The organism is Herbaspirillum huttiense (assembly GCF_047300815.1).
Taxonomy (GTDB): Bacteria; Pseudomonadota; Gammaproteobacteria; order Burkholderiales; family Burkholderiaceae_D; genus Herbaspirillum; species Herbaspirillum huttiense_A.
In genome coordinates this window covers 5,061,938-5,172,895 of the sequence record NZ_CP178608.1, presented here as the reverse complement: position 1 = coordinate 5,172,895, position 110,958 = coordinate 5,061,938, and the positions used below count along the sequence as shown (strand labels likewise).

At 64.3% G+C, this 110,958-nt stretch carries 106 protein-coding genes and 1 pseudogene (2 of these 107 only partly in view); 56 read left to right on the top strand and 51 right to left on the bottom strand.

Annotation, left to right across the window (positions count from 1 at the left end):
* The 7 genes and pseudogenes from pncB to ACLRDN_RS23700 form a co-directional block, all read left to right on the top strand.
* Positions 1-267 (top strand): annotated as a pseudogene (gene pncB, locus ACLRDN_RS23730) (nicotinate phosphoribosyltransferase) (it extends 937 nt beyond the left edge of the window).
* Positions 268-295: 28 nt separating this feature from the next.
* Positions 296-1,993 (top strand): NAD+ synthase, encoded by a 1,698-nt coding sequence (locus ACLRDN_RS23725; RefSeq protein ID WP_413458273.1) that lies wholly within the window; start codon positions 296-298, stop codon positions 1,991-1,993.
* Between the two features lie 63 nt (positions 1,994-2,056).
* Positions 2,057-3,106 (top strand): bifunctional nicotinamide-nucleotide adenylyltransferase/Nudix hydroxylase, encoded by a 1,050-nt coding sequence (locus tag ACLRDN_RS23720; protein WP_413458272.1) that lies wholly within the window; start codon positions 2,057-2,059, stop codon positions 3,104-3,106.
* A 4-nt stretch (positions 3,107-3,110) separates the two neighbouring features.
* Positions 3,111-4,292 carry a hypothetical protein gene (locus tag ACLRDN_RS23715; RefSeq protein ID WP_413458271.1) on the top strand — a complete coding sequence of 394 codons (1,182 nt, stop codon included), beginning with the start codon at positions 3,111-3,113 and terminating at the stop codon, positions 4,290-4,292.
* Positions 4,292-5,446, top strand: coding sequence for a TRM11 family SAM-dependent methyltransferase (locus tag ACLRDN_RS23710; protein ID WP_413458270.1), 1,155 nt, complete (start codon positions 4,292-4,294; stop codon positions 5,444-5,446). The genes ACLRDN_RS23715 and ACLRDN_RS23710 overlap by 1 nt, the downstream gene beginning before the upstream one ends.
* Before the next feature lie 204 nt (positions 5,447-5,650).
* Positions 5,651-6,589 (top strand): LysR family transcriptional regulator, encoded by a 939-nt coding sequence (locus tag ACLRDN_RS23705; RefSeq protein ID WP_039784761.1) that lies wholly within the window; start codon positions 5,651-5,653, stop codon positions 6,587-6,589.
* A 33-nt stretch (positions 6,590-6,622) separates the two neighbouring features.
* Positions 6,623-7,543, top strand: a complete 921-nt coding sequence (locus ACLRDN_RS23700) for an ornithine cyclodeaminase family protein (protein WP_413458269.1) — start codon at positions 6,623-6,625, stop codon at positions 7,541-7,543.
* 73 nt (positions 7,544-7,616) lie between these two features.
* On the opposite strand, the gene ACLRDN_RS23695 is transcribed toward ACLRDN_RS23700, so the two are convergent.
* Positions 7,617-8,516 carry a DMT family transporter gene (locus ACLRDN_RS23695; RefSeq protein WP_413458268.1) on the bottom strand — a complete coding sequence of 300 codons (900 nt, stop codon included), beginning with the start codon at positions 8,514-8,516 and terminating at the stop codon, positions 7,617-7,619.
* A 220-nt stretch (positions 8,517-8,736) separates the two neighbouring features.
* On the opposite strand from ACLRDN_RS23695, the gene ACLRDN_RS23690 reads away from it, so the two are divergent.
* The 8 genes from ACLRDN_RS23690 (at position 8,737) to ACLRDN_RS23655 (ending at position 13,636) form a co-directional block, all read left to right on the top strand.
* Positions 8,737-9,360: a glutathione S-transferase family protein gene (locus ACLRDN_RS23690; protein WP_413458267.1), complete on the top strand. Its 624-nt coding sequence runs from the start codon at positions 8,737-8,739 to the stop codon at positions 9,358-9,360.
* A 367-nt stretch (positions 9,361-9,727) separates the two neighbouring features.
* The gene (locus tag ACLRDN_RS23685; RefSeq protein ID WP_413458266.1) at positions 9,728-10,141 is read left to right on the top strand and encodes a PAAR domain-containing protein; all 414 of its coding nucleotides are present in this window, start codon (positions 9,728-9,730) and stop codon (positions 10,139-10,141) included.
* On the top strand, positions 10,141-10,635 hold the full coding sequence (locus ACLRDN_RS23680) for a DUF4123 domain-containing protein (RefSeq protein ID WP_413458265.1): 495 nt from the start codon (positions 10,141-10,143) through the stop codon (positions 10,633-10,635). Before ACLRDN_RS23685 ends, ACLRDN_RS23680 begins: the two co-directional genes overlap by 1 nt.
* A complete protein-coding gene (locus ACLRDN_RS23675) occupies positions 10,632-10,994 on the top strand; it encodes a hypothetical protein (protein WP_413458264.1) in 363 nt (120 codons plus the stop codon). The genes ACLRDN_RS23680 and ACLRDN_RS23675 overlap by 4 nt, the downstream gene beginning before the upstream one ends.
* Positions 10,991-11,575, top strand: coding sequence for a restriction endonuclease fold toxin 5 domain-containing protein (locus tag ACLRDN_RS23670; RefSeq protein WP_413458263.1), 585 nt, complete (start codon positions 10,991-10,993; stop codon positions 11,573-11,575). Before ACLRDN_RS23675 ends, ACLRDN_RS23670 begins: the two co-directional genes overlap by 4 nt.
* 2 nt (positions 11,576-11,577) lie before the next feature.
* Positions 11,578-12,324: an Imm52 family immunity protein gene (locus ACLRDN_RS23665; RefSeq protein ID WP_413458262.1), complete on the top strand. Its 747-nt coding sequence runs from the start codon at positions 11,578-11,580 to the stop codon at positions 12,322-12,324.
* On the top strand, positions 12,321-12,905 hold the full coding sequence (locus ACLRDN_RS23660; RefSeq protein ID WP_413458261.1) for a restriction endonuclease fold toxin 5 domain-containing protein: 585 nt from the start codon (positions 12,321-12,323) through the stop codon (positions 12,903-12,905). The genes ACLRDN_RS23665 and ACLRDN_RS23660 overlap by 4 nt, the downstream gene beginning before the upstream one ends.
* A gap of 2 nt (positions 12,906-12,907) precedes the next feature.
* Positions 12,908-13,636 carry an Imm52 family immunity protein gene (locus ACLRDN_RS23655; RefSeq protein WP_413458260.1) on the top strand — a complete coding sequence of 243 codons (729 nt, stop codon included), beginning with the start codon at positions 12,908-12,910 and terminating at the stop codon, positions 13,634-13,636.
* Positions 13,637-13,748: 112 nt separating this feature from the next.
* Here the strand turns inward: ACLRDN_RS23655 and ACLRDN_RS23650 are convergent, their stop codons facing one another.
* Both ACLRDN_RS23650 and ACLRDN_RS23645 read right to left on the bottom strand, forming a co-directional pair.
* Positions 13,749-13,901, bottom strand: a complete 153-nt coding sequence (locus ACLRDN_RS23650) for a hypothetical protein (RefSeq protein WP_413458259.1) — start codon at positions 13,899-13,901, stop codon at positions 13,749-13,751.
* A 180-nt stretch (positions 13,902-14,081) separates the two neighbouring features.
* The gene (locus ACLRDN_RS23645; protein ID WP_413458258.1) at positions 14,082-15,170 is read right to left on the bottom strand and encodes an NADH:flavin oxidoreductase/NADH oxidase; all 1,089 of its coding nucleotides are present in this window, start codon (positions 15,168-15,170) and stop codon (positions 14,082-14,084) included.
* Positions 15,171-15,295: 125 nt separating this feature from the next.
* On the opposite strand from ACLRDN_RS23645, the gene ACLRDN_RS23640 reads away from it, so the two are divergent.
* The gene (locus ACLRDN_RS23640) at positions 15,296-15,628 is read left to right on the top strand and encodes an ArsR/SmtB family transcription factor (protein ID WP_413458257.1); all 333 of its coding nucleotides are present in this window, start codon (positions 15,296-15,298) and stop codon (positions 15,626-15,628) included.
* Positions 15,629-15,643: 15 nt separating this feature from the next.
* On the opposite strand, the gene ACLRDN_RS23635 is transcribed toward ACLRDN_RS23640, so the two are convergent.
* The 5 genes from ACLRDN_RS23635 to ACLRDN_RS23615 all read right to left on the bottom strand — a co-directional run bounded on the left by ACLRDN_RS23635 (position 15,644) and on the right by ACLRDN_RS23615 (position 20,233).
* Positions 15,644-16,075, bottom strand: coding sequence for a hypothetical protein (locus ACLRDN_RS23635; RefSeq protein WP_039784766.1), 432 nt, complete (start codon positions 16,073-16,075; stop codon positions 15,644-15,646).
* A gap of 156 nt (positions 16,076-16,231) precedes the next feature.
* Positions 16,232-17,506: a c-type cytochrome gene (locus tag ACLRDN_RS23630; protein WP_413458256.1), complete on the bottom strand. Its 1,275-nt coding sequence runs from the start codon at positions 17,504-17,506 to the stop codon at positions 16,232-16,234.
* Between the two features lie 14 nt (positions 17,507-17,520).
* Positions 17,521-19,293 carry a GMC family oxidoreductase gene (locus ACLRDN_RS23625; RefSeq protein ID WP_413458255.1) on the bottom strand — a complete coding sequence of 591 codons (1,773 nt, stop codon included), beginning with the start codon at positions 19,291-19,293 and terminating at the stop codon, positions 17,521-17,523.
* 53 nt (positions 19,294-19,346) lie between these two features.
* Positions 19,347-20,060, bottom strand: a complete 714-nt coding sequence (locus ACLRDN_RS23620) for a gluconate 2-dehydrogenase subunit 3 family protein (RefSeq protein ID WP_413458254.1) — start codon at positions 20,058-20,060, stop codon at positions 19,347-19,349.
* Complete coding sequence (locus ACLRDN_RS23615) at positions 20,057-20,233, bottom strand: hypothetical protein (RefSeq protein ID WP_413458253.1); 177 nt, start codon at positions 20,231-20,233, stop codon at positions 20,057-20,059. The genes ACLRDN_RS23620 and ACLRDN_RS23615 overlap by 4 nt, the downstream gene beginning before the upstream one ends.
* Before the next feature lie 265 nt (positions 20,234-20,498).
* On the opposite strand from ACLRDN_RS23615, the gene ACLRDN_RS23610 reads away from it, so the two are divergent.
* Positions 20,499-21,020: a GNAT family N-acetyltransferase gene (locus ACLRDN_RS23610; RefSeq protein WP_121041083.1), complete on the top strand. Its 522-nt coding sequence runs from the start codon at positions 20,499-20,501 to the stop codon at positions 21,018-21,020.
* 84 nt (positions 21,021-21,104) lie between these two features.
* Here ACLRDN_RS23610 and ACLRDN_RS23605 read toward each other — a convergent pair whose 3' ends face one another.
* Positions 21,105-22,742 (bottom strand): DUF3300 domain-containing protein, encoded by a 1,638-nt coding sequence (locus tag ACLRDN_RS23605; RefSeq protein ID WP_413458252.1) that lies wholly within the window; start codon positions 22,740-22,742, stop codon positions 21,105-21,107.
* 137 nt (positions 22,743-22,879) lie between these two features.
* Positions 22,880-23,212, bottom strand: a complete 333-nt coding sequence (locus ACLRDN_RS23600; protein WP_413458251.1) for a hypothetical protein — start codon at positions 23,210-23,212, stop codon at positions 22,880-22,882.
* A gap of 8 nt (positions 23,213-23,220) precedes the next feature.
* On the opposite strand from ACLRDN_RS23600, the gene ACLRDN_RS23595 reads away from it, so the two are divergent.
* A complete protein-coding gene (locus tag ACLRDN_RS23595; RefSeq protein ID WP_413458250.1) occupies positions 23,221-24,108 on the top strand; it encodes a LysR family transcriptional regulator in 888 nt (295 codons plus the stop codon).
* Between the two features lie 9 nt (positions 24,109-24,117).
* Here ACLRDN_RS23595 and ACLRDN_RS23590 read toward each other — a convergent pair whose 3' ends face one another.
* The 7 genes from ACLRDN_RS23590 to ACLRDN_RS23560 all read right to left on the bottom strand — a co-directional run bounded on the left by ACLRDN_RS23590 (position 24,118) and on the right by ACLRDN_RS23560 (position 31,553).
* Positions 24,118-25,128, bottom strand: coding sequence for an SIS domain-containing protein (locus ACLRDN_RS23590; RefSeq protein WP_413460441.1), 1,011 nt, complete (start codon positions 25,126-25,128; stop codon positions 24,118-24,120).
* On the bottom strand, positions 25,121-26,248 hold the full coding sequence (gene nagA / locus ACLRDN_RS23585; protein WP_413458249.1) for an N-acetylglucosamine-6-phosphate deacetylase: 1,128 nt from the start codon (positions 26,246-26,248) through the stop codon (positions 25,121-25,123). Before nagA ends, ACLRDN_RS23590 begins: the two co-directional genes overlap by 8 nt.
* Positions 26,245-27,162: a BadF/BadG/BcrA/BcrD ATPase family protein gene (locus ACLRDN_RS23580; protein WP_413458248.1), complete on the bottom strand. Its 918-nt coding sequence runs from the start codon at positions 27,160-27,162 to the stop codon at positions 26,245-26,247. The genes nagA and ACLRDN_RS23580 overlap by 4 nt, the downstream gene beginning before the upstream one ends.
* Positions 27,163-27,165: 3 nt before the next feature.
* The gene (locus tag ACLRDN_RS23575; RefSeq protein ID WP_121041073.1) at positions 27,166-28,299 is read right to left on the bottom strand and encodes an ABC transporter ATP-binding protein; all 1,134 of its coding nucleotides are present in this window, start codon (positions 28,297-28,299) and stop codon (positions 27,166-27,168) included.
* 15 nt (positions 28,300-28,314) lie between these two features.
* Entirely contained in the window at positions 28,315-29,169 is an 855-nt protein-coding gene (locus ACLRDN_RS23570) for a carbohydrate ABC transporter permease (RefSeq protein WP_121041374.1), read from the bottom strand.
* A 73-nt stretch (positions 29,170-29,242) separates the two neighbouring features.
* Positions 29,243-30,157, bottom strand: coding sequence for a carbohydrate ABC transporter permease (locus ACLRDN_RS23565; protein WP_134134117.1), 915 nt, complete (start codon positions 30,155-30,157; stop codon positions 29,243-29,245).
* 88 nt (positions 30,158-30,245) lie between these two features.
* Entirely contained in the window at positions 30,246-31,553 is a 1,308-nt protein-coding gene (locus ACLRDN_RS23560) for an ABC transporter substrate-binding protein (RefSeq protein WP_413458247.1), read from the bottom strand.
* Positions 31,554-31,966: 413 nt separating this feature from the next.
* Here ACLRDN_RS23560 and ACLRDN_RS23555 point away from each other — a divergent pair, with 413 nt between their 5' ends.
* From ACLRDN_RS23555 to mgrA, 4 genes are all read left to right on the top strand, one after another.
* Positions 31,967-33,286: an ABC transporter substrate-binding protein gene (locus tag ACLRDN_RS23555; protein ID WP_413458246.1), complete on the top strand. Its 1,320-nt coding sequence runs from the start codon at positions 31,967-31,969 to the stop codon at positions 33,284-33,286.
* A gap of 24 nt (positions 33,287-33,310) precedes the next feature.
* Complete coding sequence (locus tag ACLRDN_RS23550; protein ID WP_034331706.1) at positions 33,311-34,024, top strand: response regulator; 714 nt, start codon at positions 33,311-33,313, stop codon at positions 34,022-34,024.
* Positions 34,008-35,558, top strand: a complete 1,551-nt coding sequence (locus tag ACLRDN_RS23545; protein WP_259433618.1) for an ATP-binding protein — start codon at positions 34,008-34,010, stop codon at positions 35,556-35,558. Before ACLRDN_RS23550 ends, ACLRDN_RS23545 begins: the two co-directional genes overlap by 17 nt.
* 174 nt (positions 35,559-35,732) lie before the next feature.
* Entirely contained in the window at positions 35,733-36,767 is a 1,035-nt protein-coding gene (gene mgrA / locus ACLRDN_RS23540; protein WP_310840031.1) for an L-glyceraldehyde 3-phosphate reductase, read from the top strand.
* A 60-nt stretch (positions 36,768-36,827) separates the two neighbouring features.
* On the opposite strand, the gene ACLRDN_RS23535 is transcribed toward mgrA, so the two are convergent.
* The 5 genes from ACLRDN_RS23535 to ACLRDN_RS23515 form a co-directional block, all read right to left on the bottom strand.
* Positions 36,828-37,274, bottom strand: coding sequence for a YbaN family protein (locus tag ACLRDN_RS23535; protein WP_413458245.1), 447 nt, complete (start codon positions 37,272-37,274; stop codon positions 36,828-36,830).
* Positions 37,275-37,278: 4 nt separating this feature from the next.
* Positions 37,279-37,872: a biliverdin-producing heme oxygenase gene (locus ACLRDN_RS23530; RefSeq protein WP_413458244.1), complete on the bottom strand. Its 594-nt coding sequence runs from the start codon at positions 37,870-37,872 to the stop codon at positions 37,279-37,281.
* Positions 37,873-38,227: 355 nt separating this feature from the next.
* Positions 38,228-40,024 (bottom strand): methyl-accepting chemotaxis protein, encoded by a 1,797-nt coding sequence (locus ACLRDN_RS23525; protein WP_413458243.1) that lies wholly within the window; start codon positions 40,022-40,024, stop codon positions 38,228-38,230.
* Positions 40,025-40,326: 302 nt separating this feature from the next.
* Entirely contained in the window at positions 40,327-41,019 is a 693-nt protein-coding gene (locus ACLRDN_RS23520) for a GntR family transcriptional regulator (RefSeq protein ID WP_413458242.1), read from the bottom strand.
* Positions 41,020-41,108: 89 nt separating this feature from the next.
* Complete coding sequence (locus ACLRDN_RS23515; RefSeq protein WP_413458241.1) at positions 41,109-42,440, bottom strand: C4-dicarboxylate transporter DctA; 1,332 nt, start codon at positions 42,438-42,440, stop codon at positions 41,109-41,111.
* A gap of 167 nt (positions 42,441-42,607) precedes the next feature.
* Here ACLRDN_RS23515 and ACLRDN_RS23510 point away from each other — a divergent pair, with 167 nt between their 5' ends.
* The 4 genes from ACLRDN_RS23510 to ACLRDN_RS23495 all read left to right on the top strand — a co-directional run bounded on the left by ACLRDN_RS23510 (position 42,608) and on the right by ACLRDN_RS23495 (position 49,506).
* The gene (locus tag ACLRDN_RS23510) at positions 42,608-43,861 is read left to right on the top strand and encodes an allantoate amidohydrolase (RefSeq protein WP_413458240.1); all 1,254 of its coding nucleotides are present in this window, start codon (positions 42,608-42,610) and stop codon (positions 43,859-43,861) included.
* A 39-nt stretch (positions 43,862-43,900) separates the two neighbouring features.
* The gene (locus ACLRDN_RS23505) at positions 43,901-45,529 is read left to right on the top strand and encodes an HAL/PAL/TAL family ammonia-lyase (RefSeq protein WP_413458239.1); all 1,629 of its coding nucleotides are present in this window, start codon (positions 43,901-43,903) and stop codon (positions 45,527-45,529) included.
* A gap of 242 nt (positions 45,530-45,771) precedes the next feature.
* Positions 45,772-47,532, top strand: coding sequence for a methyl-accepting chemotaxis protein (locus tag ACLRDN_RS23500; protein ID WP_413458238.1), 1,761 nt, complete (start codon positions 45,772-45,774; stop codon positions 47,530-47,532).
* 201 nt (positions 47,533-47,733) lie between these two features.
* Entirely contained in the window at positions 47,734-49,506 is a 1,773-nt protein-coding gene (locus ACLRDN_RS23495) for a methyl-accepting chemotaxis protein (RefSeq protein WP_413458237.1), read from the top strand.
* A gap of 16 nt (positions 49,507-49,522) precedes the next feature.
* Here the strand turns inward: ACLRDN_RS23495 and ACLRDN_RS23490 are convergent, their stop codons facing one another.
* Both ACLRDN_RS23490 and ACLRDN_RS23485 read right to left on the bottom strand, forming a co-directional pair.
* The gene (locus tag ACLRDN_RS23490) at positions 49,523-50,980 is read right to left on the bottom strand and encodes a sensor histidine kinase (RefSeq protein WP_413458236.1); all 1,458 of its coding nucleotides are present in this window, start codon (positions 50,978-50,980) and stop codon (positions 49,523-49,525) included.
* Positions 50,980-51,654 carry a response regulator gene (locus ACLRDN_RS23485; RefSeq protein ID WP_145605455.1) on the bottom strand — a complete coding sequence of 225 codons (675 nt, stop codon included), beginning with the start codon at positions 51,652-51,654 and terminating at the stop codon, positions 50,980-50,982. The genes ACLRDN_RS23490 and ACLRDN_RS23485 overlap by 1 nt, the downstream gene beginning before the upstream one ends.
* A 285-nt stretch (positions 51,655-51,939) precedes the next feature.
* Here ACLRDN_RS23485 and ACLRDN_RS23480 point away from each other — a divergent pair, with 285 nt between their 5' ends.
* From ACLRDN_RS23480 to ACLRDN_RS23460, 5 genes are all read left to right on the top strand, one after another.
* Positions 51,940-52,920 (top strand): Bug family tripartite tricarboxylate transporter substrate binding protein, encoded by a 981-nt coding sequence (locus ACLRDN_RS23480; RefSeq protein WP_413458235.1) that lies wholly within the window; start codon positions 51,940-51,942, stop codon positions 52,918-52,920.
* Positions 52,921-52,999: 79 nt separating this feature from the next.
* Entirely contained in the window at positions 53,000-54,106 is a 1,107-nt protein-coding gene (locus ACLRDN_RS23475; protein WP_413458234.1) for an ABC transporter substrate-binding protein, read from the top strand.
* A gap of 176 nt (positions 54,107-54,282) precedes the next feature.
* Entirely contained in the window at positions 54,283-56,094 is a 1,812-nt protein-coding gene (locus ACLRDN_RS23470; protein ID WP_413458233.1) for an ABC transporter permease, read from the top strand.
* A gap of 73 nt (positions 56,095-56,167) precedes the next feature.
* Positions 56,168-57,256: an ABC transporter ATP-binding protein gene (locus tag ACLRDN_RS23465; RefSeq protein ID WP_413458232.1), complete on the top strand. Its 1,089-nt coding sequence runs from the start codon at positions 56,168-56,170 to the stop codon at positions 57,254-57,256.
* Between the two features lie 217 nt (positions 57,257-57,473).
* Positions 57,474-58,544, top strand: a complete 1,071-nt coding sequence (locus ACLRDN_RS23460; RefSeq protein WP_413458231.1) for a porin — start codon at positions 57,474-57,476, stop codon at positions 58,542-58,544.
* 111 nt (positions 58,545-58,655) lie between these two features.
* On the opposite strand, the gene ACLRDN_RS23455 is transcribed toward ACLRDN_RS23460, so the two are convergent.
* Positions 58,656-59,288: a hypothetical protein gene (locus ACLRDN_RS23455; protein WP_413458230.1), complete on the bottom strand. Its 633-nt coding sequence runs from the start codon at positions 59,286-59,288 to the stop codon at positions 58,656-58,658.
* Between the two features lie 12 nt (positions 59,289-59,300).
* Positions 59,301-59,459: a hypothetical protein gene (locus ACLRDN_RS23450; protein WP_413458229.1), complete on the bottom strand. Its 159-nt coding sequence runs from the start codon at positions 59,457-59,459 to the stop codon at positions 59,301-59,303.
* Positions 59,460-59,636: 177 nt separating this feature from the next.
* Here ACLRDN_RS23450 and ACLRDN_RS23445 point away from each other — a divergent pair, with 177 nt between their 5' ends.
* Positions 59,637-60,608, top strand: a complete 972-nt coding sequence (locus tag ACLRDN_RS23445; RefSeq protein ID WP_413458228.1) for a 3-hydroxyacyl-CoA dehydrogenase NAD-binding domain-containing protein — start codon at positions 59,637-59,639, stop codon at positions 60,606-60,608.
* Between the two features lie 47 nt (positions 60,609-60,655).
* Here the strand turns inward: ACLRDN_RS23445 and ACLRDN_RS23440 are convergent, their stop codons facing one another.
* From ACLRDN_RS23440 to ACLRDN_RS23430, 3 genes are all read right to left on the bottom strand, one after another.
* On the bottom strand, positions 60,656-61,612 hold the full coding sequence (locus ACLRDN_RS23440; protein ID WP_413458227.1) for a hypothetical protein: 957 nt from the start codon (positions 61,610-61,612) through the stop codon (positions 60,656-60,658).
* 106 nt (positions 61,613-61,718) lie between these two features.
* On the bottom strand, positions 61,719-62,507 hold the full coding sequence (locus tag ACLRDN_RS23435) for a hypothetical protein (RefSeq protein WP_413458226.1): 789 nt from the start codon (positions 62,505-62,507) through the stop codon (positions 61,719-61,721).
* Positions 62,508-62,829: 322 nt separating this feature from the next.
* The gene (locus ACLRDN_RS23430) at positions 62,830-63,735 is read right to left on the bottom strand and encodes a LysR family transcriptional regulator (RefSeq protein WP_088756613.1); all 906 of its coding nucleotides are present in this window, start codon (positions 63,733-63,735) and stop codon (positions 62,830-62,832) included.
* A gap of 139 nt (positions 63,736-63,874) precedes the next feature.
* Here ACLRDN_RS23430 and ACLRDN_RS23425 point away from each other — a divergent pair, with 139 nt between their 5' ends.
* From ACLRDN_RS23425 to ACLRDN_RS23415, 3 genes are all read left to right on the top strand, one after another.
* A complete protein-coding gene (locus tag ACLRDN_RS23425; protein ID WP_413458225.1) occupies positions 63,875-64,324 on the top strand; it encodes a PACE efflux transporter in 450 nt (149 codons plus the stop codon).
* 110 nt (positions 64,325-64,434) lie between these two features.
* On the top strand, positions 64,435-65,073 hold the full coding sequence (locus tag ACLRDN_RS23420) for an FMN-binding negative transcriptional regulator (RefSeq protein ID WP_413458224.1): 639 nt from the start codon (positions 64,435-64,437) through the stop codon (positions 65,071-65,073).
* 115 nt (positions 65,074-65,188) lie between these two features.
* Complete coding sequence (locus ACLRDN_RS23415) at positions 65,189-66,091, top strand: helix-turn-helix transcriptional regulator (protein ID WP_413458223.1); 903 nt, start codon at positions 65,189-65,191, stop codon at positions 66,089-66,091.
* 10 nt (positions 66,092-66,101) lie between these two features.
* Here the strand turns inward: ACLRDN_RS23415 and ACLRDN_RS23410 are convergent, their stop codons facing one another.
* From ACLRDN_RS23410 to ACLRDN_RS23390, 5 genes are all read right to left on the bottom strand, one after another.
* A complete protein-coding gene (locus ACLRDN_RS23410; RefSeq protein WP_413458222.1) occupies positions 66,102-67,661 on the bottom strand; it encodes a sensor histidine kinase in 1,560 nt (519 codons plus the stop codon).
* 67 nt (positions 67,662-67,728) lie between these two features.
* On the bottom strand, positions 67,729-68,124 hold the full coding sequence (locus ACLRDN_RS23405; RefSeq protein ID WP_413458221.1) for a response regulator transcription factor: 396 nt from the start codon (positions 68,122-68,124) through the stop codon (positions 67,729-67,731).
* A gap of 18 nt (positions 68,125-68,142) precedes the next feature.
* Entirely contained in the window at positions 68,143-68,385 is a 243-nt protein-coding gene (locus tag ACLRDN_RS23400) for a DUF1427 family protein (protein WP_413458220.1), read from the bottom strand.
* A gap of 13 nt (positions 68,386-68,398) precedes the next feature.
* Positions 68,399-68,566, bottom strand: coding sequence for a DUF1427 family protein (locus tag ACLRDN_RS23395; RefSeq protein ID WP_083859654.1), 168 nt, complete (start codon positions 68,564-68,566; stop codon positions 68,399-68,401).
* Between the two features lie 84 nt (positions 68,567-68,650).
* A complete protein-coding gene (locus tag ACLRDN_RS23390; protein ID WP_413458219.1) occupies positions 68,651-69,340 on the bottom strand; it encodes a hydrolase in 690 nt (229 codons plus the stop codon).
* Positions 69,341-69,626: 286 nt separating this feature from the next.
* Between ACLRDN_RS23390 and ACLRDN_RS23385 the strand changes: the two genes are divergently transcribed.
* The 5 genes from ACLRDN_RS23385 (at position 69,627) to ACLRDN_RS23365 (ending at position 74,448) form a co-directional block, all read left to right on the top strand.
* Positions 69,627-71,510, top strand: coding sequence for an amidohydrolase (locus tag ACLRDN_RS23385; protein WP_413458218.1), 1,884 nt, complete (start codon positions 69,627-69,629; stop codon positions 71,508-71,510).
* A gap of 12 nt (positions 71,511-71,522) precedes the next feature.
* Entirely contained in the window at positions 71,523-71,945 is a 423-nt protein-coding gene (locus ACLRDN_RS23380; protein WP_413458217.1) for a DoxX family protein, read from the top strand.
* Positions 71,946-72,082: 137 nt separating this feature from the next.
* Positions 72,083-72,910: an alpha/beta fold hydrolase gene (locus tag ACLRDN_RS23375; RefSeq protein WP_413458216.1), complete on the top strand. Its 828-nt coding sequence runs from the start codon at positions 72,083-72,085 to the stop codon at positions 72,908-72,910.
* 5 nt (positions 72,911-72,915) lie between these two features.
* The gene (locus tag ACLRDN_RS23370; RefSeq protein ID WP_413458215.1) at positions 72,916-73,449 is read left to right on the top strand and encodes a Dps family protein; all 534 of its coding nucleotides are present in this window, start codon (positions 72,916-72,918) and stop codon (positions 73,447-73,449) included.
* A gap of 168 nt (positions 73,450-73,617) precedes the next feature.
* Positions 73,618-74,448 (top strand): helix-turn-helix domain-containing protein, encoded by an 831-nt coding sequence (locus tag ACLRDN_RS23365; RefSeq protein WP_413458214.1) that lies wholly within the window; start codon positions 73,618-73,620, stop codon positions 74,446-74,448.
* 17 nt (positions 74,449-74,465) lie between these two features.
* Here ACLRDN_RS23365 and ACLRDN_RS23360 read toward each other — a convergent pair whose 3' ends face one another.
* The 3 genes from ACLRDN_RS23360 to ACLRDN_RS23350 form a co-directional block, all read right to left on the bottom strand.
* On the bottom strand, positions 74,466-74,894 hold the full coding sequence (locus tag ACLRDN_RS23360; protein WP_413458213.1) for a hypothetical protein: 429 nt from the start codon (positions 74,892-74,894) through the stop codon (positions 74,466-74,468).
* A gap of 9 nt (positions 74,895-74,903) precedes the next feature.
* On the bottom strand, positions 74,904-75,452 hold the full coding sequence (locus ACLRDN_RS23355; RefSeq protein WP_413458212.1) for a hypothetical protein: 549 nt from the start codon (positions 75,450-75,452) through the stop codon (positions 74,904-74,906).
* Positions 75,453-75,641: 189 nt separating this feature from the next.
* Complete coding sequence (locus ACLRDN_RS23350) at positions 75,642-76,262, bottom strand: response regulator transcription factor (protein ID WP_088756598.1); 621 nt, start codon at positions 76,260-76,262, stop codon at positions 75,642-75,644.
* 322 nt (positions 76,263-76,584) lie between these two features.
* On the opposite strand from ACLRDN_RS23350, the gene ACLRDN_RS23345 reads away from it, so the two are divergent.
* Positions 76,585-77,283 (top strand): YoaK family protein, encoded by a 699-nt coding sequence (locus ACLRDN_RS23345; RefSeq protein WP_413458211.1) that lies wholly within the window; start codon positions 76,585-76,587, stop codon positions 77,281-77,283.
* On the top strand, positions 77,280-77,855 hold the full coding sequence (locus tag ACLRDN_RS23340) for a TMEM175 family protein (RefSeq protein WP_413460440.1): 576 nt from the start codon (positions 77,280-77,282) through the stop codon (positions 77,853-77,855). The genes ACLRDN_RS23345 and ACLRDN_RS23340 overlap by 4 nt, the downstream gene beginning before the upstream one ends.
* Before the next feature lie 10 nt (positions 77,856-77,865).
* On the opposite strand, the gene ACLRDN_RS23335 is transcribed toward ACLRDN_RS23340, so the two are convergent.
* Entirely contained in the window at positions 77,866-78,528 is a 663-nt protein-coding gene (locus tag ACLRDN_RS23335; protein ID WP_413460439.1) for an HAD family hydrolase, read from the bottom strand.
* A gap of 300 nt (positions 78,529-78,828) precedes the next feature.
* On the opposite strand from ACLRDN_RS23335, the gene ACLRDN_RS23330 reads away from it, so the two are divergent.
* Entirely contained in the window at positions 78,829-79,926 is a 1,098-nt protein-coding gene (locus tag ACLRDN_RS23330; protein WP_413458210.1) for a hypothetical protein, read from the top strand.
* Positions 79,927-80,134: 208 nt separating this feature from the next.
* On the opposite strand, the gene ACLRDN_RS23325 is transcribed toward ACLRDN_RS23330, so the two are convergent.
* The gene (locus ACLRDN_RS23325) at positions 80,135-82,138 is read right to left on the bottom strand and encodes a hypothetical protein (RefSeq protein WP_413458209.1); all 2,004 of its coding nucleotides are present in this window, start codon (positions 82,136-82,138) and stop codon (positions 80,135-80,137) included.
* Between the two features lie 632 nt (positions 82,139-82,770).
* Positions 82,771-84,072 carry a UDP-N-acetylglucosamine 1-carboxyvinyltransferase gene (locus ACLRDN_RS23320; protein ID WP_413458208.1) on the bottom strand — a complete coding sequence of 434 codons (1,302 nt, stop codon included), beginning with the start codon at positions 84,070-84,072 and terminating at the stop codon, positions 82,771-82,773.
* Between the two features lie 334 nt (positions 84,073-84,406).
* Between ACLRDN_RS23320 and ACLRDN_RS23315 the strand changes: the two genes are divergently transcribed.
* Positions 84,407-85,507 carry a serine hydrolase gene (locus tag ACLRDN_RS23315; RefSeq protein WP_413458207.1) on the top strand — a complete coding sequence of 367 codons (1,101 nt, stop codon included), beginning with the start codon at positions 84,407-84,409 and terminating at the stop codon, positions 85,505-85,507.
* On the opposite strand, the gene ACLRDN_RS23310 is transcribed toward ACLRDN_RS23315, so the two are convergent.
* From ACLRDN_RS23310 to xylF, 7 genes are all read right to left on the bottom strand, one after another.
* Entirely contained in the window at positions 85,488-86,993 is a 1,506-nt protein-coding gene (locus ACLRDN_RS23310) for a diguanylate cyclase (protein ID WP_413458206.1), read from the bottom strand. The genes ACLRDN_RS23315 and ACLRDN_RS23310 overlap by 20 nt on opposite strands.
* Before the next feature lie 117 nt (positions 86,994-87,110).
* The gene (locus ACLRDN_RS23305; protein ID WP_413458205.1) at positions 87,111-88,037 is read right to left on the bottom strand and encodes an amidohydrolase family protein; all 927 of its coding nucleotides are present in this window, start codon (positions 88,035-88,037) and stop codon (positions 87,111-87,113) included.
* Between the two features lies 1 nt (position 88,038).
* Positions 88,039-89,823: an IlvD/Edd family dehydratase gene (locus tag ACLRDN_RS23300; RefSeq protein WP_209533947.1), complete on the bottom strand. Its 1,785-nt coding sequence runs from the start codon at positions 89,821-89,823 to the stop codon at positions 88,039-88,041.
* 34 nt (positions 89,824-89,857) lie between these two features.
* Positions 89,858-90,649, bottom strand: coding sequence for an SDR family NAD(P)-dependent oxidoreductase (locus tag ACLRDN_RS23295; RefSeq protein WP_413458204.1), 792 nt, complete (start codon positions 90,647-90,649; stop codon positions 89,858-89,860).
* Positions 90,650-90,725: 76 nt separating this feature from the next.
* Positions 90,726-91,916 (bottom strand): sugar ABC transporter permease, encoded by a 1,191-nt coding sequence (locus ACLRDN_RS23290; protein WP_413458203.1) that lies wholly within the window; start codon positions 91,914-91,916, stop codon positions 90,726-90,728.
* 25 nt (positions 91,917-91,941) lie between these two features.
* Positions 91,942-93,498 (bottom strand): D-xylose ABC transporter ATP-binding protein, encoded by a 1,557-nt coding sequence (gene xylG / locus ACLRDN_RS23285; protein WP_413458202.1) that lies wholly within the window; start codon positions 93,496-93,498, stop codon positions 91,942-91,944.
* Between the two features lie 108 nt (positions 93,499-93,606).
* Positions 93,607-94,623 (bottom strand): D-xylose ABC transporter substrate-binding protein, encoded by a 1,017-nt coding sequence (xylF, locus tag ACLRDN_RS23280; RefSeq protein WP_006464779.1) that lies wholly within the window; start codon positions 94,621-94,623, stop codon positions 93,607-93,609.
* A gap of 324 nt (positions 94,624-94,947) precedes the next feature.
* On the opposite strand from xylF, the gene ACLRDN_RS23275 reads away from it, so the two are divergent.
* The 6 genes from ACLRDN_RS23275 to ACLRDN_RS23250 all read left to right on the top strand — a co-directional run bounded on the left by ACLRDN_RS23275 (position 94,948) and on the right by ACLRDN_RS23250 (position 102,273).
* A complete protein-coding gene (locus ACLRDN_RS23275) occupies positions 94,948-96,213 on the top strand; it encodes a XylR family transcriptional regulator (RefSeq protein WP_034330280.1) in 1,266 nt (421 codons plus the stop codon).
* Complete coding sequence (locus ACLRDN_RS23270) at positions 96,210-97,274, top strand: aldose epimerase family protein (protein WP_413458201.1); 1,065 nt, start codon at positions 96,210-96,212, stop codon at positions 97,272-97,274. Before ACLRDN_RS23275 ends, ACLRDN_RS23270 begins: the two co-directional genes overlap by 4 nt.
* 142 nt (positions 97,275-97,416) lie before the next feature.
* Positions 97,417-97,797: a DUF2442 domain-containing protein gene (locus ACLRDN_RS23265; protein ID WP_413458200.1), complete on the top strand. Its 381-nt coding sequence runs from the start codon at positions 97,417-97,419 to the stop codon at positions 97,795-97,797.
* A 235-nt stretch (positions 97,798-98,032) separates the two neighbouring features.
* A complete protein-coding gene (locus ACLRDN_RS23260) occupies positions 98,033-98,647 on the top strand; it encodes a (2Fe-2S)-binding protein (protein WP_413458199.1) in 615 nt (204 codons plus the stop codon).
* Entirely contained in the window at positions 98,644-100,896 is a 2,253-nt protein-coding gene (locus ACLRDN_RS23255; RefSeq protein WP_413458198.1) for a molybdopterin cofactor-binding domain-containing protein, read from the top strand. Before ACLRDN_RS23260 ends, ACLRDN_RS23255 begins: the two co-directional genes overlap by 4 nt.
* A gap of 18 nt (positions 100,897-100,914) precedes the next feature.
* On the top strand, positions 100,915-102,273 hold the full coding sequence (locus tag ACLRDN_RS23250) for a c-type cytochrome (RefSeq protein WP_413458197.1): 1,359 nt from the start codon (positions 100,915-100,917) through the stop codon (positions 102,271-102,273).
* 105 nt (positions 102,274-102,378) lie between these two features.
* Here the strand turns inward: ACLRDN_RS23250 and ACLRDN_RS23245 are convergent, their stop codons facing one another.
* Positions 102,379-103,392, bottom strand: a complete 1,014-nt coding sequence (locus ACLRDN_RS23245) for an XdhC family protein (RefSeq protein ID WP_413458196.1) — start codon at positions 103,390-103,392, stop codon at positions 102,379-102,381.
* A gap of 370 nt (positions 103,393-103,762) precedes the next feature.
* Between ACLRDN_RS23245 and ACLRDN_RS23240 the strand changes: the two genes are divergently transcribed.
* Complete coding sequence (locus tag ACLRDN_RS23240; protein WP_413458195.1) at positions 103,763-104,812, top strand: NAD(P)-dependent alcohol dehydrogenase; 1,050 nt, start codon at positions 103,763-103,765, stop codon at positions 104,810-104,812.
* 98 nt (positions 104,813-104,910) lie between these two features.
* Here the strand turns inward: ACLRDN_RS23240 and ACLRDN_RS23235 are convergent, their stop codons facing one another.
* A complete protein-coding gene (locus tag ACLRDN_RS23235; RefSeq protein ID WP_413458194.1) occupies positions 104,911-105,324 on the bottom strand; it encodes a cupin domain-containing protein in 414 nt (137 codons plus the stop codon).
* Positions 105,321-106,550: an MFS transporter gene (locus ACLRDN_RS23230; RefSeq protein WP_413458193.1), complete on the bottom strand. Its 1,230-nt coding sequence runs from the start codon at positions 106,548-106,550 to the stop codon at positions 105,321-105,323. The genes ACLRDN_RS23235 and ACLRDN_RS23230 overlap by 4 nt, the downstream gene beginning before the upstream one ends.
* A 257-nt stretch (positions 106,551-106,807) precedes the next feature.
* On the opposite strand from ACLRDN_RS23230, the gene ACLRDN_RS23225 reads away from it, so the two are divergent.
* On the top strand, positions 106,808-107,719 hold the full coding sequence (locus ACLRDN_RS23225; protein WP_413458192.1) for a LysR family transcriptional regulator: 912 nt from the start codon (positions 106,808-106,810) through the stop codon (positions 107,717-107,719).
* Between the two features lie 115 nt (positions 107,720-107,834).
* Complete coding sequence (locus tag ACLRDN_RS23220) at positions 107,835-108,299, top strand: cyclophilin-like fold protein (RefSeq protein WP_413458191.1); 465 nt, start codon at positions 107,835-107,837, stop codon at positions 108,297-108,299.
* A 13-nt stretch (positions 108,300-108,312) separates the two neighbouring features.
* Here the strand turns inward: ACLRDN_RS23220 and ACLRDN_RS23215 are convergent, their stop codons facing one another.
* The gene (locus ACLRDN_RS23215; RefSeq protein ID WP_413458190.1) at positions 108,313-109,266 is read right to left on the bottom strand and encodes a LysR family transcriptional regulator; all 954 of its coding nucleotides are present in this window, start codon (positions 109,264-109,266) and stop codon (positions 108,313-108,315) included.
* Positions 109,267-109,417: 151 nt separating this feature from the next.
* On the opposite strand from ACLRDN_RS23215, the gene ACLRDN_RS23210 reads away from it, so the two are divergent.
* From ACLRDN_RS23210 to ACLRDN_RS23200, 3 genes are all read left to right on the top strand, one after another.
* Positions 109,418-109,975: a flavodoxin family protein gene (locus tag ACLRDN_RS23210; RefSeq protein ID WP_413458189.1), complete on the top strand. Its 558-nt coding sequence runs from the start codon at positions 109,418-109,420 to the stop codon at positions 109,973-109,975.
* A gap of 37 nt (positions 109,976-110,012) precedes the next feature.
* On the top strand, positions 110,013-110,717 hold the full coding sequence (locus ACLRDN_RS23205) for a carboxymuconolactone decarboxylase family protein (protein WP_413458188.1): 705 nt from the start codon (positions 110,013-110,015) through the stop codon (positions 110,715-110,717).
* A gap of 233 nt (positions 110,718-110,950) precedes the next feature.
* Positions 110,951-110,958, top strand: partial view of a TonB-dependent receptor gene (locus ACLRDN_RS23200; protein WP_413458187.1) — the 5' end (the start) only. Its footprint extends 2,068 nt past the window's final position; 8 of the gene's 2,076 nt are visible here — the first part of the coding sequence; it begins with the start codon at positions 110,951-110,953; the stop codon falls past the right edge of the window.

Genomic DNA, 110,958 nt, shown 5'->3' with positions numbered 1-110,958 from the left:
TTCTCCGACGGACTGGACCTGCCGCAGGCGCTGCGTCTGTATCGTCATTTTTCCGACCGGGCCATGACCGGTTTCGGCATCGGCACCAACCTCAGCAACGACACCGGCATCGCGCCGCTGAACATCGTCATGAAGCTCTCGTCCTGCAATGGCCAGGCCGTGGCCAAGCTGTCCGATTCGCCGGGCAAGACTTTGTGCAAGGACGAAACTTTCCTGGCCTACCTGCGCCAGCTGTTCGGCATCAGCGCGCCGGCCACCCCTGCCTGAGCCGCTGCGGCGGCAGAAAGGATGCATCATGCTTCGCATCGCCATCGCCCAATGCAATCCCACCCTCGGTGACTTCTCCGGCAACCTGGCGCTCCACCTCGATGGCCTGCAGCGCGCCGCCGGGGGCGGGGCCGACCTGGTGGTCTTTCCTGAACTGTCGGTCTGCGGCTACTACCCCGGCGATCTGCTGGAAGAAGCGCGCTTCCTGGCCCAGGCTGAACAGACCTTGCAATCGGTCATCGACGCCACCCGCAGCTTGCCCGGACTGACCGCCGTGATCGGCGCACCGCGCCGCAATCCCGGTCCCGGCAAGCCGCTCTTCAATGCCCTGCTGGCCGTGCGCGAGGGTGCCATCGTGGCCGAGTATCACAAGCAGTTGCTGCCGGTGTATGGCGTCTTCGATGATGGCCGCCATTTCGAGCCGGGTCCGGAGAGCGCCTGTGTGTTGCCGATCAAGGGAGTGCGGGTCGGCTTCCTGATCTGCGAGGATAGCTGGAACGACGACCTGCGCAGCTATCGCGTCAATCCCTTCGAGAAGCTGGCCCAGGCCGATGCGCAACTGGTGGTCTCCATCAATGCCAGTCCGTCGGATGTGGGCAAGCGCAGCCAGCGCCACGCCCTGTTCCAGGCCGCCTGCCTGCGCCGCCAGATGGCGCTGCTCTACGTCAACCAGGTGGGCGGGCAGGACCAGCTGGTCTATGACGGCGGCTCCTTCGCCATGTCGCCGCTGCAGGGTCTGGCCTTCGAGGCGGCGCGCCTGGCCGAGGATTTCCAGGTCATCGCCTTCGAGGGCGGACGCTTCCTGCGCAGCGACGGTGTGGGCGAACCTGCCCGCGAAGACCAGACCCTGGCCACGCCCGAATTCCAGCGCCGCCAGATCCTGCTGGGCCTGCGCGACTATGCGCGCCGTTGCGGCTTCGGCAAGGTGGTGGTCGGTTCTTCCGGTGGCATCGATTCGGCGCTCACCATCGCGCTGGCCGTGGAGGCGCTGGGGGCGCAGAACGTGGTAGCGGTGACCATGCCGTCGATGTTTTCCAGCACCGGTTCGGTCGATGATTCTGAAGCGCTGTGCCAGGCCCTGGGCGTGACGCTGTTCCGCCATCCCATTTCCGATCTGGTACGCGAGTTCGAGGACGGTTTTGCCAAGGCCTTCGGCGCACCCTTGCGCGGGCTGCCGCTGGAAAACCTGCAGGCCCGCGTACGCGGTGCCATCCTCATGGAATACTCCAACGGCTATGACGCGCTGCTGCTGACCACCGGCAACAAGAGCGAGATCTCGGTGGGCTACTGCACCCTGTATGGCGACACCAACGGCGGCCTGGGCCTGATCGGCGACCTCTACAAGACCGAGGTCTATGCGCTGGCGCGTCACCTCAATGCGCAGGCCGGCCGCGAGATCATCCCCGCGGCCATCATCGACAAGGCCCCCTCGGCCGAACTGGCCCCGGACCAGCGCGATACCGACAGCCTGCCACCTTACGAGGTGCTCGACGAGATCCTCAAGTGGCACATCGAAGGCAGCCGCCTCCCCGCCGATGAGGCCCGGGCGGCCAGCCGCGCAGTCGAGCAGCTCAGCGGAACCGAAACCGGGGCAGCACTGGTCGAACGCATCTGCCGCATGGTGGCGCGCAACGAATACAAGCGCCGCCAGTCGCCACCGGTGATCCGGGTGCGTGCCCGGGCCTTTGGCAGCGGACGGCAGATTCCGATCGCGGTGCGCTATTGAGGCGCTGGCCGTCACCAAGGTGAACGGCAGTTCGACCCTGTTGATAAAAATTAAGGAAAGCGCATGCCCGTCCTGACTCCGCAATACGATACCGCCGTGGTGATCGGCCGCTTCCAGCCCGTGCACAACGGCCACCTGCACCTGCTGCAGCACGCTCTGGAGCGCGCGGCCACGGTGATCGTGGTGCTGGGTTCGGCCTTCCACGCCCGCAACACCAAGAACCCCTTCACCTGGGAAGAGCGCGCGGCCATGATCGCCGGCGCCATGCCGCCGGGCCAGCGCGAGCGCCTGCGTTTTGTCGCCACCCGCGATTACTACGACGACCGCCGCTGGTCCGCCGAAGTGCGCCGCCTGGTCGCGGCCGAGACCGATCCGCAGGCGAAGGTGCTGCTGGTGGGGCACTTCAAGGATGCCTCCAGCTACTACCTGCGCCACTTCCCGCAATGGCAGCTGGAAACCCTGCCGCGCGCCGGCGACATCGATGCCACCGACATCCGCAACGTCTGGTTCGAGGCCGAGGACCTGGAAGTCAGCCTCGATGTGCTCGATGCTATGGTGCCGCCCAGCGTGCGCCACTACCTGCGCGCCTGGTCGCTGCTGCCGCATTACGCTGCGCTGGTGGAAGAACATCGCCAGTTACGCAAGTATCAAGCGGCCTGGGCTGCGGCGCCGTATCCGCCGGTCTTCACGACAGTCGATGCCGTCATCCGTGCTGCGGACCACGTGCTGCTGGTACAGCGCAAGGGCTTTCCGGGGCGCGGGCTGTGGGCCATCCCCGGAGGTTTCCTGGACCAGCGCGAGCGCCTGATGCAGGCCGCCCTGCGCGAACTGGCCGAGGAAACCAACCTGGCCGTGCTGGATGTGACGCTGGAAGAGGCGCTGGTGGACGTCAAGATTTTCGACCACCCCGACCGCAGTGCACGCGGCCGCACCATCACCCACGCCTACTACTTCGACCTGCGGCTGGAACACCTGCCCGAAGTCGAGGCCGCCGATGATGCGGCCCAGGCAGTGTGGACGCCCATCGCGCAACTGGCGGCGATGGAGGCGAGCTTTTTCGATGATCACTTCCATATCCTCGATACCTTCCTCAACCTCACCGGCAGCGAGTGAGACCATGGCCATCTCTGAAGCTGTCGACACCGCCGAGGCCATCGCACCGGATAGTCCGGCGCTGCCGGACCTGATGCCCGCCGCCCTGCAGCAGCTGCTGGAAAACCGCCTGCCACGCGTGATCCGGCGCGAGCCCGACCAGGACGAAGCAAGGCGCTGGCGGCGCTGGGAGATCGGCGGGCGTACCGTGCAGATCGCCCAGCCCGTGACCTTCACGCCCTATGCCTCGGCGCAGCCTTGCTCGGCGCGCTGCCGCTTCTGTTCGGAAACGCTGGACGATGGCGGCCCGCACGCGGCCGCGCTGCGACCCGGTCCGCAGTACGGCGCGCAGCTCCGGCAAGCGCTTGCCGCGCTGCGCGGGCTGCCGTTGTCGTGGTCGCTGTCGGGACTGGAGACCACCGATGACGCCGGCTGGATGCTGTCGATGCTCGACGCGCTGCAGGAGCACGCCCGGCAGTCACCCGTGCAGGGCAGCGTGCTCTACACCAATGGAGCCGGCCTGGCCACGCCGCGGGGCGCGGAGCTGGTCACGCGCCTGCTGGCTTTTGATCTGGGCTGGGTGGAACTGTCGCGCCATCATCATGAGGCCCACGCCAATCAGGCCATCATGCGTTTTCGCAGCGGACAGGCGGTTGCCACGCAGGCCGGCATCGACGCCACGCTCACGCAACTGGTGCCGCAGTTGCCGGTGAAGCTGGTGTGCATCGTGCAGCAGGGTGGCATCGATGGCGTGCCCGCGCTGAAAGCCTATCTGCGCTGGGCGCAACAGCGCGGCGTGACGGCGGTGATCCTGCGCGAGTTCTCGCAACTCGGACCGCAATACCGCAACAACGTGACGGCCCGCTACATCGGCGGCGCGCGCATCGACGTGGCGGCGTTGCTGGCAGCCTGCCTGGCCGATCCGGAACTGAGCGCCGAAGCGCAACCGGTGCATGCCACCTCCGGCTACTACTTCTGGAACGTGGTGCTGCACTGGCGCGGCATGCAGCTCACCTTCGAAGCCTCGGACTATGTGCGCATGCATGCGCGCCATGCCAGCGGACGCATCTACAAGCTGGTGTTCCATGCCAATGGCCGCCTGTGCGGCGGCTGGAATCCCGAACAACACGTGCTGCTGGAAACCACCGGTGCCGCGCCCATGCGCAGTCGCGCGGTGCAGCCGCTGCAGCTGCTGCGGAGCCCGTGATGAACGACAACAGCTGGCTGCACCTCAGCAGGCAGGACCCTGCCTGGACCCTGCCACAGGAGCTGGCCGAGACCGATCCCTTCGGCGCGCGCGATTGCGGCTGGGTGGAGCAGATGCAGCCGTTCATTGCGCACCTGTGCCCGCCTGACGGCAAGGTGCTCGATCCCTTCTGCGGATTTGGCAGCACGCTGGTCGCCGCGCACAGTGTGGGCCGCGCGGTCATCGGCATCGAGATAGATGGCCAGCGCGTGGCATTGACGCGCCAGCGGCTGCAGCGTCTCGGGGCCGATGGTCCGCCACAGCAAGTGTTGCAAGGCGATGCCACGGCGCTCGCGCATTCCCTGCCGCCGGTGGACCTGGTGTTGAGCAACGTGCCTTACTTCGGCTGCCAGTGGCCGGACGCCTCCGACGCCGCGCACGCTGGACAGCTTTACGCCAGCCAGACCTACGCCGCTTTCCTCGGCATGCTGGAGCGTCTGCTGCGCGCATTGCGCGACTGTTTGCGTCCCGGCGGCTGGCTGGTGCTGTGCGCTGATAACCTGCGGGTGGGCGAGCAGTTCGTGCCGCTGGCCTGGGATCTGGCGCGGCTGATGGCGGACCGCTTCCGTTTCGTCGAAGAACGCATCCTGGTTTATGACCGCGCCAGTACGTCCGAGACGCCCGGCCAGCTGCGCAGCAATCGTTCGCACGAATACGCGCTGATCGCGCGCCATCTGCCGCACGCCATCGATACGGAACAGACCCTTGCCGTACTGCAAGCGCTGCAGTTGGCGCATCCGGGGTTCGTCCTTTACGGCAGCTTTGCGCGCTGGCTGCAGGATTTGCCGTTGTCGCAGGCACCCGCCGATGCGGATCTGTTGCTGCCCGACGATCCGCGTCTGGTCGCTGCCGTGTGCCACTGGCTGGAACAGCAGGGCTTCGCGCTCACCTGCTGGGGCGCACCGTTCTCGGCCGCCATGGCCGGCTCCGCTGCGGCCGTGCTCCCGGAGCGCCACTACCTGCGCGCCGTGCGGCTCGACCGCGCGGGCCGGCAGGTGCGGCTGGACCTGTGCCTGCGCGATGCGCAGCACGATGTGGCAACTGTTCTTCCGCATGCGGTTTTCCATCACGGCTTGCCCCTGATGCCGCCAGCGCTGTTGCAGGGCCCCGGCTGAGCTGGTGTGATCACTGCGCCGCATAGTTTATTCATCGCCTGTCTACCCGCTTTTACTGCGCCTCATGCCAAAATGGCATGGGGCGCTGTCCATGCCATTTCGGTATAGTGGCTGGCGTTCCAAGGGAGGGTCGGCCAGGCACAACGTGGCCGGCGCCAAAGACAAGCCGCCGGACCAGCGCGGCAAGCCAACGGGGTAGGGAAGATGGAAATCAAATGGGTGGAGGACTTCCTCTCGGTCGTCGATACGCTGAACTTCAGCCGCTCGGCCAAACTGCGCAATGTGACGCAACCGGCCTTCGGCCGCCGCATCCGCTCGCTGGAAACCTGGCTGGGCGCCGAACTGTTCGATCGCTCATCCTATCCCTGCACGCTCACGCCGGCCGGAGAATCCTTCGTCCCCATCGCCAAGGAAATGCTCAACCAGTCCATGCAGGCGCGGCTGGTGCTGCGCGGCCAGCTGGCGGGCGCGCAATCCTCGGTCCGCTTTGCGATGCCGCACACGCTTTTGCTGACGGTGTTCCCCAAGCTGCTGTCGGAAATCGAAAAGACCATCGGCGCCATCGCCACCACCGTCATGGCCGGCAACGTGCACGATGCCGTCATGGCCCTGGTGGAGCGCAACTGCGACCTGCTGCTGTGCTATGACCATCGCCAGCAGGGCATCGCCCTCGATACGGAACGCTATGCCGTGCTCTCGCTGGGCAAGGAGCCGCTGCGCCCCTACGTCAAGACGCTGCCCAGCGGCCAGCCCAAGTACGTGTTGCCGGGTACGCCCAATGATCCGCAACCTTTCCTCAGTTATTCCCCCTATTCCTCGCTCTCGCGCATCGTCGAGAAGGCCCTGCATTCCAGCCCGCGCCGCGTGCACCTGTTCCGCCGCTTCGAGACCGACCTGGCCGAAGGCTTGAAGAGCATGGCCGTCGAAGGCCACGGCATTGCCTGGCTGCCGGCCAGCGCGGTGTCGCGCGAGATCGCCGAGGGCAAGCTGACCCTGGCCATCGCCCCGAACGACAGCGAAGCGCTGGAGCAGGGGCTGTGGTGCGACGAGATGGATATCCGCGTCTATCGCCGCCTCGATGGCGCCAATCCGGACATAGACCGGATCTGGAACTATCTCAAGGCCGAGCACGGCACGCCGTAATTTCTCCTGCATTTTTTGAAGCCAAGGTCCCGCATGAAATTTCTCACCAACCAGCAGGTCAGCGAACTGCTGACCACCGAAGACGCCATCGCCTCCATGCGCGAGGCCTTTGCCCACGCCGCCGAGGGCGCGCACCAGGGGCGCGTGCGCACCAGTGCTGCCAATGGCGTGATGCTGTCGATGATGGGGGCGGTCATTCCGTCGGCCGGTATCGCCGGCGCCAAGGTCTACACCACCATCAAGGGCCAGTTCAAGTTCGTCATCCAGCTGTTCTCCAGCGAGACCGGCGCACCGCTGTGCACGCTGGAAGGTGACGCCATGACCGGCCTGCGCACTGCGGCCGCAACCGCAGTGGCCTGCGATGCGCTGGCCCGCAAGGACGCCGCCACCCTGGCCGTGATCGGCACCGGCGTGCAGGCGCGTTCGCACATTCCGGCGCTGCTGCAGGTGCGGCCTTTCAAGGAAGTATTGATCGCCGGCTTGTCGGGCCGGGAAGCCCTGGCCGAGGAAGTCACGCGCAACCATGGAGTGCCGGCGCGCGTGGTGAGCATCGATGAAGCCGCTGCCGCAGCGGACGTGCTGGTCACCGTGACCCGTTCAGCCACGCCGCTCTTCGATGGCAAGCTGCTGCGTCCGGGAGCGTTCGTGGCCGCCGTCGGTGCCTCCAAGGCCAACGTGCGCGAGCTGGACGACACTGCCATCGCTCGTGCCGCCGCGCTGTTCGTGGAATGGAAGCCGCAGGCACAGCAGGAGGCCGGCGACCTGGTGCAGTGCGCACCGGGCGTGTTCGAGTGGGACAAGGTGATGGAACTGGCGCAGGCTGTCGATGGCAGCCTGCCCTATCAGCGCCAGGACGAGGACATCGTCATCTACAAGGCCATCGGCATCGGGCTGGAAGATGTGGCGCTGGCCGGGCTGGCATATCGCAAGGCGTGTGCGCGGTACGGCTGGTAAGCCGGACCTGGCGCGGTGAAAAAAGGCGCTGCGGATTTCCCCGCAGCGCCTTTTTGTTTGGGTCAGCCTCGAATCAGGCCGCCACTTTCTTGTCCTTGGCAGCGGCTGCCGGTTTGGCCCGCAAGGCGGTGGCGGTGGCGATGAGCACGATGGCGATGCCGGTCACGGTGCCTACGGTCACCGGTTCATCCAGCAGCAGCCAGGCCCACAGCGAAGCCGTCATCGGCACCAGGAAGGTCACGGTGATGGCCTTGGTCGCTCCTTCGGCGGCAATCAGTTGGAAGAACAGTGCATAAGCGATACCGGTACAGACCACGCCCAGCACCAGTACAGACAACAGCGCAGGGAGGGTGCCGGCCTGCAGCGCATGCGGCATCGACGGCGCTGCCAGCGGCAGCAGGCACAGGGCCGCGGCGAACTGGCTGCCGGTGGCCATGGCGATGGGCGGGATGCCGCCGGCGCGCATGCGCGTGAAGGTGGCCGCAAAACCATAGCTGACCGCCGCACCCATGGCCGCCAGCACCCCGGCGATCACCAGGGCATCGACCGGCGCCGGGCCGATGCCCACCAGCACCGCCACACCGACCAGGCCCAGCACGAAGGCACCGGTACGCACCAGGCTCAGCCGTTCACCCAGCAGCAGGAAACCGAACATGGCCGTGAAGATCGGTGCCAGCGAATTCATGGTGGCCATGTAAGCCGAGGGAATGTGCAGCGCCGACCAGGCAAAGAGCGCGAAGGGTAGCGCGGTATTGAAGATGCCGATCACCAGGTAGGGCAGCCAGTTGCGGCGCCACTGCAGCGGCACCCCGCGCATGCGGGCAAAGGCCAGCAGCGACAGCGTGGCCAGCGAGGCACGCCCGAAGGTGGTCAGCATGGGACCGAAGACCGGAGCGGCAATGCGCATGAGCATGAAGCTGGTGCCCCAGATGGCAGCCAGCAGCAACAGCTTGGCAATGTTGGAGGAAGACATGGGCGTGGGCGGTACCGCAGCGAGGGCGGCAGGAATGGCCAGTGGGAGGACGATTGTACGGCCACTTCCGAAAGCCGTCCCGGTACAGTTGGCGGCTTTGTACCGGGCCACTTGGCTGCAGCGCAACAGACACACGGGAGGATGACGGGGAACTGTGCATGTCACCGTACCGGCACACCTGCTAGGCTTGCATCTTTGATCCCCCTGTACAGGAGCCTGCATGCTGACGATCTACGGCCGTGACAATTCCATCAACGTACGCAAGGTCCTGTGGGCCTGCAGCGAGCTGGACATTGCCTTCGAGCGGCAGGACTGGGGTATTGGTTTCAAATCGACCAGCGAGCCTTCCTTCGTTGCCATGAATCCCAATGCGATGGTGCCGGTGATCGATGATGGCGGCTTCGTGCTGTGGGAGTCCAACAGCATCTTGCGCTATCTCGCCGGGCAATATGGCGGCGGTACGCTGTATCCACAGGAACCGCGTCTGCGCGCGCGCATCGACCAGTGGATCGACTGGCAGGCCAGCGACCTCAACCGCAGCTGGAGCTATGCCTTCATGGCGCTGGTGCGCAACTCGCCCGAGCATGGCGATGCGCTGCAACTGGCGGCTTCCATCGCCGGCTGGACACGCTTCATGCAGGTGCTGGAACATCAGTTGCAGCACAGTGGCGGTTTCGTGGCGGGGCCTGCATTCACGCTGGCCGATATTCCGGTCGGGCTGTCGGTCAATCGCTGGTTCGGCACGCCCTTGGTGCATGCGCCCTTGCCGGCCGTGGCAGCTTATTACGAGCGCCTCAGCGAGCGGCCCGGGTTCCGTGCCTACGGCCGCAACGGCATGGCCTGATGGCGGCGGGCGCGGTACACTGCGGCCTTGCGCATGCGCGCCCATTTCCGTCCTGCAGGTTCACCATGGCCACCCGAAAGAAAAAACTGCTCTTCCTTGCCGCCTTCCTTGGCTGTCTGCTGCTGGCCAGCGTTCCCTTGTGGACTTTGCTGTTTTACTGATTTGTTTTGATTGCTTGCGCCTGCCTCGAAAAGGTATCAGGCGTTACTAAAAATACTTCCATAATTCGCTCTTCTTTTCTGCCCCATGCGGGCCGATGCGTCTTGTCCCGGCATGATGTGCGGCCTTGCTGCGGCGCTGGCTGAAGGCCTTTCCGGATTCTTTGCTTCGCCCTGCGGCTGACGTCATTACTGCAGAGGAGGAGCGCATGCCAAAAGCCTTCATCACCATCGGGGACAGGACCAGCCACGGCGGCACGGTCATCTCCGGCGATCTCACTTTCATGGTCCACGGCAAGCCGGTGGCGCGCGTGGGCGACCAGACGGTCTGCCCCCGGTGCGAGGGGACCTTCGCCATCACTACCGGCGCAGGCGACATGTTCTCGCTCGGCGCGGCTGTGGCACGCCACGGTGACCGCACCGCCTGCGGCGCCACACTCATCGCCAGCCAGGCTACCAGCACGCATGCCGAGGGCCGGATCGCCAGTCCGGAATTCCTGGCCGCTGAGGCCGAGGTAGCCAAGGCCGGCGCCAGCAATGCTGCATCGGCCGATTCCGGCATCTGCCTGAGCTGCATGCGCGATGCTGCCGTCAGCGGCGCCACCCTGCTGGTGCGCAGCTGATGGCCGCCGACGTCATGAAACGACTGGCCGAGGCCAGGAAGACCATGCCGGCATTGCAGCTGTACGCCCTCGTGGACGGACTGCACTACGAGTCCTGCACGAATGCGGCGCTACGGGCGGCGCCGGGCGTCATTTCACTATTTGCCGACACTGTGGATGCGCATCTGGCGCCCGCCGGGCCCTGGCTGCTGGCGGCCGAGAAGCTGTCCCCCGCGTTGCTGGAGCAGATCAGCCGCCTGGAAGCCATGGCTCCTGCGGTTTCCTGGATCATCGGCCCGCAGGATCTGCAGGGCCTGGCGCAACTATTGCGCTTGTGCATGCAGATGAGCTTGCCCGACGGACGCACTGCACTGCTGCGTTTTTGGGATCCGCGTGTATTGGCCGCAGCAGCGCGTGACCTGAAGGCAGCGCAGCGCCATACGCTCTTCGGCCACCTGTTTGAATGGCACCTGCTGCTCGATGGCCGCCGGGTTCACATCGGGAGGCCGACATGATCCGCCTCGATGAAGACGACCTGGCGCGTTTGCGTGCACGTGATACCGAACATTTCATTGCCGCCGTGGCCGACCAGTTCCTGGCCGAGCGTGCCGACCTGCAGCGCGTACCTGGCCGCAGCGAGGTGATCCGGCGCATGCGCGAGGCCTATGCGCATGGTTTGTCGCTGGGCTTCGGTACGCTGTCCCACCTGATTTACATGATGTATCTGTCGGCCGATTGGCCGGGCCTGTTCCGTCGTCCGGGCACCGTGCGTTACCTTCGCCGCCCGGGTGCCACGCCCGAACAAAGGCTCGATGACATGATCGCCGTCCTGCACAAGCTGGCCGCGCCGCAAGATGGGGAGCGCAAAACATGATCGCTCCCGTCGTGGCGGTACCGCTGCTCAGCAGCGAGATTCTCGGATGGATAGGGCTGGGTGCGTCGGCGGCTGCAGCCGGTGCCGGGGCGGCCATTTACAGCAGTTCGCGCAGGGCTGAAGAGGCCAAGTCTTCCCCATTGAGTCAGGCCGATGTACTCAAGAAAGATCAGTCTTGCAAACGCTGTCCGCCCGCAGCGGGGAGCCTGGTGCCTCGCAACTGGCACATGTCTGAAGAGGCGCGGGCCTATCAGGCGCGCGTGACCGGGTTTGCACCCTATACCGAGTGGGCCTTCGATGACATTGATTTCGATGGATTCCAGCTCGGCCCGTGTCTGCTGCAAGAGGCCAAGGGACGCTACGCGCAGTTCTTTGACAAGAAAACGGAGAAGCCCAAGGTCTTTTATTCCTTCACGGGATACAAAAAATTACTGAAGCAAGCCGATACGCAAAGCAATGCGGTCACAAGAGCGTCTCCAGCCCGCTTGCAATGGTATTTGCAAGATAAGCCGGTATTTGATCATTTGACCAAGGTCTTCACCCAAGCAGGCTTTCTTATCCGCACCATTCACTTACCTTGATCATGAATCTTGATATCGACTTTGCATACTCTCCGGACCTCCACAACTTGCCAACCGCCTCCGAACACTTTGTCATTTTGTGGAAGATCGCACTTCTTCTCGACACCGTCGGCATGCCGCTGGAAGATTGGTGCCCGCCGGCTGATACGCCGGAAGATGCCCGCCGCAACCAGGCATTTGACAGGGACGGCCCGACACCCGCTGCACTGGCCATTGTGGAAGAGGAGGAGCGCAGTGATCCTGCCAACGGCTTTCGTTATCTTGGTATCTGGAACGGCTACGAAGAAGAAGGCGGCTCCTCCATCCTGCTGGGATTGAAGCAGACCAATGGTCCCGGCAATTGCACTTTCCGCCTGCAGGCGCAGGCGGTGCCTGCCCTGAGTCGGAAGGCCAATCTGGTCAAGGTTCTCACCGGGCTTTCGCTGCAGTGGCAACCTCCCTTCATCGTGGTCGATCCTGGCAACTATGGCACGCGTCAAAAGGTTTTCGCCGATCGCCCCGGCGCCGGATGGCTGCTGTATCTGCCAGGCAGGATCACGCGCGCCCAGGTCCCCGAGGCGGCCGAGCTGCTGCCGGTATTGAATGAGGATGGTCAGCAGCGCGGCACCATCATCGTCTCGGTGGGGGGCGATGCGTTTGACGAAGAAAATCCCGATCACATCCAGACCGCCAACGCCATCGAAATCCGCCTGGCCGATCAGGACCTGTTGCCGCGCTACCGAGCCTTGATCTCAGCGAGGACGCCATGATTGCCCCCGTCGTGGCGGTACCGCTGATCAGCAGCGAGATTCTTGGATGGATAGGGCTGGGTGCATCGGCCGCTGCAGCCGGTGCCGGGGCGGCCATTTACAGCAGTTCGCGCAGAGCCGAAGAGGCCAAGTCCTCCCCATTGAGTCAGGCCGATGTACTCAAGAAAGATCAGTCCTGCAAGCGCTGTCCCCCCGCAGCGGGGAGCCTGGTGCCACGCAACTGGCACATGTCTGACGAGGCGCGGGCCTATCAGGCGCGCGTGACCGGGTTTGCGCCCTATACCGAGTGGGCCTTCGATGACATTGATTTCGATGGATTCCAGCTCGGCCCGTGTCTGCTGCAAGAGGCCAAGGCACGGTATGCGCAGTTTTTTGACAGAAAGACGGGTGAGCCCAAATTCTTCTATGGATTGAAGGGATACCCGAATCTGTTGAAACAAGCCGCCGCGCAGAGTGCGACGGTATTGAAGTCCAGTCCTGCCCACTTGTGCTGGTACGTGCAGGATCATTTGGTCTTTCGTCATCTGAGCGAGGTCTTTCCTGCCAACAAGCTCGCCATCCAACTTTTCCATAAGCCATGATCATGTATCTTGTCATCAACTTTGCCTTTGCTTCAACGCTCGCCACCTTGCCCAGCGCATCCGAACATTTCTCCATACTGTGGAAAGTCGCGGTTCTTTTGGACGCTGTGGGCATGCCGCTGGACGACTGGTGTCCTCCAGCTGATACGCCGGAAGATGCCCGGCGCATCCAGGCATTTGAAAGAGACGGCCCTACACGCGCTGCACTGGCCATTGTGGAAGAGGATGAGCGCAATGATCCTGCCAACGGCTTTCGTTATCTTGGTATCTGGAACGGCTATGAAGAAGAGGCCGGTTCAGCCATCCTTCTTGGTTTGACTGTTGCAGATGATTCCGGCAATTCCACTTTCCGCCTGCAGGCACAAGCAGTTCCTGCGCTTTGTCAGAAGGCCAATCTGATCAAGGTGCTGACGGGGCTCTCGTTGCAATGGCATCCTCCCTTCATCGCTGTCGATCCTGACGGATATGGCATGCGCCACAAGGTCTTCGCCGATCGTCCCGGCGCCGGATGGCTGCTGTATCTGCCAGGCAGGATCACGCGCGCCCAAGTCCCCGAGGCCGCCGAGCTGCTGCCGGTATTGAATGAGGATGGAGAGCAACGCGGCACCATCATCGTCTCGGTGGCGGGCGATGCGTTTGACGATGAAAATCCCGATCACATCCAGGCCGCCAACGCCATCGAAATCCGCCTGGCCGACCAGGACCTGCTGCCACGCTACTCCGCCCTGTAAGGCTGGCGCAAAAAAAATCCCCGGGTCCGACGACCAGGGGGGCAACATCATTTCATCGCGATTCAGGCAGACACACACCAGGCGGCACCGGACATGGTGCCGTCCCGCTCGCTCAATACGGCAGCCGATGGGGCGGCAGGCTGGCACGGCTGGACAGCGGATGATGCCGCCAGCGCGCTTCGGCCAACAGATAGATGCCCGTTGCCGACAACGCAACGGTCACCAGCGTAGAGAGAACGGCAGTCAGCAGGAAGGTGGTGAACATGATGATCTCCTCAAGACGACTTCATCTTAGGAGAAAGCACCGCCCGTGGCTCTAGTGATTTTCCCTAGAAAACAAACAAGCCGCTCAGGCAATCCCTGAGCGGCTTGCAGGCCGGCAATGCTGTCATCCTTTCATGCTGCCAAGGCTGCAAGCCCCGCAGCACGATGCCGCATCAGTTCATCAATAACGTTCCAGCCAGTGCGCGTAAGGTGCCGGCAGCGTCCAGGAAGGGCGCTCCACGCCCAGTTCCTTGGCGGCCTGATAAGTCCAGTGCGGGTTGGCCAGGTGCGAACGGCCCACCATCACCAGGTCGAGCTGGCCCTCCTTGACGGCGCGCTCGGCCAGTTCCGGCGTGCCGAAACCCCAGGCGGAAGACACCGGCACGCCAGCTTCTTCGCGCACGCGCTTGGCGATCGGACCGAGGAAGGCCGGGCCCCAGGGGATCTGCACTTCCGCAATGGTGAAGCCGATGGTCACGCTGATCATGTCCATGCCAATCTCCTTGAACTGGCGCACCACGCCGATGGAGTCGACCAGCGTCTGCTCGTCGCGGCCATCGTATTCCAGCACGCCGAAGCGCACCGTCAGGGCCAGGTGTTCCGGCCACACCTCACGCACGGCGCGCAGGGTTTCCAGCAGGAAGCGGGCGCGGTTTTCGACGCTGCCGCCATAGATGTCATCACGCTGGTTGGAATGCGCCGAGAAGAAGCTCTGGCCCAGGTAGCCGTGGGCGAAGTGCAGCTCCAGCCATTCGAAGCCGGCATCACGGGCGCGGATGGCGGCATCGACGAAGTTCTGGCGCACGCGGGCGATGTCGTCCAGGCTCATGGCCTTGGGCACCTTGGGCAAGCCCTTGCCGAAAGCAATCGCGGACGGGGCGATGGTGTCCCAGCCGCGGGCATCGTCGGCCGCGATATGGTCGTCGCCTTCCCAAGGACGATTGGCGCTGGCCTTGCGGCCGGCGTGGCCGATCTGGATGCCGGGCACGGCACCGGCGGCCTTGATGGCTTGCACCACCGGCACGAAGGCTTGCGCCAGCTCGTCCGACCAGATGCCGGTGCAGCCCGGCGTGATGCGGCCTTCCGGGGCCACGGCGGTGGCCTCCACGATCACCAGGCCGGCACCGCCACGGGCGATGCTGGCGTAATGCGACAGGTGCCATTCGTTGGCCTTGCCGTCCACCGCCATGTACTGGCACATGGGCGGGACGGCGATGCGGTTGCGCAGGTTCAGGTCCTTGAGCTTGAAGGGAGTAAAGAGAGCAGACATGGGTGGCTTCTTGTCAATGATGAAGATGAAATCAACAAGCACTGCACTGGCACAGCACTCGCTTCGGTTGTTCGTAAATATTCGAACTATGGAAGGAGTATAACCCAGGGTGTATCATCCTGCAGATGCGTCCCTACAAACATCCCGAGATTGCCGAGTTCGTGCTGGAGCGCGTGCTCTACGCGCTGAGCGATTCGATCCGCCTGGAGATCGTGCGCCACCTGGCGCGCGTGGAATGTGCGACCTGCGGCGAACTCGATGGCGGTCGTCCCAAGTCCACCGTCTCGCACCACTTCAAGGTCTTGCGCGAAGCCGGCCTGGTGCGTACCGAGAGCAATGGCACCGCCCACATCAACACCTTGCGCAGCGCTGATATCGAGCAGCGTTTTCCGGGTTTGCTGTCGGCCATCCTGGCCCAGCACGACAAGTTGCCGGCCCGCCGCAAGAAAGCGGCCTGAAGCCTTACCGGCCGCTCAGAGCTTGCCGGCCTTGACGTCGGCGTCCACTGCCACGAAGGCGGTGGCCATCGCGTACTGTTCTGCCTCCACCGAGGTATTGCCGCGAAAGTCCTCGCACACCACGCGCCGGAAGGCGACCGGGTTGTCATTGCGATGCAGCTGGTAACTGCCGACCCAGGTGCCGTCGATCTGTTCCCTGCTGCTGACCCGGATGAAATAGCCGTGATGCTCGGCCACGTCATTGTCGAGCTGGGTATCGATCACCGCACGCGCGTAACCCACACCGGCCACCTGTGCCGAGGCCACCGAAGCGAAGGGATTGCCGTGCAGGCCGGGGGCCGGTTCGCCATCGATCTGCACGGTGCAAAGGACGTCGCCATCGCGTTGCTGCGTGCAGGAGACGCTGATGTGCTTGCCGCGATAAGTGGCACCGTAGGTGGGGAGCATGCGTGCTTTCAAGAAGAATTGCCTGGGCGCTATAGTGGCGCGATCGTTCATCGTGGTCAATCAACTTGCAGCCAGCATGGCGTGACAGCCGCGTAAAAAAGGCCCGCATGGTGCCATGCGAGCCTTTTTTTTCACAGCGACGATTTGCGCAGCAGGTCAGGACCCGTGCTTGGCCAGGCCCTCGCGCATGCGGCGCACTTCCTTCTCCGACACGGCCCCTGCCTGGTTGCTCCAGCCCTGGCGCACGAAGCTGGCCAGTTCCGCCGCTTCCTTGTCGGAGAGGCGATGGGCAAAGCCCGGCATGACCAGGATCGACGGCGCCTTCTCGGTGGAGGGCGTGCGCGCGCCAGCCAGGATCACGTGCAGCAATGCGCTGGGATTGTCTGCGTTGACCACGGTCGCGCCATCGAGTACCGGGAAGATGCCCGGCGCGCCCTTGCCATTGACGAAGTGGCAGGCCGCGCAGTTGTCCAGGTACAGGCGCTCGCCCAGGCTCAGGTCCTTGGCGGCCGTGAGTTTCTTCGCGGTTGCCTCGGCCCCTTGCGGCGTGACGCGGCCGCTGCTGGCGGAGGCCACCGGCGAGAGCGTCTTGAGGTAAGCCGCGATGGACTGCAGGTCCTCCGGCTTGAGGTGCGCGGTGCTGTGTTCCACCACCAGGCTCATCTCGCCGGCCACCGAGGCGGTCTTGTTGCGGCCGGTCTGCAGGTAGTCGACGATGTCCTGCGCGCTCCAGTGCGGCATGCCGCGCAGCGACGGCACGGCCCAGCCATTGAGGTCGCCGCCCGAGAGGAACTGCGCCTGGCTGCTGTCGCTGGCCTTCTCGTTCATGGCGAACCCGCGCGGGGTGTGGCAACTGCCGCAGTGGCCCAGGCCCTCCGCCAGATAGGCACCGCGCTTGATCTCGGCGCTCCAGCCGTCCTGTTCCTTGAACGGTTTGTCATTGGCGAAGAAGACATTCCACAGCTTCATCCCCCAGCGGATGTTGAACGGGAAACTCATGCTGCTGGCCGGCGGCGTGGCGGCCACCGGTTTCACCCCTTGCATGAAGTAGGTGTAGAGGGCGTGGATGTCCTCGTCACTCACCTTGGCATAGCTGGGGTAGGGCATGGCCGGATAGAGCTGCGTGCCATCAGCGCGCACGCCGTGGCGCACGGCAGCGGAGAACTGGGCTTCGCTGTAGTCGCCGATGCCGTGTTCCTTGTCCGGCGTGATGTTGGTGGAGTAGATGATGCCGTGGCCGCTGTCGATGGCCAGTCCGCCCGAATAGGCCGGCTTGCCGGCAGCGCTGTGGCAGGCCATGCAGTCGCCGGCACGCGCCAGGTATTGGCCGCGTGCCACCGTATCCTGATCGGCTGCCTGCGCCACATTGAACACACCCAGCACGCCCAGCGACAACGCCAGTCCGGCCAGCAATGAAGTCATTTTTTTCATGTTCTCTCCCCCCTTCATGCCTGGACCAGCGGGCCGGGATTCTTCAGGTACTGCGTCTTGATGGCGTGCGCGGCCATGAGCGTGATGGCGCCGATGGTGGCCGTCGGATTGGCCTGGAAGTTCTGCGGGAAGGCATTGCCGCCGGGGACGAAGACGTTGTGCACATCCCAGGATTGCAGGTACTTGTTCAAAGCCGAATCGCGCGGCGAATCGCCCATGATCGCGCCGCCCACGTTGTGGGTGGACACGTACTTGGTGATGTCCCAATGCGAATCCAGGGCCAGGAAACTTTCCGACATGTGGTCCGGATTGAGCTCCTTGGAAATCTTGAGCACGATGTCGCGCAGGTAGCGTTGCAGCTTCAGTTCGTTCTGGCGCCAGTCGAAGGTCATGCGCAACAGCGGCTGGCCCCACGGATCCTTGTAGTTCGGATCCAGGTCCAGGAAGTGGCCGCGATAGGACATGCAGGTGGTGGTGATGCTGATCTTCATGGAATGGTCGTACCAGTCGATCATGCCTTCCTTCCAGCCGCGTCCCCAGCTGGGCGTGCCCGGCGGCAGCGCCGTGCCGATCGGTGCGCCCGAGGCTTGCGAGCTGTGGATCTTGGCACCGCCGATGAAGCCCAGCTTGATGCCATCGTCGAAGTTGCCGGGCGAGATGTCGTTGAACATTTCGCCGGTGGCACCGGCCGTGGCAAAGGAATTGAAGTGCTTGTCCTTGAAGAACAGCGTCGCCCCGCCATTGGAGAGGAAGGCATAGTTGCGGCCGATGACACCGGTCTCGGTGATCGGGTCATAGGGCTTGCCGATGCCCGAGAGCAGCATCAGGCGCACGTTGGCGAACTGGAAGCTGGAGAGGATCACGATCTTGGCCGGCTGGAACACTTCCTTCATGTTCTCGTCGATGTAGGTCACGCCGCGTGCGGTCTTCTTGTCCGCGTGCAGGTCCACGCGGATGACGTTGGCGTTGACCTTGTAATCGAAGTTGGGCAGGCGCTTGACCACATCCAGGATGGTGGTCTGCGGCGAGGCCTTGGAATAGTTCAGGCAGGGATACTTGCTGCAGAAACCGCAATAGTTGCAAGGTGCAATTTGTGCACCATACGGATTGGTCCAGGCCTGCGAGACATTGGCCGAGGGATTGGGGAAGGGATGGTAGCCCAGCTTGCGCGCCACGTCGGCGAACAGGGTGTTGTTGTAGGTGTCGTGCAGCGCCGGCAGCGGATAGGGGTTCGAGCGCGGTCCTTCGAAGGGATCGCCGCCCGGCTGGATCTGGCCGCGCAGGTTGCCGGTACTGCCCGACAGGCCGCAGACCTTGTCGAAGAAATCGTAGTGCGGCTCGATCTCGTTCCAGGTGAAGGGGAAATCCTTGATGCGCATCTCTGGGTCGAGACTGCTGTGCTTGTAGGCCTGGTCGGCGTAGGTCTTGAGCTTGAGGTCAGTGGGCGTGGCGCGGATCAGCACCGCCGTCCAGTGCAGGCCCGAGCCGCCCACCCCGGTACCGGGCGCAAAGGCGCCCCACTTGCGGGTCGGCAGCGCCTGCTGCGCGGTGTTGTAGCGCACGGTCAGCGCAGCATCGCGCGGGGTGGCGAAGACCTTGTTGCGGGTGGCGTAGCCGTACTGGTCGGCCGGCTTGGGATAGGCGAAGTCTTCGGGCGGACGGTCCGGGCCGCGCTCCAGGGCGCGTACCTTCAGGCCGGCCTGGGCCAGTTCGATGGCCATCAGGGAGCCGGCCCAGCCGAGGCCGACGATGACGACATCGACGTCGTCGTTGGTAATGTTAGGCATTGAATTAAGTCAGTAAGAGGTTGCAGGCGTGAACGAGGAGACGGGGCCGTGCATCAGGCGCGCTTGCCCGACAGGCTCACCGGTCCCAGCGGATACTTCACGTTGTGCTGGTCCACCCATTCGGTATAGGCCGCACGCGCGCCGGGGAAGCCGATGGCGACCCAGGCCTTCATGTCCTTGTTGCCGCCGTACATGGGATCGGCCAGGTAGCCGTTCTTGGTATCGCCCAGCAATTGCCCGAAGAACTGCGACGGCTTCATCGCCTTCTCGCCCAGCGCGGCAAAGTCCGCACCGTTCTTCTGCAGCGAGGTCAGCAGGGCATCCTTGTCCTTGGCGTCGAGCTGCTCGAAGCGCTTGCCGTGCTGTTGCTGGCTGATCTGCTGGGTCAGCTCGATGCCGATGCGGTAGACGTCCTGCGGCGCATAGGGAATCTGGAAGCCCAGCGTGGCCGGTGCGTCCGTCTGGTGCGGTCCCTGCTGGTAGATGTCGCTGCCCAGGCCGGCATGCAATTGCTGGTCGATGAAGACCGGTACATTGGTTTCCAGCGCGCCGGGCCCGCGCCCTTCGGCGGGGATCAGGCGATCGCAGGCGGCCAGGATGAAGAGCCATTGGGCGGCATTGAAGAACACCGGCTTGTAGTGTTGCAGCTCGATGCCTTCCAGGCCATCGGCCCGGGCCTGCTTGAGCAGGGGCAGCGAGACTAGCGGCACGGCCGCTGCGGTGGCCGCGAGGACGGCACGCCGCGAGGGACTGAACTTGGTGGTCATGGTGGGAGCAAAGTGGAGTGGGTGGAAAACAAGCTGCGCGAGGCATCGGCACACGGACGCATCGGGCAGGACTGCGCCGGCCACGACCGCTGCACGGCACGCGCGCCGGCACCCGCACCGCCGCGTGGAGCGGCCTGCACAGGATGGGTCGTCGGGGCAATGGAAGCGGTCATGGGGCGCAATCTCAGAGTGGGTCAACGCGTCTCCGATCTTGCGTCCAGCCTGCGGGGCTGGCATTTCTTGTGGTTCCCGGTCCTGGCCACGGTCGATCAGGCCAGGCGGGTTGCTCTATGGATGAGCGCAGGCATTTTAACACCTCTAGTTGTCAGATGTCTTAAGACGCTGCCGCCCGGCAAGATCCTCCCGTGGCCGTCTTCGGCTACACTGCTCATCCGCAGCATTGTCGCTGCAGAACCCGAACTCCGAGACCGAGACACCATGCAGATCCGCGACGCTACTCCTGCCGACATTCCTGGCATCACCCTGATCTTCAACGACGCCGTGGTCAACACCACCGCCATCTGGAGCGACAAGCTGGTGGACGACCAGAACCGCCAGGACTGGCTGGCGGCCCGCCGCCAATTGGGCTATCCGGTCCTGGTGGCGGTGGAGGGCGACAAGGTGCTGGGCTATGCCAGCTTTGGTGACTGGCGTCCTTTCGATGGCTTCCGCCATTCGGTGGAACATTCGGTGTATGTCCACAAGGATCACCGTGGCGAAGGCCTGGGCGTGGCCCTGATGCAAGCCCTGATCCCGCGTGCCCGCGCCGTCGGCAAACACGTGATGGTGGCCGCCATCGATGCCAGCAACGTCGGCTCCATCGCCCTGCACAAGAAGCTGGGCTTCGAACAGGTCGGCCACATGCCGCAGGTCGGCACCAAGTTCGGCAAGTGGCTGGACCTGGCCTTCCTGCAACTGACGCTGGACCAGCGCACCGATCCGGACAACATCGGCAGCTGATTGCCGCAGCGTCAAACAAGAAGGGCCGCTTTCTAGCGGCCCTTCTTGTTTGTACACAGGGAGGAGAGGAGGGCGCTGGCGGCCTCAGCCGTTGTGCTTTTCTCCCTCGTGCTTCTCGCCTTCATGCTTGTCGTTGGCGTGTTTGTCTGCCTCGTGTTTGGCGGGTTCATGCCTGGGCTCGGCATGGGTCTCCTGCGCATGGGGCGCCCCTTTCTGCTCGTGCTGTGCGGGACGTTCTTCACGCGGTGGCTGGGCAGCGGCATGGGCCTGCATCGGGGGATGGGCATTTTCCTGCTTCATCGCCCCGATCTTTCTTTGTTCGGTCTGCTGGCGGGCTTGCTGTGCCTGCGCACGTTCATGCGCTGCCTGCTGCTCCTTCTGCGCGCGCTGCTCCTGTTGCTGCTGCAGTTGACGTTGCTCCTGTTGCTCACGCTGGGCCTGCATGGCCACTTGCTGGTGTTGCCGCGCCTCCTGTTGCTGCGCCACTTCCTTCTGCTGTACCTGCTGCGCGTGGGCAGTGGCCAGCTCAGGCTTCTGCTGTGGCACCTGGGCATGCTGCACCGGCATCGCCCCCGGGCGTGCATCGCTGGTGGTGAAGTGCGGCATGCTCATGGCGGCCGGTGCCACTGGTTCGCGGTGATTGTCGATGCGGGTCTGGCTGATGAGATTGCGCTGGTCGACGTTACGCACGTTGTTCACATTGCTGACGTTGTTCACGTTGTTGTTGACCACGCGCGTATTGTTGACCGTCACGTTGTTGTTGGTCACGCGGTTGATCACCGTCGTGGAGTGCGAGACATAGGTGGTGTTCTTGTACACCACGGCCGGGCGCTGCCAGTCGCCGGACGGACGATCGCCGCCGCCACCGCCCCAGTGCATGCCCCAGTCATGCCAGCCCCAGTCACCATGATGGCTGATGGCTTCGCCCACGAATACGCCCACGCCAAAGGACAGCGCACCCACCACCACTTCATTGGCCACCGGGCTGGGTGGGCGATACGCATAGCCCGGATAGACCGGCACCGGCGGACCGTAGACCACGGCCGGATTGTAGGCCGGCACATAGACCCGGTCGGGCTGGCTGGATTCGATCACGATGGTCTGCGGCGGCGGCGGGATCACCGGGGCACCGGCATAGACGGTGCGCGGCTCGGGCGCGTTCTCCACCCGCACGGTCTCGCTGCTGCGGGCCGTGCTGACCACCTTGAGCTGCGAGGAACTCTTGAGATTGCCCGCCTGCTGCGCGCGCAGGCGCAGGGCCTGGATGGCGTTCATCACGTCGTTGGGGTCATTGACGAAGGCGTCGCCCAGCGCGCGTGTCCAGTCCGGGTTGGCGGCCATCTGGGACAGCACCGCCGGGAACAGGGTGAGCGATTTCACGCTGACGTCCCAGGGTTCCTTGTCTTCGGCCGCCTGCAGGATATCGCCCTTGAGCGCGCCGTTCTGACCCAGCCACTGGTTGGCCGCGACGACCTGGTCAGGGTAGGTGGCCCCGGCCAGCACCTGTGCCACCAGCTTGTCCGGGAACAGGGCAATGGGTGCCACCATCTGCGACAGTTGATCTGCCGTGGGCGGGGTGTAGGGCGGCGTGACCGGTGCTGCCGGTGCTGCCGCTGCCGTGGGCGGCGTGGCGTCCTGCTTCTGGCAGGCCGAGAGGGCCAGCACTGCACCGAGCAGCGAAGCCGAGACGATGAGGGCGGAAGATCTGCTTCTTGTTGTCATGATGAAATCCTCGATCCGTGCCGAAGCAGGAAAATGACGTTGCGATAGCCAGGCTAACGGCAGGCGCGGCTACCCAGTTGACGACAAAATTGTGATGGGATGTAACCGTGCGAGGCCAGCCAGGGCCGCGCACATTGTTAGGATTCGAGCACGGTCCAGTTGAAAGGTTCGAGGCGAAGTGTTTCAGAATGCAGAGATCGCGTGATACGGGAAACTGACAAAGCACTGACTGAAAAGTCGCACCAGAAAAGAACATCCGGGCAATGACCTCTGTCAGCGTTTTGCAAGGAAGTGGCATTCTTCCAGCTAAATGCAACGATGCAACAAACGTCCAAGGAAATAAAAAAACTTAGTTTTTGGAGTCGCTGGAAAGAATGATCCGGCATCGGACTATCTCCCGCCCGCGATGATTTCATGCCGGAACGCACATGACTTAAAATGATGGAATCGTCATCAACCATGAGTTCCATTCAACATCATGCTGGACCGCATCCACCTCTCCATCGTGCAGGAAGTCGAACGCGAGGGCTCGCTCACGGCTGCGGCCGGTGTGCTGCACGTCACGCAATCCGCACTCAGCCACAGCATGAAGAAGCTGGAGCAGCAGCTGGGCACCGACATCTGGCTGCGTGAAGGCCGCCACCTGCGTCTGACGCAAGCCGGCCAATACCTGCTGGCCGTCGCCAACCGCGTGCTGCCGCAACTGAACCTGGCCGAAGAAAGATTGCGCCAGTTCGCCCAGGGCGAGCGCGGTGCGCTGCGCATCGGCATGGAATGTCACCCCTGTTACCAATGGCTGCTGAAAGTGGTGTCGCCTTATCTGGCCGCCTGGCCGGATGTGGATGTGGACGTAAAGCAGAAATTCCAGTTCGGCGGCATCGGCGCGCTCTTCGGTTACGAGATCGACCTGCTGGTTACGCCCGATCCGCTGGACAAGCCCGGCCTGGTGTTCGAGCCGGTGTTCGATTACGAACAGGTGCTGGTGGTGGCGGCCGACCATCCGCTGGCCGGCGCCGATTACATCAAGCCCAAACAATTGAACAACGAGGTGCTGGTGACCTATCCGGTGCCGGTGGACCGGCTCGACATCTACACCCAGTTCCTCGCGCCGGCCGGCATCGTGCCGCGCCGGCACAAGACCATCGAGACCACCGACATCATGCTGCAGATGGTAGCCAGCGGGCGCGGCGTGGCGGCGCTTCCGCGCTGGCTGGTGCTGGAATATGCCGAGCAGATGGAGATCGTGCCGGTGCGCCTGGGCAAGCAGGGCATCGCCAAGCACATCTACCTGGGCGCGCGTGAAAGCGATGTGGAGATCGATTACCTGCGCGCCTTCATCGAGCAGGCGCGGCAGGCACAGGGATGAACGGCGGACTTAGTTCGTCTTTGTGACTTTGTTGAGATGCCGCGGCCGGTCCGCATCCATCCCGCGCGCGGCGGACAATTGCGCCGCCATCACATAGAAAGCCTGGATCGCCACGATGGGATCGAGGTCCGGCGTGGCGGCCACCGGCAAGGTGAGATCGCGCTCGATCACCTCCTCGGGCGCCGCCAGCAAGACCCTGGCCCCGCGTGCGCGCATCTCGGCGGCCAGCGCCAGCATGCCCGCCTGCGAGGGCCCGCGCGTGGCAAACATCAGCAGCGGGTAACCATCTTCGATCAGGGCCATCGGCCCGTGCTTGATCTCCGCGCCGCTGAAGGCCTCGGCCTGGATGGCGCAGGTCTCCTTGCATTTGAGCGCAGCCTCCAGCGCCAGCGGGAAGCCGATGCCACGCCCCACGATCATGAGCCGATTGGCCGGGACCAAGGCCTCCACCGCTGCCGACCAGTCGCATTCACACGCCGCCCGCAGCGCCTCCGGCAGCTGCGCCAGTGCATCCAGAAACGCGGCATCATCCTGCCAATGCGCCGTCAGCAGGGCCCCCGCCACCAGGCTGGCGATGAAGCTCTTGGTCGCCGCCACGCTGGCTTCCACGCCCGCATGCAGCGGCAGGCTCCACTGCGCAGCCGCCGCCAGTGGCGAATCGGCCTGGTTGACCAGCGCCACCGTGCTGGCTCCCTGCGCGTGGAAATAGCGGATCGGTTCCACCACATCCGGACTCTGCCCGGATTGCGAGATGGCGATGGCCAGCGCATCGCGCACATGCAGCGGGGCCCGGTTCAGCGTCACCAGCGACATCGGCAGCGACGCCACGATACGGCCCAGGCGCGCCATGATGAGATAGGCGCAATAGGCGGCCGCATGGTCCGAACTGCCGCGCGCCACGGTAACGATGGACGCCGGTGGCGCAGCGCGCAGTTGCGCGCCCAGTGCGGCATAGCGGTCCTGGTCGCGGGTCAGCTGCACGGCCACGTAATCGGCCGCAGAGCGGGCTTCCTTAAGCATCAGCGAGGTCAATCTCTTCTCCTTCCACATAGACAGCCTTGAGGGCAAATTGCCGGTCCAGCACCACCACGTCGGCGTAGTGGCCGGTGGCCAGGCGGCCACGGTCGGCCAGGCCCAGGTAATCGGCGGCATAGGTCGAGGTCCGCAGCGAGGCTTCGGCCACGTCCATGCCCAGCGCAATGAGGTTGCGCAGCGCCTGGTCCATGGTCAGCACGCTGCCGGCCAACGTACCGTCGTCCAGCCGCACGCCGCCCGCACACTTGTGCACCACCTGCCGGCCCAGCGCATAGTCGCCATCGGGCATGCCGGCCGCCGCCGTGGAATCGGTCACGCAGAACAGGCGCGGGATGGAACGCAGTGCCGCGCGGATGGCGCCGGGGTGTACGTGCAGCAGGTCCGGAATCAGTTCGGCATACTGCGCATGGGCCAGCGCCGCACCGACCATGCCGGGCGCGCGATGATGAAAGCCGCTCATGGCATTGAACAGGTGCGTGAAGCCCGAGGCCCCATGCGCCAGCGCGGCCACCCCATCGTCATAGCTGCCGGCGGTGTGGCCGATCTGCACCTTCATGCCGCGATTGGCCAGCTTGCAGACCAGCTTCAGGTGGCCGTCCACTTCCGGGGCGATGGTGATGAGCTTGATCGGCGCCAGTCCGTCCAGATAATCCACCTGCTCAAGCGACGCCGCGATGGCGAAGTCGGGCTGCGCGCCCAGCTTGCCGGGGTTGATGTAAGGCCCTTCCAGGTGCACACCCAGCACGCGCGCATGGCCGGGCAGGCGGTTGTCGGTGGAGCTGCGGATGGCCTTCAACGCCACTTCCAGTTCCTCCAGTGGCGCGGTCATGGTGGTGGCCAGCAGACTCGTGGTGCCATGCCGTGCATGCAGGCGCGAGAGCACCTGCACCGCGTCGCCGCCTTCCATCACGTCACGTCCGCCGCCGCCATGCACGTGCAGGTCGATGAAGCCGGGCAGGACGTAGTCGCCTTCATCGATGACGCGCGGTTGTTGCCGCAGCGGGCGGCCGTCGATGGAGCGGATGCGCTGGTCGAAGACCATGCTGCCATGGGTCCAGCCGTGGGGAGTGAGCACGTTGCCGTGCAATTGGGTCAGTGCGTTCATGCCGGGGTCTCCTTGGGTTGCAGGGCGCGCCGCACCAGCAGCAGGGCACCGTCCACCGCATCGGCTTGCGGCGGCACGATGCGGGCCTGCTGGCGGCGTTCCAGGTAGGGCTGCAAGGCAGCGGCCAGTCCGCCGCACAGCGCCAGCGGCAGGCACTGTGCGGGGTCGAGGGTATCGATCATGCGGCTGATCTCGGCGGCCGCCGCCTGCAGGATGCTGCGGGCGGCCACATCGTCATGGGCATGCGCCACCACCGGCCGCGCTGCCCGGGCGAAGGCGGCCTGGTCGGCTTGCGCCAGCCAGTCCAGCAAGGTGGCGCGTTCATCGCGTGCCGGTTCGGCGGGCAGTTCCTTGCGGCACAGGTCCAGCACGGCGTCAGCCAGCGGCCCGCGATGGCTGCGGCCATCCAGTGCCAGCTGGGCATGGTGCAGGGCGCGCAGGCCCATCCAGCCGCCACTGCCATCGTCGCCGCTGGGAAAGCCCCAGCCATCGACCACGCGGCGGCTGCCATCCAGGTCCAGCGACAGGCCGATGGTGCCGGTACCGACCGCGATGATGGCACCGGGCGCGCCGCCATGCGCACCCAGCAAGGTGGCCACGCCATCGTTGACGATCTCCAGCACCCCGAAGGACGGCGCCTGTGCCCGAAAGTCGGCCGCCCACTGCGCCACGTTCTCGCCTGCGATGCCGATGCCGACGGCCAGCGCTTGATCGGCGGGACGCTGCAGTCCGGCGCTGGCAAAGGCATCCTCGATGGCCTGGCCGATGACGCGCCACGCCTGCGCTGCGCCGATGCGCAAGGCCGAACCCGGGCCGCTGGCCTGCGCCAGCACCTGCCCTTGCGGCGAGGCCAGCCGCACCAGGGTCTTGGTGCCGCCGCCATCGATGCCCACCAGATAGGCGATCGCGTCCATGGCTCAGTCCTCGGCGAGGCGACGCGCCGCCTGCAGGTTGCCGGGATTGCGCCGGCGCAGCGCCTGCCCCTGCGCATCGAAGAGATGGAAGGCGTGGCTTTGTACCGACAGCGCGATCAGCTCGCCGATGTGCACGCTGCGATTGCCGTCACCGCGCACCACGATGTCGTGGCCGCCTTCCAGCGTCACGTAGAGGAAGTTGGCTTCGCCCAGGTGTTCCACCAGGTTGACCACGCCGCGCAGCGGCTGGCCATCGCCCAGCCCTTCGCGGATCTGTTCGGCGCGCAGCCCCAGCGTGACGGCTGCACCCGGCGCGACACCCTGCGGATCGACATCAGCCAGCAGCCGCAGTCCGCCGGCGATTTCGACCTGTACGCCGCTGTCATCGCAGCGCGTGACCACGCCGGGGAAGAAATTCATCTTGGGGGAACCGATGAAACCGGCCACGAACAGGTTCTGCGGCTGCTGGTACAGCTCCAGGGGTGTGCCGGCCTGCTGGATGCGGCCCTCGTGCATGACCACGATCTTGTCGCCCAGGGTCATGGCCTCGACCTGGTCGTGCGTCACGTAGACGATGGTGGCCGCCAGTTGCCGGTGCAGCTTGGCGATCTCCAGCCGGGTCTGCACGCGCAGCGCGGCATCGAGATTGGACAGCGGTTCGTCGAACAGGAACAGGCGCGGCTGGCGCACGATGGCGCGGCCGATGGCCACGCGCTGGCGCTGGCCGCCCGAGAGTTCGCGCGGCAGGCGCTGCAGCAGGTGATCGATCTTGAGGATGGAGGCCGCATGGCGGATGCGCGCATCGATGTCGCTCTTGCTGCTGCCGGCCACCTTCAGCCCGAAGGCCATGTTCTTGTACACGTTCATGTGCGGATACAGTGCATAGCTCTGGAACACCATGGCGATACCGCGCTCGGCCGGCGGCAGGTGATTGACCACCTCGCCGCCGATGGCCAGTTCACCGCCGCTGATCTCTTCCAGCCCGCACAGCATGCGCAGCAGGGTCGACTTGCCGCAGCCGGAAGGCCCGACCAGCACGCAGAATTCGCCATCGCGGATATCGAGATTGAGCCCGGCCAGCACATCGGCGCGGCCATCGTAAGTCTTGCGCAATTGCTTGATGTTGACGTGTGCCATGAAGTCTCCTTTGAATTATTTGACGGCGCCTGATGTGAGGCCACGGATGAGCTGGCGCGAGAAGGCCATGTACAGGATCAGCACCGGGATGACCGCCATCGACAGCGCCGCTAGCACCGAATTCCAGTCGGTGGCGTATTGCCCGATGAACTGCTGCACCCCCAGCGTGACGGTACGGGTGTCTTCGCCGGGCGCGAGGATGAGCGGGAACCACAGGTCATTCCAGGCCGGGATCATGGTGAACACGGCCACGGTGGCGATGGCCGGACGCAGCAGCGGCAGGATCACGCGGAAGAAAATGCTCAGTTCACCCACGCCATCGCAGCGCGCCGCGTCCTTCAACTCGCCCGGGATCTGGCGCATGAATTCGGACAGGATCATCACCGCCAGCGGCAGCCCTTGCGCCGTGTAGACCAGCACCAGTGCAGTGCGCGTATTGATGAGGTCCAGCGCCACCACCAGTTGCAGGATCGAGACCGTGCCCAGCCGGATCGGGATCATGATGCCGATGGCGATGAAGAAGTTCAGTGCACGGTTGCCGAAGAAGCGGTACTCGGTGAGCGCCCAGGCCGCCATCGCGCCGAACAGTACGATCAGCAGCAGGGCGGCCAGTGTCACGGCCAGGCTGTTGCCGAAGTAGAGCAGGAAGTGGGTGCCTGCCAGTACCTTCTGGAAGCCGGCGAAGGTCAGCGTCTCGGCCGTGGGCAGGGCCATCGGGCCTTCGAAGATGGCATTGCGGGTCTTGACCGAATTGATGAGGATGAGCGCAATCGGGAACAGCGCGATCACCGCATACAGGCACAGCACCGCATGCACCCAGAGATGGCCGGCGGGGCCGAAGCTGCGTTGGATCAGCGAGGGTTTGCGCATGGTGGTCGGGATAGTTGCAGAAGTGGAAGAAGTGCCGACGGAAGAGGAAAGCTGCATGCCGTTCTCCCGGCCGTCACAGGGCATAGCGCGTCAGTCGACGCTGCACCATCACGAAATAGGCCCCCACGCCTGCCAGGATCACCAGGAACATCAGCGTCGCCACCGCCGCGCCCATGGTCGGGCTGCCGATCTGCGCCTGGTAGCCGAAGAAGGTGCGATAGAAGTAGGTGCCCAGCAGGTCGGAGGCGTAGTTGGGACCAGCCAGCGCGCCCTTGACCGAATAGATCAGGTCGAAGGCATTGAAGTTGGCCACGAAGGTGAGGATGGTCACCAGCCCCAGGGTCGGGTAGATCAGCGGCAGCTTGATCTGCCAGAAGATGCGCAGCCCGCTGGCGCCCTCGGCATGTGCCGCTTCCAGCACTTCTTCGGGTACCGCCAGCAGGGCGGCGTAGATCAGCATCATGGGAATGCCCACGTATTGCCACACCGAGATCAGCGACAGCGTCAGCAGTGCCGTCGATTCCTGCCCCAGCCAGGGCGCGAACCAGTCGGCCAGCCCGACCAGGCCCAGCAGTTTCTCGCCCACGCCCCACAGCGGCGAGAGGATCAGTTGCCAGATGAAACCGATGATCACCACCGACAGCAGCGTGGGCAGGAAGATCAGCGTGCGGTAGGTGCGCGCACCGCGCAATCCTTTGAGGCTGAAGAGCGAAGCCAGCAACAGGCCGATGGGATTTTGCAGGGCCATGTGGATGCAGAAGAACTTGACGTTGTTCCACATCGCATTCCAGAAGGCGGCCGACCAGTCGGGATCGAACAGGATGGTGCGGTAGTTGTCCAGGCCCACGAAGCTGCGCACGCCTGCATCATTGGCAGTGTAGAAGCCGAGGCGCAGGGTGTCGAGCAGGGGCAGGGCGCTGAAGAGCGCGTAGATCAGCACGGCGGGTGCAAGCAGCACCGCCAGTTGCCAGGCGCGGATGGTTTTCACGGATGTCTCTCTTCCTGAAGGGGAGGGAGCGGACCTCTTGGCGGGTCCTTCGCTCCGGGGTAATGCCTTGCTTGGCCGGACCGTCAGGTCATTGTTGCGGCTTGTACCATTTGGCAAAGCCGGCCTGGATCTTGGCCGCTGCATCCTGCGGAGTCATCTTGCCGTTGAGCACCTGGGCATTGACGTTCCACATCTCGTTTTCCATGCTGGGCGTGCCACGGTTGAGGATCTGCGAATTGACGCGGATGGTGGAGGCGCAGTTCTTGCGCCAGCCCATCATCTGCTTGGCAATCGGATCCTTCACCGAGATCAGGTGGTTCGACAGCGAGAAGAAACCGGTGACCTTGTTGGTGTAGAGATCGGCAAACTCCTGCGATCCCAGCCAGGCCAGGAATTTGTAGGCATCATCCTTGTTCTTGGACTTCTTGTTGACGCCCATGCCGATGTCGTTGTGGTCCGAGATATAGCAGGCGTCGCCATTCTTGGGGACCGGCGGCGGGAAGGCGGCGAAGTCCATCTTGCCGTTGAAGTAGGCGATGTCCCAGGAACCGGCCGGATAGACCGCGCCCTTGCCGAGGGCGAACATGTTCTGGCTGTCGCTGTAGGTCTGGGCCGACGCGCCCTTGGGCAGGTACTTGCCGAGCTTGGCTTCGTATTCCCAGGCGGCCACGAATTGCGGATCGGTGAACTTGGCCTTGCCGGCGATGAGCGCCTTGCGCCCTTCTTCACCCTTCCAGTAATTGGGACCGATGCCGGTGAAGAGCACCTGGTGCGATTCCCACTGTTCGGAGGTGCCCATCACCAGGGGTGCGTACTTGCCATTGGCCTTGACGGTATCGAGCAGCTTGAAGAATTCTGCCTCCGTCTTGGGCGGCTCCAGGTTCAGTTCCTTGAAGATCTTGGTGTTGTAGAAGAAGCCGTGGATCACCGAAGCCATCGGCATGCAGAAGGTATCGCGGCCGTCATCGGTCTGCCAGGCGGCCTTGGCCGCAGGCGCGAAGAATTCCATGCCGGGCTTGCCATCCAGCTTTTCCAGGTGGCCCTTGTTGTAGAGCGAGAGCGAGACATCGAAGGGGCGGCAGGCCACCAGGTCACCGGCGGTGCCACCGGCCATGCGGGCGGCCAGGCTGGAATCGTATTCGGTCGGGGCGGTCGGCGAGAACTTGACGGTAATGCCCGGATTGCTGCGCTGGAAGGCCGGGATCAGCACCTCCTGCCACAGCGGCAGGTCATCCACGCGCCAGCTTTCGATGGTCAGCGTACCTGCCTGGCTGGGCGCGGCGGCCAGCCCTGTCAGGCCGAAGGCCAGGGCACAGGCGGCCAGCAGGCGACGGCGCGGGAAGGACGGCAACGAGGGGATGAGGGAAAAACGACCAGCCTTTTGTTCGGTCTGCATCTTGGGTCTCCTTGGTTTTTGTGGGGATCGCAGCGGCCCTGCGCCACGAAACGCCGTGACAGTAGCAGCGGCCAGCATGTGATGCGAGCCTGGGCAGCGGCGGCCGGGAGAGTGCCGCAAGTGTTTGATTCAAAACGAAATTAAGTCGATTCGCCGCACCTTGCGCATTACATATCCTTACAGGCCCTGCAGCATGGGGCGGCCGGATTTTCCGAGGCGGCGAGAGGGGAATGGGGTGCAGCATCGGGCTGCGCCTGTGGATAAGATAAGCAGAAGCAGACTTACATTTATTAACAAGAGCTAAACCGAATTCATCGTTTTCAAAAGGGCGGCGGCAGCGGCGCGCACCCGCGCAAATTGCACAATGGCAGTCACCCGGCTATAGTCTCTTCCGGTTTGGAGACAGCACCCCCATGATAAAAACGAAACGGCCCGCGAATGCACGCGTCGGCCCGGCCCGCTTCGGGCTGGCCGTGCTGTGCCTGCTCGCGCTGGCGCTGGGGGTGGCGCGTGCCCAGTCGCCGGTGCCGCCGGCCGGTGGCGGGGGGTCCCTGCAGGTGCTGCACTGGTGGACCTCGGCCAGCGAGCGCCAGGCCATCAACGTGGTGGTCAATCAGCTGGCCAAGCAAGATATCCAGTGGCGCGACGTCGCCATCCCCGGCGGGGCCGGCATGGGCGCGGCCAAGGTATTGAAGAGCATGGTGCTGGCCAACCGCGCCCCGGAAGTGACGCAGTTGAATGGCGTGGTCTTCGGCGAATGGGCCGACCTGGGCCTCTTGCTGGAGCTGGACAATGTGGCCGTGCAGGGCAACTGGGAAAAGCAGATGTTCCCCACCGTCTGGTCCCTGCTCAACAATCACGGCCACGTGGTGGCTGCGCCCCTGGGCATCCACCGCATCAACTCGCTGTTCTACAACACGGCCATCTTCAAGCGCTACAACCTGACGCCCCCCAAGACCTGGGACGAGTTCGACCAGATCGCCAAGAAGCTGCAGGGCACCGGCATCGTGCCCCTGGCGCAGAGTGCCGAGGCCTGGCAATTGGCGACGCTCTTCGAAAACATCGCCCTGGCCGAGAGCGGCCCGGCCTATTACCGCCGCCTGTTCGTGGAGATGAGTCCGGCCGCTTTTCTCGATGCGCGCATGCTGCATATCTTGAAGCGCCTGCGCAGCCTGGCCCCGGCCATGCCGCAGCCGGTGCGCGAACGGCCCTGGACGGAAGTGGCGCGCAGCATGGTCAGCGGCGAGGCCGCCATGCTCATCATGGGCGACTGGGCCAAGGGCGAGCTCAATGCCTGGGGCATGGAAGTGGACCAGCAGTTCGGCTGTGCACCGGCGCCGGGTACGGGCGACTTCCACCTCTACAGTACCGACACCCTGGCCATGTTCGCCGGCAACTATGCCCACCAGCCCATGCAGGAAACGCTGGCGCGGCTGACCATGTCGCCGGCCGTGCAGTCCGAATACAATAGGATCAAGGGTTCGATTCCCGTGCTGCGCGCGGCCGATCCGCACATGGACCGCTGTGCGCGCGACTCCTGGCGCGCCTTCAGCAAGGGGCCGGCCTGGCAGGCGCCCAGCCTGGTGCACCGCATGGCCACCGACGATACGACCAAGGATGCCATCGTGGCCGAGGTGCAGCGCTTCTTCCTCGACCGCAACCTGAGCGAAGAACAGACCCAGAAACGGCTTGCAGCGATTGCGCGTACACTCGCCCGCAATCGTAACGATTAAGAATTTCGGAGATGGAGCAGCAACATGACGCGCAAGATATTGATCGTCGACGATGACCAGAAGACCCGCACCCTCTTGAAGGCCTATCTGGAAAAGAACCAGTACGAAGTACGCCTGGCCCATGATGGCGCGGCCTTCCTGACCGAGTTCCAGCGCTTTGCCGATGAGCTCTCGCTGGTGATCCTGGACGTGATGCTGCCGGATACCGACGGCTTTGCCCTGTGCAAGGCAGTGCGCCGCAAATCCAACGTGCCGGTCATCATGCTTACCGCCAGCTCGGACGAGACCGACCGCGTGGTCGGGCTGGAGCTGGGCGCGGACGACTACATCGCCAAGCCCTACAGCCCGCGCGAACTGCTGGCGCGCATCAAGGCCATCCACCGCCGCATCGGCATCGACAACAGTGCGGCCCCGCGCTACTACCGCTTCGCCGGCTTCTCGCTCGACACGGTGGAACGCACGCTGACCGACAGCGCCGGCGAGGTCGTGCCCCTGACCGGCATGGATTATCAATTGCTGAAGTATTTCGTCGAACATCCGGGTGACGTGCTCGATCGCAACGTGCTCTGTGAAGAAACCCGCGGACGCGATGCCGGCCCGCTGGACCGCTCGCTGGATGTGCAGATCAGCAAGCTGCGCCTGCGCCTGAACGATGGCGGCCGCCAGCCGCACCTGATCAAGACCGTGCGCGGTGCCGGCTATGTCTTCTCGGCCGACGTCAGTGCCGCAGCCGCCTGAGAGCCTGGCGCCGGAGACGGCAGCGCTGGCTGTCCCCGCCGCCGCTGCGCGTCCTCCCAGCCTGCGCCGCCGCCTGGCTGCGCTGCTGGACTGGATGCTGCCGGATTCCCTGCTGGGCCGCCTGTCGGTGGTGATGATCTTCGGCGTGCTGGTCACGCAGGTGGCCGGTGGCCTGATCTGGGCCGTGCAGCTGCGCAGCAAGTCCGAGGCCGAGACCCGCACCGCCGCGCAGCACCTGGCCCATAGCGCGGCCTCGGCGATCCGCTATTTCATGACCCTGCCGCCCAACTATCGCCCGCTGATGATCCAGCAGCTGCGCGAGATGGGCGGCACGCGTTTCTTCATCAACGCCAACAGCAGCGCGGTGCCGGTCAAATCGATAGGCGACAGCCGCCTGGCCAACCTGGCCATCGATGTCGCCGCCCAGACCCTGCGCGAAGACCTGCCCTTCCTGCCGGAAGCGCGGCTGGCCTTCGCCTGGCCGGATGGCCTGCCGGTGGCCAGCGATGGCCTCACCGTCAACGACCTGCCCGACAATTGGGTGCAGCACATCCTGCTGACCAAGCCCAACTCGGCCCCGGTACTGGTGATCCAGATGCAGGTGGAAAGCGGCCGCTGGATCTACCTCGCCGCGCTCATGCCCAACCCGTATTTCCTCGACAGCGACAATCCGCTGTGGCTGGACCGCCTGGTGCTGCAGGGTTTGTCATTGGCGGCGATCCTGTTGCTGACCATCCTCGTGGTGCGCTGGACCACCCGTCCGCTGGCTGCGCTGGCCGATGCCGCCGAAGCCTTCGGCAAGGGCGAGACCGTGCCCAGCCTGCCCGAGACCGGCAGCCGCGAATACGTCAAAACGGCGCGCGCCTTCTCCGGCATGCGCGAGCGCATCAAGCGCTATCTGGAAGACCGCGAGCGCCTGTTCGTCTCCATCTCGCATGACCTGCGCACGCCCATCACGCGGTTGAAGCTGCGCACCGAACTGATGGATGACGACGCCATGCGCACCGATTTCCATGATGACCTCGATGAGCTGGACATGATGGTCAAGGGTGCGCTGCAATCGGTGAAGGACAGCGACATCCACGAGAACCGCACCGAGGTGCGCCTCGATGCGCTGGTGCTGCGCATGATCCGCGATGCCCGCCTGGCTGGCCACGAGATCGCCTTCACGCCCTCCGGCATCAACGTCATGGCCAAGCCGCTGGCCTTGAAGCGCGCCATCGGCAACCTGTTCGACAATGCCCTGTATTACGGCCAGAAGGTCGAGATCAGCATCCGGCCCTCGGCCGGCGTAGGTGGTGACCTGGTGGAAATCGAGATCCGCGACCACGGCCCCGGCGTGCCGGAAGACGCCATGGGCACGCTCTTCCAGCCCTACGTGCGGCTGGAACACGGACGCGCGCAGAACAGCGGCGGCATGGGCCTGGGCCTGGGCATCTCGCGCAACATCGTGCAGGCCCATGGCGGCGAACTGCTCTTGCGCAACCATCCGGAGGGCGGCCTGATCGCCACCATCATCCTGCCGGCGCGCTGACGATCCGTCGGGAACAGGCCGCGAGATTCATCTGTCAGACAGATCAATCGCATCAAAATTTTGCATTTAATGAATAAGTGAGAGAAGCGTAGAGTTCAGCACACCACCCAGGAAGTGGCAGTTCAGGCAGTTCCCCCTCGATTCTTCCCGCAGAACATTTCTCCAAGGAGACCCATGAGCTATATCGCCGAATCCTCTCGCTATGATGGCCGCATGCCCTACCGCCGCACCGGCCGCAGCGGCCTGCTGCTGCCCGCCGTCTCGCTGGGCCTGTGGCAGAACTTCGGTGGCGTCGACAACTTCGAAACCGGCCGCGCCGTGCTGCGCCGCGCCTTCGACCGTGGCGTCACCCATTTCGACCTGGCCAACAACTACGGTCCCCCGGCCGGTTCCGCCGAGGAAAACTTCGGCCGCTGGATGGCCAAGGATTTCCTGCCCTACCGTGATGAGCTGGTCATCTCCAGCAAGGCCGGCTGGCAGATGTGGCCCGGCCCTTACGGCGGCCCCAGCGGTGCGCGCAAGCACCTCATCGCCAGCTGTGAACAGAGCTTGAAGCGCATGGGCCTGGACTATGTCGACATCTTCTATTCGCACCGCGTCGATGCCGACACCCCGCTCGAAGAGACCATGGGCGCGCTGGCGCAGCTGCATCGCCAGGGCAAGGCGCTCTACGTGGGCATCTCGTCCTATTCGCCCGAGCTGACCCGCAAGGCAGCGGCCATCCTCAAGAGCGAAGGCGTGCCGCTCTTGATCCACCAGCCCAACTATTCCATGCTCAACCGCACGATTGAAAGCGGGCTGCTGCCGGCGCTGGAAGAACTGGGCGTGGGCTGCATCGGCTTCTCGCCGCTGGCGCAAGGCCTGCTGACCAACAAGTACCTGGGTGGCGTGCCGGAAGGGGCGCGCGTCACGCGTGCGCCATCGCTGCCGCAGCGCATGCTGTCGGAGGACAACCTGGCGCGCATCCGCGCCCTGAACGACATCGCCGCCAAGCGCGGCCAGACCCTGGCGCAGATGGCCATCGCCTGGGTGCTGCGCGATGCGCGCGTGACCTCGGCACTGATCGGTGCGCGCACCGTCGAGCAGCTCGACGATTCGCTGGATGCGGTCAAGAAGCTGGACTTCACGCAGGAGGAACTGGCCAGCATCGACAAGCACGCCACCGATGGCGATGTGGATCTGTGGAAGGTGTCGTCGTCGATCACCTGACGCCGATTGGCACGTGCATCAACGAAGAGCCTGTCCCGTTTGCGCGGGACAGGCTTTTTTTCATGAGCGTTCGCCGGGCTCGGCGTCTTCCACCCGCTCCGGGCGCGACCACATCCATGCTGCACCCAAGGCCATGCCCAGCGTGGCCAGCACGATCACCCAGTGGCGCTTGACGGTAAACAGCATGATGACCAGGCACAGGCTCATCATGAGGGAAGCGCTGATCTTGGCGCGCCGCGCCACCACGCGGCCGTGGCGCCAGTTGTGGATCATCGGGCCGAACAGGCGATGCTGTTCCAGCCAGCGCTGCAGGCGCGGTGAGCCCTTGCCGGCGGCCCAGGCGGAGAGCAGCACGAATTCGGTGGTGGGCAGGCCGGGAATGAAGATGGCCACGATGCCGATGCCCAGGCTGGCATAGGCCAGCAGCAGCCACAGCCAGCGCGTGCGGCGCGGGGCCAACTGGCCGGAGGGCAGCGGCAGGGGCGGCCGGGACGGACTGTCCGCCATTGCCTCAGTCCAGCGCGAAGTGCCGTTTCAACAGCACGCCGAAACGTTCGAAGGCCGCAGCGGCACCGGCCACCACCGCATCCTGTTCCTGCAGCGAGAGGCCGGGCGCATCGAGGAAGCTGACGAAGCGCCGCCAGACCACCGCGCGTCCTTCCGGGTAGGCCGCCAGGTTGCGCGCGCCAAAGCTTTCGCTCAGGCCCAGCTTGTCCTTGACCTCCTTGAGCAGGAAGGCCGCGCCCAGCGTCGAGCCTTCGGAGACGTAGAGCCAGCCCAGGGCTTCGGGCATGGCCACGTTGCCGGTGGCGATGACGGCCTCACCCGGCGCGGCCTGCAGGTCGGCCAGGTCGGCCAGCGCAGCGGCTTCGCGGCCGCGTACCTGCAGGTCAGGCACGGCGGCCTGGATGGCCGGGTCCTCGAAGAGATGTTCGACATCGCGCTGGAAGTGATACTGCGCCGCCACGAAGCGCACGTACTGGGCGCGGCTGGCGAAGGGTTGCGCCTGTTCCATCAGGGCATGCATCTGCTCGTGCAGCGTGGCCGTTTCATTCTTGAGACGGGCCGACAGCAGGGCGGGAGCGGTAGAGAGAGGATTCATCATGGTCGGGACGGGTCATCATGTTGCCGCCCGGGAGATCCGGCGGGCCCATCATGTTGCATGTCGATGGCCCAGGGGCGGCGCGGCTGGCAGACCCGGCCTGCGGGAGGACGGAAGAGGCTGACTGCGTCGGCCATTTTAACGCAAACGGCCGGACCCGCTTGCGCGCGGGGCAACCCTCCGGGAGAGGCCGCCAAGCGTCGCCTGCCGTTGTTGCAGCTCCTTGCCGTGGCACCACCACGGCGCGTCGCCGCGCCTAGGCAGACAACGCTTGGCGACCTCTCGCACTCACAGATTGAATGTGAACAGGCCCTGGTCATTCTGACGAGGCCGGCACGTCATATTGACGAAGCTGGCGCTACATCTTGAAGCCGCCGACCAGCACCGACAGCCGGTGCGCCTCATCCTGCAAGGACTTGGCCGCGGCTGCTGCCTGTTCGACCAGCGCGGCATTCTGTTGCGTGCCTTCGTCGATATGCGTGATGGCCAGGTTCACTTCCTGGATGCCGCCATTCTGTTCGCTGCTGGCATGGGCGATTTCGCTGACGATCACGCTGACGTCACGGATGCTGGCCACGATCTGTTCCATGGTCTGCCCGGCCTGGGCCACCAGCAGGCCGCCATCGGCCACCTTGGCCACCGAGTTGTCGATGAGCTGCTTGATCTCCTTGGCGGCCTGGGCGCTGCGCTGGGCCAGCGAACGCACTTCCGAAGCCACCACCGCGAAGCCGCGTCCCTGCTCGCCCGCACGCGCCGCTTCCACGGCGGCATTCAAGGCCAGGATGTTGGTCTGGAAGGCGATGCCGTCGATGACCGTGATGATGTCGGCGATCTGGCGCGAGGAGGCATTGATGGCCTCCATGGTGGAGACCACGTTGCCGACCACTTCACCGCCTTGCGCGGCGATCTTGGACGCATTGCCGGCCAGCTCATTGGCGCGGCGCGCATTCTCCGAGTTCTGCTGTACGGTCGAGGTCAGCTGTTCCATGGCCGAGGCGGTTTCTTCCAGCGCACCGGCCTGCTGTTCGGTACGCGCCGACAGGTCCTGGTTGCCGCTGGCGATCTCGGTGGAAGAAATCTTGACGGTATCGCTGCTGCGGCGCACGTCCTGCAGGATGCCGGTGATCTGGTTGACGAACTGGTTGAAGGAACGCGAAATCTGGGTCAGTTCATCCTTGCCATCTTCGGCCAGGCGCAGGGTCAGGTCGCCATTGCCGGAGGACAGGCTGTCCATGGCGCGGCGCACGCGCGACAGGCGCAGGAACACGGCCGTGGTGATCAGGCTCATGATGCCGGCCGCCACCAGTGCCACCAGCACCAGGGCGATGAGCGCCGAGCGCGTGGCATTGCGCATGCCGGCGGTGACGTCGGCCTTGTCCATGGCCAGCATCAGGGTCCACTCGGTGCCCTTGATGGGGATGCCCTTGATGAGCTTGACCGCGCCTTCCAGTGCCAGCGCGCTGACCTTGTCGTCGCTGCCCAGGCTCTGCAGGCGTTCCGGGGTGAGTTCAGCATTCCACTCCTTGGCCGGCTTGTTGACCCACTGGCCGTCGGGGTGGGCCAGCATGAGGCCGTCACGGTCCACCAGGAAGGCATAGCTGGCCGGGGTCGGGTGAATCGAGCGCACCACTTCCGAGACCCCGTCCAGGAACATGGCCGCCGCCACCACGCCCACGCGCTGGCCGTTCTGCATCACCGGCGCGGTGAAGGAGACCATCGGTTTCTTGGTGGCCACGTCGGTGTAGGGCTTGGTCAGCACGGGCTTGCCGGCCGCCACCGCCTGCTTGTACCAGGGGCGGGCGGTCGGGTCATAGCCGGCCGGCAGGCCTTCGGCGGCGGAGGTGAAGGCGGTCTTGTCCTCGCGGCCCAGGGTGGTGACGTAGAAGCCGCCGCTCTTTTGCAGCAGCTTGATGACGAACACCGGATCGGCCCCCTGCACGCCTTCGGCAGCCGCCACCGTCATGGCGGTGCGGGCCGCCACCCATTCATTGATGGTGGAGCCGAAGCCGGTGGCCACCGCTTGCGCGTTGCGCTCGATGGCGCGGTCGTTGTCGGTCTGGATGATGAAGAAGGACACCGTGCCGACCACTGCCAGGCTGGCTACCAGCAGGGTGATGGTATAGAAAAGGATGCGGGCTTTGATGGAGTTGAGCATGTGGAATCCCTGAAATCATTATTGTTTGGCGGTACCCATGCTCGTTCCATGGCAATGGACGGCATCCGGACCGGTGCATGAGTGTGGCCCTCGCCGCACTCGCTGCAACCGGGGAATACAGCGGGATTTCACCGTCTGATGCGGGCTTGGCCGCTGAGGCGGTGGTTGGGTGCGATATGACTAAAACTTAGTCCGTACGAATCTGGACCGGCCGCTATCCCTTGCGGGAGGCGGACACGGATGAATGAAAATGATTTTTTACTAAGTTTTTTACGGACCGGGTGTTGCGCTAGCTGACGAATTCATGACAACAGTTCACGCAACAGATCCTTGCGCGGGCCGGACTTGGGTTCAAAGGCCAGTGCCTGTTCCACATGCAGCAAGTGATGTTCCATCAGTTCGACGGCCTTCTCGACATCGCCTGCCCGGGCCGCCGCGATGAAGGCGCCGTGTTCCTCGCTGGAGCAGGCGGCATCGCGCGTGGACTGGTAGAGCATCGTGATGAGGGCGCTGCGCCCGGCCAGCTTTTCCAGGATGTCGGTGAGCACGTCGTTGCCGACGATGCGTGCCAGCAGGATGTGGAAGTCGCTCAGGAGCGAAGAGCGCACCTGCATGTTGTCATCCTTGACGGCCTGGCGTTCCTGTTCCAGGTGCTCTTCCAGCCGGGCGTAATCGGCTTCGGTGGCGCAGGCCACGAACTGGCGCACCATGGCCGCTTCCAGTGCCCGGCGCACGAAGAACAGGTTGCGCGTCTCCTCCACCGTGGGTTTGCTGACGAAGGCGCCCTTGTCGGGGATCAGGTCCACCAGCTTGTCTTTGGCCAGCATCACCAGCGCCGCGCGGATCTTGGTGCGGCTGACCTGGTAGACCCGCGCCAGCGCTTCCTCGGGTAGCTTGGCACCGGGCGGCAGGCGCTGCGCGGCGATATTGGCCGCGATGTCGCTGGCGATGGCGTCGGAACTGTCGGGCGCGGGGGCAGGGGCGGAAGCGGTCATGGCTGGCGTGGACGGGTGGCTGTGAGGGCCGCCAGGTGGCGGCGCTCCATTGTAACCAGTGCAAGCAGGTGCAGCCATGTCTGCCGTTCTCAGACCTGGGCCGGCTTGGCGATCACGCCCGGCAGGTCGAGGACCGGCAGTTCCTCGGCCAGCGGCGTCACGTGCTCGCCATTGAGCACGGCGCGGGCGCGCTGCTTGTCGATATCCTTTTCCCAGCTGGCAATGACGACGGTAGCCACGCAGTTGCCCAGCAGGTTGCCCAGCGCGCGGGCGATGCCGATGAACCAGTCGATGGACAGCACCAGCACCAGGCCCACGACCGGGATGGCCGGGATGGTGGTCAGCGTGGCCGCCAGGATCACGATGGCCGAGCCCGGCACTCCGTGCGCGCCCTTGGAGGTCACCAGGGCAATGGCCAGGATCGCCGCCAGGTCACCCCAGGACAGGTGCGTGTTGGTGGCCTGGGCGATGAAGAGCGCGGCCATGGTCAGGTAGATCGAGAAGGCATCCAGGTTGAAGGAATAGCCGGTCGGGATCACCAGGCCGACGGTGGATTTCTTGATGCCCATGTGTTCCAGCTTCCTCATGATCTGCGGCAGCACGCTGTCCGAGGAGGTGGTGGCCAGCACCACCACCAGCTCTTCGCGCAGGTAGCGGATCAGCTTGAAGATGGACAGCCCGCTGGCGCGCAGGATGCCGCCCAGCACCACCAGCACGAAGAAGATCACCGCGCCGTAGAACAGCAGCACCAGCAGCGCCAGTTGCTTCAACGAGCCGATGCCGTACTTGCCGACCGTGAAGGCAATCGCCCCCAGCACCCCCAGCGGTGCCAGGCGGATGAAGAAGGACATGCACTTGAAGAAGGCGTCCGACAGCGACGACACCAGCGCCACGACCGGTGCTCCTTTCTCGCCGATGAGCAGCAGCGCACAGCCGAAGGTCACCGAGATCAGCAGCACCTGCAGCACGTCGCCGGAGGTGAAGGCACTGACGGCGGTGGCGGGGATCAGCTTCATGATGAATTCGGCAAAGCCGGTTTCCTTGACCTTGCCGGCATTGGCCATGTAGCCCGACAGGCTGCTGGCGTCCAGGTTGCTGGGGTCGATGTTCATGCCCGCGCCCGGTTGCACCACCAGCGCCAGGACCAGGCCCAGCAGCAGGGCAATGGTGGTCACCACCTCGAAGTAGATGATGGCCTTCACGCCTACGCTGCCGACCTTCTTCAGGTCGCTGGCGCCGCAGATGCCCTGCACGACCACGCAGAAGACGATCACCGGAATGATCATCTTGATCAACTTGATGAAGCCGTCGCCCAGCGGTTTGAGGCTCTGGCCGAAGTCGGGCCAGAACAGCCCGATGACGATGCCGGCCACCAAGGCCAGCACCACCTGCCCGAACAGGGACTTGAATACTTTGCTCACCGTTGTCTCCTCGTCTTGTTTTATTGAAATGTTGCCAACGCTGGTGATCTTTTTTGTCGCGGTGGCGCCAGATCACTATATTGCATACAATTTTTGAATACAATAAAAAAGACGAAAATTTTCGAGTCCCGCTCCATCCCGGAGCCGGTCGATCACGAGGAGACGCGATGAAAGCCATGGACCCGTCCAGCCAGCAGGCCGGCCAGCAAGCGATGCAATGGGCCGAGCTGTTGGCGCAGCACAGCGAAGCCGCCGGCATGCTGACCCGGACCTATCTCACGCCCACGCACCAGGCGGCGGCCGCCGAACTGACGCAATGGATGGAGCAATCCGGCCTGCGCGTGCGGCGTGACAACGCCGGCAACGTGATCGGACGCTACGAGGCCGCGCCGGGCTACGAGCATCGTGCGGCGCTGGTGACCGGTTCGCACTTCGATACGGTGCGCAACGCCGGCAAGTACGACGGCAACCTCGGCATCGTGCTGCCGCTGGCCTGCATTGCCCAATGGCATCGTGCGGGCCAGCGCTTTGCTTTTCCCATCGAGGTGATCGGCTTTGCCGAGGAAGAGGGCGTGCGCTTCAAGGCCACCCTGCTGGGCAGCCGCACCGTGGCCGGGACCTTCGACCAGGCCGTACTGGAGAACCTGGATGCCGATGGCATCAGCATGCGCCAGGCGATCCGGGCCGCCGGACTGGATCCGGCCGGCATCGCAGGGGATGCGTGGGCGCCCGCATCCGTGGCGGCGTTCGTCGAAGTCCATATCGAACAGGGCCCGCTGTTGCTCAATGAGGACTTGCCGGTGGGCGTGGTCACCGCCATTTCCGGTGCCAGCCGCTTCATGGCCGAGGTGCGCGGCCTGGCCGCGCATGCCGGGACGGTACCGATGCACCTGCGCCGCGATGCAGCGATGGCGGCGGCCGAGATCGGGCTTTACATCGAACGCCGCTGCGGCATCAAGCCGGGGCTGGTGGGCACCATGGGCATCCTGGAAGTGGTGCAGGGCGCGGCCAACGTGGTACCGGGGCTGGCCAGTTTTTCCATCGACATTCGCGCCGAGGAGGATGCGGACCGTCTGGCGGCGGTGGCCGACGTGCGCGCCGAGATCGAGCGCATTGCCGCGCGGCGGCAGGTGGAGGTCGTGCTGCGCCAGACCCATGAGGCGGCCAGCGTGCCCTGCGCGCCGCGCCTGCAGGCGGCCTTGGCACGGGCCATCGAGACGGCCGGCTGGCCGGTGCGCCACCTGCCATCCGGGGCCGGCCACGACGCCATGGCCATGGCACCGCTGGGCGAGGTGGCCATGCTGTTCGTGCGCTGTGGCAACGGCGGCATCAGCCATCACCCCGACGAGACCATGAGCACCGACGACGCTTGCATCGCTGCGCAGGTCTTCCGCCATCTGGTCGAACAATTCCAGCCCTGAGTGCGCTCAGGCTTTTTACTGAAAGAATACGGAGTCCCCATGTCCACCATCACCATCGACGGATTCAACCTCACCGCTGCGCAAGTCGTCAGCGTGGCCCGTGCGCCTCACCTGAAAGTCGCGCTGGCCGAGTCTTCGCGAACGGCCCTCAAGCAAAGCCGCGACTACATCGAATCGACCTGGATGCACGATGAAGCGCCCATGATGTACAGCTTCAATACCGGCGTGGGCCTGCTCAAGGACACGCGCATCAAGGTCGAGCATATCGAGCTGTTCCAGACCCAGTTGATCCGCGCCCACAGTGCGGGCATCGGCGAGCCCTTCTCGGAAGAAGTCAGCCGCGCCACCATGCTGCTGCGGGCCAATGCGTTCGCATCGAATTATTCCGCACCGCGCGTGGAAGTGGTGGACCGCCTGCTGGCCTTCATCAATGCGGGCATCCATCCCATCATGCCGCAGAAGGGATCGGTCGGTGCCTCCGGTGATCTGGCGCCGCTGGCCTATCTGGCGGCGGCCATTGCCGGGTTTGATGAAGCCGAAGTGATGTATCAAGGCCAGCGCATGCGCGCCACGCAAGCCATCGAGCAGGCCGGGATAGGTTCGGTCAAATTTGATCTTAAGGCCAAGGATGCCTCGGCCCTCATCAATGGCTGCACCGCCTCGCTGGCTGTCGCCATCCTCGCCGCACACGATGCGCGCCATCTGCTGACTGATGCCTGCCTGTCCCTGGGGCTGACGCTGGAAGCGATGCGGGCCGAAATGGCGGCCTTCGATCCGCGTATCCAGATGGCCCGTCCCCATGCGGGCCAGATCAAGACGGCCGAAGTGATCCGTACCTTGTTGAAGGGGTCCACGCGTACTACGCATGAAGCGCGCGCCGTGCAATTGCCTGATGAACTGCGCCGTACCGACATCCCTTATACCGCGCGTATTCAGGATGTCTATTCGCTGCGCTGCGCACCGCAGGTGTATGGCCCGGTCTTCGATGCGCTCGACTACATCGACACCATCATCGAGAAAGAGACCAACTCCGCCACCGACAATCCGCTGATCTTCAACAAGGAAGACGGCGAAGGTTTCGAGATCATTTCCGGCGGCAATTTCCACGGCCAGTATCTGGCGCAGGCGATGGACTTGCTGGCCATGGCCATCACCGACCTGGGCAGCATCTGCGAACGCCGCATCGCGCGCCTGATCGATCCGACCTTGTCGTGGGGATTGCCGCGCAACCTGATGAGCGGCATGCGCGGGGTCAACACCGGCTATCCGGTGGTGCAGTGTTCCATGAGTTCGCTGGTGATGGAAAACCGTACCCTCTGCATGCCGGGCAGCGTGGACAGCATCCCGTCCAAGGGCAACAGCGAGGACCACATTTCCAACTCGACCTGGTGCGCCCGCAAGGCCATGACGGTGGTGCAGAACACGCAATACATCGTCGGCGTGGAAATGCTGCTGGCGGCGCAGGCGCTGACCATGACCGAGGAGTTGCTCAAGGACTTCAAACTGGGGCAGGGGACGCAGGCGGCCTATGAGGAAATCCGTCGGCAGATCCCGGCTTGCCTGGAGGGCGATCGCTGGTTCCACGACGACGTGCAGGCCGCGCATGGCTTCGTGGTCAGCGGATCGGTACGGGAGGCGGTCGTCGCGGCGATCGGGGCATTCGTGTGACGGGACTGCGAGCCGAGCCCTGAGAATTTGACCTCGCAGGCTCAAGTCTGACAAAAAGCTGACGTTCAAGAAGACTGAACGGCAGCTTTTTCATTTTTGGGGCGCAGCGAACCGGATTGCTGTGCGGCAACGCCGGCGCATGTGTTTCCCACACGTATCAGGATCTCCCTGATGGCCTGGCCCGGCGTCCTCAGCCACACTGCGCTGTCGCGCATACTCACAGTCCATCGGGGGAGATTGGAATGAACATCAAGAACATCAGGATCAGCGTACGCCTGGCGGCTTGCTTCGCCGTCCTGGTTGCGGTCATGTGCCTGATCACAGGGGTGGGCATGCAAAGCCTGCACAGCATCAGCAACGCTTCGCGCGTGGTGGTCGAGGACCGCTACGTGAAGATCGCGCTGGTGATGGAGATCCGCGAGAACGTCAATTCGGCCGCGCGCAACCTGCGCAATGCCTTGCTGGGGCGCAATCTCGACGAGGCCAAGCGCTATCTCGACCGCGGTGCGGCCAACAGCGCCAAGACCAGCGAGGCCCTGAACCAGATCGAAAAAATGATCAGCTCGCCGCGCGGCAAGGAATTGCTCAAGGCCATTCAGGACGCGCGTGCCGCCTACAGCACGTCGCGCGACAAACTGCGTGAGCTGATCATGCAGCAAAAAAAGGAAGAGGCCGCCGAGGTACTCTTCAATGAAGTCATTCCCAAGCAGGATCGCTACTTCGAAGTCCTCAACGACTTTGTTGCCTTCCAGAAGACGCTGATGGACGAGAGCGTGGCCGAAGGCCAGCAGACCAGCGACTCGGCCATCGCCCTGATGCTGGAACTGTCGGCCGTGGCCATTCTGCTGTGCGTGCTGGCGGCCTGGTGGGTCACGCGTTCCATCACCCGGCCGCTCAATGAAGCCGTGGACGTGGCCAGCGCCGTGGCGCAAGGCGACCTGACGATACAGATCGGCGAGACCACCCGGGATGAAACCGGCAAGCTGCTGGCTTCGCTCAAGGCCATGAACCAGAACCTGCACCGCATCGTCAGCGAGGTACGGACCGGCAGCGACACCATCAATACGGCCTCCTCCGAAATCGCCAGCGGCAACCTGGACCTGTCTTCCCGCACTGAAGAACAGGCTGGCGCGCTGGAAGAGACCGCCTCGGCGATGGAAGAACTGACCTCCACCGTCAAGCAGAATGCCGACAATGCCCGCCAGGCCAACAGCCTCGCCGCCACCGCCTCCGACGTGGCAGTGCAGGGCGGCAGCGTGGTGGGGCAGGTGGTACAGACCATGGGCGAGATCAACGACGCCTCCCGCAAGATCGTCGACATCATCAGCGTCATCGACGGCATCGCCTTCCAGACCAATATCCTGGCCCTGAACGCCGCCGTGGAAGCGGCACGCGCCGGCGAGCAGGGACGCGGCTTTGCGGTGGTGGCCTCCGAAGTCCGTACCCTGGCCCAGCGCAGCGCGTCCGCTGCCAAGGAGATCAAGGCCTTGATCGATGATTCGGTCAGTCGCGTGGACAACGGCAGCCGTCTGGTGGAACAGGCCGGTGCCACCATGAGCGAAGTGGTGGCCAGCGTGCGTCGCGTCACCGACGTGGTGGCCGAGATCTCGGCCGCCAGCCACGAACAGAGCGACGGCATCGAGCAGATCAATCACGCCATCGCGCAGATGGACGAAGTGACCCAGCAAAATGCCGCCCTGGTGGAACAGGCCGCCGCCGCCGCCCAGTCGTTGCAGGAACAGTCGGGCCGGTTGGTGGAAACCGTGAGCATCTTCAAGCTCAGCAGCCATGAAACACCGCGTGCCCAGCCCGCGCGCAAGCCGGCGCCGCCCAAGCCGGCCAGCAAGCCGACGGCCGCCGCCCCTGCTGCACCGGCCAAGGCAGCCGTTGCAGCGCCCGCGCCGGCCCCAAAGGCCCTGCCGGCAAAACCGGCCGCGTCAGCCAGCGCCAAGGCCGGCAGCAAGGCCATGGCAGCCGATGACGGGGATTGGGAACAATTCTGAACTAACTATCGCAGGCTCAGGGGCCAGGGTTCGGGTTCCGGACCTCACCCTGTCTTCTCAAGTATTGGCCGAAAGCGCCGTTCAGCATCTGCTGACCGGCGCTTTTTTCATGCGTCAGGCGATCCAGTGCGGCGTTGCATCCCGCAAACAATTTGCTGACAGAAAGACAGGCATGTCTTCACAGCCAACAAGGGGGTAAGGATGAACATCAAAGATATCAAGATCAGCGTCCGGCTGGCCGTTTGCTTCGCCGTGCTGATTGCGGTGATGTGCGTGATCACGGGGATCGCGCTCAGGAGCCTAGACCGGGTCGAGAAATCCACCGCCGAGATCGTCGACGACCGCTACCAGAAGATCGCCCTGGCCAGCGACATCAGCGACAACGTCAATGGCGCCGTGCGCAGCCTGCGCGATGCCCTGCTCGGCCGAACCCCCGAGGAGGCGGCGAAGTACCTGGAGCAGGGCCAGTCCTTCAGTGCCAAGACCGGCAAGGCGCTGGCGCAGATCGAGAAGCTGCTCACCAGCCCGCGCGACAAGGACATGTTGAAGATGGTCATGGAGGCCCGCAACGCCTACACCCCCTCGCGTGACAAGCTGCGGGAACTGATCAGGCAGAACAAGAAGGAAGAGGGGACCGACCTGCTCTTCAAGGAAGTCGTGCCCGTCCAGGACAAGTACCTCAAGGCGCTCGATGACTTCGTGGTCTACCAGAAGACCATGATGGACGAGAGCGTCGTGCAAGGCAAACAGACCGCCAGTTCCGCCGCCAGCCTGATGCTGCTGCTCTCGGGCGCGGCCATCCTGATCTGCATCGCCGCCGCCTGGCTGGTCACCCGTTCCATCACGCGTCCGCTCAACGAAGCCGTCTGCATCGCCGGTGCCGTGGCGCAGGGCGACCTCACGGTGCGCATCGAGGCCACCACCCGCGATGAGACCGGCACCCTGCTGGCTTCGCTCAAGTCCATGAACGAGAACCTGCACCGCATCGTCACCCAGGTGCGCCAGGGGACCGATGCCATCACCACCGCCTCGAAGGAAATCGCCAGCGGCAACCTGGACCTGTCCTCGCTCACCGAAGAGCAGGCCGGCTCACTGGAAGAAACCGCCTCGGCCATGGAAGAGCTGACCTCCACCGTCAAGCAGAATGCCGACAACGCACGCCAGGCCAACACCCTGGCCGCGACCGCCTCTGAGGTGGCGGTGCAGGGCGGCAGCGTGGTGGGGCAGGTAGTGCAGACCATGGGCGAGATCAATGACGCCTCCCGCAAGATCGTCGACATCATCAGCGTCATCGACGGCATCGCCTTCCAGACCAACATCCTGGCCCTGAATGCGGCGGTGGAAGCGGCCCGTGCCGGCGAGCAGGGACGCGGCTTTGCGGTGGTGGCCTCCGAAGTGCGTACCCTGGCCCAGCGCAGCGCCTCGGCGGCCAAGGAGATCAAGGCCTTGATCGATGATTCGGTCACCCGCGTGGATAACGGCAGCCGCCTGGTGGAGCAGGCCGGCAGCACCATGAGCGAGGTGGTGGCCAGCGTCAGGCGCGTCACCGACGTGGTCGGCGAAATCTCGGCGGCCAGCAACGAGCAGAGCGCCGGCATCGAGCAGATCAACCGCGCCATCACGCAGATGGACGAAGTCACGCAGCAGAACGCCGCCCTGGTGGAACAGGCAGCGGCCGCCGCGCAATCCCTGCAGGAGCAATCGCACCGGCTGTCGGAGACCGTCAGCATCTTCCGGCTCGACAGCCAGCATGCCCCGGTTGCGCCCGTGCGCAACCATGCCCAGCCCGTACGCCAGCCGGTGGCGCCCACGCCAGTGGCCCCCAGGCCGGCCGCACAAAAGCCCGTCGCCACGGCGGCTGCGCCTGTTGTTGCGGCGCCGGCCTTGCCCGCCAAACAGACCGCCAGCGCGGGCAGTGCCAAGGCCGGCAGCAAGGCGCCGCCGGCCGGTGACGGGGATTGGGAACAATTCTGAACTAACTATCGCTGGCTCAGGTGCGCAGTTCGACCACGCCCGGAAACGCGATGCGCACCACCAGCCCGCTGCCTTGCAGCGGCGCATCCAGCGTGACGGTGGCGCTGTGCATGGCGGCGATCTCGCGCACGATGGCCAGCCCCAGCCCGGTGCCGCCCGGATTGACGTGCTGGGTGGCACCGGCCCGATAGAAGGGTTCGAACACTTTTTCACGCTCGGCCTCGGCAATGCCGGGGCCGTTGTCTTCCACCTCCAGCAGGGCACCGGTCGGCTGGCCCGGACGGCTCACGGCGCGCACGCGCAAGGTGACCTGGCCGCCGATGGGCGTATAGCGAATCGCATTGTCCAGCAGGTTCACCATCAGTTCATGCAGCAGCAGGGCATTGGCTTCGATGCCGATATCGCCCTCTTCCTCGAAGGCCAGTCCGATACGGCGCGACACGGCCTGCTGCGACAACTCCAGGGCGACTTGCCGCGCTGCATCGGTCAGTGACAGACGCATGGTGCCGCCCTCGGCGGCGCCATGCTCGGCACGCGCCAGCGTCAGCAGTCGATTGGCCAGGTGCACCGCCGAATCGGTGGTGCGTGCCATGCCCTCCACCAGTTCGCGCAGCTCGGCCGGATCGAGCCGCGTGCGGCGCAGTTCGCGCAGGGTCAGTTCGGATTGCGTCTTCAAGACCGTCAGCGGCGTGCGCAACTGGTGCGAGGCATCGGCGATGAAGCGCCGCTGTGCACTGATGAGCGCTTGCAGCCGGCCCATGTAGCCATTCATGGCTTGTACCAGCGGGCGCATCTCCTTGTGCACCAGCGCCGGGTCGAAACCGGAAAGATCGGTCGGTGCACGCGACTCCACCTCTCCCTTCAACTGCATCACCGGACGCAGCACGAAGCGCACCGCAAACCACACCAGCAGCGCCGCCACGCTCACCAGCGTGCCCTGGCGCCAGAGCGTGTCGAACAGGATCTTGCGCGTCATGCCGTTGCGGCCTTCCATGGTCTCGCCGACCTGGATCAGGGCGATGCCGCGCATGCTGTCGTCATACACCGGCTGCAGCAGCGCGGCGATGCGGATGGGCTGGTTGTGATAGTCGGCCTGGTAGAAGCGCACCAGCGCCGGATAGACTTCCGAACGCTTGACGTTGGCCGGCACCGGCGGCAGGTCTTCATAACCCGAGACCAGCTCGCCCGTGAGACCGGTGACCTTGTAGTAGATGCGGCCCAGGGTATCGGTCTCGAAGCTGTCCAGCGCCACGTAGGGCACGTCGGCCGTGACATGGCCATTGACGATGGAGACCCGCTCGGCCAGCGCGCGGGTGGAGGCCAGCAGCGAGCGGTCGTAGGCCAGGTCGGCCACTTCGAGCGCGTTGTAGTAGACCGAGACGGCGTCCAGCGCCACCAGCAATGTCAGCGGGATGAGCAGCCAGCGCACCAGCTGGCTGCGCAGGTTGCCCAGTCGCCTGGCCGCCTGTGCCATCACGCCGCCTGCAGCAGGTAGCCCAGGCCGCGCAGGGTGGTGATGCCCACGCGGCCGGCGCCCTCGTGTTCGAGCTTCTTGCGCAGGCGATGGATGTAGATCTCGATGGCGTCCACGCTGGCATTGTCGTCCAGCGAAAAGACTTGCTGGAACAATTTGTCCTTGGGGACCGTATGGCCCTGGCGCATGATGAGCGCTTCCAGGACCGCGTGTTCGCGCGGGGTCAGCGCCAGCAGTTCGCCGTGATAGGTGAAGGTGCGCGAGACCGTATCGAAGCACAGCGCACCGCAGGCCACGGTGACGGCTTCCTGGCTCTGCGAGCGGCGCAGCAGGGCTTTGACGCGGGCTTCCAGTTCTTCCAGTTCGAAGGGTTTGGCCAAGTAGTCGTCGGCCCCCATGTTGAGGCCGCTGACGCGATCGGCCAGGCCGCCGCGTGCGGTCAGGATCAGCACCGGCGTGCGGCTGCCGCGTGCGCGCATGCGTTTCAAGACTTCCAGTCCATCCATGCGCGGCAGGGTCAGGTCCAGGATCACCAGGGCATAGTCTTGCGTCAGCAGCAGGCTGTCGGCGTCGGCGCCGTTGTGCGCACACTCCACCGTCAGGTGGGCGTCGCGCAGGGCCTTGGCCAGCCAGCGGGAAAGTTCGATATGGTCTTCGACCAGCAGGATGCGCATGATGCGGCCCTTTTACTTGTACTTGTACGTTGCGGTACGGCTTGTCTCCAGCGCGGATGCTAACAGATGCGCTGGCGCCTTTGAAACGTCCCCCTCCGGCCATTGTGGAAACTGCGTAGCATCGATCCCACACTGACAGCTTCGCTGAAAGCCGGCTGAAAGGCTTTTCTTGTACGATGCGCCCATATCAAAAAATCCAAGCAGGAGACACATCATGATCGCCCCCTGGTCCGGCCGCCCCGGATCCGCTCTTCCCGCATTCGTTTCCCGCTGCTGCTGACCGCCATGAAGGCGGGCCGCTCGCATCACTGGCAGCGCTGGTATCGCTTCCTGGCCGCTTGTGTGCTGGCCTGTGCGATGCCGTGCGCGCTGGCGACCGAGTGCATCGTCCCGGCCAAGCCGGGCGGCGGCATGGATGCCTCGTGCAAGCTGTTGCGCCGGGCCATGCAGGAAGAGGGCAGCAAGGAGGCCTTCAAGCTGGCCTACCTGCCCGGTGGCATCGGTGCCGTGGCCTGGAGTTCGGTGGTCTCGCAGCGGCGCGGCGGACCGGACACGCTGGTGGCGTTTTCGGGCGGCTCGCTGTTGAGCCTGGCGCAAGGCAAGTATGGCCCCGCCGATGTGGGCGACGTGCGCTGGGTGGCCGGCATCGGCATCGATCACGGCATGATTGCCGTACGCAGCGATGCGCCCTGGCGCAACCTGAAGCAGTTGCTGGAAGCCATCCGCAAGGATCCGTCGGCGGTCACCGTAGGCTTGTCCGGGACCGTGGGCAGCCAGGACTGGCTGAAGATGGCGCTGCTGGCGCAGCAAGCCGGTTTTACGCCGAAGCAGTTCCGCTTCGTGGCGCTGGAAGGCGGCGGTGATTCGTTTGCCGCCCTGCAGGCCGGGCACGTGCAGGTGATCTCGGGCGATACCTCGGAGGCCGCCTACTTCATCGCCGAGGGCAAGGTGAGGATCCTGGCGGTGCTGTCCGAGCAACGCCTGCCGGGGCCGCTGCAGGCCATACCGACCGCACGCGAGCAGGGTTATGAGGTGGTGTGGCCGATCATTCGTGGTTTCTACATGAGCCCGCATGCGCCGGAGGCCGATTACCGGCGCTGGGTCCGCTATTTCGACCGGGCATTGGCCGATCCCGAATTCGATCGCCAGCGCAGTATCGGTGGCTTGCAACCCTTTGCCATGACCGGCAAGCCGCTTTCGGATTACATCGCGCAGACCGTTGCGCGCTATCGCAGGCAGTCCCAGGAGTTGGGCCTGGTGCGCTGACCAGCCAGGTTGCACACGCCGTCAGGCGTGCTCTGCAGCCGGGCCGGCGCAAGGTCCGTTTCATCATCAAGGAGAATCCATGTTGCACAAACGTCGCCTGAGCATTGCGCTCGGCCTGGCCCTCGCTTTGCCCGTCACTTTCAGCGGTGTGGCCCATGCCGACACCCCGGCCGGCTATCCCGCCGATTACGCCAAGGTCATCGAAGGGGCCAAGAAGGAAGGCAAGGTCGTGATCTACAGCACCACCGATTCCAAGGCGGCCGAAGCGCTGATCAAGGATTTCGGCGCGCTCTATCCGGGCGTGAAGGTCGAGTACAACGACATGAACTCCACCGAAGCCTACAACCGCTTCATCTCCGAAGCCGCCGCCGGTGGCGCCACGGCTGACGTGATGTGGTCCTCCTCCATGGACCTGCAGGTCAAGCTGGCCTCCGAAGGCTATGCCGTGGCCTACAAGTCGCCGGAAGCTGCGGCCGTACCGGCCTGGGCCAACTGGAAGGACACCGCCTACGGCACCACCTTCGAGCCGGCCGCCATCGTCTACAACAAGCGCCTGGTGACCGAAGCCGAAGTGCCGACCACCCACGACGAGTTCACCAAACTCCTGGTCAGCAAGCAGGACAAGTTCAAGAACAAGGTCACCACCTACGACATCGAAAAGTCCGGCGTCGGTTTCAGCCTGATGACCTATGACCTCAAGCACAACCCGCATTTCTGGGACTTCGCCAAAGCCATGGGCGGCGTGGCCGCGCGCGTGCAATCGTCCACCGGCACCATGCTGGAGCGCATCTCCTCGGGTGAAAACCTGATCGGCTACAACATCCTCGGCCCCTACGCATTGGTGCGCGCCAAGAAGGACCCGTCCATCGGCGTGGCCTTCACCAAGGATTACAACCTGGTGCTCTCGCGCGTGATCTTCATCAACAAGGCCGGCAAGAACCTCAATGCCGCCAAGCTGTGGGTGGACTACATCCTCTCCAAGCGCGGCCAGACCATCATCGCCAATGATGCGCAGCTCTTCGCCATTCGCGGCGACGTCACCGGCGCCACCACCTCGGCCGAACTGACCAAGCAGCTGGGCGCGTCCCTCAAGCCCATGCCGGTCTCCACCGAACTGCTGGACTACCTGGACCAGAAGAAGCGCCTGGACTTCCTGAAGCAGTGGAAGGAAGCCACCAAGAAGTAAATCATTTCCGTGGCGGACCGGGGCCTGCCGTGCCCGGTCCGATCCGGATGAGCGGTTCACCCTGATCCATCGCTGTTGCGCAGTGCAGCCCAGGCTGCCTGCGCAGGCGGCGCGTTGCAGTCATGCTGCGGCCGTCCTGACTGTCCTGATCCATCTGCCCACTCATGAGGCGCACCATGCAAACCACCACAACGCTACCGCGCAGCGATCAAGCCCTGCCGGCCCGCCGTTTCCGGCTGAACTGGCCGCGCGGCCTGGTCGTGCTGCTGGCAGCCCTGGCCATCTTCGTGCCGCTGCTGCTGATCTTCTATCAAAGCTTCCTGTCGGCGCCGTTCTTTGCCCCCGTCAAGACGCTGACCTTCGATTCCTATCGCTTCATCTTCGATGATCCGGACTTCCGCCAGGCCTTCGTCAATGGCTTGACGCTGGCCACCGGCCTGGCCTTGATCGCCGTGCCGCTGGGCGGCATGCTGGCCTTCCTGATGGTGCGTACCGACCTGCCGGGCCGCAGCTTCATCGCTCCGGCACTGATGGTGCCCATCTTCGTCTCGCCCATGGTGATCGGCTTCGGCTACGTGGTCTCGATGGGGCCGGTCGGCTTCTACACGGTGTGGGTCAAGAACCTGCTGTCGGTGTTCGGCTTCGAGGGCGACCCGTGGAACATCTATTCCTTCACCAGCATCGTCATCATCGCCGGCCTGACCCATGTGCCGCACGTCTACCTGTATGCCTCGGCCGCCCTGCGTAGCCTCGGTTCGGATGTGGAAGAAGCGGCCCGCGTGGCCGGCGCCTCGCCGCTGCAGGTCGCGCTCAACGTCTCGCTGCCGATGATCACCCCGGCGCTGGCGTATTCCGGCGTGCTGGTGTTCTTCCTCGGCTTTGAAGTGTTCGGCCTGGTGCTGGTGCTGGGCGATCCGGAAGGCCACCTGGTCCTGCCGACCTATCTCTACAAGCTCACCAACAAGCTGGGCACGCCGTCGTATCACCTGATGGCGGCGGTGGCCGTGTGCCTGGTGGCGGTGACCATGCCGCTGGTGATGCTGCAGCGCTGGCTGCTGCGCTCGGCCAACAAGTTCGTCGCCATCAAGGGCAAGGGCGCGCGCCAGAAGGCGCTGCCGCTGGGCAAGTGGCGCTGGGTGGCCTTCACCCTCATCGCCGGCTGGCTGCTCTTCACGGTCATCATCCCGCTCTCGGGCATCGGCCTGCGCACCTTCGTCTCGCACTGGGGCGATGGCGTCAACCTGCTGGACGTGCTGACCTTCGAGAACCTGCTGAACGTCTGGGATCAACCCTCGTTGGTGCGCGGCATCATCAACACCGTGCTGATCGGCGTGATCGGCGGCGCCCTCGCCGTGGCCTGCTATACCGCCATCGCCCTGGCCATGCACCGCAAGCAGGATGGCGTGACCCGCTTCCTCGACTACAGCGTGCTGGTGCCGCGTGCGGTGCCGGGCCTGCTGGCCGGTCTGTCCTTCCTGTGGGTGTTCCTGTTCGTGCCCTCGCTGCTGGACTCGGCCTTGAAGGGCATCGACAACCCCATCGCCCTGTGGCTGGTGGACAGCTTCATCCCCGCCCTGCGCGGCCTGCGCTCGACCATCTTCTCGGTCTGGCTGGCTTACTCGGTGGTGTGGATGGCCTACGGCCTGCGCCTGATCAACACCGCCCTGCTGCAGGTCGGCCCGGAACTGGAAGAAGCCGCCCGCGCGGTGGGTGCCTCGCGCTCCCGCGTTACCCGCGACGTCACCATTCCGCTGGTGCGCTACGGCCTGGTGGGCGCCTGGCTGATGGTGTTCCTGATCTTCGAGCGCGAGTACTCCACCGGCGTCTACCTGCTCTCGCCCGGTACCGAGGTGATCGGCTCGATGATCGTCTCCATGTGGGCCGCCGGCGCAGTGGAACTGGTGGCGGCGCTGTCCTTCATCAACATCACGCTGGTGGCCGTGGGCCTGGGCATTGCGCTGCGCTTCGGCGTCAAGCTGCACGACTGACCTGCACCGATAGCATGGCCGGTACCAAGGGTGCCGGCCTCCCGATACAGCAAGAGCATCCTGAGGAATCATCATGACTGAACTTTCCGTCAACGACCTGCACCTGGACTATGGTACCGGCGCCTCCGCCAACCCCATCCTGAAGGGTGTTTCCATGCAACTGCAGCGCGGCGAAGTGGTGGCGCTGCTGGGCCCTTCCGGCAGCGGCAAGACCACGCTGCTGCGCGCGGTGGCCGGGCTGGAGTCGCCCAAGGCCGGCACCATCGACATCGGCACCCGCCGCGTGTTTGATGGCGCACGCAACTTCGAGATGCCGGCCGAAGAGCGCAACCTGGGCCTGGTGTTCCAGTCCTATGCGCTGTGGCCGCACAAGACCGTGGCCGACAACGTCGCCTATGGCCTCAAGCTGCGCAAGACGCCCTCGGCCGAGATCGCCAAGCGCGTCAAGGAGGTGCTGTCGCAGCTGGGCCTGGGCCACCTGGGCGAACGCTATCCGCACCAGCTCTCCGGCGGCCAGCAGCAGCGCGTGGCCATCGCCCGTGCGCTGGTCTACAACCCGCAGGTGATCCTGCTGGACGAACCGCTCTCCAACCTCGACGCCAAGCTGCGCGAGGAAGCGCGCGCCTTCCTGCGCGAACTGATCGTGCGCCTGGGCCTGTCGGCACTGATGGTGACCCACGACCAGGGCGAGGCCATGGCCATCTCGGATCGCATCCTGCTGCTCAACAATGGCCGCATCGAACAGCAGGGCACGCCGCAGAGCATGTACCAGACCCCCAATACCCTGTTTACCGCCGAATTCATGGGCAGCAACAACAAGCTGGCCGCCGAGGTGGTCAGCCGCGAGGGCGAGCGCGTGACCGTCAAGCTCGATGGCGGCACGGCGGTGGCGACCCTGCGCGGACGCGAGGACGCCAAGCCCGGCGAGCAGCTCACCGGCATCATCCGGGTCGAGCAGGTGCGCATCTCGGGTGAGCAGACCGGCAATGCGATTCGCCTGCCGCTGTCGACCTGCATGTACCTGGGCGACCGCTGGGAATGCCTGTTCAAGGTCGAGGGCGGACCGGCCGGTTCGGTGGGCCTGCGCGCCTATGCACCGCAGCGCCTGGACCAGGGCGAATACTGGCTGTCGCTGCCGGAACAGGCTCTGTGGGCATTCTGAAAAACTAAGGCGGCCGAACGGGAGTTCTAAGTTTCCCGTTCAGGAAAACTTAGTTTTTTGACGATTCATCGCATCGATGAAAACCAGCGGGGAGGGCCATCCGCTCTCATCTCGCACACCCGGGAAAAGATCATCATGACGCCGGGTGGATGACCAGAAGACGTCGCACAGAACGCCGTGCCGACGCTATCCAACGCTTTCCATCAAGGAGACCTCAGTGCAAAGAAATCACCTCGCTGCCAGCATGCTGGCAGCATTCGCCGCGTGCGCCACGACTTCGGTCCAGGCGCAGACTTCCGTCACCATCTATGGCCTGATCGATTCGGGCGTGGAATATGTCACCAATGCCAACGCCGCCGGCAACAGCCTGGTGCGCCTGAGCTCGGGCACGATGAACACCTCGCGCATCGGTTTTCGTGGCACGGAAGACCTGGGCGGTGGCCTCAAAGCCGTATTCCAGCTGGAGAACGGCTTCAAGCTGGACAACGGCGGCCTCGACGGCGATGCCAACCAGCTCTTCAACCGCCAGTCCAACGTCGGCCTGGAAGGCGGCTTCGGCCGCGTGGTCGTGGGCCGTTCCTTCTCCACCACCTATGACCTGATCCTGCCGTTTGACCCGATGGGCTACTCGGCCAACTATTCCTGGGTGACCTCGGCCGGTGCCACCGGTGGCCGCAAGGATGGCATGCCCACCGGCGTGTCCAACCTGGTCAAGTACCAGGGCGAATTCGCGGGCGTGAAGGTCGGTGCCATGTACGGCTTCGGCGAAGTGGCCGGCGAGACCCGCAACGGCGCCAAGTACGGCGTCGGCCTGGGTTGGGGTTCGGGCCCGTTCAGCGTGGCGGCCACCTATGACCGCAACAACAGCGCCACCGCCACCAACACTCCCTATGACCGCGCCACCAGCGCCCACCTGGCTGCCGGCTACCAGCTCTCGGATGCCTGGAAGTTCAACCTCGGCTACCGCTACTACAAGAAGACCCTGGCTACCGGCGCGGCTGACCAGCGCAGCGATTTCTTCTGGGGCGGCGTGACCTGGAAGTTCACCCCGGCCATGAGCGTCATCGGTGCGATCTACTACCAGAACATCAAGAACGTGGCCAACGATGCCGATCCCATCATGTACTCGCTGCGCCTGAAGTACGCGATGTCCAAGCGCACCGACCTGTACCTGAGCACGGCCTATGCCAAGGCCAAGAACAACCAGCTGGTGGGTCTCTCGCGTGATGATGTGGGCTTCGGCAACAGCCAGTTCGGCATGACCCTGGGCATGCAGCACCGCTTCTGATGCCCCTGTAGCACCCTGGCCCGGCACGCGCGGTGGGCGTGCGGGCCACGATAGTCTTGAGCCGTCATTGACCGGCGCACCCTTGCCTGCGGCAGGGTGCGCCGTTTTTTTTCATCGGGCAGCGGGTTGCTGTAGCGATGGCAGCATCAGTTGATCCAGCAGGCCCCCGGCGCAGCGCGCCCGGTTGCAGTCGTCGAGGCTGGCCAGCAGGTGCGCGCCCACCAGCAGCAGGAAGATGGCACTGACGCCTATCCTGCCCCAGGGGATGCGGCGCAGTTCATCTTCTTTTTCTGCGGTCTGCAGCAACAGCAGGGTCGCCGGATATTCGGCGCTCTTGACGCCGAGCAGGGCCGCAATGGTGACCATGGCCGCCAGTGAGAACAGGGCTGCCCAGGTATGCAGGTGCATGCCCTGCAACAGCGGCCCCGTAGGCGTCTGGCCGGCCAGGGCTTCCAGCGAGATCTGGCGCAAGGCCAGCAGCCCGGTCAGCAGCGCGCCCACCAGGGCTACGCCATAGTGCGCGCTCTTGATCCCGAAGCGCAGGTTGCGCAGGAAGCCGATGCCGGTCAGGATGACGCCGGTGCACTGCAGCTGGCGCAGCGGGGCGGGCGGCAGCTGCAGCCCCTCCTGCAGGTACAGCAGCAGGCCCAGGCAGCCACTGATGGCCAGCAGGCACAGGCAATTGAGGAAGACCCCGCCCGGCAGGACAGGGTCGCGCGGTGTGAAGACGACGGAACGGTCCATGAGACGGCGCCATCACAGGAGGAAGCCCAGGGGACCCTGGGCGGTTTGGCTGAACCACCACAGCGTGGCGAGGGTGCTTGCCAACCATAGCTTGTTGCTTATTGATTTCCAGCCGAGCGCAATCCCGAAAACGGTCAGGAAGGCCAGCAGGAAAGGAAGATAGAGAAACATGGGGTGACCCGGAGTTGATCCCGATTCATATCCGGGAGTTTGTTTATGTGCTTTGATGCCAATCGTAGCCGAATGCCTGCGCAAATCTCGCGCTAAAACCTCGAATAAAATCGAGATTTACCAAGAATATTGAAAATGGACCCGGCTTCACTGAAGCCAACGAACGAGGAGACACAGATGCAAGCATCAGCAAGCGGCAGCCAGTCCGGTCAACAGGAAGTGCGCCGGGTGGCGGTGGTGGGTACCGGCGTGATCGGTGCCAGTTGGGCCGCCTATTTCCTGGCGCGGGGGCTGGAAGTGACGGCCACCGACCCGATGCCGGAGGCAGAAGCCAAGCTGCGTGCCGCCGTGGCGCGCCACTGGCCCAGCCTGGAGCTGCTGGGGCTGGCGCCGGGCGCTTCCCCGGAGCGGCTGCGCTTCTGCGCCTCGCTGGAAGAGGCTATTGACGGTGCGGACTTCGTGCAGGAGAACGGCCCCGAGCGCGAAGACCTCAAGATCGAACTCTTCCGGCGCATGGACGCTGCCCTGCCGGCCCGCGTGGTACTGGCATCGAGTTCATCGGGCCTGCTGATGAGCAAGGTGCAGGCCGCCTGCCGCCATCCCGGCCGGGTGGTGCTGGGCCATCCCTTCAATCCGCCGCACCTGATCCCGCTGGTGGAAGTGATCGGCGGCGCGCAGAGTTCGCCCGAGGCGGTGCAGGCTGCGCTGGACTTCTATACCGCCATCGGCAAGAAGGCCATTCATGTCCGCAAGGAGGTCAAGGGGCATATCGCCAATCGCCTGCAGGCGGCCCTGTGGCGCGAGGCCTTCCACCTGGTCGAACAGGGCGTGGCCAGCACCGAAGACATCGATACGGCCATCGCCTACGGCCCCGGCCTGCGCTGGGCCTTGATGGGGCCTTATCTCAATTTGCACATGTCAGGCGGGGAGGGTGGCATCGGCCACATGCTCGATCACCTGGGGCCGCCCATCGAAAGCTGGTGGGCCGACCTGGGGACGCCTTCCATCACCGACGCGCTCAAGGCACAGATTCGCGCAGGGGTAGAAGAGCAGATGAGCGGGAAGACTTCTGGCGACATCGCCGCCGAGCGTGATCAGTTGCTGGTGCAGTTGCTGGCAGCCAAAGGGTTGGCCAAGACGATACCCTGAAATGATGAGTTGCCATCCAGGCCGCCAGAAGTTCCTAAGGGAGGATGTCAGAAACTGGGATCAATTTCTTGTTTGATGCAGGCATAGATTTTTTCTGCTCCACCAAACTGCTGGAGGAGTTTGGTGCCGTTTTCGGCAACACGGCTGGCTGTGATGGGGCGCGCCAGGATGGCTTGCTGTTCAGGGAAAATCAGGATGGCGGTCTTGGCTGTCTGGAATCGGGTGTTGGCGTCGGCTCTGTGCTTGGGTAGCTCGCCCTGCGGCAATCCATTGAGTGCGCGGTTCATGGCGACGCTGGCTTCGCCGAGTTCATCAACAGGGCCGAGATCACCAACGATACCTGGCACGATATGGCCTGTTTGCGAGGGAGAGATTGCAATGACTGTGCTGCGCTTGCTCACGCCGAATGTGAAGAAGCGGCTTTTCTTCGGTAGTACCAAGGCAGGAATGGTTAGCGCGTCGATCCATTTCGCCTGATTGCAATCGCCTTGCTGCGCGAAGCCTCCCGGGATGGCTACGTCGCTTGTCATGGAGACCAGATAGCCGTCAGGCGAAATGCATGGCTTTCCTGTAGCCTTATTTTTCTCAATGATGTCAGCGCTCAATACCTTCCATGTTTTTGGTAAAGGATAGCCGGCATCTCTGAGCGCCTCAAAATCGGCCAAAGGACGTTTGGGATCGATGAATGCGTTACGAATGTCGTTGATGGCGCAAGGGACCGCGGCGGGATCGGTTTCGCAGCGCCGCCCCGTCACGTCATCTTGGTGATATGAAATCCTGGTTCCATCGGTATTGACCTTCAGCGAAGTGATGAACAGAAGTGGGCGACTATTGTTGAGGGCAGCCACGGGATTGCCCCGAAATACTTCGACCGTGCGGGTGCCTTGTTCGTCCTTCTGTTGAAATACGGCAGAAAAGCCGCACTGCCCAGCGTAGGCGCTCCACGTCATCGTAGCCGAGATGCACAAAGCAATACCGCGTTGAAAGCGAGGTAAAAAATTCATGGCGAGCTACTCCTAGAGTTTGTGTAACGATATAAATCGAATGCGCTCGGTCTGTAGAGGCCAGTGGGATACTGAAATGCCACTCCCGACTATTGATGAATGAGTTCTACTTGCTGCAAGTCTTGGGAACGAAAAGCTTGTCGGCCCGGAATCCGATCACAGCATTGGTAGGCAGCCTGACTTTGACGATTTCCGTTCTGCTCCTGTCATTCTCCAAACCGAGGGAGAACATTCGCAGGAATTGTGCGGCGAAGCTCATATTTTTCTCGTCGATGCTGGAGATGTCAGCTTCAAACTTCTGAATGATCAATTGAGCGTAAGGAATGAGGATGCCGATTTCTCCTTCCGGAAGGTCGGCGGCCTTAGAGACTCCTTGCTTTTGCAGGGCCGCCTTTGCCTCCCGGGTTGTATTCAGTCTCTGGAATTCCCGGTAGGCAAACATCATCTGTGCGCGACTGGCCTTGAAGGTGTGCAGCGCAGCTGACACGTCTGCGCGGGTCCCTTGGTATCTGGCGGCGATGGCCGCTTCTGCCTGCGTTCCCAAGAAATTGCTAACAAGGATTTGCTTCCATTGCAGGGTGGTCGATTTTGCTGAGTAGTCGGAAAATTCGTAGTAGCGGCTGATTTGCACCGGTCTTCCCTGCCTGGTCGCGACATCGAGGTCGTCGAGGCAAGCAGCCTCTTGTTGGGAGACAAGATAAGTAGTACCAAGCTGCGCCGCGTTATCGCCTTTATTTTTCAGGACGATGAAGCCCTCATTTCTGGCCAGCTCAATAAAGAGCTGATCCAGAACCTCCTGGACCAACGCCTGCCGGAGCGTTTCGTCTGGAGCGCTGTGAGCGCCTGATGAGATGCCGAGCAGAACTGCGCAAGAAAGACCTATCAGGCGTTTCATGTCTGTTCCCCCTATGCGTTCATTCATTCGGACAAGCCATGCAGTCGCGTGACTATGGCGGTCAACGGCTGACAGAAATTTCAAACTGAAGTGGAGTGCCCAATGCTTGCGAATCAACTTGGTGGGAAGAGGTTCTTGCATTCAATTTCTCAGCGCCAACACCCCCGTGATGCGCTATGTGAACCTACTTCCTGTCGAGTATTTTAAGCGGGCGTTCTCGTTCAAGAAAAGATATTTTTCATTAGATGGAACAGTGATAGGAGGCAACGTGGGTGCGTTTAACAAGTAGAAGTGTATGAGGTCTATCCTTACTTTTTGACATTCATTTGCGCTTGCGCCGGCTCGGCGCCATATCGCGCATGAGCGCGATGAAACGCTGCGCCCCCAGCCCCAGCGGCCGGTCCTTGTTCCACACCACATCCACCCACATGCGCTGCTGATTGCTGATGTTGTCGAAATCGATGACCACCAGCGTGCCGGCTTCGATCTGCGCCTGCACCAGGCTGTGCGGCAGGTAAGCCCAGCCCAGTCCCTCCCGTACCAGTGACAGCGTGGCCAGGTGATTGTCGGTGCGCCAGAGGTGGCGCGCCAGGAAGAAGCGCGGGTCCGAGATGCTGGCATCGCGGCTGGCCACGGCAATCTGGCGGATGTCGTACAGGTCCTCATAGCGCAGCTTGCGCTTCTTGCGCAGCCGTGCCGGATGGTCCGGCGCGATCACCGCCACCATCATTTCGCTGCTGAATTCCTGGAAGGCCTCGCGGTCATTGCCGGCATGGCGCTCGAAGACCAGCGCCAGCTGCGCCGTATCGTCATAGAGCATGCGCATGGCGTCGGCCTGGGGCGAGGACAGCACTTCCACCTCCAGCGAGGGAAACTCCTGGGCCAGCACCGCCAGCGGCTTGGCCCAAGGCACCGACAGCAGCTCCGGTGCCACCGCCAGCGTGAGCTTGCGTTCCAGTCCCTGGTGCATGGCCAGGGCATGGGCGTCGAGCTGGCGCAGGGTACTGGCCAGCAGGCGCGCATCCGGCTCCAGCGCACGCGCCAGCTCGGTGGGGCGGGCGTCGCGCGCGGTGCGGTCGAACAGCACCAGGTCGAGTTCGGCCTCCAGCTGGCTGATGGTCATGCTGACCGAAGAGGGCACGCGGCCCAGCTGGCGCGCCGCTGCAGAAAATGAACCACTGTCGAGCACGGCCAGGAAGACCCGCACGTTGTCACTGGAGAATGCCATCGCTGTTCCTCATGCAAAGCGGCTCACTGAGCTGTCAGAAAAACTGAAAGAAGCCGACTTCATTCATCAAAAACTTCATCATAGAATGCTTTCCATCGCGCGGCCAGTACCGGCCCGCCGCAGTCTTCAGGAGCACATCATGCAAGGATTCAAACGCAAGCTGGTCTATGCCTGCCTCTTCGAGGGGCTGGCCATCATTTTCACCACGGTCGGGCTGAGCGTGTTCGCAGGCCATGACAGTGGCCATGCATCGGCCGCCGCAGTGGCCTCGTCGACCATTGCCTTCGTGTGGAATTTCGTCTTCAACGGTCTCTTCGAACGCTGGGAAGCACGCCAGCCGCGCCGCGGCCGCAACTTCGCGCGCCGGGCCGCCCACGCCCTGGGCTTCGAAGGCGGCCTGGTGGTGATGCTGGTGCCGCTGTTCGCCTGGTGGCTGGGCATCAGCCTGTGGGAGGCACTGGTACTGGACTTCGGGCTGATCGTCTTCTTCATGATCTACACCTACCTGTTCAACCTCGGCTTTGATCGCGTCTTCGGTCTGCCCAGCTCGGCCATGCCGGTCAGCGGCCAGGCGGCTCAGGCGCGTTGACGGCGATGACGCGAGATGTGGCTGGCTGCAACGCCGGCCACAACTTTTACGCCCGGATGCAGTGGATGCGATAGAATAGTTCGCTACCAAACTCAGCGGACGATCATGCCATGTACATTCCAGCGCATTTCGCCGATCAGGATATTGCCAGCCTGCATCAGTTGATCACCGATTATCCCTTCGGTGTGCTGGTCTCGCACACCGCCGGCGGGCTCGATGCCAACCACCTTCCCTGCCACCTCGATACCGCCCAGGGCGCGCTGGGCACGCTGCATCTGCACGTGGCGCGCGCCAATGCGCTGTGGCGCGAACTGGCCGATGGCGATGCGGTGCTGGTGGTGTTCTCGGCGGGCAACGCCTACATCTCGCCGAGCTGGTATCCCAGCAAGCACGAGGCCCATCGCCAGGTGCCGACCTGGAACTACAGCGTGGCGCATGCCCATGGCCGTGTCACCATCCGCGATGACGAGCGCTACCTGCGCGGCGTGGTGGCGCGTCTGACACGCACCCACGAGGCCGGCGAGGCCAAGCCCTGGAAGATGTCCGATGCCCCGGCTGATTACACCGACACGCTGCTCAAGGCCATCGTCGGTATCGAGATCGAGATCACCCGCCTGGAAGGCAAGCGCAAGTTGAGCCAGAACAAGGAAATACGTGACATCCAAGGCGCCGGCCAGACCTTGGTCGAGCGTGGCCATGAAGAGCTCGGCCAGGCCATGCTGGCTGAAGCTGCCCGCAAGCAATCATGAGCCCGGGCAACGAGGGCGCGCTGTTCTCGTCCACAAGGGCGCGCGGCTGTGTAGAATCCGGACAGAGGGCTGCCGCACACCCTTTCCGGACTTGTCGATCTGATCGAGGCCACCCATGAATGCCCTGTCCGCTCCCGCCATGCTCGCCGCCCGCAGTGATTCACTGGGCTGCTCGGCTACCAGCCTCAAACAGAGCCAGGAACTGCAGGGCAGCCAGTTCAGCTTCTATCGCAAGCGGGTCGAGAGCCGCGAAGTCTCGCAGGTCTACACACCGGCCTCCGACCGGGGCTTCCTGGTGGGCATCTCGATGGCGCAGCAGCATCGCCGCAGCATCTTCCGCGGGCGCCAGGGCGCGCAGTTCGATTTCGGACGCGGCGCCGTCTACACCCGCGATTTTTCCGAAGAATATCGGGCCGACTTGCAGGGCCCCTTCGATTTCCTGCTGGTGGAGTTGCCGCTGTCGTGGTTTGCCACGGTCAACGATGATCTGCGTGCACGCAAGGTCAGCGGGCTTGCCACCGTCACCGGCCAGGATGATGCGGTACTGGCGCATCTGGCGGCGGCGTTGGCCCCGGCCCTGGCGCTGGCCGATGCCGACAGTCAACTCTTCGTCGACCAGATCGGCCTGGCCATGGGCACCCATCTGCTGCGGCGCTATGGCGGTGCCGGCTTGCCGGCCCCGGGCAACGTGCGCCTGTCACGCGTGCATGAGGAGCGCGCCAAGCAGATGCTGTTGCAGAAGGGCCGGGACCAGGTGTCCCTCCCGGAGATCGCGCGCGAATGCAACATGTCGGCCAGTTATTTCCTGCGGGCATTCAAGGCCACGACCGGCCACACCCCCCATCAATGGCTCATGACCCAGCGCGTGGAGATGGCGCGCGAATACCTGCGCCATACCTCGCTCTCACTGGCGGAAATTGCAGTGGCCTGCGATTTCTACGACCAGAGTCACTTCAGCCGCGTGTTCTCCCAGATCGTCGGCAGTGCGCCCGGCGCCTGGCGCCGCCGGCTGGGCTGAACGGCGCCCTTCAGGGCACGCGCGGCAGGTCGAAGCTGAACACGCTGCCTTGCGGCACGGCGGCGGTCACACGCAATCTTCCGCGATGGGTCTCGATGATGGAACGGCAGATCGCCAGGCCCATGCCCATGCCGTTTTCCTTGGTGGTATAGAAGGCGTCGAAGATGCGCGGCATGGCCTCGGCCGAGATGCCCTCGCCGCTGTCCCGCACCTGCACTTCCACCCGCTCCTCATTGCAGCAGGTGGCACTGATGATGAGCGTGCGGGCATTTTCGGGGACCGCCGCCAAGGCATCGATGGCGTTGACCACCAGGTTCAGCAGCACCTGCTGCAATTGCACCGTATCACCCAGTACATGGACGGCGGACGGTCCCAGGGACAGCGTGAGCGTGACTTCGCGTTGCTCCAGCTCGCTGCGCGAGAGCATCAGGGTATGGCGGATCAGCGCGTGCAGGTTCAATCGCTCGAACTGGGCTGCGCGATTGCGGGTGAGATTCTGCAGGCTGCTGATGATGCCGCCGGCGCGCTGGCCCTCGCTGATGATGTCGCGCAGGCTGGCACGTGCGTGCTCCAGCTCGGGTTCGGGCCGGTTCAGCCAGCGCAGGCTGGCCCCGGCATTGGAGACGATGGACATCAGGGGCTGGTTGATCTCGTGGGCGATGGACGCCGTCAGCTGGCCTACCGTATTGGCGCGCGCCACCCTTTCCATATCCACCTGGGCCGCGCGGATTGCATACTCGGCCTGGCGGCGCACGGTGATGTCGGTGGCCGTGCCCATGTATTCGATGAAGGTGCCATCCATCCATACCGGCTTGCCGATCCCTGACAGGTAGCGCACCTCGCCCGTATCCTGGCGGCAGATGCGGTGTTCCACGCGAATGGTGCCTCCCATGGCGACGGCGGCATTGACGGTCTCGATCACTTCGACCCGGTCATCGGGATGCATGATGGCGGCGAATTCGTCATAGGTGATGCACTTGCGTCCCGGCGGCAGGCCATAGATGCGGCACAGTTCGTCGGAGCAGAACATCAGGTCTTCACGCACCAGGTAGCGCATGCTGCCGGTATGGTTGAAGCGCTCGCCTTGCTTGAGCAGTTCCTGGCTGGTGCGCAGTTCGCGTTCGGCCGCAAGTAGTTGTTCCTTTTCCAGCAGCGCCCGGGCATGCTCGGCGGCATTGGACAGCGCCACTGCGGCGTGGGCAGCCAGATGCTGTACGCGCCGCAGCATGGCCGCGCTGGGGGCATCGTGGTAATACAGCAGCAGCTCGCCGAGCGCCTGGCCACGGTGGCTCAGCGCCAGGGTGAGCCCGGCCGTCTGCAAATCCGCGTGCTGGGCGATGCAGTAGCGCTGGCTGTTGCTGACTTGCAAGCCATCATGCTGCGCCTCAGCCTGGATCAGTGCCAGGCCCGCCTCATGGCGCAGCAGCAGGCAGCGTCGCGCACCGCCGAGCTGGCACAGTGCACGGGTGATGGCGGGTTGCAGCAGGATGGGATCAAGCAGCGCCGACAAGTCGCACAAGGTGTGCAGCAGGGCGTCGTCGTCATCGGAAAGACGCGGGTCGGACGGCAAGGGAGTCTCCTGGCAAGGATGGTGAGTTCAAGGCCGCATTGTGCCGTATTGGCGAGCCGGGTGGGCGTTACGGTGGTCCGTAGAGCAGGGTAGCCGTCAGCAGCACCAAGAGGGTATCGGCATCGACCGGCTTGGCCAGCAGTGTGAAGCCCATGCTGGTGGCGCGCTGGCGCTCCAGCACTGCGGCTTGCGCCGAGATGAACAGGACCGGCAGCTCCGGGCGCAGCAGGCGCAATTGCTCGGCCAGTTCGAAGCCGCTCATCCCTGGCAGCTTCAGGTCCACGATGGCGCAAGCGGCCACCGGCAGGCAGGTGCTGGTGACAAAGTCCTCGCCGCAGTCGAAACTGCAATGGCGGTACCCCGCCGAATCCAGCAGGTTGCACAAGGCCGCGCGGACCCCGAGATCGTCATCGATCACCGCGATGGTGCGGTGGGATGGTGGCGTGTTCTCCCCTTCGCTCATCATCGTCTGCCAGGTGGCTTATTGGGCGTCCGGCGGTGGCGTGCCGGTGATCTTGGGCATGCACTCGCGGTGGAACCACGATGCGGTGAGCGGTTCACCGGCCAGCTTGCGGCGCACGACGGGCACCAGTTGCTCGCCGATCAACATGCCCAGCAAGCCGAGCAGGGCGATGATGGGCGGCGCCGGTGACTGCACGTGCAGGGCCGCGTAGATCAGGCCGGCCAGCAGGCCCATCAGGAGGGAAATCAGGTAGGGTTTCATGCATGCTCCAGCATCAGTGGCCCAGCAGGGGGCCGAGGCCATTGACCAGGCGCTCGGCCAGCACCATGCCCAACAGGCCGATCAGGGCAATGCCCGGTGGCGCCGGGGAGCGCACCTTGAAGAGCGCGTAGACGACACCGATCAGGATGCCTGCGCCCAGGGAAATCAGATAAGCGGACATGGCCCGGCTCCTCGTGAAGATGGGACAACGCCGCGCCCGGCCGATGCATGGCAGGAGCGCGGCGGCGTCGATGACCGGGGTGGCTTACTTGGCCGGCACCGGTGCCAGGGTCTTCTGGTTGCCGTGCGGGCGCTGCTCGGCCTTGTGCACCATGGTGTAGGCGTAGTCCACGCCCATGCCGTAGGCGCCCGAGTGTTCACGCACGATGTCCATGACGGCGTTGTAGGTTTCCTTGCGGGCCCAGTCACGCTGCCATTCCAGCATCACCTGCTGCCAGGTCACGGGGATGACGCCGGCCTGGATCATGCGCTGCATGGCGTAGTCGTGGGCTTCCTTGGAGGTGCCGCCGGAGGCGTCGGCCACCATGTAGATCTCGTAGTCGCCTTCGGCCATGGCGCACAGGGCGAAGCTGTTGTTGCAGACTTCGGTCCACAGGCCGGCCACGACCACCTTCTTCTTGCCGTTGGCCTTGAGGGCGTCGCGCACCTTCTGGTCATCCCAGGAGTTCATGGAGGTGCGTTCCAGGATGTCGTGATCGGGGAAGACCGACAGCAGTTCCGGATAGGTGTAGCCGGAGAAGCCCTGGGTTTCCACGGTGGTGATGATGGTCGGGATGTTGAACACCTTGGCCGACTTGGCCAGGGCGACGACGTTGTTCTTGAGAACCTGGCGGTCGATCGATTGCACGCCGAAGGCCATTTGCGGCTGTTGGTCGATGAGGATCAGCTGGGAGTTGGTGGGGGTCAGCACATCGAGTTTGCTATTGGTGGTCATGATGGTTCCGTAGGTGGAGTGTGTGTGGGAGACGTCAGCCGCTGCGGTGGCCGGGGAGAGGCGGCGCGCAGCGGCGCGGCAGGGGAGTGAGGCTGCCGGAAGCGATCATAGGCAAGCGGGCAGGGTGCTGCCATTATCTTTTCGTATAGCTAGACGCTGGCAGCGCGTTTTTGCACACTGCCATCACCAACAAAAGCGCATGAGATGGGTTTCGGTTCGCCCCTGGCGACGCCACTACTTGCGCAATCCGCCCTCTTCATCGTTCTAGCCCATGCCCGGAGCCTCCATGACCACCGCAGCCAGCGTGACCCCTGACCTGATTTTGTTGAACGGCAAGATCCATACCGTCGACAAGCAAAACCCCATCGCCGAGGCAGTCGCCATCGGCGGCGGCAAATTCATTGAAGTCGGCAGCGCCGCCGACGTGATGCGTCTGAAGCAAGCCACCACCCAGGTCATCGACCTGGGCGGACGCACCGTCATTCCTGGCCTCAATGACTCCCACCTGCACCTCATCCGTGGCGGCCTGAACTACAACCTGGAACTGCGCTGGGAAGGCGTGCCTTCGCTGGCCGATGCCCTGCGCATGTTGAAGGACCAGGCCGCGCGTACCCCGCATCCGCAATGGGTGCGCGTGGTGGGCGGCTGGACCGAATTCCAGTTCGCTGAAAAGCGCATGCCCACCCTGGAAGAATTGAACGCGGCCGCGCCCGATACCCCGGTCTTCGTGCTGCACCTGTATGACCGTGCGCTGCTCAATCGCGCCGCGCTGCAAGCAGTGGGCTACACCAAGGACACGCCCAACCCGCCGGGCGGCGAGATCGTGCGCGACGCCTCGGGCAATCCGACCGGGATGCTCATCGCCCGTCCCAACGCCATGATCCTGTATGCCACCCTGGCCAAGGGCCCGACCCTGCCGCAGGAGTACCAGGTCAATTCGACCCGCCAGTTCATGCGCGAGCTGAACCGCCTGGGCGTGACCAGCGCCATCGATGCCGGCGGCGGTTTCCAGAACTATCCGGACGACTACCAGATCATCAACAAGCTCGCCGCCGACGGCCAACTGACCATCCGCATTGCCTACAACCTGTTCACCCAGAGCAAGGGCGCCGAGCTGGCCGACTTCCAGAAGTGGACCGGCATGGTCAAGCCCGGTGACGGGGACGATTTCCTGCGCCATAACGGCGCCGGTGAAATGCTGGTGTTCTCGGCGGCCGACTTCGAAGATTTCCTGGAGCCGCGTCCCGATCTGGCCGCAGGCATGGAAGACGAACTCGAGCGCGTGGTGCGCCACCTGGTCTCGAACCGCTGGCCGTTCCGCCTGCACGCCACCTATGACGAGTCGATCTCGCGCATGCTGGACGTGTTCGAGAAGGTCAACCGCGACATCCCCTTCGACGGTCTGCACTGGATGTTCGACCACGCCGAGACCATCACCGTGCGCAACATCGAGCGCGTCAAGGCACTGGGCGGCGGCATTGCCATCCAGCATCGCATGGCCTTCCAGGGCGAATACTTCATCGACCGCTACGGCGCCGAGGCGGCCGAATATACGCCGCCGGTGGCCAAGATGCTGGAGATGGGCGTGCCCGTCGGCGCCGGCACCGACGCCACCCGCGTGGCCAGCTACAACCCCTGGACCGCACTGTACTGGCTGGTGTCGGGACGCACCGTGGGCGGCACCAAGCTCTATGGCACGGCAGGCCGTTTGCCGCGCGAGACTGCACTGGAACTGTGGACCGCAGGCAGTGCCTGGTTCTCCAGCGAACAGGCCAAGAAGGGCCGCATCCAGGCCGGCCAGCTGGCCGACCTGGCCGTGCTGTCGGCGGACTTCTTCAGCGTGCATGAAGACGACATCAAGGCCATCGAATCGGTCATGACCGTGGTCGATGGCAAGGTGGTCTATGGCGCCGGTCCGTTCTCCTCGCATGGCCCGGGCGAGATCCCGGTCTTGCCCGACTGGTCGCCGGTGGCCAAGGTGCCGGGACACTATCGCGCCGTTGCCAAGTCGGGAGCCGCACGCCAGAAGAAGACCGCGCTGCCGCACGCCTGCGTGGGTTCGTGCGGCGTGCATGGCCACTCCCATGACGTGGCGCGCAAGTCCAGCGTTCCGGTGTCCAACTTCGCCGGTTTCTGGGGCGCGTTGGGTTGCAGCTGCTTCGCGTTCTGAGCGGGAGCGACCATGCAAGCGCACCATCCCACCCGCCGCACCGGTTTTCCGGTCCCGCCCCTGGACCTGGGTTTGCTGTTCCTGCGGGTAGCGGGCAGCTTCATGCTGTTTTACGTGCATGGCTTGCCCAAGCTCATGCATTACGCGCATGAGCTGACCGTCATCGAGGATCCCTTTGGCCTGGGCCCGACGGTATCGCTCTGGTCCGCCATCCTGGCCGAAGCGCTGTGCCCGGTCCTGATTGCCCTGGGCGTATTCACCCGCCTGGCCTGCCTGCCCATCATCGGCGTGCTGCTGGTGGCCATGCTGGCGGTGCATCCGGGCTGGAGCATCGCCGAAGGCCAGTTCGGCTGGCTGCTGCTGGTGATCTTCACGGCCATCGCGCTGTGCGGGCCCGGCCAGTGGCGCCTGGGCAATGGCCCGGCTCAGCCGTAGGAATCCAGCCGATTAACGGCGGTCTTTCTTGCAGTCCCATCGTTGTCAGGCCGCCCTGCCATCCGCAGGGCGGTTGCTGTCCCTGCATGCAGCCTGGCTGCACTGCCTCTCCACACCATCTCACAAGGAGTCACACCATGAGCACCATCACTACCCGCGACGGCACTGAAATTTATTACAAGGACTGGGGCAGCGGCCAACCGGTCGTCTTCGGCCACGGCTGGCCGCTGGATGGCGACATGTGGGAATACCAGATGAACTTCCTGGCCGAGCGCGGCTATCGCGTCATCGCCTACGATCGCCGTGGCTTCGGCCGTTCCAGCCAGCCCTGGACCGGTTACAACTACGATACCTTCGCCGATGACCTGGCCGAGCTGATGGACAAGCTGGACCTGCAGGGCGCCACCCTGGTCGGCTTCTCCATGGGCGGCGGCGACGTGGCCCGCTACATCGGCCGCCACGGCAGCAAGCGCGTGGCCAAGGCCGCGCTGCTGGGCGCGGTGACCCCGATCTTCGGCCAGGCGCCGGACTTCCCGCAGGGTGTGCCGGCCGAGGTCTTTGCCGGCATCAATGAGGGCCTGCTCAAGGACCGCGCGCAATTCATCAGCGATTTCGCCGCCGTCTTCTTCGGCACCAATCGTCCGGGCAAGGCCGATGCGGTCAGCGCCGGCGTATTGGCCCAGACCTTCAACATCGCCATGCTGGCTTCGCTCAAGGGCACGCTGGATTGCGTGACGGCCTTCTCCGGTACCGATTTCCGTGAAGACATCAAGAAATTCAATTTCCCGACCCTGGTCATCCACGGTGACGACGACCAGATCGTCCCCTTCCAGACCACCGGCAAGCTGGTGGCCGAGATGGTGCCGGGCGCCCAACTGAAGATCTATGGCGGCGCCCCGCACGCCCTGTGCGCCACCCACAAGGACCAGATCAATGAAGACCTGCTGGCCTTCCTGAAGGGATAAGCACCATGAGCCTGGATGCAACCCAGCGCCAGCAGCTGGAAAAGCGGCGACTGGCGCCGCTGGCCACGCCTGGCGCACTCCCGGAGCTGGCCACGCAGGAAATCGGTGGCGCCCTGACCATGCTGCTGGCGGACATCTTCGCGCTGTACCTGAAGACGAAGAATTTCCACTGGCACATGTCGGGACCGCATTTCCGCGATTACCACCTGCTGCTGGACGACCAGTCCGGGCAGATCCTCGCCATCACCGATGCGGTGGCCGAGCGGGTACGCAAGATCGGCGCGACCACCTTGCGTTCCACCGGGCATATCGGCCGACTGCAACGGCTGGCCGACAACGATGCCGATTTCGTTACCCCCTCCGACATGCTGGCCGAACTGCGCGAGGACAACCTGCGCCTGGTCGGTTTCATGATGGCTACCCATGCGCTGTGCGATGAGCATGGCGACGTGGCCACCGCCAGCCTGCTGGAGAACTGGATCGACGAGGCCGAGCAGCGGGCCTGGTTCCTGTTCGAATCCGGGCGGACTTCGATGTAAGCGTTGACGTCCGTGGCAAAAGGCAGAGCTTGACGGCTCTGCCTTTTTTCGTTTTCCTTCACCCTGTTGCGGATGGGCCGGCCTGTTGCCGGCCGGCGGAGCGGGCCGCAATATTTCTGTTCATTTCCCGCCTTTTTTTACCGGATCCACCCCTTGCCGTCTCCTTTCATGAAACGACTCAGCCTGCAGGACGACATCATGCTGGCCCGCGCGGCCCAGCCGGTTGCGCCAGCGCAGCCGCCGGTGCTCGACATCCCGGGCGATGAGGCCTTTTCGGTCATCGTGCAGTTGCAGGATTTCCGCCATCACAAGCTCTGGCGCGGCCAGCAGCTGGTGCATGCCGGTGGCCACCGCGTGGGCGACATGGCCATCACCGACCTGCGCGAGCAGTGGCGCTGCCAGCATCTCTCGGCCTACGACAACGTGCGCCTGCAATTGCCGCGCGCCACCATCGAGCAATGGAGCGAGGAGGGCGGGCGCCGCATCAGCGCCTTGCAGCCACGGCAGGCGGTGCGCGATCCGGTGGTCTGGCACCTGGTGCAGGCGATGTTGCCCATGCTGGGGGAGGCCGCCAATGATGGCGACACGGTCTTCGTCGACACCGTCACCCTGGCCCTGCACACGCACCTGGCGCAGCACTACGGCGGCCAGCCGGCGCCCCGTAGCAGCGGCCGCCTGGCCGGATGGCAGCAGGTGCGGGTGCGCGACTACATGCTGGCGCACCTGGGGCAGCGCCTGACGCTGGCCGAGCTGGCGGCACAATGCGGCTTGTCGCGGGCGCATTTCTCGCGCGCCTTCAAGCTCAGCTTTGGCCTGCCGCCGCATGCTTGGCTGCAGCGTCAGCGCATTGCCCTGGCCTGCCGCCTGCTGCGCGAGGGCGGCAAGAGCATGTCAGTCGTCGCGCTGGAATGCGGCTTTTCGGACCAGAGTCACTTCAGCCGGGTGTTCAAACAGGTGATGGGGGTGGGGCCGATGGGGTGGGTGAGGGGGCAAGGGTAATGCAGTCCGTGCCGGGCTCATTCACCCAGTACGGAAATGTGGGTACGATCATCCGGCATCAATAACGGCGCGATGGTTCGCTCCGCATAGATCCGGTCTCCCGTGCCGGTGACCACGACCAGATGCACATCGGGATCTGATGGAGGGGTCTTCGTCTGCCGTCGTATCGCCTTCATCGTTCGTCCCAGCGCAGAGCTGTGCTTCATGCCGGATGCGCGGGCGACGTCTTTCCATTCGCTCCAGAGTTGCTCGACGCCCTCGGCGCGCTCTGCATACTGGACTTCGATGGCACACAGGCCGTCACCCTGGCTGACCAGAAGGTCGATGTGCCCCCCCGAGCGGGCAGGTGTTACGTGGAAAAATTCACTGCCGGAACGCTGCAGCATTTGCGCAACCAGGCCCTCGGCAAATTGGTGTGCGATTTCTTGACGACGGGAACGTGGCATGGTGGCTCCTCAGATGAGCTGTGTCAGGGGCGGATTGTTGCGCAGCGCCCAGACGCGGCAGACTTCGTTGTAGATGGCGATCTTGACTGCGTCTTCGGCCAGGTCGTGCAGTGGCGCAAGACTTGCGATCCCCTTTGATTGGCGCGCGTCTATTCCCTTCACATAGATCTTTTCCCGCCGCGCGGTACTGCGGTCAACGATGCCCACGAAGAAGGGTGTCTTCATGGCGTGTGCACGTGCCACTGCCGCCGCACTGAAACGCATGGCATAAGCGCCCGTGATGTCCGGGGTTTTCAGCGTGGTTTTGACTTGCAGGAAGAAGAACGGCCCGAGACGCCTTGCAGTCGCATCCAGCAGATACACCACATAGTCATAGGTCGGTTCCTTTCCGCCGAAATGAAGCGCCTCGAACAGGCAGCCGCCTTCGGCCGGCAGGAAGCCACGTGGCAGGAAAGCCGATGCAATGACCGGACGCATGAGTTCAATACCGCAGAGGTATTCACCGCCGGCGCCGATGATGTTCTTCAGATTGCCCATCGTGGTTGTGCGGGCAGTCATGGAGACCGCCCGGGCTGCTGTCAGAGCCGCACAGATTACTGATGGAAAGAAAGGAGGTGTTCATGAACGTGGCAAAATCCGGTCGGTTTCGAAGGCTTTCGAATCCGATCGCCGCTTGCTGTCGTTGCCGGTCATGGTCCGCAACGCAATGAAGCCCCCAGCTGGGTGACAATCATCCGTGACGCAGCCTCACCGCTGCCGCGCCGAATGAATCTGCAAGCGCTCCGCCGCCCGCACCAGGTCGGCCAGGGTCTTGGTCTGCATCTTGTCCATCACGCGGCGCTTGTGGACCTTGACGGTGATTTCACTGATGCCCAGTTCGGTGGCGATCTGCTTGTTGAGCAGGCCGCCGATGGCCAGTTCCAGCACTTCACGCTCACGCGGGGTCAGCGTTTCCAGGCGCGAGGCATTGGCGGCATGCTCCACCCGCAAGTGCAACTGGCGGCTGGCCAGGGCCAGGGCCTCCCTTACCGCGCCAAGCAGACGCTCCTCTTCGACCGGCTTGGTCAGGAACTCATGGGCGCCGGCCTTCATTGCCTGGACCGTCGCGGGAATGGTGCCGTAGCCGGAAATGAAGATGATCGGAATGGCATCGCCCCGATGCTCCAGCCGCCGTACTACCTCGAAGCCGTCCGAACCCGGCATCTTCATATCCAGCAGCAGGCAGCAGGGCTCGCCGGGCAGTGCTTCCTGCAGAAATTCTTCGGCCGAGGCAAAGCCCCGCGCCTTCATGCCGGCCGAGGCCAAGAGTCTCAACAGGGCGGTCCTGACCATCCCGTCGTCGTCGACGACGTATACGGTGCTTTCCATATTGAAATCCGTCTGCCAGTTGAGAAAATGCTTGCACCAGCAAGGCCGATCAGGGCGAACCCCGCACGCTCCGGAAAGCGCCGGCACCACTGGCCTTGCAGTGTTGCCATCATCTGCATTCAGACCGGCTTTGGATTGTACAAATGTGCTGTTTTTTGTAGAAAATGCCTTTGTTGCATCTATCAACGCCATATCGTTGCCGAATCGGCAAGGAGTTGACGCGTTCCGCAAGACTTGTCTTATCCACAGGGATAATGGGCGCGCGGCTGCGGCGGTGCTAAGGTGTGCGGCCTGCCCCCGCCCCTCAGAAGCGAGACACCTCATGAATACCGCACAACGCAACCGCCTCCAGTCCTCGGGACTGGCCTTTCTCGCCGCCTATGTCGACACGCTGGGCTTCATTGCGCTGTTCGGGCTGTTCACGGCCCACGTGACGGGCAACTTCATCCTCATCGGCGCGGCCCTGGCCGATACGGAGCAGATGTCCATCCTGTTGAAATTCCTGGCCTTCCCGGCCTTCATCCTCGGCGTGGCGGTGGCGCGCGTTTTCATCGCTGCCATCTTGCGCCGCAACGGCCGGGCGCTGGGCTGGTCGCTGCTGCTGCAGTTGGTCTTGCTGATCGGATTCATGCTCTGCGGCATCGCCGCCACCCCGGTGCAGTCGCCCACGGCGGGCTGGGTGATGGCCTCGGGCCTGCTGGGCACCGCTTCCATGGGCGTGCACAGCGCCATCAGCCGACTGCTGCTGGCGCACCTGGCACCGACCTCGCTGATGACGGGCAACGTCACGCAAGTGGTGATCGACGTGGTGGACATGCTGCGCGGCGCGGCTGATGCCGGTACCACCGAGCGCTGCATCAAGTTCGTGTGGCCGGTGCTCTCTTTCGGCATCGGCGCCATCGCCGCCGCCTTCGCCTATCACCTCGTGGGCTTCGCCGGGCTGATCGTGCCGGTATTGATCCTGGTGGCGATGGTGGTGTGGGAATGGCGCCAGCCGCTGCCGGCCAAGGCCGCGCCGTGAACAAGTCGCGCCTGGAAGCCTTCAGCGATGGCGTCATCGCCATTGCCATCACCATCATGGTGCTGGGCTTGCAGACACCGCAGGGCGCCAGCCTGGCCGATCTCGCCCCGCTCATGCCGCCGCTGCTGAGCTATGTCCTGAGCTTCGTCTACATCGGCATCTACTGGGTCAACCACCATCACCTGCTGCAGCTGGCCACGCAGGTCGACCGGCGCGTGCTGTGGGCCAACCTGCACCTGCTGTTCTGGCTGTCGCTGCTGCCCTTCGTCACCTCGTGGGTGGCCAACCATCATCGGCAGAGCGCACCCGTGGCCTGCTACGGCGTGGTGCTGCTGATGTGTTCGGTCTCTTTCCTGCTCTTGAAGCGCGCCCTGCGCCACAGCGAAGCGGCACATCCTTCGCTGGCCGCGCTCCTGGGCCATGGCCGCAAGAATGCGCTCTCCATCCTGCTCTATGCGCTGGCCATTCCGCTGTCACTGGCCACCCCGCTGGGGGCGACCGCCATCTACGTGTTGCTGGCCCTGCTGTGGTTCCTGCCGGACCATCACTTCGAGGCGGCCCGCCCGCACTGAGGGCGAGGGCTTATCCGCCGATCTTGTCCCACAGCGCCTGGCCGTTGAAGTCGCGGATCACCGCATGGGCACCGGCAGCGCGTAGGCGCGCCTCATCCAGTCCGCCCAGCATGCCGAAGGTCCAGACCTGCGCGCTGCTGGCGGCTTTCACGCCCGAGCTCGAATCCTCGAAGGCCACCGCCTGCTCCGGCGTGCCGCCCAGCAGTTGCAGGGCGGTCAGGTAGGGCAGGGGATCGGGTTTGGCACGTTCCAGTTCATCGCCGATGACCAGGGTGTCGAAGCGGCCGGCCAGGCCGGTGGCCTTCAACATCAGCTCGGCATTGGCGCGCGGGGCATTGGTGACGACCGCCGTACGGCCGCCGATGCGGGCGATGTGATCCAGCAGCCGTTCGATGCCGGGCGTGGGCGCGACCTGCTGGTCCAGCTGCGAGCGGAACAGCTGTTCCTTTTCTTCGGCCAGCGGCTGGTACTCCGAGGCCGGCATGCCGGGGAACAGGTGGTCGAAGATCATCGCGTTGGAGGCGCCCATGATGTGGGTCTTGTAGTACTCCACGTCGACCGAACGGTTCCAGCGCGACAGGATGGTATTGAAGGCCGCGTGATGCAGGGCATCGCTGTCCATGAGCGTGCCGTCGAGGTCGAACAGGAAATGGGTGATCGGGGTGTTGGCCATGGGAATCCGTAGCAGGGTGGAGTAGCGCGCTCGGGCGCCGTTGAGTGAGGCGCTCATTCTATAAGACTCGGCAGGCCGATGCTGTGCAGTTTCCGGTGCTTCTTTCTGCAACGTCTTCTGTACGCATTTCTGCCCGTTTTCCTGCACGCCGACGCGCGGTGCTCCTGCTCTCCTACGCCACCTGCCGAACTCCGCCGATGGCGCCGCCGTCGGCGCGCCCCTAGAGTCTCTAGCGTGGCAATGCCCCCCAGCCCTGCGCACGTCGCAGAGATCAATCCATCAAGAATCGCGAGGAGACTCATGACCACCTCAACCATCCACCCCCTTCCACCGGCCAGCGTCGAGGCCGTCAACAACAACGGCTCCGGCGTCTCGTGGGGCGCCATCCTGGCCGGCGCTTTCGCGGCGGCGGCCTTGTCCTTCATCCTGGTGATGCTGGGCTTTGGCCTGGGCTTCTCGTCGATCTCGCCGTGGTCCGGCGAAGGCGTCTCGGCCAAGGCCATCGGTTATTCCACGGCCGGCTGGCTGCTCTTCACCCAGATCGCCGCCTCGGCCATCGGTGGCTTCCTGGCCGGCCGCCTGCGCGTAAAATGGGCGGGCCTGCATACCCGTGAGGTCTACTTCCGCGATACCGCACATGGCCTGCTGGCCTGGGCCGTCGCTTCGCTGGCCACCGCCGCCCTGCTGGGCTCGGCCGTGGGCAGCGTCATCTCGGGCGGTGCCAAGACCCTGGGTGCCGCTGGCGGCGTCCTTGGTACCGGCGCGGCAGCCACCGCTGCGGCCATGGGGCCGGAGGGCGCGCAACAAGCCGGCAACCTGGCCGATCGCGCTTCGGGTTACTTCATCGATTCGATGTTCCGTACCGGTACCACTGGCGGCACTGGCAACACCAGCGCAGCGCCTGCCGCGCCGGTAACCCCGGCTGCCGGCAGCGATGCCGCTACCGCCGCACCGGCCGCCCCGCTGGCCGCGCCGACGCCCGCTGATGGCCGTGAGCTGACCTCGGCCCAGCGCATGGAAGTGGTCCGCGTCTTCGGTTATTCGCTGGCCAACCAGCAACTGGCCGACAACGACAAGCGCTACCTGGGCCAACTGGTGGCACGCCATACCGGCCTGTCGCAAGCCGATGCCGAGAAGCGTGTGGCCGACACCTTCGCCGCCTACCAGCGCAACCTGGACCAGGCCACCACCAAGGCCAAGGAAGCCGCTGACGCTGCCCGCAAGGCCGCGGCCTACGCCTCGCTGTGGATGTTCCTGGCGCTGCTGTGCGGTGCCTTCATCGCCAGCCTGCTGGCCACCTATGGCGGCCGCCTGCGGGACCGCAATGAACTCTACGGCGAACCGGTGCTGCGTCATGAACTTCACGCCCATCGCGTCGGGGAACCCGAGCTGCACTGAGCGGCGGCGTCCCTGGCCACGTTTTGCCGAACCTGAACACCAACCTTCATAGGAGACTGATATGGGCGCCATTCTGCTCTGGCTCTTGGGTATTCCGATTCCCATCATCCTGCTGCTGATCCTGCTGTTCTGAACCTCGCAGCCACGCAAGAAAGCACAAGGGCGGCCATCTGGCCGCCCTTGTGCTTTGGCTGGTGAGACCTGCCGCTTACACGCCGAAGATGCTACCGATCGTGGACGGGTTGTACTGCACGCCCTGCAGGGTCAGGTGGTAATACAGCTTGCCGGCACCCGCACCGTCCAGGTCGATCTGCAAGCGGGTGCTGCCGTTGAGGTCGGACGCCGTGACGTAGTTCTTCACGAAGTCCTGGTTCACGACCTGTCCAAAGACCTTCACCCGGTCCATGCCGACGGTAAAGTCGGTGACGGTCGCCTTCAGTGCACTTGCCTTGCCGAAGCTGCCCACGGTGAGCCTGTCGTCGCCTGCACCGGTTTGCACGAGGATGCCTGCGGGAGCTTCCGGTGTCTGCGCGGGCTGCGCAGACGGCGCCTCGCGATACCACTCGCCGCTGTTGCCCCGGCGCGAAATGATGTAGCCGCCGCCTTGGGCCGACCACACGTACCAGTCGCTGTCGGCAGGACCAGTGCGGTAGACGGGTTTGCTCATGTCGACCAGCGGCACGCCGTTCTCGGAGAATTCGGCACCGAAGTAGGCCGGTGACGTGTTGCGCAGCTTGAAGATGGTGTCGCCCGAATGGACCAGCTCGTAGAGGGTGCGCGCCTGCTGGCGCTCGGCGGCGGTGAGCGCCGGGTCATTGGCGCGGGCATTGAGGCGTTCGCCGAAGAGATCGGACTGGGTCGTGCTGTCGCTCCACTTGAGCCGGGTCAGCAAGGCATCGGTGAACTGCAGGCTGTCGGCCAATTTCTTGATGGCCGCGTCGAGCGTGCCGTAACGGGTCGGGTCGGTGGGCGTGAGGTTGGCGATGGACTTCAGGGCGATACCGTAATTGCGTGCCGTCACGCTGGCGGTGCGCGCGAATTCGGGATTGATGACCGCCGCGCCCTGGGCATTGGTGGTCGTGACCGGGGCCACGTCGCCGGAGAGGATGTCGACCTTGAACAGGCTGCTGACTGCAGCGTTGGCGCCGGTGACCATGGTCGCACCGACCTGGGCGGCGGCCAGGCTGGTCTGGCCGGTGGTCAGGCCGGCCTTCTGCGTGGCCAGCTCGGTCAGCGCCGTCACGTTGATGATCTGGTTGCTGCCATCGGCCAGGGCGACCGCGCGCAGCACGGTCGTGCCCAGGTCGTTCACCCGCAGGGTGGCTTCGTCGGCGTAGTTGTCGGCCACGCCGGGCGTGTTGTCGCGCACGGCCAGCAGGATCAGGCCCTTGTAGCCGGATTGTTCCAGCACCAGCGTGTAACGGCCATTGACCACCGGCACGGCCTTGCCGATCACGCGGCCTTCGGCATCATAGGCGGTGATGGTGGCGTTGTTCAGCGGGCCCAGTGCGGCCGCGCCGGAGAGCGTGGCGGGCGTGCCGCCGCCACCGCCGCTGCCTGCCGTAGCGGCAGCTCCGGCGTTGCTGCCGCCACCGCCGCCACCCCCACCGCCGCCGGCGGCAGCCAGCAAGCCCAGACCACCCGCAATCACCGGCCAGGACAGGCCGCTGCCCTTGCTGGCTGCGGACTCGGTTCCGGGGCTGCCCTGGGCCGTCAAGGTGGAGGAAGTGTTGGCTTCACCGATACCGCTGACATCGGCCTGGCGCACGCCGCTGCCGCCATCGGCGAGCTCGCTGGCGCGGCCATTGGCGGTGCCGCCATCACTGGCCAGGGCCTCCGTGGGCCGGGCCTCGTCGCTATCCGGCCGGGTGGCGTCTTCTTCGTCCCTGGCCGTCTTGGGCTTGACCACGCGCTTGATGCCGTAGCGCTTGATCTCCTTGGAGGTGACCGTCACGGCCGCCTCCGCCGGGACCTCGATATGGTTCAGCTTCTCGAACACATCGCCCAGGGCGATGTCGCCATCGGCGAATTCCAGCACCATCTGCGGTGAATTCACCGCTGCCACGGCGCCACGGCTGATGATGATCTTGTGGCCGTTTTCCAGCACCAGCGCCAGGTCGAGGTCGATGGCACGCACATCCTTGATGTCGCGCTTGTTGATGGAGCGCAGCAGGGCGCTGGCTTCGGTCAGGTTCAATACGGTAATGCTCATGGTGGCTGCTCTGTCGTTGAAGACATGCCCGATCGCGTCATCCGGCATGCATGTTGGTCACGACTACGCCGGCCGCGGGACGACAGAGGCCACGGCACCGCCCGGTGGGCAGGCATGGCGATCAGTGCGGCTGGGACAGGACTGTCCGGACCAAAAGGTCTGCTCTCGGATCAGTGGGGCGAAGCCTGTCCCGGTGGAGGGAGCTCAAGCGGGTGTGTGCAGCGGCCGGCCAGCCTTGTCTTGTGTTCTTGTGACGTGACCGCAACCGCCACGCATGACCAATACTTCCGCCACGGCGTAGATTAACGGCAGAAATTATCCTTGGCAGGTCGTCGCAGGGCTGTCGAAAAAATTCGATTTATTTGGTCAAGAAGCATATGTTTTGGACGCTTCCAAAAGTGCGCCGAACCGGGCCTGCAGCGCGGCAAAACAAAGTGGTGGCTTTCCAGAAATGCTGGCCTTCGGGACGATGCCGGACGCATCGGATGCCGGTGCGAAAACCGGACGGCGGGAGGGGGAAATCAGGTGCTGCGAAGTGAGCACCGCAGGATGGAAACGGTATCGGATCAAAGCGGAAAGAGCCCGACGGGGCTCCTTCCCTTGCGCCAGGAGACGGCCTGGCTACCGCAGGATCAGTCTTCCTCGACCCAATCCACCACAGCGCCCAGCGAGCGCAGGTTCTCCACGAACTTGGGGTGGGCGCGCCGGATCGGCAGCGCATTGCGGATCTCGGAACGCCCTTCGATGCTGGCGGCGACCATGAACAGCGCAATGGCCACACGGATGATGTAGGGACTTTCCACCGAAGCCGGCGACAGCGGCAGGCCGCCGAAGGTGATCAGGCGATGCGGATCGCCCAGGAAAACATGGGCACCGAATTTGGACAATTCGCTGCTCCAGCCCATGGCACCGTCGTAGATCTTGTTCCAGAACATGGTGTTGCCCTCGGCCTTGACGCCCAGGGCGATGAAGATGGGCAGCAGGTCCACCGGCAGATAGGGCCAGGGCGCGGCTTCCACCTTGGTGAGGATGTTGCTGGTGAAGGGTTTGACTACCTTCAGCGGCCCGTTCTGGCGCGTGTGCGACCAGCCGTTTTCATGCACCACGTCCACCCCGAACTTGGCGAAGGTGCGGTCGATCAGCGGGAATTGTTCCGGCGCGCTGTTGCGCACGCGCACCTGGCCGCCGGTGATGGCGCCCATGGCGAGGAAGGTGGCGATCTCGTGGAAATCCTCGTCGAAGCGGAATTCACCGCCGCCCAGCTGCTGGCCACCGCGCACGGTCACGCGCGAGGTGCCCAGGCCATCGATCTGCACGCCCATCATCACCATGAAGCGGCAGAATTCCTGCACGTGCGGCTCCGAGGCGGCATTGGTGAGCACCGATTCGCCCTCGGCGGCAGCCGCGCACAGCACGAAGTTTTCGGTCGTCGTGACCGAGGCATAGTCCAGCCAGTGATGATTGGCCTGCATGCGGCCGGTGGTGCGGATGATGAGCGAATCGGGGCTGCTTTCCACCCGGGCGCCGAAGCGCTGGAAGACTTCGACGTGGGGATCGATCTCGCGCACGCCCAGCGTGCAGCCCTTGACGTCGTTCTCCAGCCGCGCCACGCCGAAGCGCGCCAGCAGCGGTGGCACCAGCATGATGGAAGAACGCATTTCTTCCGGCAGGTGGTGCACTTTGGGATCAAAGTGCGTATCGCGGTGATGCAGTTCCAGCACCCCGCTGGCGTAGTCCACCTTCACCTCGCTGCCCAGCACGCGGAAGATCTCCAGGATCTTCTTGACGTCGGTGATCTCGGGGATGCCGATGAGCCGTAGCGGCTGGTCGGTCAGCAGGGTGGCGCAGAGGATGGGGAGGACGGCATTCTTGTTGGCAGAGGGGATGATGTCGCCGCGCAGCGGGCGGCCACCGTGTACGATGAGATTGGACATGAAGAAAATCGTTGATTCAGTCAGACGGAGTGCGCCGGAAGCAGTCTGCCCCCGGCCGGGAATGGACAGATTATGCGCCGCCCGGTTGCAGCCAGGGAAGCAAATTGTGTCCGCTGCGGCTGCCTCTTCGGGACTTGTCGTCTTGTCATCTTTTTCACTTATGGCCGTACGGAGGTGAAGGTTGCTGCAACGAAAGCCAAGTTTCCGTATCATGGCCGTTCCTGGATGATTGCACCGACTAAGGTTTTCGACGATGTTTCGCACGCAGCAGCCCCGTTCCGGCAATGATTTACGCTTTTCCCTGCTCATTGGGCCTGGCCTGCGCCGGGCCGGCATGGTGGTCCGTCTCCTGATGTGCAGCGTCTTGCTGCTGGCGCTCACGGCGCTCTCGGGCAAGGTCAGCGAGGCCCAGGCGGCCGGCTCCACGGCCGGCAAGCACCGGGCTGCCAGCAGCGGCGCCAAGGGCCGCAATCGCAGCGTGCGCAAGAAGGCCGCCGCGCCTGCGACGGCGCGCACTCCGGCGCGCGGCCGCCGCCGTGGCCGCGCAGCGGCGGCTGCCGTGGCTGCCACCGGCGCTACCGCTGCCACTGCCGCCGCCGCCACGACCACCGCAGCGAGCCCGGCCCCGGCCGTCAGCACCAACACCAAGCCCGAGCTGCTGCCGCGCTGCGGCTTCACCGAAGCCTCGCGCCGCCACATCTTCTCGCGCGGGGTGTACGTGCTCGATGAAGAAACCAATACGCCGCTCTTCGAGCGCAACGCCGATACGGTTGCCCCCATCGCCTCGGTGACCAAGCTGATGACGGCCATCGTCTGGCTGGACCAGAAGCCGCTGCCCATGGCCAATCGCCTGGAAGTGACCGAGGACGACCTGGACAGCCTGAAATTCACCCACTCGCGCCTGAACGTGGGGGCCAGCCTGTCGCGCGCCGACATGCTGCACATCGCCCTGATGTCTTCCGAGAACCGCGCTGCGGCCGCCATGAGCCGCGACTATCCGGGCGGCCGTCCGGCCTTCATCGCCGCCATGAATGCACGCGCCCAGGCGCTGGGCATGCCCCATACGCATTTCGAAAATGGCACCGGCCTCTCGCCCGAGAATGTCTCGACCCCGCGCGAACTGGCCGAACTGGTCAAGGCGGCCAACCGCTACCAGCTCATCCGCAATGATTCGCTGGACAAGCAGAAGATCATCAACATCGGGCGCGGCCAGCTGCAGTACATCAATTCCAACCGCCTGATCCGCTACGGCCAGGTCAATGCCACGGTACAGAAGACCGGCTTCATCAACGAGTCCGGCCACAACATGGTGCTGCGCCTGCTGGTGCATGACCGCCGCCCGGTGATCGTCACCATGCTGGGCAGCGGCACGGCCGATGGCTCGCGCCTGGATGGCGTGCGCATCGCCAAGTGGCTCAACTGTTCGCTGAACTGAACTGCCACCCGGCCGGCGTCATCTCGGCCGGCGCCTGGAACAGCCGCACCCGGTTGCGGCCTTCGCGCTTGGCCTGGTAGAGCGCCTGGTCGGCGGCCTTGACCACTTCCTCGATGCTGCGATGGATGCCGCGCTCCAGGCATGCCACGCCGATACTGATGGTGAGCCGGCCGAAGGGGCTGCGCTCATGCGGGATCTTCTGCCCCTGCAGCGCCGCGATGATCAGCTTGGCCACATGCACCGCACCCTCGGCATCGGCTTCATCGAGCAGCACCACGAACTCCTCCCCGCCATATCGTCCGGCCCGGTCGCAATGCCGGGACACCGCCGCCTTGATGCAGCGGGACACGGCCACCAGCGCATAGTCGCCCGCCTTGTGGCCGTAGGTATCGTTGTAGAGCTTGAAGAAGTCCACATCCGCAAACAGCACCGCAAAGCGCGCCGATTCATTGCGCTGGCACTTGTGCCAGGCTTCCTGCAAGGCGTCGTCGAGGGCGCGGCGATTGAGCAGGCTGGTCAGCTTGTCGGTGCGGGCCTGCTCTTCCAGCTGCTGGTCCAGTTTGCTGCGCCGGAAGAATTCTTCACGCACGCGGCTGATGAGGTAGGCGGCCGCCGTGCTGAAGACCGCCATCAGGAACACCACCGCATAGAACATGCGCATCCATTCACGGAACAGCGCCTCCTTGGTGTGGCCGATGAAGACCACCCAGCGCGTCTGCGGTACGCGCACGTAGGTGTAGAGACGCTGCACGCCATCCTGCCGGGAACGCGTGAAATAGCTGCCTTCGGCCGGTGTGCCTGCGGCCAGCAGGTGTTGCAGCTGCGGCGCGTTCTCCACCCGGGAGCCGATGAAGGCCTCGTCATAAGGCAGCCGCATGTAGGCCACGCCGTCCACCGAGTAGAGCGACATGACCGCATTTTTTTCCAGCGACATGGCCTCGAACAGCTGCCGGAAATAATCCAGGTAGAGCACCATGAAGACCACCCCGCCGAAACTGCCATCGACATGGACCAGGCGCTTGGAGAGCACGATCACCTGGGCGCGCCGTTCCAGCCGCACCGCCTGCGGGGCCGAGATGTAGAGCGTGCCGCGCGTGTCCTGTCGCGGCACCTCGAAGAAATCGCGTCCGGAAAAATTGCCCGGCATGATCTCCTCCAGCACCGGCGAGCCGACCACGCGCTGGCCATCGGCATCGATGATGCCCTGGGCGGCGATGTAGCCGGCCTCGATCTTTTCGCCGAGCAGGAAATCAAGCTGCTGCTGCGCCGGCATGCGATGCAGTTGGGTATGGCGATAGCGCCAGGCCAGGCTGTCCAGCGCCAGCGAGAGCAGCTCCATGTTGCGCGAGATCGAACGCTGCGCGATACGGGCCACGTTGAGGGTGTGGTTGACCGAGATGCGTTCTACCTGCTTGTAGCTCTGGTAGAGCACCACACTGGTGATGATCCCTGCCATCAGGGTCAGCGAGCCGACCAGCAGGGTCATGTTGCGTTTGAGGCGTTTGATTTTTGTCTCCCCGTACCTTGTCATGACAAAGCGTTCCCTGGCGCAATATCGCACCGTGAAAACCGCTTGGCAATGAAAAGGCAGCCGGGGAAAACCTTATGGCATCAGGCCGTAAATCCGGGCCGAGGATTCGCCCCACAGGGCATCCTGGTCAGCAGGAGAAAGACGGCGCGCGGCCCATTCCCGCACCACCGCCACCACCCTTGCATAGGAGGCGGCCAGCAGGCAGACGGGCCAGTCGGAGCCAAACATGAGGCGCTGCGGACCGAACAGTTCCAGCGCCGTATCGAGACACTGCACGATGTGATCGAAGTCGCGTGTGCAGAGGCCGCGCAGCCAGTCGGCCTCGGTCAGCAGACCCGAGATCTTGCAGGCCACGTGGGGCATGGCGGCCAGCTCATGCAGCTGCTGGCGCCAGCGTTCATAGGCGGCGCGGCCCTTGCGGAATTCCTTCAGGGCCGGCTTGCCGAGATGATTCAGGACCACCCAGTGCTGGTCGTGCAAGGCGCAGAGCTGGCGCAGCTGCGGCAGGTGGCGTTCATGGGTGAGCACCTCCAGCACGTAGTCGCGCTCCTGCAGCCAGCGCACGCCGTGATTGAACTGCGGTTGGGTCAGCGCCTGCGCGGCGTCATCCTCGTCCTGCATCGGATGACGCAGCCCCAGCATCTTGGGACGGCCCCATTGCTCCATGCGCTCGGCCAGTTGCGGCGAGGCGATGTCATCCCAGGCGATCACGCCGGCGATGCGTGCATCGCGCCGCGCCATCTCCAGCAGGAAGCCGGTTTCCTCGTGGCCCGGACGGGCTTGCACCGTGATCGACGCATGCAGGCCCTGGGCGTCCAGCAGGGGCTGGAACTGGTAGGGCAGGCGGTCTTGCGCCAGCAGGTCCATGCCGGTACCGATCCACGGATAATCCTCGGAACGGTAGCGCCAGAAGTGCTGGTGCGCGTCGATGCGCATCGGCCCCTTGATCCTTCTCACCGGGGCCGGTGGCATGCGCAATTCACGATGCAGGGTCAGCATGTCAGTGATTGTGCCGTGGCAGGGTTTGCGCCACGCCCTGGTACTTCAGGGCCAGCTCCATGCAGGCACCGGTCTCCAGCTGGCCGACCGTGCTGCGATAGATTTCCTGCCAGGGTGTCTGGCTGGGCGGCACCGGCGGAATGCCTTCGCTCTTGCGGCGCGCCAGTTCTTCCTCGCTGATGAGCATGTTGCATTCTCCGGTGTTGAGATCGATGCGCACGCGGTCGCCATCGCGCAGATACGCCAGTCCGCCACCGACGGCGCTCTCGGGCGAGGCATTGAGGATGGAGGGGCTGTCGGAAGTGCCGGACTGGCGGCCATCGCCCAGCGTGGGCAGGGTCGAGATGCCGCGCTTGATGAGCGCATCGGGCGGCTGCATGTTGACCACCTCGGCCGAACCGGGCCAGCCGACCGGACCGGCGCCACGAATGGCCAGCAACGTGTTCTCGTCGATCTGCAGCGCCGGGTCGTTGATGCGGGCGTGGTAGTCGTCCGACCCGTCGAAGACCACGGCGCGGCATTCGAAGATGTTTTCCTGGCCGGGCGTGCTGAGATAGCGTTCGCGGAAAGTTTCCGAAATCACGCTGGTCTTCATGATGGCGAAGTCGAACAGGTTGCCCTTCAACACCAGGAAACCGGCGCGCTCGCGCAGCGGGGCGGAAAATGCGTAAATCATTTCCCGGTCGTTCGATGCACGGCCCTGCAGATTCTCGGCCATGGTCTTGCCGGTGGCGGTGATGCGTTCGGCGCGCAGCTTGCCGGCCTGCTGCAGTTCCCACATGATGGCCGGCACGCCGCCGGCGCGGTGGAATCGTTCACCCAGGTACTTGCCGGCCGGCTGCATGTTCAGCAGCAGCGGCACGTCGTAACCATACTTCATCCAGTCTTCCGAATGCAGCTCCACGCCCGCATGGCGCGCCATGGCCATGATGTGCGGCTGGGCATTGGTGGAGCCGCCGATGGCGGCATTGACCACGATGGCATCGAGGAAGGCCTCGCGCGTGAGGATGGCCGAGGGACGCAGGTCTTCATAAGCCATGCCGACGATGCGGCGGCCGGTCTCATAGGCCATCTGGCCGCGTTCGCGATAGGGGGCGGGGATGGCCGAACAGCCGGTGAGCGACATGCCCAGCGCCTCGGCCATGGCGTTCATGGTGGAGGCGGTGCCCATGGTGTTGCAGTGGCCGGAGGAGGGGGCCGATGCGGCGGCGATCTCCAGGAATTTCTCGTTGTCGATGCTGCCTGCCGAGAGCAGCTTGCGGCCCTTCCAGATGGCCGATCCCGAGCCCACCAGTTCGCCGTCCATCCAGCCGTCCAGCATGGGGCCGCCGGAGAGCACGATGGCCGGGATGTCGACGGTGGCCGCCGCCATGATCTGCGAGGGCGTGGTCTTGTCGCAGCCGGTGGTGAGCACCACGGCATCGATGGGGTAGCCATGCAGGATTTCCACCAGGCCCAGGTAAGCCAGGTTGCGGTCGATGGCGGCGGTCGGACGGCGGCAGTTCTCGAAGATCGGATGCAGCGGGAATTCCATGGGAATGCCGCCCGCATCGCGGATGCCATCGCGCACCCGCTTGGCCAGCTCCAGATGGATGCGGTTGCATGGGCTGATGTCGCTGCCGCTCTGGGCGATGCCGATGATGGGACGGCCCGAGCGCAATTCTTCGGCGGTGATGCCGTAGTTCATGAAGCGCTCCAGGTAGAGTGCGGTCATGTCGATGTGGTCGGGATTGTCGAACCAATCCTGGGAGCGGAAGCGACGGGGTGTGGCGTGTGGCTTGTTCATGGATTCCTCTGGGCCGAAAAGGCGTGTGGATAAGTTACGCGCCCAGCCAGCCGGCATCGACGTAGTACTCGCGGCCGGTGCACTTGGCACCGCTGTCGGAGGACAGGAACAGCGCGAGCGCCGCGACATCATGCGGATCGACGCGGACCGGCAGGCATTGCGCAGCCAGGATTTTCGCCTCTTCTTCGGGGGTGTGCCAGAGCAGCGTCTGGCGCGGGGTGCGGATGGCCCCCGGGATGATGGCATTGACGCGCACGCCGTCGCGCCCGAAATCACGCGCCATGCCATGGGTCATGCCTTCGATGCCGGCCTTGGCCGTCATGTAGAGCGTCAGGTCGGGCAGGCCCAGATGCCAGGAGATGGAGCCGAAATTGAGGATCACGCCGCCCTTGCGTTCACGCATCCCCGGCAGCACGGCCTGGGCGCAGAAGAACTGGTGGCGCAGGTTCACGGCCAGCCGTTCATCCCAGTAAGCGGGGGTGACGTCTTCGCTCTTGTGGCGGTCATCATTGGCGGCGTTGTTGATGAGGATGTCGACGCCGCCCATGACGGTCTCGATGTCGGCGAAGGTGGCACGCAGGGCGTCCAGGTTCATCAGGTTGCAGGGGAAGAAGCGCGGTGTCACTGCGGCATCCTTGAGCGAGGCCACCAGCGCTTCCGATGGTTCGGTGGCGATATCGAGGAAGCATACCTGCGCGCCTTGCCCGGCGAAGGCTTCCACCAGCGCCGCACCGATGCCGCTGCCGCCGCCGGTGATGACGACCCGCTTGCCGGCGAGGCTGCGATAGAGGGCGTGTTCGAAGACGGTGGGGGTAGCTGCGGTCATGCTTGGTACTCCAGAGGATAGGATGGGCCGCAGATGCGGCCCGGAAACGATATAAACAATTTGTTCAGTATTGCGCTCAGCGGCCCGAACGGGTACTCACGTCGACCCACACCGCCAGCACCAGGATGCTGCCCTTGACGATCATCTGCCAGTAGGTGCCCACGTCCAGCATGGACATGCCGTTGTCGAGGCTGGCCATCACCAGTGCACCGATGAGCGCGCCATAGATGGTGCCGGAGCCGCCGCGCATGGAGGTGCCGCCGATGAAGCAGGCGGCGATCGCATCGAGTTCGCCCATGTTGCCCGCCGACGGCGAACCTGCAGCCAGGCGGGCGGTATTGACCAGGCCGGCCAGTGCGCACATCAGGCCCATGATGCCGAACACCCACAGCTTGACGGCCTGCACGTTCACGCCCGACAGGCGGGTGGCTTCCATGTTGCTGCCCACCGAATAGATGCGGCGGCCGAACACGGTCTGCGTGCTCACGTAGCTGAACAGGCCCAGCAGCGCCAGCAACAGCAGCACCGGCACGGGAATGCCGTCATAGCTGTTGAGCGTGCGCACGAAGGCCAGCAGTACCGCACCGATCACCAGCACCTTCAAGCCATCGCGCCAGAGGGCCGCCAGCGGCAGGCCGTGACGGCTGCGGTTGACGCGGCTCATCCAGGTCAGCGCCACCGCCAGCACGAACAAGGCGATGCCCAGCGCCACGCCGATCTGCGGCGGCAGGTAGCCCTGGCCCAGATAGACCATGTTGTCCGACACCGGCGCAATGGTGAGGCCGCCGGTAATGCCCAGCAGGATGCCGCGGAAAGCCAGCATGCCGCCCAGTCCGACGATGAAGGAGGGAATGCCCAGGTAGGCGGTCAGGTAGCCGTTCAACAGGCCCAGCCCCAGGCCGAAGCCCAGCGCCAGGACCAGGTTCAGCGCCAGCGGCAGGTGGTGGCTCACGTCCAGCAGCGCGGCGATGCCGCCCAGCAAGCCCAGCAGGGAACCTACCGAGAGGTCGATTTCACCGGCGATGATGACCAGTACCATGCCGCAGGCGAGGATGCCGGTCACCGACATCTGGCGCAGCAGGTTCGACAGGTTGCGGGGTGTGAGGAAACCGCCATCGGTCATGAAGCTGAAGAAGCCCCAGATGATGGCGATGGCGATCAGGAGCGCGATGATCTTGTAGCGGCGAAACACCAGCTTCAGGTTGGCCATGCCGCCCGCTCCTCCGACGGCACTGCCGGTGGCGCTGCTCAGATTGCTTGTAGTCATACCGAATTCACCTTGTGATGTTGGGTCAGACCGTCACCGCGCGTGGGGACGCTTGCGGGACGGGCTGGTTGATGGCAGCGGCCAGTACGGTTTCCTGGCTGAGGTTGTCGTTGACGAAGTCGCCGCGCAGTTTGCCTTCGCCGATGACCAGCACGCGGTCCGACACGCCCAGCACTTCGGCCAGTTCCGAGGACACCATGATGATGGCCAGGCCCAGCTTGGCCAGCTCCGAAATGAGTCGATAGATCTCGGCCTTGGCACCGACATCCACGCCGCGCGTGGGTTCGTCCAGAATTAATACTTTGGGCTGGGCCAGCAGCATCTTGGAGAGCACCGCCTTCTGCTGGTTGCCACCCGAGAGTCCGGTGATGGGCAGGAAAGGCGTGGCGGTCTTGACGCGCAGGCGGCTGATCTCGCCCTGGATGGTCTTCAGTTCGGCGCTGCTGTCGATGCGGGTGCCGCGCGAGAAGCGGTTGAGCACGGTCAGGGTGATGTTCTGGCCCACATCCAGGTCCGGCACGATGCCATGGTGCTTGCGGTCTTCCGGCACCATGCACAGGCCCTGGCGGATGGACTTCAGGGGCGATCCGGTATCGGCCGGCTTGCCTTCGAGCAGCACCTGCCCCTCGTAACGTCCGCGATAGGCGCCGAAGATGGCCGAGACCAGTTCGGTGCGTCCTGCACCTACCAGTCCGGCAATGCCCAGGATCTCGCCCCGGCGCACCGAGAAGGAGACATCATCGACGCGCTTGCGGCGCGGATTGTCGATGTCGTAGCAGGTGATGTTGCGCGCTTCCAGCACCACTTCGCCAATGGCGTGATTGCGCTCCGGGTACATGGCGGTGATTTCGCGGCCGACCATCTGGGTGATGATCTTGTCCACATCCATGTCCTGCATGGGGGTGGTAGCGATGTGCTTGCCATCGCGGATCACCGAGATGGTGTCGCAGATCTCGGCCACTTCGTCGAGCTTGTGCGAGATGTAGACACAGGCCACGCCGCGCGCTTTCAAGTCCTTGATGATCTTGAGCAGCACCGCGATTTCGGAGGCGGTCAGCGATGACGAGGGTTCGTCCAGGATCAAGAGGCGCGCATCCTTGTTGAGCGCCTTGGCGATTTCCACCAGTTGCTGGTGGCCACCGCCATATTGCGAGACCGGCAGGGCCACGTTGATGTCGGGCATGTTCAGCTCGCGCATCAGTTCTTCGGCGCGGCGATACATGGCGGGGTAGTTCATGCGGCCACCCGGCAGGGTGATCTCGTGGCCCATGAAAATGTTCTCGGCCACCGACAGCTCGGGCACCAGCATCAGTTCCTGGTGGATGATGACGATGCCGGCGGCTTCGGTGTCGCGCACCGAATGGGCCTGCAGCGGCTTGCCGTCCCACAGGATCTCGCCATCCCAGGTGCCATGGGGATAGACGCCGGAGAGGATTTTCATCAGCGTGGATTTGCCCGCGCCGTTTTCACCGCACAGGCCCACGCATTCGCCGGGGCGGATCTTGATGTCGATGCCGTCCAGGGCACGCACACCGCCAAAGCTCTTGACGATGCCTTTCATTTCTAACAGATACTCGGACATGCCTGTTCTTTCCAAGAAGCCTCTGGAGCCTGCGCCCGGCGGCCGTGCCGGGGGCGCAGAGAGCGACGCCGGCTACCGTTGCGGCAGCCGGCGTTCGTCACTCGGCAATCAACGGCCGTCGATCTGGGCCTGGGTGTAGAAGCCGTCATCGACCAGAACCTTGACGTTTTCCTTGGTCAGCAGGATGGGCTTCAGCAGCAGGCTGTCGACCTTCTTGAAGCCGTTGTCATACTGGGCGTTGTAGGTCGGCTTCTCGTTGCGGGCCAGTTGCACGGACAGGTTGGCCGCTTCGGTGGCGATCTGCTTCAAGGGCTTGTAGACGGTCATGGTCTGGGTACCGGCGACCACGCGCTTGACTGCAGCCAGGTCGGCATCCTGGCCCGAGACCGGCACCTTGCCGGCCAGCTTCTGTGCGGCCAGGGCCTGGATCGCGCCACCGGCGGTGCCGTCGTTGGAAGCCACGATGGCATCGATCTTGTTGTTGTTGGCCGTCAGCGCATTCTCGACGATGGACAGGGCTTCGGTCGGGTTCCATTCCTTGACCCATTGCTGGCCGACGATCTTGATGTCGCCCTTGTCGATGTAGGGCTTCAGGGCCTTCATCTGGCCTTCGCGGAACATCTTGGCGTTGTTGTCGGTGGGCGAGCCGCCCAGCAGGAAGAAGTTGCCCTTGTTCTTGACCTTCAGGATGCCCTCGGCCTGCATTTCACCGACCTTCTCGTTGTCGAAGGAGATGTAGGCGTCGACGTCGGCATTCAGGATCAGGCGGTCATAGGACAGCACCTTGATGCCGGCCTTCTTGGCTTCCTTGATGGTGTTGGTCAGGACCGTGGCGTTGAAGGGGACGATCACGATCACGTCCACGCCGCGCGAGATCAGGTTCTCGATCTGGGAGATCTGGCGTTGCTCGCTGGCATCGGCCGATTGCACAAAGACCTTGGCGCCCAGCTTCTCGGCGGCGGCGGTGAAGAAGTCGCGGTCGCGCGCCCAGCGCTCCACGCGCAGGTCATCGATGGAAAAACCGATCTTGGGATTCTTGGCGTCGGCCATGGCGCTGCCGGCCACCATGGACAGGGTGGTCACGGTCATCAGCGCCAATACGGTCTTCTTCAGCATTGCCTTCATAGTCCAGTCTCCGATTTGAATTGAATTTGAATTGATTATGATTTTTGAAGCGGCGTGACCGGGTGGAACCGGCGGCCCGTTTTGGGGCAATCGCTTCCAATGGCGCGTGGGGCCGAGCTTGTCAGGAGTGGTCCACGCCGCATGATGGTGCGAGGGGGATACTAGCCCCGGGCCAATCCCCTCTACAATTACGAAATTCACCAAACGGCTTAGTGATTCTTTTTGTTGCAGGAGCACATATCCGTCATTTCGACGATGGCTCGCTACAATTCGACGAACACGAGAACGGCGCGCCCGACGACGCCGGCAAACAGGAGACACAGCGTGGCAAAAACCCCCACGGTGCACCGGATTGCGTTGCTCTTCAATGGCAACAAGATCTTCGATCGGGAAATCATTTCCGGCATCGGCGAATACATCAGCAGTACCCGTGCCTCCTGGGACTTGTACCTGGAGGAGGATTTCCGCTGCCGCCCGCAGGGCATCGAACGCTGGGCCGGGCACGGCATCATTGCCGACTTCGATGATCCGGTGACGACCGCCGCGCTGGAAGGCGTGCAGCTGCCGGTGGTGGCCATCGGCGGCTCCTATGCCGACCCTTCGCAATATCCGGCCAACCGGCCCTATGTGGCCACCGACAACTACAAGATGGTCAAGCTGGCCTACGACCACCTGATCGAAGCCGGCCTGCAGCATTTCGCCTTGTACAGCCTGCCCGAGTCGCCCTGCAACCGCTGGGCGCAGGAGCGCGAGCGCATCTTCACCGATCTCACCGGCGCCGATGGCATCACCGGTCACATCTATCGCGGCGTGGGTACCAGTGCGCAATCCTGGGACGCGGCCGTCGAGCAGCAGATCGCGTGGGTGCGCAGCCTGCCCAAGCCGGTGGGCATCATCGCCGTCACCGATGCGCGGGCGCGGCAGTTGCTGCAGGCCTGCCTGTTCGCCGGCATCGCGGTGCCGGAGCAGGTGGCGCTGATCGGCATCGACAATGATCCGCTGGCGCGCGTGTTGACGCGCATTCCGCTCAGTTCGGTGATCCAGGGCAGCGTGGAGATGGGCCGCACTGCGGCCCACCTGCTGCACCAGATGCTGCACGGGGCGCGCTTTCCGGACACGCGCATCATGGTGCCGCCGGTGGGCATCAACGTGCTGGCCTCCAGCCGCCATGAGGTGCGCAACCATCCGCATGTGATGCAGGCACTGCACTTCATCCGCCAGTACGCCTGCCAGGGCATCAAGACCGACCAGGTGGCCGATTACGTTGGCATCTCGCGCTCGTCGCTGGAATGGTATTTCCGCCGCGAGCTCGGCCGCAGCGTGCATGATGAAATCCTGCGCTTCAAGCTGGAAGCCGCCAAGCGCATGCTGGAGCAGGCCGGCAGCCATGCGGCCGAGATTGCGGTCAGCTGCGGCTTCACCACCGTGCAATACCTGCACGCCGTCTTCAAACGCGAACTGGGCTGCACGCCCAGGGAGTACCAGGAACAATTCGCCGCCGGACTGGAGCGCTCGGCTGCGCCCTCAGCCCCTGCCGTCCGGCCCAAGAAGAAAACCACGGGGCCCGCCCTTCTTACCACCACAAAATGACGCACTTCACCCTCTCCCACACCACTTCTGCGGACGGCATCCGCCTCTACACCCTGCGCAACCACACCGGCATGCGCGTGACCATCAGCGACCTCGGTGCCACCATGGTCAACTGGTGGGCACCTGATCGCTATGGCCGCGAGGCCGATGTCCTGCTGGGCTTTGAGCGGGTCGAGCAATACGCGCACAACCCGGCGTATTTCGGCGCCATCGTCGGGCGCTGGGGCAACCGTATCGCGGGCGGCCGTTTCGAACTCGACGGCGCGGCGCACCAGGTCGATTGCAATGAAGGCCAGAACCACCTGCACGGCGGCCGCGAAGGTTTCCATGCCCAGCGCTGGCAGGTTCAGCCCGACCCGGAAGGCCTGCGCCTGATGCTGGTCTCGCCGGCCGGGCAGGCGGGTTTTCCGGGCACGGTGATGGCGTCGGTGCTGTACCGCCTCGATGACGAGGGCCAGTTGCGTATCGATTACACCGCCACCAGCGATGCGGCCACGCCCATCAACCTGACCTCGCATGCGTATTTCAACCTCAACGGCGGCACCTGCGACATCCGTGACCACATCATCGCCATCGAGGCCGATGGCTACCTGCAGGTCGATGCCAGGCTGATTCCGGAAGGCCGCGCCGATGTGGCCGGCAGTGCGTTTGATTTCCGCCAGCCGGCCCCCATCGGTCCGCGCCTGGACTGGCCCGATCCGCAACTGAAGCTGGCCGGCGGCTTCGACCATTGCTATTGCCTGCGCAGCGAACACGAACCGGAGCCGGGCGAGAGCCGCGTGGCGCAGACCCTGCGCGAAGTGGCCAGTGTCTACGAGCCGGGGTCGGGGCGGGAATTGCGCGTCTCCACCACCGAGACCGGACTGCAGTTCTACAGCGGCAATTTCCTCTCCGGCGTACAGGGGCGGGGCGAGCAGCCGTATGCCATCCATGATGGCTTTTGCCTGGAGGCGCAGTCCTATCCGGACCAGGTCAACACCTCGCTGCGTGAAGCGGTGATCCTGCGGCCGGGGCAGGTGTATCGGCAGACCACGGTGTATCGCCTGGGGGTGCGGGATTGACTGCGCTGCGCCGTGAGAACGTATTGAAGAAATTTTAAAAAGCAGCTTTCGATGGGGCGCTTGTTTCGCAATCGCATCTCCATCTCGGTAGCCTTCAGCATCGGTCAATTCAGACCGATCTCAACCGAGTGGAGACATAGCGATGAATGTGATCAAAGCAAAGAAAACTTATCCCAATAGCGTTACGCGCGGAGTGTTGAAGCGGGCACTGGCACGCGGGGAGAAGGCTCCTGAATCGGAGGTCAGGGCTATCAGCGTCTGTTATCTGGCTGCCTTGGATGCGTTGCTGGTAAGGTTTGTCGATCAGACCGGTGTCTTGCTTCCGGTCAATCACTATGCTGAATTTTCATCGTTGACGGTGGAACTGCTTAACCGCATTCAGATTGGTTATGGCGGTCGGGCCTTGTGTCTGGAGCAGCGAGACCTGCATGTCTCATTGGTCGGACTGGCCGCATCCAGTAAAGCGCTGATGAGCCTGGCAGCTGCCTTGATGGTTGTGCCCTCCCTCGATGGTATGGCTTGATACCGTCGCCTTTGCCCAGACTTGCTCCCTGGTCTCACAGGTAAATTCCTTCATCTCCAGCCGAGATTCATTAGCTCGTCTAATATCCCCATTAAGCCCGGCTCAGCTAATCAGTCCCCGCGTGATGCGCCATCATGCGGGGATCCTGTTTAGTGTCGCCTTGCTGCGTCCTTCACTTCCCCTCCAGAGCGCCCGTCCGCGCTGGCTTGCGTTCTCAACCCCGATGGCAGGAACCATGGAACTCCAGATCAACGACAAGACTTACCAGATCACCTCCGATGCCGAGACGCCCCTGCTGTGGGTGATCCGCGATGAACTCGGCATGACCGGCACCAAATACGGCTGCGGCCTGGCCCAGTGCGGGGCCTGTTCCGTGATGGTCGATGGCGAGGTGCTGCGCTCCTGCGTCATGCCCGTCGGCGCCATGGCCGGGCGCAAGGTCACCACCATCGAGGCGGTCACCGCCGATCCGGTCGGCCAGAAAGTGGTCGATGCCTGGGTCCGGCACCAGGTGCCGCAATGCGGCTATTGCCAGTCCGGCCAGGTAATGGCCGCGACCGCCTTGCTGAAACAAGTGGCCCAGCCCAGCGACGAACAGATCGTCGGTGCCATGGTCAACCTCTGCCGTTGCGGCACCTATAACGCCATCAAGGCCGCCATGCATGAGCTCTCCGGCGGTACCGGCGCACCTGCCGCCGCTGCTGCGGCCACCACGCCCGCCGCACCGGCCGGTGCCGATGGCTTGAACAAGGCCGCCGTCGCCGCTGCCGCCGTGGTCGGCGTCGGGGCTGTCGCCGCCATCCAGTGGAGCAAGACCCAGAAGGCCCGAGCCGGCAAGGAGCAAGCATGAACCAGCCGCACGATCTTCCCCTCAACGAAATGCTGCCGGATGGTGAGCCGGTCAACGTCTCGCGCCGCCGCTTCCTGCTGGCCTCGGCCGGCACCGCCGCCGGTTCGCTGGTGGTCGGCTTCACCTTGCCGGCCGGCAACGCCCGTGCCCAGGCCAATGCCGCGCCGGCAGCGCCCGGCACGCGTGTGCCGGCCTTCCTGGAAATCCGTCCCGACAACAGCATCCACCTGCAAAGCCCCTTCGTCGAAGGCGGGCAGGGCATCTTCACGGCCATGGCGCAGATCGTCGGCGAGGAACTCGATGCCGACCCCGCACGTTTCGTGGTCCACAACGCGCCCGCCAATGACCAGTACAAGGTGATGGACATCGGCATCCGCATCACCGGCGGCAGCATGTCGGTGCGTACCAGCTATCCGACCATGCGGCGTGTGGGCGCACTGGCGCGCCACCTGCTGCTGCAGGCGGCCGCCAATCAATGGCAGGTACCGCTGGAAAGCCTCACCACCGAGCCCGGCCGAGTGATGCATGCGGCCAGTGGCCGGTCGATCAGCTATGGCGAACTCGCGCCCAAGGCGCTGGACCTGCCCAATCCGCCGCTGGAAACCATCAAGCTCAAGGACGAGAAACAGTTCCGCTGGATCGGCAAGCCGCTGGCCCGGCTGGACGTGCTGGACAAATCCACGGGCCGCGCGCAATACGGCATCGACACGCAAGTCGAGAACATGCTGCAGGCCGCCGTGCAACACGCACCGCGCCTGGGGCTGGAGGTCGGCAGCATCCGCAATGAAGCCGAGGTCCGCAAGATGACCGGCGTGCATTCGGTGCATCGCCTGCCGGGCGCTGTCGCCGTCGTGGCCGAGCGCTGGTGGAATGCCAAGCGTGCGGTGGAAGCGCTGCAGGTGGACTGGAGCGATCCCGGCCCGGCACCGGATCGCCGCTATGTGCCGGCCGACTTTTCCACCGAAGGGTTTGCCGAGCAGTTGGCCAAGTCCACTGCGGCCGTCGATGAAGCCGAGACCGAAGGCGATGTGACCAAGGCCCTGGCCGGTGCCAAGACCGTGGTGCAGGCCAGCTACCGTAGCCAGTACCTCAATCATGCCCAGCTGGAACCGCCTTCGGCCACGGCCCGGTTCAATGCCGATGGCACGCTGGAGATGTGGCTCCCCAACCAGGCTCCGGAAATGTTCCAGGCCGCCATCGCCAAGCAGACCGGCTTGCCCCCGGAGAAGATCACCATCCATTCGCCCTTGCTGGGCGGCTTCTTCGGCCGGCACTTCCTGTACGAGACGGCCATGCCCTTCCCGCAGGCGATCCAGCTGGCCAAGGCCGTGGGCCGCCCGGTCAAGGTGATCTGGAGCCGCGAGGAAGAATTCGCCCGCGACACCATGCGTCCGATGGCGGTGGTGCAATTCCGTGCCGGTCTTGATGACAAGGGTTTCCCCATCGCCATCGAAGCCATCAGCGCCACCGAAGGGCCGACCGAATCGATTGCCAACAAGCGCAACAAGATCGACCCCACTGCGCTGGAAGGATTGGCCGGCAAGTCCTATCAGTTCGCCCACAAGCGCATCGGCCAGCGTTTTGTGAAGAATCCGCCCATCGTCGGCTACTGGCGCTCGGTCGGCAATTCGATGAATGACTTTTTCTACGAAGCCTTCCTCGACGAGATCGCCGACAAGGGCGGCCAGGATCCGCTCGATGTGCGCCTGCGCTTGCTGCAGGGAAATGAGCGCCTGACCACGCTGCTCAAGGCGGCCGTGGAGTTGTCCGGCGGCTGGAAGCGCGGTCCCTTCACCGCCCCCGACGGCACCCGCCGTGCGCGCGGCGTGGCCATGGCCAAAGCCTTCGGTACCGAAACCGCAGCCATTGCCGAAGTCTCCATCGAGAACGGCCAGGTGCGCGTGCACGACATCTGGGAAGCCATCGATCCGGGCCGCATCGTCAACCCGGCCATCGTCGAGGCCCAGGTCAACGGGGCCATCACGCTGGGCCTGTCGCAGGTCCTGCTGGAAGAAGTGGTCTACAAGGAAGGCGCACGGGTGGCGCGCAATTACGATCTCTATCCCATCCTGCCGCCGCAGCGCATGGCGCGCGTGCACGTCAAGATCATCGAGAGCGGGGCCAAGATGGGCGGCATCGGCGAACCGCCCCTGCCGGCCGTGCCGCCGGCGGTGGCCAATGCAGTCTCGCACCTGACCGGGCAGCGCATTCGCAGCATGCCGCTGTCGCATTACACCTTCAAGGCCTGATGGCAGACTGACGCATCCATGACTGATCAAAAAAACGGCAAGCTGCGCGTCTTCCTGCTGATCCTCGCCGCGCTGGTGATCGCCGCAGCCTGGGTCGCGCTGCGTACGCCGGCCTCGCCCTTCGACGGCGCCGCTGCGCCGCCGCCACCCTCGGCCGAGCTGATCGGGCGCGGCGAGTATGTTGCGCGCCAGGCCGACTGCGTGGCCTGCCACAGCACGCCCAAGAGCAAGCCCTTCGCCGGTGGCCTGGAAATGGCCACCCCGCTGGGTGCCATCTATGCCACCAACATCACGCCCGACCGCGGCAGTGGCATCGGTGACTACAGCCTGGCCGAATTCGACCGCGCCCTGCGTCACGGTGTGGCGCGCGATGGCCACCGGCTTTATCCGGCCATGCCCTATCCGTCCTACGCCAAGATGTCGGATGAGGATGTGAGCGCGCTCTATGCCTACTTCATGCATGGCGTGAAACCGGTGGTGCAGGCCAACCAGGAGAGCGACATCCCGTGGCCGCTCAACATGCGCTGGCCATTGGCGTTCTGGAACCTGGCCTTCACCAGCCCGCATCCCTACCAGCCCGATCCGAAACAGGATGCCCTCTGGAATCGCGGTGCCTACCTGGTGCAGGGCGCGGGCCACTGCGGCAGCTGCCACACGCCGCGCGGCGTGGCGATGAACGAGAAGGGGCTCGATGGCGGCCATCCGCTGTACCTGTCCGGTGCATTGCTCGATGGCTGGTATGCCCCCAGCCTGCGTGGCGACGTCAACACCGGCATCGGCCGCTGGAGTGAAGCCGAGGTCGTGCAATTCCTCAAGACCGGCCGCAACCAGCACGCGGTGGTGTTCGGTTCCATGGCCGATGCCTTCAACAACTCCACGCAATTCATGAGCGACTCCGACCTGCAGGCCATCGCCCGTTACCTGAAGTCGCTGCCGGGCGATCCCAAGCGCGATGGGGAACCGTGGAAATACGATGCCGGCACCACCACCGCCCTGGCCACACAACGCCTGGACAGCCCCGCTGCACGCACCTACATGGCCAAGTGCGCAGCCTGCCATGCGGTCGATGGACGCGGGCGTGCGCCGTGGATTCCGCCCCTGGCCGGTGCCGTCTCCTCGCTGGCCAAGGAGGATGCCTCGGCCATCAACGTGACCTTGAATGGCTCGGTGCGCGTGGTGGCTGATGGCGTACCGGATTCGTATCGCATGCCGCCCTTCCGCAGCCAGTTGAGCGATGCCGAGATTGCCGATGTGCTCAGCTTCATTCGAAGCAGCTGGGGCAATCACGGCGGTGCGGTCAAGGTGGACGACGTCAAGACTCTGCGCGACCGTACCAATCCGGCCAGCAGCAATCCAATCGTCTTGCAGATGCGCTGAATCGTTTTTTCATGAAGTCCCGTTCGGACCGCTGACCTTTGCAGGCAGCGGTCCTTTTTTTCGTGACGGGAGGAAAGAAGAAAAGCGGGCGGGAAGGACGGAAACTTAAAGCACAGGGCCAGCCGTCTTCATGGCTGCCACCGAATGCACCGGCGACAAGGCCACGCCATTCTTGACGGCCAGCACCTCGGCCATCACGCTCACTGCAATTTCGGAAGGGGTCTTGCTGCCGATGTAGAGCCCGATGGGCCCGCGCAGGCGCGCCAGGCTTTCTTCGGTCTGGCCGAAGTGGGTGATCATGCGGTCCTTGCGTGCGGCGCTGTTGCGGCGCGAGCCGATGGCCCCGACATAGAAGGCCGGGCTGGCCACCGCTTCCAGCAAGGCCAGGTCATCCAGCTTGGGATCGTGGGTCAGGGCGATGACACAGCTGCGCTGATCGGGGCGGAAATCCAGCACCGCATCATCGGGCATGTCGGTGACGATGCGCACGCCCTCCACCGACCAACTGCCCAGGTATTCCGAACGCGGATCGCAGATCGTCACCGCAAAGCCGTTGAAGAGCGCCATCGTCGCCAGGTATTCGGCCAGCATGCCGGCACCGATCAACAGCATCCGGTAATCCGGGCCCATGGTATGGCGCAGCGTATTGCCGTCGAACACTAGTTCGGCCGGTGATTGGCTGACCTCGATGCGGCTGCTGCCATCGTGGCAATCCACGCGGCGACAGACCAGCTGGCCACGTTCCAGTGTGCTCACCAGTTCGTCCAGCATGCCCGCCGGGGGATCGAATTCGAGCAGCAGCGCCAGCGTGCCGCCGCAGGGCAGGCCGAAGCGGTGCGCTTCATCGGCGTCGATGCCGTAGCGCACCTGTTGCGGTGATCCTGCCTGGCCCCATGTGGCGGGGCGCTGGCGCAGGTATTGGAACAGCAGGTCATCCTCGATGCAGCCGCCGGAGACCGAACCGATGAGCCGGCCATCGTCGCGGATGGCCAGTTGCGAGCCGACCGGACGCGGCGACGAGCCCCAGGTCGAGACCACGGTGGCCAGCAGCGCGCTGCGGCCATCGCGTCGCCAGTCGCGCAGGGCGCGCAAGACCTTGAGGTCGGAAGTATCATTCATTGGGCATCAGTGTAAGTTGGTTCTCAGGCCCAGAATGCCATGACATCGGCACCGGAACTAATTAGCCGCGCTTATAGACCAATTAAGCCCGGTCCGGCTAATCCCGGTATAAATGATGAGGCAAAATCTGCAAGCTCGCACGCAGTGGGTCCGCGTGCCGTTCTGCCGGGTCGCACGGTAGCGGATGTCGCGGCAATGACGCGCTTGTCTTCGCGTTGGTCCCGGAATTTCAGGCAAGAATCATCGCGAAATAGGTCTGTCATCGCGCGTTGCCGCACGCCACAATCATCCATTTTCAAGACAGGTTGCCCACCCCTGACCTGTTCATTCCCACCGCCAGCTTATTGGCCCGTTTACTGAGGAGATCCCCATGCCAGTCCACGCTTATGGTGCACACGCCGCCGACAAGCCGATCGAACATCTGGAAATCACCCGCCGCGCCACCGGCCCGCACGATGTGCAGATCGACATCGCCTATTGCGGCATCTGCCACTCCGACCTGCACCAGGTCCGTTCCGAATGGGCCGGCACCCAATACCCCTGCGTCCCCGGTCACGAGATCGTGGGCCGTGTCGCCGCCGTCGGCAATCACGTCAGCAAGTTCAAGGTCGGTGACCTGGTCGGCGTGGGCTGTATCGTCGACAGCTGCCAGACCTGCCCGGATTGCGAAGAAGGCCTGGAAAACTATTGCGACAACATGGTCGGCACCTACAACGGCAAGACCGATGACGCGCCCGGCTGGACCATGGGTGGCTACTCGCAGCAGATCGTGGTGCACGAGCGCTACGTGCTGACGGTCCGCCATCCGGAAGCGGACCTGGCCGCCGTGGCCCCGCTGCTGTGCGCCGGCATCACCACCTATTCGCCGCTGCGCCATTGGGGTGCCGGTCCCGGCAAGAAGGTTGGAGTGGTTGGCATCGGCGGCCTCGGCCACATGGGCATCAAGATCGCGCACGCCATGGGCGCGCACGTAGTGGCCTTCACCACCTCGGATTCCAAACGTGCCGATGCCAAGGCCCTGGGGGCCGATGAAGTGGTGGTCTCGCGCAATGCCGACGAGATGGCCGCGCATGCCAAGAGCTTCGACTTCATCCTCAACACCGTGGCGGCACCGCACGACCTCGATGCCTTCCTCGCGCTGTTGAAGCGTGAAGGCACCATGACCCTGGTCGGTGCACCGGCCACGCCGCACCCGTCGCCGAATGTCTTCAGCCTCATCATGAAGCGCCGTTCGCTGGCGGGTTCGTTGATCGGCGGCATCCCCGAAACCCAGGAGATGCTGGACTTCTGCGCCAAGCACAACATCGTGGCCGACATCGAGCTGATCCGCGCCGAAGAAATCAACACCGCCTACGAACGCATGCTCAAGGGCGACATCAAGTATCGCTTCGTGATCGACAACGCCAGCATGGCCGCCTGATGGCCAACGGCTGACCTGATGGCACGGTGAATGAAATCGGGCGGGCACCCACAAGGTGTCCGCCCGATTTTTTGATTACTGAGCGAAGTGGGGGAGCCTCAGTCCCTGACGACTTCACCACCTAGATACTGCGCATCGGTAACCGGCTCCATCCACTCCACGTTCTTGCCATCAAAGAGTTCGGTGATGGCCACGTGCGTCATGGCGGTGGTGTCGGTGGCACCGTGCCAGTGACGGCGCTGGCAGGGGCACCAGACGACGTCGCCGGCGAGGATCTCCGTGCGCGGGCCGCCTTCGCATTGGGTCCAGCCGACGCCTTGCGTCACGATCAGGGTCTGGCCCAGCGGATGGGTGTGCCACACGGTGCGCGCACCGGGTTCGAAGGTGACGATGGCACCGCCCGCGCGCGCCGGTTCTTCGCCCTGGAAGAAACTGTCGATGCGCACATTGCCGGTGAAGAAGGAGGCCGGTCCCTTGGCCGAGGGGGTGCTGCCGTTGCGAATGATCTTCATGGAGATGTCCTTTCGTTGGAAGAAGGCCGGCGATCCTGGCGTGCCGTGAGCGCCGCCAGCAAGGCTGCGGCCAGCAGCACGCCCGCGCTGGCAAAGAAAGTGATGTGATGGCCGCCGTGATCAAACAGCAGCCCGCCCACGGTGGAACCCAGGCCGATGGCCAATTGCACCAGCGCCACCATCAGCCCGCCGCCGGCTTCGGCGTCGTGCGGCAGGGTGCGCGCCACCCATGACCACCAGCCCACCGGTGCGGCCGTGGCGACCAGGCCCCACAGCGCCAGCAGCAAGCCCACCGGCAGGACGTGATGGCCGCAGGCCACCAGCGCCAGGGCGATGACGGCCATCAGCAGCGGGATGAAGACCAGCGTGCCGTAGAACCAACGGCGCAGCAGCCGTCCGATGAGCGTGGTGCCGATGAATCCGGCCACGCCGATGGCCAGCAGGATCAGCGACAGGGTTTGTACCTGCACCCGCGTTTCGCTTTCGAGGAAGGGGCGCAGATAGGTGAAGAGCGTGAACTGCCCCATGAACAGCAGGCTCACGCCCGCCATGCCCATTGCCACCAGCGGCGTCGAGAGCAGGGCCAGGGGATGCGTGGGCGCAGTGTGGCGTACTGGCGGACGCATGGCCGGCAGGCTGAGCGCCTGCCACAGCAGCGCCAGCAAGGCCACCGGTGCCAGGCACAGGAAGGCGCCGCGCCAGCCGATGAGTGCGCCCAGGTAGCTGCCCAGCGGTGCGGCCACCACGGTAGCCAGGGCATTGCCGCCATTGAAGACGGCCAGTGCACGCGCCACATCCTGCGGCGGCACCAGGCGGATGGCGGCGGCGGCCGACATCGACCAGAAGCCGCCGATGGCGATGCCGATCAGTACGCGTCCGGCCATGTAGACCGGATAGTTGGGGGCCAGCGCGATGACCGGGCCGGAAATGAGCATCAGCGCCGTCAGCCACAGCAACAGCGTCTTGCGTGGCAACTGGCCGGCCAGGCGCGCAATGCTCAGGCTGGTGAGCACGGCGAAGGCACCCGAGACCGAGATCGCTTGCCCGGCCAGGCCTTCGCTCACGCCCAGATCCTGTGCGATGGGTGTCAACAGGCTCACCGGCATGAATTCGGATGCGACCAGGGCAAAGGCCGTGAGCGTCATCGCGAAGACGCCGCTCCAGCGCGCCTGTACCGGTGCGCCGGCGGCCTGCAGTGAAGAGGTGGAGGAGAAGGAACTGCTCATGATGATGTCGGGCAAGACGTCGCCCGCCGCAGCAGGCCGAAGCTCGGCGTGCACGGGCTGGCAGCGCTTGCCGTGGAGAATGTGAAGGCAGTCAGTGTCGCGCGCGTGCGCCGTATTGACTAGGTAATCAATCCTTAATTACCCTATTAGAAAAACTAATCAATGAATCCCGTCCCCCTTCGGCACCGACCCCTTGTTTCATCGGCGCGGCCTCCGGCTGATCCGGCTTTATTGCTCACCACAGGAAGGGTGGCTGCATGATCAAACGCAATCTCAATGACTTGCTGGGTTTCGTCACCGTGGCGCGCGAGGGCAGTTTCACGCGTGCCGCCGCCACGCTGGGCGTGACGCAATCTGCGCTGTCGCAAGCCATCCGCGGCCTCGAAGAGCGCCTGCAGATCCGCCTGCTGACCCGTACCACGCGCAGCATCTCGCTCACGCCCGCTGGCGAACGCCTGATCCAGTCGATCGGCAACCGCTTCGACGAGATCGAGGCCGAGCTCGATGCCCTCACCGCACTGCGCGAAAAACCTGGTGGCACCGTGCGCATCACCTGCGGCGACGGCATGATCCAGCGCGTGCTGCTGCCCAAGCTGGCTCCGCTGTTGCAGCAATACCCCGACATCAAGCTGGAATTCGACATGAGCTACGCCCTGCGCGACATCGTGGCCGACCGCTTCGATGCCGGCGTGCGCTGGGGCAAGACCATCGACCGCGACATGATCGCGGTGCCCATCGGCCCGCCGCTGCGCATGGTGGTGGCAGCCTCGCCCGAGTACTTCACGCGCTATCCGGTGCCGCTGCATCCGAACGACCTGATGGTCCAGGACTGCATCAACCAGCGCATGCCCTCCTCGGGCGGGCTCTACGTATGGGATTTTGAAAAGGACGGCGAAAAGATCAACGTGCGTGTAGACGGTTCGCTCATCTTCAACACCGTGCCGCCGCAGATCGATGCGGCCCTGGCCGGGCTGGGCGTGGTGCTGCTGCCCGAAGACGAGCTGCAATCCTATCTGGAGAACGGCCAGCTGGTGCGGGTGCTGGAGGACTGGTGTCCGGTCTTCGAGGGCTATCACCTCTACTATCCCAGCCGCCGCCAGCCTTCACCGGCGTTCTCTCTGGTGGTCAATGCCCTGCGCTACGACAGCCGCCCACGTCAGCCGGGGTGATGACAGAAGGCCTGATTCATAAGCTGGGCTGATGACGGCATTCAGGCCGGCGGGGCTAATCACGGACCGATGATGCAGCGACAATCAGGTCCGATCGATTGCCTTCGGACTGCCCATGTCTTTCTCACTCCTGCCGCGCCTGACCGTGATTGCCGCGCTGATGGCCGGCGCCATGAGCCTCTGCCCGATGACGGCAGCGGCGCAGACCCGTACCCCTGCCAAGAGCCTGCCCATGACCCTGCGCATCACCATCGCCGATACCGTCCTGACCGCGCGTCTCGAACCCGGTTCGGCTGCCCGCGACTTCGCCGCCCTGTTGCCGCTGACGCTGGAGCTGTCGGACTACAACCAGACCGAGAAGATCGCCCAGCTGCCACGCAAGCTGGCCACGCGCGGCGAGCCCGAGGGCTATACGCCGCGCAGCGGGGATATCGCCTTCTATGCGCCTTGGGGCAATATCGCCCTGTTCTACAAGGACTTCGCTTACTCGAAGGGATTGGTCAAGCTGGGCCACATCACCGGTAACATCGCGGTCCTGCGCCAGCCTGGTCCCTACCTGGCCCTGATCGAGCAGGAATGAATCGCTGCCGTTCTCAGGCCGCGTACTTGCGCAAGGCGGACAGCGGAACGTGCAGTTCCTCGCTGGCGGCGAAGCCTTCCAGCAGGTAATCCACCGCCACCCGCACACGCGGCGCGATCAGCGCCCGGTGCGGGTATTGCAGGCACATTTCGTAGTTGCCCGGATGATGGCTGCGCAAGAGCAGCACCTTCAATCGCCCGCGTTGCAGATAGCGCCACGCGTGATGCACCCCGACTTCGGCGATACCCATGCCGGCCAGGGCCGCCTGGACCAGCGCTTCGGGCGAGGACAAGGTCAGCAGTGCGTGTTCGGTATTCCAGGTCATGATGCTGCCGTCGCTGCCCTGGAAATTCCAGGGTGACACCTTGCCGCCCAGGAACTTGCGCGTAATCAGGCTGTGCTTGTGCAGATCCTGCGGGCGGCGCGGTGTGCCGCGAGCCTCCAGATAGGCGGGACTGGCGACCAGCGCCAGGTTCAGTTTGCAGATGCTGCGCGAGACCAGCGACGAATCGGCGATGCGTCCGCCCCGGATCGCCAGGTCATAACCGTCCTGCACCAGCTCGCTGATGCGGTCATCGAAATCCACTTCCACCGACAAGGCCGGATAGCGCTGGCTCAGGCCAGGCAGCAGCGGCAGCAACTGTTCGCGACCGAAGGCCGCACTGGTGGAGATGCGAACGCGTCCGGTCGGTGTCGCGCGTGCCGCCACCACGTCATCGGTCGCCTGTTCCAGCGCATCGAGCGCAATGCGTGCCTGACGCAGGAAGGCGCTGCCTTCCTCGGTCAGGTTCAGGCTGCGCGTGGTGCGGTTCATCAGGCGCACGCCCAGCGCAGTCTCCAGCCCGGCCACATTCTGGCTCACCGCAGCTGAGGAGATGCCCAGTGTCCGCCCGGCACCGGCGAAGCTGCCGCTGTCGGCAGCCTGCACGAAGGAAATGATGGCACGTACCCGTTGCGACGTATCCATGGCGGTTGCTCCCCGAAAATTGGATTGATAAGTTCATCTTGATGAATCCTAAAGGATTGCACTGCTACCGTCATGTAATCCATTTGCGCAGAATGAGCCTGTTACGTCATTCCCCGGTCCCGAACAGTTTGATTTATCCACAGGAGAAAACATGAACATCAGCATCGTCTTTGACAGCGGCTACGGCCATACCGAAAAACTCGCGCAGTCCGTCGCGCGCGGCGTGGAGGAAGTCGCCGGGGCTCAATCCATCCTGGTGCCGCTGTCGGCCGGCAGCGTGGACTGGGCTGCCATTGCCGCCAGCGACGCCATCATCTTCGGCTCGCCGACCTATAACGGCACCATCTCGGCGCGCTTCAAGCAGTTCATGGAAGACTCCACCCGCCAGGCGTGGATCCCGCAGACCTGGCGCAACAAGGTCGCGGCCGGCTTCACCAATTCCGGCGCGCTGCACGGCGACAAGCTCAATTCCCTGGTGACCCTGGCGCTGTTCGCGGCCCAGCACGGCATGCTCTGGACCGGGGTCGATCTCTTCCCCGGCAAGAGCGGTGATGAACTCAACCGCATCGGCGGCTGGCTGGGTGCCATGGCGCAATCGGACGATGCTCCTGCCGAGATCACGCCCGGTGCCAGTGACCTGGCCACGGCCGCCTATCTGGGCAAGCGCGTGGCCGAGGTGGCGGCGCAATTCGCACGCGGCCGCGTTTGATCCCCGGACCAGCGCCCTCACCATCAAGGAATCCGCCATGACACAAGCCTCCGCAACCGATGCCCTGTTCGACATGCTTTCCAGCGTTGCCCCGGCGCTGGTCGATCTCACCCGCAAGCACGTTGTGGATGAACTCTGGAGCCGGCCCGGCCTGGCCCCGCGCGAGCGCGCGCTGGTCACGGTGGCCGTGCTGGTGGCACGCAATGCCACGCTGGCCTACCCGCATTATTTCAACAAGGCGCTCGACAGCGGCGTGTCGGCCGATGCATTGAGCGAAGTGCTGACCCACCTGGGCCCGTATGCCAGCCTGGCCAATGCCTTTGCCGCCATCGGCGCCGCGCGCGAAGTGCTGCGCCAGCGGGGCTTGCAGGTCGACGTGCAGGCGGCCGCGGCACCGCAATTGCTGGCCTTGGACGATGTCGTTCCGCCGACCCTTCAGGAAGCGGTCTTCGGGACCGGTGAGATGGCCGCATCATCACCGGCGCTGGCGCACTTCACCGGATCGGTCCTGCAGCGGATGATCTGGTGCCGTCCCGGCCTGGCCGCGCGTGAACGTGTGCTGGTGACGCTGGCCGCGCTGGCGGCACTGGGCCAGACTGAGCGCTTCCCGGGCTATCTGGCCCTGGCCGCGCATCATGGCTTGCACAGTGAGCAGTTGGGCGAGGCGATGGCGCATGTGGCCTTCTACGGTGGCTGGGGGCTGGCGCAAAAGGCCTCGGTGGCGCTGGGGGACGCAGCCTGATCCAGATTCGGTCTCAACGAAATCGAGTCTGCGGAGGTCCGGTTTTTTCATGCGCGCGGGATCAGTTTGAAGAAATGGCGTAGGGGTGCAAGCCCCTGCGACAAATTGCCACATTCAACAACTGGTCATACCAGCTTATCCTTGCGGCTCCTGATTTCCCATGCGGCATCCAGGGGACGGCAGCGCAGCTGCCGGGGGAGGCCGCATGCTCTGCCTGGACCACTACAAGACCAATGACGAC

Excerpts from the sequence above, each read along its gene's own strand:
- ACLRDN_RS23495 (WP_413458237.1), top strand. The coding sequence starts at position 47,734 with ATGAACATCAAAGATATCAAGATCAGCGTCCGGCTGGCCGTTTGCTTC.
- ACLRDN_RS23600 (WP_413458251.1), bottom strand. The coding sequence starts at position 23,212 with ATGGAACTCATGGTTGATGACGATTCCATCATTTTAAGTCATGTGCGT.
- ACLRDN_RS23370 (WP_413458215.1), top strand. The coding sequence starts at position 72,916 with ATGAGCCTGGATGCAACCCAGCGCCAGCAGCTGGAAAAGCGGCGACTG.
- ACLRDN_RS23555 (WP_413458246.1), top strand. The coding sequence starts at position 31,967 with ATGATAAAAACGAAACGGCCCGCGAATGCACGCGTCGGCCCGGCCCGC.
- ACLRDN_RS23210 (WP_413458189.1), top strand. The coding sequence starts at position 109,418 with ATGAACATCAGCATCGTCTTTGACAGCGGCTACGGCCATACCGAAAAA.
- mgrA (WP_310840031.1), top strand. The coding sequence starts at position 35,733 with ATGAGCTATATCGCCGAATCCTCTCGCTATGATGGCCGCATGCCCTAC.
- ACLRDN_RS23355 (WP_413458212.1), bottom strand. The coding sequence starts at position 75,452 with ATGACTGCCCGCACAACCACGATGGGCAATCTGAAGAACATCATCGGC.
- ACLRDN_RS23470 (WP_413458233.1), top strand. The coding sequence starts at position 54,283 with ATGCAAACCACCACAACGCTACCGCGCAGCGATCAAGCCCTGCCGGCC.
- ACLRDN_RS23450 (WP_413458229.1), bottom strand. The coding sequence starts at position 59,459 with ATGTTTCTCTATCTTCCTTTCCTGCTGGCCTTCCTGACCGTTTTCGGG.
- ACLRDN_RS23475 (WP_413458234.1), top strand. The coding sequence starts at position 53,000 with ATGTTGCACAAACGTCGCCTGAGCATTGCGCTCGGCCTGGCCCTCGCT.
- ACLRDN_RS23550 (WP_034331706.1), top strand. The coding sequence starts at position 33,311 with ATGACGCGCAAGATATTGATCGTCGACGATGACCAGAAGACCCGCACC.
- ACLRDN_RS23505 (WP_413458239.1), top strand. The coding sequence starts at position 43,901 with ATGTCCACCATCACCATCGACGGATTCAACCTCACCGCTGCGCAAGTC.
- ACLRDN_RS23365 (WP_413458214.1), top strand. The coding sequence starts at position 73,618 with ATGAAACGACTCAGCCTGCAGGACGACATCATGCTGGCCCGCGCGGCC.
- ACLRDN_RS23420 (WP_413458224.1), top strand. The coding sequence starts at position 64,435 with ATGTACATTCCAGCGCATTTCGCCGATCAGGATATTGCCAGCCTGCAT.
- ACLRDN_RS23360 (WP_413458213.1), bottom strand. The coding sequence starts at position 74,894 with ATGCCACGTTCCCGTCGTCAAGAAATCGCACACCAATTTGCCGAGGGC.
- ACLRDN_RS23480 (WP_413458235.1), top strand. The coding sequence starts at position 51,940 with ATGAAGGCGGGCCGCTCGCATCACTGGCAGCGCTGGTATCGCTTCCTG.
- ACLRDN_RS23220 (WP_413458191.1), top strand. The coding sequence starts at position 107,835 with ATGTCTTTCTCACTCCTGCCGCGCCTGACCGTGATTGCCGCGCTGATG.
- ACLRDN_RS23300 (WP_209533947.1), bottom strand. The coding sequence starts at position 89,823 with ATGAACAAGCCACACGCCACACCCCGTCGCTTCCGCTCCCAGGATTGG.
- ACLRDN_RS23520 (WP_413458242.1), bottom strand. The coding sequence starts at position 41,019 with ATGACCGCTTCCGCCCCTGCCCCCGCGCCCGACAGTTCCGACGCCATC.
- ACLRDN_RS23665 (WP_413458262.1), top strand. The coding sequence starts at position 11,578 with ATGAATCTTGATATCGACTTTGCATACTCTCCGGACCTCCACAACTTG.
- ACLRDN_RS23430 (WP_088756613.1), bottom strand. The coding sequence starts at position 63,735 with ATGGCATTCTCCAGTGACAACGTGCGGGTCTTCCTGGCCGTGCTCGAC.
- ACLRDN_RS23305 (WP_413458205.1), bottom strand. The coding sequence starts at position 88,037 with ATGCTGACCCTGCATCGTGAATTGCGCATGCCACCGGCCCCGGTGAGA.
- ACLRDN_RS23380 (WP_413458217.1), top strand. The coding sequence starts at position 71,523 with ATGCAAGCGCACCATCCCACCCGCCGCACCGGTTTTCCGGTCCCGCCC.
- ACLRDN_RS23465 (WP_413458232.1), top strand. The coding sequence starts at position 56,168 with ATGACTGAACTTTCCGTCAACGACCTGCACCTGGACTATGGTACCGGC.
- ACLRDN_RS23535 (WP_413458245.1), bottom strand. The coding sequence starts at position 37,274 with ATGGCGGACAGTCCGTCCCGGCCGCCCCTGCCGCTGCCCTCCGGCCAG.
- ACLRDN_RS23670 (WP_413458263.1), top strand. The coding sequence starts at position 10,991 with ATGATCGCTCCCGTCGTGGCGGTACCGCTGCTCAGCAGCGAGATTCTC.
- ACLRDN_RS23260 (WP_413458199.1), top strand. The coding sequence starts at position 98,033 with ATGGAACTCCAGATCAACGACAAGACTTACCAGATCACCTCCGATGCC.
- ACLRDN_RS23630 (WP_413458256.1), bottom strand. The coding sequence starts at position 17,506 with ATGAAAAAAATGACTTCATTGCTGGCCGGACTGGCGTTGTCGCTGGGC.
- ACLRDN_RS23700 (WP_413458269.1), top strand. The coding sequence starts at position 6,623 with ATGAAATTTCTCACCAACCAGCAGGTCAGCGAACTGCTGACCACCGAA.
- ACLRDN_RS23615 (WP_413458253.1), bottom strand. The coding sequence starts at position 20,233 with ATGACCGCTTCCATTGCCCCGACGACCCATCCTGTGCAGGCCGCTCCA.
- ACLRDN_RS23425 (WP_413458225.1), top strand. The coding sequence starts at position 63,875 with ATGCAAGGATTCAAACGCAAGCTGGTCTATGCCTGCCTCTTCGAGGGG.
- ACLRDN_RS23440 (WP_413458227.1), bottom strand. The coding sequence starts at position 61,612 with ATGAATTTTTTACCTCGCTTTCAACGCGGTATTGCTTTGTGCATCTCG.
- ACLRDN_RS23525 (WP_413458243.1), bottom strand. The coding sequence starts at position 40,024 with ATGCTCAACTCCATCAAAGCCCGCATCCTTTTCTATACCATCACCCTG.
- ACLRDN_RS23330 (WP_413458210.1), top strand. The coding sequence starts at position 78,829 with ATGACCACCTCAACCATCCACCCCCTTCCACCGGCCAGCGTCGAGGCC.
- ACLRDN_RS23295 (WP_413458204.1), bottom strand. The coding sequence starts at position 90,649 with ATGACCGCAGCTACCCCCACCGTCTTCGAACACGCCCTCTATCGCAGC.
- ACLRDN_RS23595 (WP_413458250.1), top strand. The coding sequence starts at position 23,221 with ATGCTGGACCGCATCCACCTCTCCATCGTGCAGGAAGTCGAACGCGAG.
- ACLRDN_RS23660 (WP_413458261.1), top strand. The coding sequence starts at position 12,321 with ATGATTGCCCCCGTCGTGGCGGTACCGCTGATCAGCAGCGAGATTCTT.
- ACLRDN_RS23400 (WP_413458220.1), bottom strand. The coding sequence starts at position 68,385 with ATGAAACCCTACCTGATTTCCCTCCTGATGGGCCTGCTGGCCGGCCTG.
- ACLRDN_RS23240 (WP_413458195.1), top strand. The coding sequence starts at position 103,763 with ATGCCAGTCCACGCTTATGGTGCACACGCCGCCGACAAGCCGATCGAA.
- ACLRDN_RS23710 (WP_413458270.1), top strand. The coding sequence starts at position 4,292 with ATGAACGACAACAGCTGGCTGCACCTCAGCAGGCAGGACCCTGCCTGG.
- ACLRDN_RS23235 (WP_413458194.1), bottom strand. The coding sequence starts at position 105,324 with ATGAAGATCATTCGCAACGGCAGCACCCCCTCGGCCAAGGGACCGGCC.
- ACLRDN_RS23225 (WP_413458192.1), top strand. The coding sequence starts at position 106,808 with ATGATCAAACGCAATCTCAATGACTTGCTGGGTTTCGTCACCGTGGCG.
- ACLRDN_RS23570 (WP_121041374.1), bottom strand. The coding sequence starts at position 29,169 with ATGCGCAAACCCTCGCTGATCCAACGCAGCTTCGGCCCCGCCGGCCAT.
- ACLRDN_RS23715 (WP_413458271.1), top strand. The coding sequence starts at position 3,111 with ATGGCCATCTCTGAAGCTGTCGACACCGCCGAGGCCATCGCACCGGAT.
- ACLRDN_RS23510 (WP_413458240.1), top strand. The coding sequence starts at position 42,608 with ATGAAAGCCATGGACCCGTCCAGCCAGCAGGCCGGCCAGCAAGCGATG.
- ACLRDN_RS23230 (WP_413458193.1), bottom strand. The coding sequence starts at position 106,550 with ATGAGCAGTTCCTTCTCCTCCACCTCTTCACTGCAGGCCGCCGGCGCA.
- ACLRDN_RS23320 (WP_413458208.1), bottom strand. The coding sequence starts at position 84,072 with ATGTCCAATCTCATCGTACACGGTGGCCGCCCGCTGCGCGGCGACATC.
- xylG (WP_413458202.1), bottom strand. The coding sequence starts at position 93,498 with ATGTCCGAGTATCTGTTAGAAATGAAAGGCATCGTCAAGAGCTTTGGC.
- ACLRDN_RS23315 (WP_413458207.1), top strand. The coding sequence starts at position 84,407 with ATGGTGGTCCGTCTCCTGATGTGCAGCGTCTTGCTGCTGGCGCTCACG.
- ACLRDN_RS23455 (WP_413458230.1), bottom strand. The coding sequence starts at position 59,288 with ATGGACCGTTCCGTCGTCTTCACACCGCGCGACCCTGTCCTGCCGGGC.
- ACLRDN_RS23640 (WP_413458257.1), top strand. The coding sequence starts at position 15,296 with ATGCGTCCCTACAAACATCCCGAGATTGCCGAGTTCGTGCTGGAGCGC.
- ACLRDN_RS23205 (WP_413458188.1), top strand. The coding sequence starts at position 110,013 with ATGACACAAGCCTCCGCAACCGATGCCCTGTTCGACATGCTTTCCAGC.
- nagA (WP_413458249.1), bottom strand. The coding sequence starts at position 26,248 with ATGAACGCACTGACCCAATTGCACGGCAACGTGCTCACTCCCCACGGC.
- ACLRDN_RS23605 (WP_413458252.1), bottom strand. The coding sequence starts at position 22,742 with ATGACAACAAGAAGCAGATCTTCCGCCCTCATCGTCTCGGCTTCGCTG.
- ACLRDN_RS23250 (WP_413458197.1), top strand. The coding sequence starts at position 100,915 with ATGACTGATCAAAAAAACGGCAAGCTGCGCGTCTTCCTGCTGATCCTC.
- ACLRDN_RS23385 (WP_413458218.1), top strand. The coding sequence starts at position 69,627 with ATGACCACCGCAGCCAGCGTGACCCCTGACCTGATTTTGTTGAACGGC.
- ACLRDN_RS23500 (WP_413458238.1), top strand. The coding sequence starts at position 45,772 with ATGAACATCAAGAACATCAGGATCAGCGTACGCCTGGCGGCTTGCTTC.
- ACLRDN_RS23635 (WP_039784766.1), bottom strand. The coding sequence starts at position 16,075 with ATGCTCCCCACCTACGGTGCCACTTATCGCGGCAAGCACATCAGCGTC.
- ACLRDN_RS23625 (WP_413458255.1), bottom strand. The coding sequence starts at position 19,293 with ATGCCTAACATTACCAACGACGACGTCGATGTCGTCATCGTCGGCCTC.
- xylF (WP_006464779.1), bottom strand. The coding sequence starts at position 94,623 with ATGAAGGCAATGCTGAAGAAGACCGTATTGGCGCTGATGACCGTGACC.
- ACLRDN_RS23580 (WP_413458248.1), bottom strand. The coding sequence starts at position 27,162 with ATGGACGCGATCGCCTATCTGGTGGGCATCGATGGCGGCGGCACCAAG.
- ACLRDN_RS23415 (WP_413458223.1), top strand. The coding sequence starts at position 65,189 with ATGAATGCCCTGTCCGCTCCCGCCATGCTCGCCGCCCGCAGTGATTCA.
- ACLRDN_RS23270 (WP_413458201.1), top strand. The coding sequence starts at position 96,210 with ATGACGCACTTCACCCTCTCCCACACCACTTCTGCGGACGGCATCCGC.
- ACLRDN_RS23690 (WP_413458267.1), top strand. The coding sequence starts at position 8,737 with ATGCTGACGATCTACGGCCGTGACAATTCCATCAACGTACGCAAGGTC.
- ACLRDN_RS23680 (WP_413458265.1), top strand. The coding sequence starts at position 10,141 with ATGGCCGCCGACGTCATGAAACGACTGGCCGAGGCCAGGAAGACCATG.
- ACLRDN_RS23695 (WP_413458268.1), bottom strand. The coding sequence starts at position 8,516 with ATGTCTTCCTCCAACATTGCCAAGCTGTTGCTGCTGGCTGCCATCTGG.
- ACLRDN_RS23350 (WP_088756598.1), bottom strand. The coding sequence starts at position 76,262 with ATGGAAAGCACCGTATACGTCGTCGACGACGACGGGATGGTCAGGACC.
- ACLRDN_RS23215 (WP_413458190.1), bottom strand. The coding sequence starts at position 109,266 with ATGGATACGTCGCAACGGGTACGTGCCATCATTTCCTTCGTGCAGGCT.
- ACLRDN_RS23490 (WP_413458236.1), bottom strand. The coding sequence starts at position 50,980 with ATGGCACAGGCGGCCAGGCGACTGGGCAACCTGCGCAGCCAGCTGGTG.
- ACLRDN_RS23435 (WP_413458226.1), bottom strand. The coding sequence starts at position 62,507 with ATGAAACGCCTGATAGGTCTTTCTTGCGCAGTTCTGCTCGGCATCTCA.
- ACLRDN_RS23575 (WP_121041073.1), bottom strand. The coding sequence starts at position 28,299 with ATGGCACACGTCAACATCAAGCAATTGCGCAAGACTTACGATGGCCGC.
- ACLRDN_RS23405 (WP_413458221.1), bottom strand. The coding sequence starts at position 68,124 with ATGAGCGAAGGGGAGAACACGCCACCATCCCACCGCACCATCGCGGTG.
- ACLRDN_RS23725 (WP_413458273.1), top strand. The coding sequence starts at position 296 with ATGCTTCGCATCGCCATCGCCCAATGCAATCCCACCCTCGGTGACTTC.
- ACLRDN_RS23345 (WP_413458211.1), top strand. The coding sequence starts at position 76,585 with ATGAATACCGCACAACGCAACCGCCTCCAGTCCTCGGGACTGGCCTTT.
- ACLRDN_RS23685 (WP_413458266.1), top strand. The coding sequence starts at position 9,728 with ATGCCAAAAGCCTTCATCACCATCGGGGACAGGACCAGCCACGGCGGC.
- ACLRDN_RS23335 (WP_413460439.1), bottom strand. The coding sequence starts at position 78,528 with ATGGCCAACACCCCGATCACCCATTTCCTGTTCGACCTCGACGGCACG.
- ACLRDN_RS23395 (WP_083859654.1), bottom strand. The coding sequence starts at position 68,566 with ATGTCCGCTTATCTGATTTCCCTGGGCGCAGGCATCCTGATCGGTGTC.
- ACLRDN_RS23610 (WP_121041083.1), top strand. The coding sequence starts at position 20,499 with ATGCAGATCCGCGACGCTACTCCTGCCGACATTCCTGGCATCACCCTG.
- ACLRDN_RS23645 (WP_413458258.1), bottom strand. The coding sequence starts at position 15,170 with ATGTCTGCTCTCTTTACTCCCTTCAAGCTCAAGGACCTGAACCTGCGC.
- ACLRDN_RS23245 (WP_413458196.1), bottom strand. The coding sequence starts at position 103,392 with ATGAATGATACTTCCGACCTCAAGGTCTTGCGCGCCCTGCGCGACTGG.
- ACLRDN_RS23530 (WP_413458244.1), bottom strand. The coding sequence starts at position 37,872 with ATGATGAATCCTCTCTCTACCGCTCCCGCCCTGCTGTCGGCCCGTCTC.
- ACLRDN_RS23705 (WP_039784761.1), top strand. The coding sequence starts at position 5,651 with ATGGAAATCAAATGGGTGGAGGACTTCCTCTCGGTCGTCGATACGCTG.
- ACLRDN_RS23445 (WP_413458228.1), top strand. The coding sequence starts at position 59,637 with ATGCAAGCATCAGCAAGCGGCAGCCAGTCCGGTCAACAGGAAGTGCGC.
- ACLRDN_RS23325 (WP_413458209.1), bottom strand. The coding sequence starts at position 82,138 with ATGAGCATTACCGTATTGAACCTGACCGAAGCCAGCGCCCTGCTGCGC.
- ACLRDN_RS23675 (WP_413458264.1), top strand. The coding sequence starts at position 10,632 with ATGATCCGCCTCGATGAAGACGACCTGGCGCGTTTGCGTGCACGTGAT.
- ACLRDN_RS23650 (WP_413458259.1), bottom strand. The coding sequence starts at position 13,901 with ATGTTCACCACCTTCCTGCTGACTGCCGTTCTCTCTACGCTGGTGACC.
- ACLRDN_RS23310 (WP_413458206.1), bottom strand. The coding sequence starts at position 86,993 with ATGACCCTGCTGGTCGGCTCGCTGACCCTGATGGCAGGGATCATCACC.
- ACLRDN_RS23720 (WP_413458272.1), top strand. The coding sequence starts at position 2,057 with ATGCCCGTCCTGACTCCGCAATACGATACCGCCGTGGTGATCGGCCGC.
- ACLRDN_RS23590 (WP_413460441.1), bottom strand. The coding sequence starts at position 25,128 with ATGCTTAAGGAAGCCCGCTCTGCGGCCGATTACGTGGCCGTGCAGCTG.
- ACLRDN_RS23390 (WP_413458219.1), bottom strand. The coding sequence starts at position 69,340 with ATGACCACCAATAGCAAACTCGATGTGCTGACCCCCACCAACTCCCAG.
- ACLRDN_RS23655 (WP_413458260.1), top strand. The coding sequence starts at position 12,908 with ATGTATCTTGTCATCAACTTTGCCTTTGCTTCAACGCTCGCCACCTTG.
- ACLRDN_RS23255 (WP_413458198.1), top strand. The coding sequence starts at position 98,644 with ATGAACCAGCCGCACGATCTTCCCCTCAACGAAATGCTGCCGGATGGT.
- ACLRDN_RS23265 (WP_413458200.1), top strand. The coding sequence starts at position 97,417 with ATGAATGTGATCAAAGCAAAGAAAACTTATCCCAATAGCGTTACGCGC.
- ACLRDN_RS23485 (WP_145605455.1), bottom strand. The coding sequence starts at position 51,654 with ATGCGCATCCTGCTGGTCGAAGACCATATCGAACTTTCCCGCTGGCTG.
- ACLRDN_RS23560 (WP_413458247.1), bottom strand. The coding sequence starts at position 31,553 with ATGCAGACCGAACAAAAGGCTGGTCGTTTTTCCCTCATCCCCTCGTTG.
- ACLRDN_RS23290 (WP_413458203.1), bottom strand. The coding sequence starts at position 91,916 with ATGACTACAAGCAATCTGAGCAGCGCCACCGGCAGTGCCGTCGGAGGA.
- ACLRDN_RS23620 (WP_413458254.1), bottom strand. The coding sequence starts at position 20,060 with ATGACCACCAAGTTCAGTCCCTCGCGGCGTGCCGTCCTCGCGGCCACC.
- ACLRDN_RS23375 (WP_413458216.1), top strand. The coding sequence starts at position 72,083 with ATGAGCACCATCACTACCCGCGACGGCACTGAAATTTATTACAAGGAC.